General features: G+C 72.3%; 110 protein-coding genes, 1 tRNA gene and 1 pseudogene (2 of these 112 only partly in view). 64 read left to right on the top strand and 48 right to left on the bottom strand.

Annotated features, from left to right (window positions below; all coding sequences use genetic code 11):
- The 5 genes from B073_RS0108055 to B073_RS0108035 all read left to right on the top strand — a co-directional run.
- Positions 1 to 939 carry the 3' portion of an ABC transporter permease gene (locus B073_RS0108055; protein ID WP_018537572.1) on the top strand. It extends 129 nt beyond the left edge of the window, so only the last 939 of its 1,068 coding nucleotides appear in the window; the start codon falls outside the window, past its left edge; it ends in the stop codon at positions 937 to 939.
- Entirely contained in the window at positions 936 to 1,745 is an 810-nt protein-coding gene (locus B073_RS0108050; protein WP_018537571.1) for an ATP-binding cassette domain-containing protein, read from the top strand. Before B073_RS0108055 ends, B073_RS0108050 begins: the two co-directional genes overlap by 4 nt.
- Before the next feature lie 254 nt (positions 1,746 to 1,999).
- The gene (locus B073_RS0108045) at positions 2,000 to 3,121 is read left to right on the top strand and encodes an ROK family glucokinase (protein ID WP_018537570.1); all 1,122 of its coding nucleotides are present in this window, start codon (positions 2,000 to 2,002) and stop codon (positions 3,119 to 3,121) included.
- Positions 3,118 to 3,690: a hypothetical protein gene (locus B073_RS0108040; protein ID WP_018537569.1), complete on the top strand. Its 573-nt coding sequence runs from the start codon at positions 3,118 to 3,120 to the stop codon at positions 3,688 to 3,690. The genes B073_RS0108045 and B073_RS0108040 overlap by 4 nt, the downstream gene beginning before the upstream one ends.
- Before the next feature lie 317 nt (positions 3,691 to 4,007).
- The gene (locus B073_RS0108035) at positions 4,008 to 4,451 is read left to right on the top strand and encodes a MarR family winged helix-turn-helix transcriptional regulator (RefSeq protein ID WP_018537568.1); all 444 of its coding nucleotides are present in this window, start codon (positions 4,008 to 4,010) and stop codon (positions 4,449 to 4,451) included.
- Between the two features lie 443 nt (positions 4,452 to 4,894).
- Here B073_RS0108035 and B073_RS0108030 read toward each other — a convergent pair whose 3' ends face one another.
- Positions 4,895 to 6,367 carry an FAD-dependent monooxygenase gene (locus B073_RS0108030; protein WP_018537567.1) on the bottom strand — a complete coding sequence of 491 codons (1,473 nt, stop codon included), beginning with the start codon at positions 6,365 to 6,367 and terminating at the stop codon, positions 4,895 to 4,897.
- A 105-nt stretch (positions 6,368 to 6,472) separates the two neighbouring features.
- Between B073_RS0108030 and B073_RS0108025 the strand changes: the two genes are divergently transcribed.
- Entirely contained in the window at positions 6,473 to 7,084 is a 612-nt protein-coding gene (locus B073_RS0108025) for a TetR/AcrR family transcriptional regulator C-terminal domain-containing protein (RefSeq protein ID WP_037811183.1), read from the top strand.
- A 521-nt stretch (positions 7,085 to 7,605) separates the two neighbouring features.
- Positions 7,606 to 7,998, top strand: a complete 393-nt coding sequence (locus B073_RS0108020) for a nuclear transport factor 2 family protein (RefSeq protein WP_018537565.1) — start codon at positions 7,606 to 7,608, stop codon at positions 7,996 to 7,998.
- A gap of 472 nt (positions 7,999 to 8,470) precedes the next feature.
- On the opposite strand, the gene B073_RS0108010 is transcribed toward B073_RS0108020, so the two are convergent.
- Complete coding sequence (locus B073_RS0108010; RefSeq protein ID WP_018537563.1) at positions 8,471 to 9,634, bottom strand: FAD-dependent oxidoreductase; 1,164 nt, start codon at positions 9,632 to 9,634, stop codon at positions 8,471 to 8,473.
- 140 nt (positions 9,635 to 9,774) lie between these two features.
- Between B073_RS0108010 and B073_RS0108005 the strand changes: the two genes are divergently transcribed.
- The 3 genes from B073_RS0108005 to B073_RS0108000 all read left to right on the top strand — a co-directional run bounded on the left by B073_RS0108005 (position 9,775) and on the right by B073_RS0108000 (position 11,274).
- The gene (locus B073_RS0108005; protein ID WP_018537562.1) at positions 9,775 to 10,368 is read left to right on the top strand and encodes a TetR/AcrR family transcriptional regulator; all 594 of its coding nucleotides are present in this window, start codon (positions 9,775 to 9,777) and stop codon (positions 10,366 to 10,368) included.
- 146 nt (positions 10,369 to 10,514) lie between these two features.
- Entirely contained in the window at positions 10,515 to 10,736 is a 222-nt protein-coding gene (locus tag B073_RS46280) for a hypothetical protein (RefSeq protein ID WP_158690103.1), read from the top strand.
- 172 nt (positions 10,737 to 10,908) lie between these two features.
- On the top strand, positions 10,909 to 11,274 hold the full coding sequence (locus B073_RS0108000) for a hypothetical protein (RefSeq protein ID WP_234025022.1): 366 nt from the start codon (positions 10,909 to 10,911) through the stop codon (positions 11,272 to 11,274).
- Between the two features lie 94 nt (positions 11,275 to 11,368).
- Here the strand turns inward: B073_RS0108000 and B073_RS0107995 are convergent.
- Positions 11,369 to 11,442: transfer RNA gene (locus tag B073_RS0107995), tRNA-Met, on the bottom strand.
- A gap of 464 nt (positions 11,443 to 11,906) precedes the next feature.
- On the opposite strand from B073_RS0107995, the gene B073_RS39405 reads away from it, so the two are divergent.
- From B073_RS39405 to B073_RS0107965, 6 genes are all read left to right on the top strand, one after another.
- Positions 11,907 to 12,911, top strand: a complete 1,005-nt coding sequence (locus tag B073_RS39405; protein ID WP_018537560.1) for an alpha/beta hydrolase-fold protein — start codon at positions 11,907 to 11,909, stop codon at positions 12,909 to 12,911.
- Between the two features lie 196 nt (positions 12,912 to 13,107).
- Positions 13,108 to 14,100, top strand: coding sequence for a metal ABC transporter solute-binding protein, Zn/Mn family (locus B073_RS0107985; protein ID WP_018537559.1), 993 nt, complete (start codon positions 13,108 to 13,110; stop codon positions 14,098 to 14,100).
- A complete protein-coding gene (locus B073_RS0107980; protein WP_234025021.1) occupies positions 14,097 to 15,053 on the top strand; it encodes a metal ABC transporter ATP-binding protein in 957 nt (318 codons plus the stop codon). Before B073_RS0107985 ends, B073_RS0107980 begins: the two co-directional genes overlap by 4 nt.
- Entirely contained in the window at positions 15,043 to 15,948 is a 906-nt protein-coding gene (locus tag B073_RS0107975; protein ID WP_106731800.1) for a metal ABC transporter permease, read from the top strand. Before B073_RS0107980 ends, B073_RS0107975 begins: the two co-directional genes overlap by 11 nt.
- Positions 15,945 to 16,811, top strand: coding sequence for a metal ABC transporter permease (locus B073_RS0107970; RefSeq protein ID WP_018537556.1), 867 nt, complete (start codon positions 15,945 to 15,947; stop codon positions 16,809 to 16,811). Before B073_RS0107975 ends, B073_RS0107970 begins: the two co-directional genes overlap by 4 nt.
- Positions 16,812 to 16,840: 29 nt before the next feature.
- Positions 16,841 to 17,293 carry a Fur family transcriptional regulator gene (locus B073_RS0107965; protein WP_037811212.1) on the top strand — a complete coding sequence of 151 codons (453 nt, stop codon included), beginning with the start codon at positions 16,841 to 16,843 and terminating at the stop codon, positions 17,291 to 17,293.
- A 55-nt stretch (positions 17,294 to 17,348) separates the two neighbouring features.
- Here the strand turns inward: B073_RS0107965 and B073_RS0107960 are convergent, their stop codons facing one another.
- The 8 genes from B073_RS0107960 to B073_RS0107930 all read right to left on the bottom strand — a co-directional run bounded on the left by B073_RS0107960 (position 17,349) and on the right by B073_RS0107930 (position 22,419).
- On the bottom strand, positions 17,349 to 17,645 hold the full coding sequence (locus B073_RS0107960; protein WP_018537554.1) for an ArsR/SmtB family transcription factor: 297 nt from the start codon (positions 17,643 to 17,645) through the stop codon (positions 17,349 to 17,351).
- Between the two features lie 121 nt (positions 17,646 to 17,766).
- Positions 17,767 to 18,213 carry a hypothetical protein gene (locus B073_RS0107955; RefSeq protein ID WP_018537553.1) on the bottom strand — a complete coding sequence of 149 codons (447 nt, stop codon included), beginning with the start codon at positions 18,211 to 18,213 and terminating at the stop codon, positions 17,767 to 17,769.
- Positions 18,210 to 19,241 carry a WD40 repeat domain-containing protein gene (locus B073_RS0107950; RefSeq protein WP_018537552.1) on the bottom strand — a complete coding sequence of 344 codons (1,032 nt, stop codon included), beginning with the start codon at positions 19,239 to 19,241 and terminating at the stop codon, positions 18,210 to 18,212. Before B073_RS0107950 ends, B073_RS0107955 begins: the two co-directional genes overlap by 4 nt.
- A complete protein-coding gene (locus tag B073_RS0107945; RefSeq protein WP_018537551.1) occupies positions 19,238 to 20,275 on the bottom strand; it encodes a CobW family GTP-binding protein in 1,038 nt (345 codons plus the stop codon). The genes B073_RS0107950 and B073_RS0107945 overlap by 4 nt, the downstream gene beginning before the upstream one ends.
- Positions 20,272 to 20,514 (bottom strand): hypothetical protein, encoded by a 243-nt coding sequence (locus B073_RS0107940; RefSeq protein WP_234025020.1) that lies wholly within the window; start codon positions 20,512 to 20,514, stop codon positions 20,272 to 20,274. Before B073_RS0107940 ends, B073_RS0107945 begins: the two co-directional genes overlap by 4 nt.
- Positions 20,511 to 20,969: a Fur family transcriptional regulator gene (locus tag B073_RS39400; protein ID WP_018537549.1), complete on the bottom strand. Its 459-nt coding sequence runs from the start codon at positions 20,967 to 20,969 to the stop codon at positions 20,511 to 20,513. Before B073_RS39400 ends, B073_RS0107940 begins: the two co-directional genes overlap by 4 nt.
- Positions 20,970 to 21,057: 88 nt before the next feature.
- Positions 21,058 to 21,465: an AsnC family transcriptional regulator gene (locus B073_RS49250; protein WP_420706429.1), complete on the bottom strand. Its 408-nt coding sequence runs from the start codon at positions 21,463 to 21,465 to the stop codon at positions 21,058 to 21,060.
- Between the two features lie 228 nt (positions 21,466 to 21,693).
- Positions 21,694 to 22,419, bottom strand: coding sequence for a TetR/AcrR family transcriptional regulator (locus B073_RS0107930; protein WP_018537548.1), 726 nt, complete (start codon positions 22,417 to 22,419; stop codon positions 21,694 to 21,696).
- Between the two features lie 147 nt (positions 22,420 to 22,566).
- On the opposite strand from B073_RS0107930, the gene B073_RS0107925 reads away from it, so the two are divergent.
- The 3 genes from B073_RS0107925 (at position 22,567) to B073_RS0107915 (ending at position 24,616) form a co-directional block, all read left to right on the top strand.
- The gene (locus B073_RS0107925) at positions 22,567 to 24,021 is read left to right on the top strand and encodes a serine hydrolase domain-containing protein (RefSeq protein ID WP_018537547.1); all 1,455 of its coding nucleotides are present in this window, start codon (positions 22,567 to 22,569) and stop codon (positions 24,019 to 24,021) included.
- 134 nt (positions 24,022 to 24,155) lie between these two features.
- Complete coding sequence (locus B073_RS0107920; protein ID WP_018537546.1) at positions 24,156 to 24,365, top strand: cold-shock protein; 210 nt, start codon at positions 24,156 to 24,158, stop codon at positions 24,363 to 24,365.
- Between the two features lie 32 nt (positions 24,366 to 24,397).
- Positions 24,398 to 24,616 carry a hypothetical protein gene (locus tag B073_RS0107915; RefSeq protein ID WP_018537545.1) on the top strand — a complete coding sequence of 73 codons (219 nt, stop codon included), beginning with the start codon at positions 24,398 to 24,400 and terminating at the stop codon, positions 24,614 to 24,616.
- A 158-nt stretch (positions 24,617 to 24,774) separates the two neighbouring features.
- Here the strand turns inward: B073_RS0107915 and B073_RS0107910 are convergent, their stop codons facing one another.
- The gene (locus B073_RS0107910; protein ID WP_026247176.1) at positions 24,775 to 24,996 is read right to left on the bottom strand and encodes a hypothetical protein; all 222 of its coding nucleotides are present in this window, start codon (positions 24,994 to 24,996) and stop codon (positions 24,775 to 24,777) included.
- A 199-nt stretch (positions 24,997 to 25,195) separates the two neighbouring features.
- Between B073_RS0107910 and B073_RS0107905 the strand changes: the two genes are divergently transcribed.
- Complete coding sequence (locus tag B073_RS0107905; protein WP_018537543.1) at positions 25,196 to 26,209, top strand: DNA-directed RNA polymerase subunit alpha; 1,014 nt, start codon at positions 25,196 to 25,198, stop codon at positions 26,207 to 26,209.
- Positions 26,210 to 26,227: 18 nt separating this feature from the next.
- Positions 26,228 to 26,428, top strand: coding sequence for a hypothetical protein (locus tag B073_RS0107900; protein ID WP_018537542.1), 201 nt, complete (start codon positions 26,228 to 26,230; stop codon positions 26,426 to 26,428).
- Positions 26,429 to 26,875: 447 nt separating this feature from the next.
- Here B073_RS0107900 and B073_RS0107895 read toward each other — a convergent pair whose 3' ends face one another.
- The gene (locus tag B073_RS0107895; protein ID WP_234025019.1) at positions 26,876 to 27,799 is read right to left on the bottom strand and encodes a LysR family transcriptional regulator; all 924 of its coding nucleotides are present in this window, start codon (positions 27,797 to 27,799) and stop codon (positions 26,876 to 26,878) included.
- Between the two features lie 123 nt (positions 27,800 to 27,922).
- Here B073_RS0107895 and pcaD point away from each other — a divergent pair, with 123 nt between their 5' ends.
- Positions 27,923 to 28,729 (top strand): 3-oxoadipate enol-lactonase, encoded by an 807-nt coding sequence (gene pcaD, locus B073_RS0107890; protein WP_018537540.1) that lies wholly within the window; start codon positions 27,923 to 27,925, stop codon positions 28,727 to 28,729.
- 200 nt (positions 28,730 to 28,929) lie between these two features.
- Positions 28,930 to 29,175 (top strand): hypothetical protein, encoded by a 246-nt coding sequence (locus B073_RS46275; protein ID WP_158690101.1) that lies wholly within the window; start codon positions 28,930 to 28,932, stop codon positions 29,173 to 29,175.
- Between the two features lie 405 nt (positions 29,176 to 29,580).
- On the opposite strand, the gene B073_RS0107880 is transcribed toward B073_RS46275, so the two are convergent.
- Positions 29,581 to 30,507 carry a LysR family transcriptional regulator gene (locus tag B073_RS0107880; protein WP_018537538.1) on the bottom strand — a complete coding sequence of 309 codons (927 nt, stop codon included), beginning with the start codon at positions 30,505 to 30,507 and terminating at the stop codon, positions 29,581 to 29,583.
- A gap of 71 nt (positions 30,508 to 30,578) precedes the next feature.
- On the opposite strand from B073_RS0107880, the gene B073_RS0107875 reads away from it, so the two are divergent.
- On the top strand, positions 30,579 to 31,331 hold the full coding sequence (locus B073_RS0107875) for an SDR family oxidoreductase (protein ID WP_199788115.1): 753 nt from the start codon (positions 30,579 to 30,581) through the stop codon (positions 31,329 to 31,331).
- A gap of 175 nt (positions 31,332 to 31,506) precedes the next feature.
- Here B073_RS0107875 and B073_RS0107870 read toward each other — a convergent pair whose 3' ends face one another.
- Positions 31,507 to 32,592 (bottom strand): lipase family protein, encoded by a 1,086-nt coding sequence (locus tag B073_RS0107870; protein WP_078507928.1) that lies wholly within the window; start codon positions 32,590 to 32,592, stop codon positions 31,507 to 31,509.
- 578 nt (positions 32,593 to 33,170) lie between these two features.
- Between B073_RS0107870 and B073_RS0107860 the strand changes: the two genes are divergently transcribed.
- The 10 genes and pseudogenes from B073_RS0107860 (at position 33,171) to B073_RS0107820 (ending at position 40,487) form a co-directional block, all read left to right on the top strand.
- Entirely contained in the window at positions 33,171 to 33,458 is a 288-nt protein-coding gene (locus tag B073_RS0107860) for a hypothetical protein (protein ID WP_018537534.1), read from the top strand.
- Between the two features lie 8 nt (positions 33,459 to 33,466).
- Positions 33,467 to 33,574 (top strand): annotated as a pseudogene (locus B073_RS47610) (IS5/IS1182 family transposase); the annotation flags it as partial.
- Positions 33,575 to 33,779: 205 nt separating this feature from the next.
- Positions 33,780 to 35,060 (top strand): 4-carboxymuconolactone decarboxylase, encoded by a 1,281-nt coding sequence (gene pcaC / locus B073_RS0107855; RefSeq protein ID WP_026247172.1) that lies wholly within the window; start codon positions 33,780 to 33,782, stop codon positions 35,058 to 35,060.
- A 75-nt stretch (positions 35,061 to 35,135) separates the two neighbouring features.
- Positions 35,136 to 35,774, top strand: a complete 639-nt coding sequence (locus B073_RS0107850; protein ID WP_018537532.1) for an MBL fold metallo-hydrolase — start codon at positions 35,136 to 35,138, stop codon at positions 35,772 to 35,774.
- Positions 35,775 to 35,804: 30 nt separating this feature from the next.
- Positions 35,805 to 36,584 (top strand): exodeoxyribonuclease III, encoded by a 780-nt coding sequence (locus tag B073_RS0107845; protein ID WP_018537531.1) that lies wholly within the window; start codon positions 35,805 to 35,807, stop codon positions 36,582 to 36,584.
- Between the two features lie 115 nt (positions 36,585 to 36,699).
- On the top strand, positions 36,700 to 37,140 hold the full coding sequence (locus tag B073_RS0107840) for a DUF6278 family protein (RefSeq protein ID WP_018537530.1): 441 nt from the start codon (positions 36,700 to 36,702) through the stop codon (positions 37,138 to 37,140).
- A 107-nt stretch (positions 37,141 to 37,247) separates the two neighbouring features.
- The gene (locus B073_RS0107835) at positions 37,248 to 37,991 is read left to right on the top strand and encodes an amino acid ABC transporter ATP-binding protein (RefSeq protein WP_018537529.1); all 744 of its coding nucleotides are present in this window, start codon (positions 37,248 to 37,250) and stop codon (positions 37,989 to 37,991) included.
- A gap of 12 nt (positions 37,992 to 38,003) precedes the next feature.
- Positions 38,004 to 38,945 (top strand): glutamate ABC transporter substrate-binding protein, encoded by a 942-nt coding sequence (locus tag B073_RS0107830; protein ID WP_018537528.1) that lies wholly within the window; start codon positions 38,004 to 38,006, stop codon positions 38,943 to 38,945.
- Positions 38,946 to 38,982: 37 nt separating this feature from the next.
- On the top strand, positions 38,983 to 39,627 hold the full coding sequence (locus tag B073_RS0107825) for an amino acid ABC transporter permease (RefSeq protein WP_018537527.1): 645 nt from the start codon (positions 38,983 to 38,985) through the stop codon (positions 39,625 to 39,627).
- Complete coding sequence (locus B073_RS0107820; RefSeq protein WP_018537526.1) at positions 39,624 to 40,487, top strand: amino acid ABC transporter permease; 864 nt, start codon at positions 39,624 to 39,626, stop codon at positions 40,485 to 40,487. Before B073_RS0107825 ends, B073_RS0107820 begins: the two co-directional genes overlap by 4 nt.
- Before the next feature lie 10 nt (positions 40,488 to 40,497).
- On the opposite strand, the gene B073_RS0107815 is transcribed toward B073_RS0107820, so the two are convergent.
- Both B073_RS0107815 and B073_RS0107810 read right to left on the bottom strand, forming a co-directional pair.
- Positions 40,498 to 40,953 carry a pyridoxamine 5'-phosphate oxidase family protein gene (locus B073_RS0107815; protein ID WP_018537525.1) on the bottom strand — a complete coding sequence of 152 codons (456 nt, stop codon included), beginning with the start codon at positions 40,951 to 40,953 and terminating at the stop codon, positions 40,498 to 40,500.
- Positions 40,954 to 41,044: 91 nt separating this feature from the next.
- Positions 41,045 to 42,652 carry a CocE/NonD family hydrolase gene (locus tag B073_RS0107810; RefSeq protein ID WP_018537524.1) on the bottom strand — a complete coding sequence of 536 codons (1,608 nt, stop codon included), beginning with the start codon at positions 42,650 to 42,652 and terminating at the stop codon, positions 41,045 to 41,047.
- A gap of 254 nt (positions 42,653 to 42,906) precedes the next feature.
- Here B073_RS0107810 and B073_RS0107805 point away from each other — a divergent pair, with 254 nt between their 5' ends.
- A complete protein-coding gene (locus B073_RS0107805) occupies positions 42,907 to 43,761 on the top strand; it encodes a class I SAM-dependent methyltransferase (RefSeq protein WP_234025018.1) in 855 nt (284 codons plus the stop codon).
- A gap of 82 nt (positions 43,762 to 43,843) precedes the next feature.
- On the opposite strand, the gene B073_RS0107800 is transcribed toward B073_RS0107805, so the two are convergent.
- Positions 43,844 to 44,662, bottom strand: coding sequence for an alpha/beta fold hydrolase (locus B073_RS0107800; RefSeq protein ID WP_018537522.1), 819 nt, complete (start codon positions 44,660 to 44,662; stop codon positions 43,844 to 43,846).
- Positions 44,663 to 44,865: 203 nt separating this feature from the next.
- Here B073_RS0107800 and B073_RS0107795 point away from each other — a divergent pair, with 203 nt between their 5' ends.
- Complete coding sequence (locus B073_RS0107795; protein ID WP_018537521.1) at positions 44,866 to 46,206, top strand: PLP-dependent aminotransferase family protein; 1,341 nt, start codon at positions 44,866 to 44,868, stop codon at positions 46,204 to 46,206.
- Positions 46,207 to 46,275: 69 nt separating this feature from the next.
- Here B073_RS0107795 and B073_RS0107790 read toward each other — a convergent pair whose 3' ends face one another.
- The 5 genes from B073_RS0107790 to B073_RS0107770 form a co-directional block, all read right to left on the bottom strand.
- On the bottom strand, positions 46,276 to 47,325 hold the full coding sequence (locus B073_RS0107790; RefSeq protein WP_018537520.1) for a glutathione S-transferase family protein: 1,050 nt from the start codon (positions 47,323 to 47,325) through the stop codon (positions 46,276 to 46,278).
- A 176-nt stretch (positions 47,326 to 47,501) separates the two neighbouring features.
- Positions 47,502 to 48,482, bottom strand: coding sequence for a non-homologous end-joining DNA ligase (gene ligD, locus B073_RS0107785; RefSeq protein WP_018537519.1), 981 nt, complete (start codon positions 48,480 to 48,482; stop codon positions 47,502 to 47,504).
- An 83-nt stretch (positions 48,483 to 48,565) separates the two neighbouring features.
- Complete coding sequence (locus B073_RS39395; RefSeq protein ID WP_018537518.1) at positions 48,566 to 50,914, bottom strand: MMPL family transporter; 2,349 nt, start codon at positions 50,912 to 50,914, stop codon at positions 48,566 to 48,568.
- A 227-nt stretch (positions 50,915 to 51,141) separates the two neighbouring features.
- Positions 51,142 to 52,242, bottom strand: coding sequence for a calcium:proton antiporter (locus B073_RS0107775; protein WP_018537517.1), 1,101 nt, complete (start codon positions 52,240 to 52,242; stop codon positions 51,142 to 51,144).
- A gap of 50 nt (positions 52,243 to 52,292) precedes the next feature.
- Positions 52,293 to 53,039 carry a hypothetical protein gene (locus B073_RS0107770; RefSeq protein WP_018537516.1) on the bottom strand — a complete coding sequence of 249 codons (747 nt, stop codon included), beginning with the start codon at positions 53,037 to 53,039 and terminating at the stop codon, positions 52,293 to 52,295.
- A 243-nt stretch (positions 53,040 to 53,282) separates the two neighbouring features.
- Here B073_RS0107770 and ggt point away from each other — a divergent pair, with 243 nt between their 5' ends.
- Together ggt and B073_RS0107760 are read left to right on the top strand one after the other, a co-directional pair.
- Entirely contained in the window at positions 53,283 to 55,094 is a 1,812-nt protein-coding gene (gene ggt / locus B073_RS0107765; RefSeq protein ID WP_018537515.1) for a gamma-glutamyltransferase, read from the top strand.
- 173 nt (positions 55,095 to 55,267) lie between these two features.
- Positions 55,268 to 56,788 (top strand): amidase, encoded by a 1,521-nt coding sequence (locus B073_RS0107760; protein WP_018537514.1) that lies wholly within the window; start codon positions 55,268 to 55,270, stop codon positions 56,786 to 56,788.
- Here B073_RS0107760 and B073_RS0107755 read toward each other — a convergent pair.
- The 4 genes from B073_RS0107755 to B073_RS0107740 form a co-directional block, all read right to left on the bottom strand.
- Positions 56,769 to 57,326, bottom strand: coding sequence for an isochorismatase family protein (locus B073_RS0107755; RefSeq protein WP_018537513.1), 558 nt, complete (start codon positions 57,324 to 57,326; stop codon positions 56,769 to 56,771). The two genes, B073_RS0107760 and B073_RS0107755, sit on opposite strands and share 20 nt — an antisense overlap.
- Positions 57,327 to 57,408: 82 nt before the next feature.
- Positions 57,409 to 58,872 carry an MFS transporter gene (locus B073_RS0107750; RefSeq protein ID WP_018537512.1) on the bottom strand — a complete coding sequence of 488 codons (1,464 nt, stop codon included), beginning with the start codon at positions 58,870 to 58,872 and terminating at the stop codon, positions 57,409 to 57,411.
- The gene (locus B073_RS0107745; protein WP_018537511.1) at positions 58,869 to 59,300 is read right to left on the bottom strand and encodes a MarR family winged helix-turn-helix transcriptional regulator; all 432 of its coding nucleotides are present in this window, start codon (positions 59,298 to 59,300) and stop codon (positions 58,869 to 58,871) included. The genes B073_RS0107750 and B073_RS0107745 overlap by 4 nt, the downstream gene beginning before the upstream one ends.
- A 74-nt stretch (positions 59,301 to 59,374) precedes the next feature.
- On the bottom strand, positions 59,375 to 59,728 hold the full coding sequence (locus tag B073_RS0107740) for an ATP-binding protein (RefSeq protein WP_018537510.1): 354 nt from the start codon (positions 59,726 to 59,728) through the stop codon (positions 59,375 to 59,377).
- 380 nt (positions 59,729 to 60,108) lie between these two features.
- On the opposite strand from B073_RS0107740, the gene B073_RS0107735 reads away from it, so the two are divergent.
- The 7 genes from B073_RS0107735 to B073_RS0107705 all read left to right on the top strand — a co-directional run bounded on the left by B073_RS0107735 (position 60,109) and on the right by B073_RS0107705 (position 65,400).
- Positions 60,109 to 60,960: a helix-turn-helix domain-containing protein gene (locus B073_RS0107735; protein ID WP_026247168.1), complete on the top strand. Its 852-nt coding sequence runs from the start codon at positions 60,109 to 60,111 to the stop codon at positions 60,958 to 60,960.
- 10 nt (positions 60,961 to 60,970) lie between these two features.
- Complete coding sequence (locus B073_RS0107730; protein ID WP_018537508.1) at positions 60,971 to 61,162, top strand: hypothetical protein; 192 nt, start codon at positions 60,971 to 60,973, stop codon at positions 61,160 to 61,162.
- Between the two features lie 30 nt (positions 61,163 to 61,192).
- Positions 61,193 to 61,351 (top strand): Scr1 family TA system antitoxin-like transcriptional regulator, encoded by a 159-nt coding sequence (locus B073_RS47605; protein WP_018537507.1) that lies wholly within the window; start codon positions 61,193 to 61,195, stop codon positions 61,349 to 61,351.
- Between the two features lie 8 nt (positions 61,352 to 61,359).
- Positions 61,360 to 61,551, top strand: coding sequence for a hypothetical protein (locus B073_RS0107720; protein WP_018537506.1), 192 nt, complete (start codon positions 61,360 to 61,362; stop codon positions 61,549 to 61,551).
- A gap of 139 nt (positions 61,552 to 61,690) precedes the next feature.
- Positions 61,691 to 63,115 carry a hypothetical protein gene (locus tag B073_RS0107715; protein ID WP_018537505.1) on the top strand — a complete coding sequence of 475 codons (1,425 nt, stop codon included), beginning with the start codon at positions 61,691 to 61,693 and terminating at the stop codon, positions 63,113 to 63,115.
- Between the two features lie 126 nt (positions 63,116 to 63,241).
- A complete protein-coding gene (locus B073_RS0107710) occupies positions 63,242 to 64,084 on the top strand; it encodes a nitrilase-related carbon-nitrogen hydrolase (protein ID WP_018537504.1) in 843 nt (280 codons plus the stop codon).
- Positions 64,081 to 65,400: an aminotransferase class III-fold pyridoxal phosphate-dependent enzyme gene (locus B073_RS0107705; protein WP_018537503.1), complete on the top strand. Its 1,320-nt coding sequence runs from the start codon at positions 64,081 to 64,083 to the stop codon at positions 65,398 to 65,400. The genes B073_RS0107710 and B073_RS0107705 overlap by 4 nt, the downstream gene beginning before the upstream one ends.
- A 63-nt stretch (positions 65,401 to 65,463) precedes the next feature.
- Here the strand turns inward: B073_RS0107705 and B073_RS0107700 are convergent, their stop codons facing one another.
- Positions 65,464 to 66,348, bottom strand: a complete 885-nt coding sequence (locus tag B073_RS0107700) for an ABC transporter substrate-binding protein (RefSeq protein WP_018537502.1) — start codon at positions 66,346 to 66,348, stop codon at positions 65,464 to 65,466.
- Positions 66,349 to 66,680: 332 nt separating this feature from the next.
- Here B073_RS0107700 and hydA point away from each other — a divergent pair, with 332 nt between their 5' ends.
- The 5 genes from hydA to trpS all read left to right on the top strand — a co-directional run bounded on the left by hydA (position 66,681) and on the right by trpS (position 72,289).
- Positions 66,681 to 68,072, top strand: coding sequence for a dihydropyrimidinase (gene hydA, locus B073_RS0107695; protein ID WP_018537501.1), 1,392 nt, complete (start codon positions 66,681 to 66,683; stop codon positions 68,070 to 68,072).
- 11 nt (positions 68,073 to 68,083) lie between these two features.
- A complete protein-coding gene (locus B073_RS0107690) occupies positions 68,084 to 69,100 on the top strand; it encodes a TIGR03842 family LLM class F420-dependent oxidoreductase (RefSeq protein WP_018537500.1) in 1,017 nt (338 codons plus the stop codon).
- 88 nt (positions 69,101 to 69,188) lie between these two features.
- Positions 69,189 to 69,839 carry a hypothetical protein gene (locus B073_RS0107685; RefSeq protein ID WP_018537499.1) on the top strand — a complete coding sequence of 217 codons (651 nt, stop codon included), beginning with the start codon at positions 69,189 to 69,191 and terminating at the stop codon, positions 69,837 to 69,839.
- A 156-nt stretch (positions 69,840 to 69,995) separates the two neighbouring features.
- The gene (locus B073_RS0107680) at positions 69,996 to 70,919 is read left to right on the top strand and encodes an RNA polymerase sigma-70 factor (RefSeq protein WP_018537498.1); all 924 of its coding nucleotides are present in this window, start codon (positions 69,996 to 69,998) and stop codon (positions 70,917 to 70,919) included.
- 233 nt (positions 70,920 to 71,152) lie between these two features.
- Complete coding sequence (gene trpS, locus B073_RS0107675; RefSeq protein WP_018537497.1) at positions 71,153 to 72,289, top strand: tryptophan--tRNA ligase; 1,137 nt, start codon at positions 71,153 to 71,155, stop codon at positions 72,287 to 72,289.
- A gap of 16 nt (positions 72,290 to 72,305) precedes the next feature.
- On the opposite strand, the gene B073_RS0107670 is transcribed toward trpS, so the two are convergent.
- The 4 genes from B073_RS0107670 to B073_RS0107655 all read right to left on the bottom strand — a co-directional run bounded on the left by B073_RS0107670 (position 72,306) and on the right by B073_RS0107655 (position 77,681).
- Positions 72,306 to 72,812 (bottom strand): hypothetical protein, encoded by a 507-nt coding sequence (locus tag B073_RS0107670; RefSeq protein ID WP_018537496.1) that lies wholly within the window; start codon positions 72,810 to 72,812, stop codon positions 72,306 to 72,308.
- Complete coding sequence (locus B073_RS0107665) at positions 72,809 to 75,217, bottom strand: molybdopterin oxidoreductase family protein (RefSeq protein WP_018537495.1); 2,409 nt, start codon at positions 75,215 to 75,217, stop codon at positions 72,809 to 72,811. The genes B073_RS0107670 and B073_RS0107665 overlap by 4 nt, the downstream gene beginning before the upstream one ends.
- 405 nt (positions 75,218 to 75,622) lie before the next feature.
- On the bottom strand, positions 75,623 to 76,687 hold the full coding sequence (locus B073_RS0107660; protein ID WP_018537494.1) for a lipoate--protein ligase family protein: 1,065 nt from the start codon (positions 76,685 to 76,687) through the stop codon (positions 75,623 to 75,625).
- A 118-nt stretch (positions 76,688 to 76,805) separates the two neighbouring features.
- Positions 76,806 to 77,681 carry a helix-turn-helix transcriptional regulator gene (locus tag B073_RS0107655; RefSeq protein ID WP_018537493.1) on the bottom strand — a complete coding sequence of 292 codons (876 nt, stop codon included), beginning with the start codon at positions 77,679 to 77,681 and terminating at the stop codon, positions 76,806 to 76,808.
- A 148-nt stretch (positions 77,682 to 77,829) separates the two neighbouring features.
- Between B073_RS0107655 and B073_RS0107650 the strand changes: the two genes are divergently transcribed.
- The 7 genes from B073_RS0107650 (at position 77,830) to B073_RS0107620 (ending at position 86,342) form a co-directional block, all read left to right on the top strand.
- On the top strand, positions 77,830 to 78,600 hold the full coding sequence (locus B073_RS0107650) for an SDR family oxidoreductase (protein WP_018537492.1): 771 nt from the start codon (positions 77,830 to 77,832) through the stop codon (positions 78,598 to 78,600).
- A gap of 215 nt (positions 78,601 to 78,815) precedes the next feature.
- On the top strand, positions 78,816 to 80,681 hold the full coding sequence (locus B073_RS0107645; RefSeq protein ID WP_018537491.1) for a gamma-glutamyltransferase family protein: 1,866 nt from the start codon (positions 78,816 to 78,818) through the stop codon (positions 80,679 to 80,681).
- Between the two features lie 259 nt (positions 80,682 to 80,940).
- Complete coding sequence (locus tag B073_RS0107640; protein ID WP_018537490.1) at positions 80,941 to 81,882, top strand: inositol monophosphatase family protein; 942 nt, start codon at positions 80,941 to 80,943, stop codon at positions 81,880 to 81,882.
- Between the two features lie 40 nt (positions 81,883 to 81,922).
- Positions 81,923 to 83,344, top strand: a complete 1,422-nt coding sequence (locus tag B073_RS0107635) for a phytoene desaturase family protein (RefSeq protein WP_026247166.1) — start codon at positions 81,923 to 81,925, stop codon at positions 83,342 to 83,344.
- 125 nt (positions 83,345 to 83,469) lie between these two features.
- Positions 83,470 to 84,000: an O-acetyl-ADP-ribose deacetylase gene (locus tag B073_RS0107630; RefSeq protein ID WP_018537488.1), complete on the top strand. Its 531-nt coding sequence runs from the start codon at positions 83,470 to 83,472 to the stop codon at positions 83,998 to 84,000.
- 252 nt (positions 84,001 to 84,252) lie between these two features.
- The gene (locus B073_RS0107625) at positions 84,253 to 85,725 is read left to right on the top strand and encodes an AlkA N-terminal domain-containing protein (RefSeq protein ID WP_018537487.1); all 1,473 of its coding nucleotides are present in this window, start codon (positions 84,253 to 84,255) and stop codon (positions 85,723 to 85,725) included.
- Positions 85,726 to 85,733: 8 nt separating this feature from the next.
- Positions 85,734 to 86,342, top strand: coding sequence for a methylated-DNA--[protein]-cysteine S-methyltransferase (locus B073_RS0107620; protein WP_018537486.1), 609 nt, complete (start codon positions 85,734 to 85,736; stop codon positions 86,340 to 86,342).
- Positions 86,343 to 86,578: 236 nt separating this feature from the next.
- Here B073_RS0107620 and B073_RS0107615 read toward each other — a convergent pair whose 3' ends face one another.
- Positions 86,579 to 87,265 (bottom strand): TetR/AcrR family transcriptional regulator, encoded by a 687-nt coding sequence (locus B073_RS0107615; RefSeq protein WP_026247165.1) that lies wholly within the window; start codon positions 87,263 to 87,265, stop codon positions 86,579 to 86,581.
- 128 nt (positions 87,266 to 87,393) lie between these two features.
- Here B073_RS0107615 and B073_RS0107610 point away from each other — a divergent pair, with 128 nt between their 5' ends.
- Complete coding sequence (locus B073_RS0107610) at positions 87,394 to 88,029, top strand: NAD(P)-dependent oxidoreductase (protein WP_018537484.1); 636 nt, start codon at positions 87,394 to 87,396, stop codon at positions 88,027 to 88,029.
- A 5-nt stretch (positions 88,030 to 88,034) separates the two neighbouring features.
- Here the strand turns inward: B073_RS0107610 and B073_RS0107605 are convergent, their stop codons facing one another.
- Positions 88,035 to 88,877 (bottom strand): nucleotidyltransferase domain-containing protein, encoded by an 843-nt coding sequence (locus tag B073_RS0107605; protein WP_018537483.1) that lies wholly within the window; start codon positions 88,875 to 88,877, stop codon positions 88,035 to 88,037.
- A 126-nt stretch (positions 88,878 to 89,003) separates the two neighbouring features.
- Positions 89,004 to 89,501, bottom strand: a complete 498-nt coding sequence (locus tag B073_RS0107600; protein ID WP_026247164.1) for an NUDIX domain-containing protein — start codon at positions 89,499 to 89,501, stop codon at positions 89,004 to 89,006.
- 219 nt (positions 89,502 to 89,720) lie between these two features.
- Here B073_RS0107600 and B073_RS0107595 point away from each other — a divergent pair, with 219 nt between their 5' ends.
- Positions 89,721 to 90,845 carry a glycerate kinase gene (locus B073_RS0107595; RefSeq protein WP_018537481.1) on the top strand — a complete coding sequence of 375 codons (1,125 nt, stop codon included), beginning with the start codon at positions 89,721 to 89,723 and terminating at the stop codon, positions 90,843 to 90,845.
- A gap of 241 nt (positions 90,846 to 91,086) precedes the next feature.
- Here B073_RS0107595 and pssA read toward each other — a convergent pair whose 3' ends face one another.
- The 8 genes from pssA to B073_RS0107555 all read right to left on the bottom strand — a co-directional run bounded on the left by pssA (position 91,087) and on the right by B073_RS0107555 (position 101,502).
- Complete coding sequence (gene pssA, locus B073_RS0107590) at positions 91,087 to 91,947, bottom strand: CDP-diacylglycerol--serine O-phosphatidyltransferase (RefSeq protein WP_018537480.1); 861 nt, start codon at positions 91,945 to 91,947, stop codon at positions 91,087 to 91,089.
- Positions 91,934 to 92,581: a phosphatidylserine decarboxylase gene (locus tag B073_RS0107585; RefSeq protein ID WP_026247163.1), complete on the bottom strand. Its 648-nt coding sequence runs from the start codon at positions 92,579 to 92,581 to the stop codon at positions 91,934 to 91,936. The genes pssA and B073_RS0107585 overlap by 14 nt, the downstream gene beginning before the upstream one ends.
- 170 nt (positions 92,582 to 92,751) lie before the next feature.
- A complete protein-coding gene (locus tag B073_RS0107580; protein WP_018537478.1) occupies positions 92,752 to 93,957 on the bottom strand; it encodes an acyl-CoA dehydrogenase family protein in 1,206 nt (401 codons plus the stop codon).
- 4 nt (positions 93,958 to 93,961) lie between these two features.
- A complete protein-coding gene (locus B073_RS0107575; protein WP_018537477.1) occupies positions 93,962 to 94,486 on the bottom strand; it encodes a MaoC family dehydratase in 525 nt (174 codons plus the stop codon).
- A gap of 151 nt (positions 94,487 to 94,637) precedes the next feature.
- Positions 94,638 to 96,650, bottom strand: a complete 2,013-nt coding sequence (locus tag B073_RS0107570) for a protein meaA (RefSeq protein WP_026247162.1) — start codon at positions 96,648 to 96,650, stop codon at positions 94,638 to 94,640.
- 57 nt (positions 96,651 to 96,707) lie between these two features.
- Positions 96,708 to 98,045 carry a crotonyl-CoA carboxylase/reductase gene (gene ccrA / locus B073_RS0107565; protein ID WP_018537475.1) on the bottom strand — a complete coding sequence of 446 codons (1,338 nt, stop codon included), beginning with the start codon at positions 98,043 to 98,045 and terminating at the stop codon, positions 96,708 to 96,710.
- A gap of 642 nt (positions 98,046 to 98,687) precedes the next feature.
- Positions 98,688 to 99,491: a TetR family transcriptional regulator gene (locus tag B073_RS0107560; protein ID WP_018537474.1), complete on the bottom strand. Its 804-nt coding sequence runs from the start codon at positions 99,489 to 99,491 to the stop codon at positions 98,688 to 98,690.
- 145 nt (positions 99,492 to 99,636) lie between these two features.
- Complete coding sequence (locus B073_RS0107555; RefSeq protein WP_018537473.1) at positions 99,637 to 101,502, bottom strand: 3-hydroxyacyl-CoA dehydrogenase family protein; 1,866 nt, start codon at positions 101,500 to 101,502, stop codon at positions 99,637 to 99,639.
- Between the two features lie 443 nt (positions 101,503 to 101,945).
- Here B073_RS0107555 and B073_RS0107550 point away from each other — a divergent pair, with 443 nt between their 5' ends.
- Positions 101,946 to 102,626, top strand: a complete 681-nt coding sequence (locus B073_RS0107550) for a HEAT repeat domain-containing protein (protein WP_018537472.1) — start codon at positions 101,946 to 101,948, stop codon at positions 102,624 to 102,626.
- Positions 102,627 to 102,648: 22 nt separating this feature from the next.
- On the opposite strand, the gene B073_RS0107545 is transcribed toward B073_RS0107550, so the two are convergent.
- Positions 102,649 to 103,173: a GNAT family N-acetyltransferase gene (locus tag B073_RS0107545; protein WP_018537471.1), complete on the bottom strand. Its 525-nt coding sequence runs from the start codon at positions 103,171 to 103,173 to the stop codon at positions 102,649 to 102,651.
- 224 nt (positions 103,174 to 103,397) lie between these two features.
- Here B073_RS0107545 and B073_RS0107540 point away from each other — a divergent pair, with 224 nt between their 5' ends.
- Both B073_RS0107540 and B073_RS0107535 read left to right on the top strand, forming a co-directional pair.
- Positions 103,398 to 104,189, top strand: a complete 792-nt coding sequence (locus B073_RS0107540; protein ID WP_018537470.1) for an SDR family NAD(P)-dependent oxidoreductase — start codon at positions 103,398 to 103,400, stop codon at positions 104,187 to 104,189.
- A gap of 80 nt (positions 104,190 to 104,269) precedes the next feature.
- On the top strand, positions 104,270 to 104,638 hold the full coding sequence (locus tag B073_RS0107535; RefSeq protein WP_018537469.1) for a MerR family transcriptional regulator: 369 nt from the start codon (positions 104,270 to 104,272) through the stop codon (positions 104,636 to 104,638).
- Positions 104,639 to 104,654: 16 nt separating this feature from the next.
- Here the strand turns inward: B073_RS0107535 and B073_RS0107530 are convergent, their stop codons facing one another.
- Entirely contained in the window at positions 104,655 to 105,692 is a 1,038-nt protein-coding gene (locus tag B073_RS0107530) for an Rv2578c family radical SAM protein (RefSeq protein WP_018537468.1), read from the bottom strand.
- Positions 105,693 to 105,867: 175 nt separating this feature from the next.
- Here B073_RS0107530 and B073_RS0107525 point away from each other — a divergent pair, with 175 nt between their 5' ends.
- Entirely contained in the window at positions 105,868 to 106,311 is a 444-nt protein-coding gene (locus B073_RS0107525) for an SRPBCC family protein (RefSeq protein WP_018537467.1), read from the top strand.
- Between the two features lie 252 nt (positions 106,312 to 106,563).
- Positions 106,564 to 109,098 (top strand): MFS transporter, encoded by a 2,535-nt coding sequence (locus B073_RS0107520; protein WP_018537466.1) that lies wholly within the window; start codon positions 106,564 to 106,566, stop codon positions 109,096 to 109,098.
- Between the two features lie 76 nt (positions 109,099 to 109,174).
- Here the strand turns inward: B073_RS0107520 and B073_RS0107515 are convergent, their stop codons facing one another.
- From B073_RS0107515 to B073_RS0107505, 3 genes are all read right to left on the bottom strand, one after another.
- Positions 109,175 to 109,915, bottom strand: a complete 741-nt coding sequence (locus tag B073_RS0107515) for a Clp protease N-terminal domain-containing protein (RefSeq protein WP_018537465.1) — start codon at positions 109,913 to 109,915, stop codon at positions 109,175 to 109,177.
- Positions 109,916 to 110,029: 114 nt separating this feature from the next.
- Positions 110,030 to 110,914, bottom strand: coding sequence for a serine hydrolase (locus B073_RS0107510; RefSeq protein ID WP_018537464.1), 885 nt, complete (start codon positions 110,912 to 110,914; stop codon positions 110,030 to 110,032).
- A gap of 376 nt (positions 110,915 to 111,290) precedes the next feature.
- A protein-coding gene (locus B073_RS0107505; RefSeq protein WP_018537463.1) for a glycoside hydrolase family 13 protein crosses the window boundary here: on the bottom strand, positions 111,291 to 111,500 show its final stretch. 1,473 nt of this gene lie beyond the right edge of the window; 210 of the gene's 1,683 nt are visible here — the last part of the coding sequence; its start codon lies off the right edge, out of view — the gene reads right to left on this strand; the stop codon is at positions 111,291 to 111,293.

Genomic DNA, 111,500 nt, shown 5'->3' with positions numbered 1-111,500 from the left:
GTCGCCGTCTTCGTCTTCTTCTCGCTGGTCGCCGAACCCTTCCTGCGGCCCGCCAGTCTCTCCACGATCCTCTACGCCTCCTCGACGATCGGGATCATGGCCGTGCCGGTGGCGCTGCTGATGATCGGCGGGGAGTTCGACCTCTCGGCCGGCGTCATGGTCGTCAGCTCGGCGCTGGTCTCGTCGATGTTCAGCTACCAGATGACCGCCAACACCTGGGTCGGCGTCGGGGTCTCGCTCCTGGTCACGCTGTGCTTCGGCGTCCTCAACGGGGTGCTGCTGACCCGGACGAAGCTGCCCAGCTTCGTGATCACGCTGGGCACCTTCTTCATGCTGACCGGCCTCAACCTGGGCTTCACCAAGCTGATCAGCGGCACCGTCTCGACCAAGTCCATCTCCGACATGGAGGGCTTCGCGTCCGGCCGGGCGGTCTTCGCCTCGCACCTGACCGTCGGCGGCGTGGACATCCAGATCACCATCGTGTGGTGGCTGGTGCTGGTCGCGGTCGCCACCTGGATCCTGCTGCGGACCCGGGCCGGCAACTGGATCTTCGCGGTGGGCGGCAACGCGGACGCGGCCCGGGCGGTCGGCGTCCCCGTGACCCGCACCAGGATCGGCCTCTACATGGGCGTCGCGTTCTGCGCCTGGATCTCCGGCCAGCACCTGCTGTTCTCGTTCGACGCGATCCAGTCCGGCGACGGCGTCGGCAACGAGTTCCTCTACATCATCGCGGCGGCGGTCGGCGGCTGCCTGATGACCGGCGGCTTCGGCTCGGCGATCGGCGCCGCGGTCGGCGCGTTCATCTTCGGCATGGCCAGCAAGGGCATCGTCTACGCGCAGTGGAATCCGGACTGGTACAAGTTCTTCCTCGGCGCGATGCTGCTGCTCGCCACGCTGCTGAACGCCTGGGTCCGCAAGCGGGCGGAGGCCGCCACATGACCGCACTCGTCGAACTCCGCGACATCAGCAAGTTCTACGGCAGCGTCAAGGCCCTGACGGGCGTGTCACTGGAGGTGCACGCGGGCGAGATCACCTGCGTCCTCGGCGACAACGGCGCCGGCAAGTCCACCCTCATCAAGATCATCGCGGGGCTGCACCGGCATGACGCCGGCACCTTCACCATCGAGGGCGAGGAGACCCGGCTCGGCTCCCCGCGCGAGGCCCTGGACCGCGGTATCGCCACCGTCTACCAGGACCTGGCCGTGGTGCCGCTGATGCCGGTGTGGCGGAACTTCTTCCTGGGCTCCGAGCCGACCACCGGCGTCGGCCCGTTCCGCCGGCTCGACGTGCGCACCATGCGCGAGACCACCCGCTCCGAGCTGCTGCGGATGGGCATCGACCTGCGCGACGTCGACCAGCCCATCGGCACCCTCTCCGGCGGCGAGCGGCAGTGCGTCGCCATCGCCCGCGCCGTCTACTTCGGCGCCAAGGTCCTCGTCCTGGACGAGCCGACCGCGGCGCTCGGCGTCAAGCAGTCCGGGGTGGTGCTCAAGTACGTCGCGGCGGCCCGGGACGCCGGCCTCGGCGTGGTGTTGATCACCCACAACCCGCACCATGCCTATCTGGTCGGCGAGCGCTTCGTCCTGCTCAAGCGCGGCACCATGGCCGGCAGCCACCTCAAGTCGGAGATCGCGCTGGAGGAGCTGACCCGGCAGATGGCGGGCGGCAGCGAGCTGGAGCAGCTCAGCCACGAGCTGGCCCGCGGCGGCCCGGCGGAGTTCCCCGGCGGTCACCGGCCGGAGTGAACGCCCGAGGCGCGCCCCGGCCCCGGCTCCCGGCCGGTACGGGGCGCGCCACCCGGCACCGCGGTGCGCCGGACAGCGCGGGTGATGCACAATCGCACCGGACCATCCACCGAGGCCCCGGCCTCCCCGAGACCCGCAGGGACGAGACGACTCTTGCGCGCACGCAGCCGTCGAGACCGTAACGGCAGCCGCCACGGCTGTCCCGGCCGCCGCCCCGGCAGCCGTACCGGCGACCAGGTCCGAGGGGTGAGCCGATGAGCGTCTACCGCGACCGGGCCTACCGCGGCACCGCCCGCGCCACCGTCCTCCGCACCGTCGGCGCCAGGGAGCGCCGCTCCCATCTGACCGCGCCCCGGGTGCCCACCGTCGGCATCGACATCGGCGGCACCAAGGTCATGGCGGGCGTCGTCGACGCCGACGGCACCATCCTGGAGAAGGTCCGCACCGAGACGCCGGACAAGTCCAAGAGCCCCAAGGTCGTCGAGGACACCATCACCGAGCTGGTGCTGGACCTCTCCGACCGGCACGACGTGCACGCGGTGGGCATCGGCGCGGCCGGCTGGGTGGACGCCGACCGCTCCCGGGTGCTCTTCGCCCCGCACCTGAACTGGCGCAACGAGCCGCTGCGCGACCGCCTCGCCGAACGCCTCGCGGTCCCGGTCATGGTCGACAACGACGCCAACACCGCCGCCTGGGCGGAGTGGCGGTTCGGCGCCGGCCGCGGCCAGGACCACCTCGTCATGATCACGCTCGGCACCGGCATCGGCGGCGCGATCCTGGAGGACGGCGCGATAAAGCGCGGCAAGTACGGGGTGGCCGGCGAGTTCGGCCATATGCAGGTGGTCCCCGGCGGCCACCGCTGCCCGTGCGGCAACCGCGGCTGCTGGGAGCAGTACAGCTCCGGCAACGCCCTGGTCCGCGAGGCCCGGGAGCTGGCCGCCGCCGACTCCCCGGTCGCGTACAACATCATCGAGCGGGTCGGCGGGCGGGTCGGCGACATCACCGGTCCGCTGATCACCGAGCTGGCCCGGGAGGGCGACGCGATGTGCGTCGAGCTCCTCCAGGACATCGGCCAGTGGCTCGGCGTCGGCATCGCCAACCTCGCCGCCGCCCTCGACCCGTCCTGCTTCGTCATCGGCGGGGGCGTCAGCGCCGCCGACGACCTGCTGATCAGCCCGGCCCGGGACGCCTTCCGGCGCCATCTCACCGGCCGCGGCTACCGCCCCGAGGCCACCATCGCCAAGGCCCAGCTGGGCCCCGAGGCCGGCATGGTCGGCGCCGCCGACCTCGCCCGGCTGATCGCCCGCCGCTTCCGGCGCGCCAACCGCCGCCGCGTGGAGCGCTACGAGCGCTACGAACGGGCCGGTCGCCGATGACCGAACCGGACCCCTCGCCCATGCACGACGAACTCCAGCCGGTGGACGCGCCGCGCACCCGGCCCCGCCGCCCGTTCCTCCTGGCCCTGATCGTCTTCCTGCTGATCACGATCCCGGCCGGCTACTTCGTCATCTCGGCCGTGCAGAGCCGCGACAGCGGCGAGGACAAAGAGGCCGAGGCCGCCGCCACCGGCCTGACCAACGCCTTCCCCTCCCGTCTGCAGCAGCGGATCTACGACGTCCCGGTGCCCATCGGCTCCACGCCGGTCTACTACTACGAGACCAACTCCTGGAAGACCAGCTCGCTGTTCGTGCAGTTCCGGACCAACGACTGGGGCCTGGACAAGTTCCTCGCCGCGATCGGCACCAGCACCGCCGCCCTCAAGCAGGGCGCGATCACCATCCCGCCGGACCGGGCCGCCGAGGTCGGCTGGGACTTCGGCGCGGACTGGCCCTGGCGGGGCGTCGCGATCGACCGGCCGGCGCCGCAGCCCTCCCAGCGGATCGTGGTGAGCTACGACGAACCCGGGCACCCGGTCGTTTACACCGTTTCGACCGTGCGGTTCTAGCGGGCGCTGCGGCACCGGCCGGCTCCCGGGACCGTGCGCCCGCCCGCACCGATGCCTTGGCACCACCGCCACCCAGAATCCTGGGAAACGGCGGAGACGATTCCGTTCTCCAGCACCCCGTCGGTCCCCTGAGCCGGCGGACGGCCGGCTACGGGAATTCGGCGACCAGGCGCGACGTTCCCCGCTCCCGACGCGGACCCCGCTGACGGCGCCCTGGAGCGGTCCTGGAGGCCCGCGTCGCCCTCCGTCCGCAGGTGAGCGTCGCGCACGCACTCTGTGGTGCTCTGTGCGTGCGCCGCGCACACTAATCTGGGGGTATGCCGAACGATGTAGGGCACGAGATCGCCGACGCGCTGGCAGCGCTGCTCAAGCGCGACACCCGGACGCAGCTGTACCAACGCCTGACTGAGGGCCTGGGCGAGGCCGTGGACGAGGTCACCTACCCCGTCCTCAGCGGGTTGGCCCGCACCGGCCCGTGCAGCGCCGCCGACCTCGCCGGCGAGGTCGGTCTGGACCGCTCCGGCGTCACCCGCCGCGCCACCCGCCTGGAGGCCGCCGGCCTCCTGCGCCGGGAACCCGACCCCGGCGACCGGCGTGCCACCCTGCTCGCCCTGACCGAGGCCGGGCAGCAGACCGTGGACACCACCCGGCACCGTCTCGCCGCGCACATCGAGGCGTCCCTGGCCTCCTGGCCGCCCGGCGAGGCCCGCGCCTTCGCCCGCCATCTCCAGCGCTTCGTCACCGACGGCCCCTTCACCTGATCCCGAACCGGAACCCGACGCCGACGCGCCCACTCGGGGGCGGCCTCGGCCCGGGTTGCGGGCCTTGCGCCCGGCCGCCTCGCCGCCGCACCGGCACACCGGGATGCCCGTCACCCGCCCGGCTCGACCATGCGGCGTCCGAGCGAGATCCGGGCGTCGATTCTCTGGCTGCCCATCCGGTGGAGACGGCACATCGCATCCGCACGCACCAGTCCGGATCGGCTGGGATTTCGGTGCGTCACCCGTCTCAGTCGATCTGGTCTCCGCAGGTCTTCGCCCTGACTTCGGACCAGATCATGGGGGACGGGACAATCACCCTGCCTTGCGATGCACGCATGGACGGGGGTGCCCCCGGCTGGGGCTGGGGGAGTCGCGCGCCGATCCGGCTGGTCCGTGAGAGAGGGGTGGTGAGCGGGTTCGCCGGGTGGGCTCACCGAGCGCGCTCAGCGGCACAGGGTGCGCAGGGCGGTGAAGCAGTCCGCGGCCCGGCGCTGCGGGTCGGTGTCGGTGCTGGCCCAGGCGATCCGGGCGTCCGGCCGGATCAGCACCGCGGTGACGTCTCGCCAGATCGGATCCGTCGCTTCGGTGTTGACGGTGACCGTCCGCTGTTCCAGGCCGCCTGCGGAACACGGCGTCCGTGTCCCGCCGAGGTCCAGCAACAGCGGCCGGCCGTGGTGCATCAGCGGGTGGGCGGTGGGTGCGTCGGCCGTGTCCAGGGCGAGGCCGGCCAGTCGCGTGCCCTTCAGAGGGTGCGCGCCGGGTGCGGTGTCGGCGGGGAGCGGGTCGTCGAAGCCGGCGATCCGGCGGGCCCACTGGCGGTTGGTCTGCGGTTCGGCCAGCGCGGCGGACCAGACCTCGCGCAGCGCGATCTGCTCCGGGCTCGCCGCCGCGAACAGGGCGAGTTGCGCGCGGGTGTTGTCGATGACGGCACGGGCGGCCGGCCGGCGCTCCGTGTCGTAGCTGTCGAGCAGTCCCTCGGGTGCCCGGCCCTGGAGGGTGGCGGCCAGCTTCCAGCCCAGGTTGGTGGCGTCCTGGATGCCGAGGTTCATGCCCTGCCCACCGGCCGGGAAGAACATGTGCGCCGCGTCCCCGGCCACCAGCACCCGTCCGGCCCGGTACCGCGCGGCCTGACGGGTGGCGTTGCCGTAGCGCGACAGCCACCGGGGGTTGCGGATGCCGAGGTCCCGTCCCAGCAGCGCCCGGGTCTGCTCGCGCACCTCCTCCAGGGTCAGCGGTTCGCCGGTGTCACGGTGCATGGTTGCCGTGGAGAGGCCCGCCAGCCGGTGGACGCCGTCCCCGATCGGGGCCGCCAGGAACGAACCGGCCGGCCCGGTGGCGGCGAGCGGCGCGGTGGGCGGATCGTCGAGTTCGACGTCGGCGAGCCACCCGGTCAGCGTGGTGTCCTGACCGGGGAAGTCGATGCCGGCCGCCTGGCGCACGGCGCTGCGGGTGCCGTCGCAGCCCACCACCCAGCGGGCCTGCACGGTCCGGTGCGTGGTGCCGACCCGGATCACCACCTCGACGCCGTCCGGTCCCTGGGTGAGCGAGACGACCTCCTGCCCGCGCAGGACCCGGGCACCCACGGCAGTCGCGTGCTCCTCCAGGAGCCGTTCGGTGACGGACTGACCGAGCGCCAGCATGAACGGGTGCACCGCCCCGACTGTGGAGAAGTCCAGCCGGGTGGCCGCCGCGCCGAAGTGGCCGGTCGGCACCGGGGTGCCGCGTTCGATGAACCGTTCCGCGAGTCCGCGGGTGGCGAAGGTGTCCAGCGTGCCGGCCTGCATGCCGACCGCGCGCGACCGTCCGTCCGGTGCCGCCCGGCGTTCCACGACGGTCACCTCCACCCCGTGCAGGCGCAACTCCGCGGCGAGCCAGAGCCCCACCGGGCCGGCCCCGGCGATGAGCACGTCGAGCATGACAACCACTCCTTCTCACTCTTATCCATTGGACAAGAATGAGCATGCCCTAGGATTGTCCATTGGACAACAGGGGTGCGGAAGCCGACCGGGAAGGCGCATCGGATGGGTACGACACGGGACGAGATCGTCGCCGCCACGCTGGCGGTCCTCGACGAACACGGACTGGACGGCGTGACCATGCGCGCCGTCGCGGCCCGGCTCGGGGTGCAGCACAACACCGTCCGCTGGCACGCCTCCAGCAAGGGCCGCCTGCTCGAACTTGCCTCCGACGAACTCCTCGCGCACTGTCTCGACGAGCCGCTGCCCGAGGCGTTCCCCGACCGGCTCAAGGAACTGAGCCGCCGCTGCCGCGCGGCGCTGCTCTCCCACCGCGACGCCGCCAGAATGGTCGCGGGCGTCTTCACCGCCGAGCCCCGCACGCTGCGCTTTGCCGACACCGTGATCGCCACCTTGCTGGCGGCCGGCCACTCGCCGCGCACGGCCGCGTGGACCCACTGGTCGATCTTCTACCTGACCCTGGGCCTGACCCAGGAACAGCAGGCCGCTCAGGCGGTCGCACCGGCCCTCCTCCCGGACCAGGTCCCGGCCGGTACCTACCCGGCCCTGACCGCGGCCCTGCCGTACGTCGGCCCCGACAACTTCGACCAGCGCTTCGAATTCGCCCTCGACCTGATCATCGCCGGCCTTCCCCGGGTCGAGGGGCCAGTCATCTAGCCGAGGGGCCAGTCATCTGGCGGTCCTGGAGAACAGGCCCCGCTGGGCAGACGTCCGGCGTTGCCTCGGTCAGCTCCAGCGGTCCCGCACAAAGCGGAGTACGGCGCCGCTTGCAAGCCGGCCGGAGCACGTGGCCGGTCGGCGCTCTCGGGTGTGCGACGGTGGATTGTCCCGGCAGGCCGCCTCGCGAGCCGGGCCTGAAGAAACGCGACCGCAGTGAGTACGGCATGGCTCGTGATCGCCGCGCGTCCTCGAATCGCCGCCCCCTGCAAGAGCCGCAGCCAACGACGTTTGACCTCGGAGATCGCCGGCGTCGGACAAATTTCGGCGCGACGGTGATCACCGGCCGGGTGCGGCGTCCTCCAGGGCGGCTGTCCGCTGCCAACGAACCCAGTCAGCGCCGGTCCGGGCGGGCGTGGCCTCTTCCTCTCCCCAAAAGCGTGTGCTTCGCACGCAATACTGCTACGGTAAAGGAGTTGCGTGCGTAGCGCACGCATTACTGGATCTCTGAAAGGACTCCCATGTCCCGTACCGGCATCAAGGCCGCCCTCACCGACCTGCTCCTCAATGACGCGATCACTCTGGAGGAGGCTGTCGACCGCCACTTCACCCCCGAGTACCGCCAGCGCACGGACGGTGAGTGGGCCGACCGCGCCGAGTTCGTCGAGCACATCAGCCACCTGCGGACGCTCGTCGCCGACGCCCGGGTCGACGTCCATGAGGAGCTGTACGACGGCGGCAAGTACGCCGACCGGCACACCTGCCACATCACGAAGAAGGACGGCTCGACCGTGACCATGGAGGTCTATGTGTTCGCCGACCTCGCACCCGACGGCCGGTTCAACCGCATCGAGGAGACCACCTTGCTGCTCAAGGGCTCCGACGACGATCGCAATCTCGGCAGTGCTCGATAGGCCGCGTCCGCAGGAGTTCGTCGCGTCTGGGCGGCGGCCCGCCACGGCGTGCAGGGTTGCGCCAGGGGGGCGGGCAGCGGGCCGTGTATCCGGCTCGCCGCGCACGGCTGCGGCTGCTCGTCGTCCGGGTCGTCGTCGGCCGCAGCCGGGTCGCGCAGTGGCCGCAGAGCGTCCTCGGGCTGGGGGATGAAGAAGGTGGGGCATAACGGCAGGGCCTCCTGGGATCTCGAGGTTGCGATCCCAACCGAGCAACCCCAGGAGGCCCTGTGCCGCAGTCCTTCGCGCTCGCGTCCCTGGAGTCCAACGCGCCGTCTCCGGCGGGTGACTGTCACGCGCACAGGTCCGGCAACGCGGCGGACGGGCCGGACCGCGTGCGATGGTACGGCTCCGGCCTGACGGGCGCGGAGCGGCAGGTCATTCGGCCGCTGCTGCCGGTCCCCGCGTGGCTTCATGCCGGCGCCGGCTGACGGCCTCACTGTGGTCCTGGTCCTTGAGGCTGGCCGTCGTTGTCGCTGCCGAAGTCGTGCGCGTCGGCGGACAGCAGGTGTTCGGCGCCGTGTTCGAGGACCTGGGCCGTCTCGGTGGAGCGGGGGAGCATGGTCTTCTCGTAGGCGCGGAGGGCGTCGTCGACGGTGGCGGCGTTCGCGAGAGCGAGGGCGAGTTCGCTGGCGTCGAGCATGGCGAGGTTGACGCCGACGCCGAGCGGGGGCATGAGGTGGGCGGCGTCGCCGAGCAGGGTCACCGTCGGGTTGTGTTCCCAGGTATGCGGGACCGGGAGGGCGAAGATCGGGCGGTCGACGTAGGGGCCGTCGTTGTCGTCGATCATCTGGCGCATACGGGGCGACCAGTGGGCGTACTCGCCTAGGAGCAGGGCGCGGATGCCGTCGGTGTCGGCGGTGGTCAGACCGCTCGCGGTGATCCAGTCGACCGGGACTCGTTGGATGAGGTAGACGCGGATGTGGTCTCCGCTGTTGCGCTGGGCGAACAGGCCACGCCTGCCGTCGGCTGCGTGGGCGCTGCCCGAACCGACCAGCTCGGCAATGTCGGGGTGCCGGTTGTCGACGTCGGAGAACCATGCCTCCAGGAAGCTCACCCCGGTGTATTGGGGGACGGCGGGGGACACGGCCGGGCGTACCCGGGAGAAGGCGCCGTCGGCGCCGATGACCAGGTCGGTCTCGACGGTCGTGCCGTCGGCGAAGTGCAACTGCCGTGGCCCGTCGGCGGGCCCGCTGATCGTGTCGAGGGTGCGGCCCCAGCGCACGGTCCCGGGCTGCAGGGAGTCGAGCAGCAGGTTGCGCAGCTGGCCGCGGTCGATTTCCGGTTTGAAGAGCTCGTCGGCCTCGGGGACTTTGTGGGACGTGAGCTGGCCGGTCGGGTCCATCTGGCGCATCTCTTGCCCTTCGGGGCGGGCCAGCTGGAAGAACGCGTCGAGCAGGCCGGCTTCGCGCAGGGCGATCTGACCGTTGTCGGCGTGCAGGTCGAGGGTCCCGCCCTGGTTGCGTGCGTCGGGGCCCGGGTCGCGGTCGTAGACGGTGACCGCGATGCCGCGCTGCTGGAGGATGCGGGCGCAGGTCAGGCCGCCGGGTCCGGCGCCGATGATACTGATGCCGGCGTGGGCAGGGTCTGGGGAGTTCATGGCTGGTCCTGTCGGTCGACGAAGAGGGGGCATCGGGCGAGTACCGATCGACTTCCCGCAACGCCTATAAAAACAGATCGAATATAAAAGTGCAACGAGTCAACTTTTCTGGGTGCTCGACTATCGGATACGCTCAAGTCATGACCGTTCCCCCCGTAGGCCGCCGCGAACGAAAGAAGGCGGCCACCCGGCAGGCGATCGCTGACGCCGCACTGCAGCTCTTTGTGGAGCGCGGCTACGACCAAGTGAGCATCCGTGACATCGCCGACGCCGCCGACGTGTCGACCGCTACGGTGTTCAAGCACTTCAGCGGCAAGGAGGCGCTGGTATTCGACCAGGACGAGGACCGGGAATCAGAACTGACCGCCGCGGTGCGGCAGCGGGCCTCCGGCCAGAGCATCCTCGATGCCCTCCGGCAGCACGTCCTCGACACCTGGCTGCCGATCGCGGCGGATCCGCAGATGGCCGAGTTCACCAACCTGGTCGACTCGACGCCGGCGCTACGCGCCTACGCCGAACGCATGTGGACCCGGCACACCGACGGCCTCAGTGCAGCCATCGCCGACGAGATCGGCGTGGACCACGACAACCTCGCATGTGTGGCTCTTGCTCGATTCGTACTCCAGATTCCGGTCCTCGCTCGCGGCCGGCAGGACCGCCGGGCCGCCGTCGAGGAAATCTTCGACATCCTCACCCACGGCTGGGAACCGCCGAACAAGACGCCCGCGCCGTAGCGCCCAGGCTGCTGCCTGAGCCTGCCCCCGGTCAGCCTCGGCGTGCCCCCATCGCGCGTCTCGGCCGCACCCACCCGCCCGCCTGGCAACGTGAACTGACAGCCCGTCATTGACGAGCAGCAAGCCTCGCAAGCCCCGGAGAGCACATGCAGCCCGGGCGTGAAGGACTCGACGAACAACGCAGCGAGGAACGTCGTTGCTGCCGACAAACCCATCTCCATGCCGCGTTTCGCTTTCCCGAGGATGGACGACAGGCGCAGCAGGAGACGCAGCGGGTAGATGAAGATGCCGGCAATGAAATGCCAGGGATGAATGCAGTGATGTCGTCGGCGGCAGGCTCGCTGTGGTACGCCGCTGCACCGCATTAGCCGTCCGTTAGCACAACGCCAACCCGATCGTTGAAGCTCAATGTCGTCCAGGAGCGAGACGAGAGATCACAACAACGGGAGGACAGCGATGACGCATCGTGGAGACGGGCGCGCCGCAAGCGGGATGTTCGGGCGCCGGGGGGCGCGATGCGCCGCGGTGGGTGTCGTGGGGGTGGCTGCGGCCGTGCTGGCGGTGACGCCGGCGTTCGCCAAGGGAAGTGCCACTCTCCGTGTGTCGCCGGGCACCGTGAAGCTCGGCCAGAGCGTCTATGTCAAGGGACAGGGCGACAGTGATGCGCTGCAGTACGCGAAGTTCTGCGCGCAGGAGCGTGTCGGGATGCAGGGTGCATGGCGCACCGTCACGTGCGGCCGGATCGTGGCCATGGGTGCCAGTGAGGCCAAGGTCGATGTGATGGTCAAGGCCGGTCATCGGGGCGTGCTGCAGTTCCGTGGAGTGCTCTACGGCGTCGACGGCCCGCGCGGCGGCCATCCGCGCCTGGACATCACCACGCAGACCAAGACCGTCCACGTACGCTGATCTGGCGCGCGGGTCGGCCGGACCACCGCCAGATCGACAACGAGAACATGAACAGTGAAGGCCCGGTGGAATCCACCGGGCCTTCACCTGTGAGTAGCGGGGACAGGATTTGAACCTGCGACCTCTGGGTTATGAGCCCAGCGAGCTACCGAGCTGCTCCACCCCGCGACGGCACGGTGAACTGTACGGCACTGACACGGAACAACCGAATCGACGTCGGGTGGGAGTGACCGGTGGCGGGGACGTGAGAGATGACTCGTGGCCTGTGATGATGGGTTTGTCGAGGCTTCTTCGCCGGGCCGCTGCCCCCGCCGCGGACGGCCGGCCGTCTCCTTGTGCTGCTGATCCCAGTCACCAGTCACGCAGGTGGCAGGGCGCCTGAGCGATGACGCCAGGCAGGGCAGCTCCAGGGGCTTCCTCTGAGTGTTTCGTCACAGAGGTCCGGAATACGGGGACGATTCGGAACCTCTGGCCCGGGCTTGCCTGTCCCACAGGGTGGAACCGACCTTTCTTGCCCTTCGGGGCAGTACCACCGGAGCAGCAAGATGACGACCCCACCGGCCCGGATCTACCAGTCCAGTGGTCGACGCCGGGCCACCGTCGCCCGGAGATGGCTCATGGGAGTAGCGCCCATGGTTGTCCTCGGGCTGATCGCCTGGCCGGTGATGAGCTACTTCGGGATTCCGCCGTTCACCGGCGAGGGCGACCCTGTCAGCTACGACCAGGCCGGCGCCTCGAAGGCCGCCGACTCCGCAACCCTGATGCCCACGGGCCCCAGGGCCGACTTCACGAGCGTCAAGACCCTGAGCGACGGCACCAAGGTCAGCGTCGTCACGCTGGAGGGGAAAAAGTCCGGATTCAAGGGAAAGGTCTGGGTCTGGGCCCCCAAGGAGTACACCCAGGATCCGAAGTTCGCGTCGCGCGGCTTCCCCGTCATGATCGCCCTGCCCGGCGGCCCCGGCAACGACAGCAACTACTGGTCGGTCGGAGAGTTCGGCAAGGACAAGCTCTCGTTGGAGAAGAGCGTCTCGAAGTGGTACCAGGAGGGCAAGAGCAAGCCCTTCCTGCTGGCCATGCCGATCCTCAACCCCGGCCCGGACGACAAGGGCATCTACTGGGACGCCAGCGACATTCCCGGCCAGCCGAAGATGGGCACCTGGCTGACCGAGGACGTGCCCGACCTGATGAAAGCCAACTTCCGGACGATCAAGTCCCGTGACGGCTGGAGTTACATGGGCTCCTCCACCGGCGGCTTCGCCAGTCTGAAGGCCGTGCTGAAGCACCCCGACAAGTTCAAGACCGCCATCGCCAACGGTCCCGACATCGTGCCCGACTCCCCGCTGTGGCGAGGCCACGAGAAGGAGAAGCGGGAGAACAACCCTGAGGAGTTGGCCAGGCAGCTGGTGGCCACCAAGGGGCCGGACGTCTACATCGCCTTCCAGGTCGGCACGAAGGAGCACGCGGCGACCATCAACGCCATCAAGAAGTTCATGGCCGCGTACGGCAAGGGGCCGGTCCACACCAAGCTGTGGGAGATACCGGGCGGCACCCACAACGGTGCCACGTATCTGTCCAACATGGAGTCCCCTACGCAGTGGATCAGCGAGCACATCAAGTGGCAGACGCCCCGGCCGTGACCGCGGGCCGGAGCCGCGTCCGGCGCTACGTCATCAGGGATCTCGCCTGGTCTGGCCCGGACGGTCGGGTTCCGGTCAAAAGATGGCAATGGTTTTCACCTGGCCATTGAAGTGAAAATCATTTCCATTTAACTTCGAGGGCATCTGAGCCGGAGCGTGCGACCGCGCATCCGGCACCGCCTGAAGGAGTTCTCGCATGAGCAGCGCCCGCGCCGTCCCCGTGTCCCGATTTCCGCGAGCATTCGTCCGGACCGCGCTCGTCGCCGCGACAGCGGTGCTCACGGGTGTGACCGCGACCGCCTGCTCGACCTCGGCCCCTTCCGCATCGACGAAGAGCGGCGGCACCGGTGCCACCGGCGGCGGTTCGGGCAAGACGATCCAGGTGGTGGCGGGGGAGAACTTCTGGGGCAGCATCGCCTCCCAGCTCGGCGGCAGCCACGTGAAGGTGACCAGCATCATCACCAACCCCGACACCGACCCGCACGATTACGAGCCGACCGCCGCCGACGCCCGCACGGTGGCCGGTGCCCAGTACGCGATCGTCAACGGCATCGGCTACGACGCCTGGGCGGACAAGCTGCTCGCCGCCAACCCGGGCAGCGGGCGTACCGAGTTGAAGGTCGGCGACCTGGTCGGCGTCAAGCCGGGCGGCAACCCGCACCGCTGGTACTCCCCGGGCGACGTCCACAAGGTGATCGAGAAGATCGCGGGCGACTACAAGAAGCTCGACCCGGCCGACGCCGCCTACTTCGACCAGCAGAAGACGGCCTTCGAGACGAAGACGCTCGCCGGCTACAACAAGCTCATAGCCGACATCAAGGCGAAGTACGCGGGCACCCCGATCGGCGCTTCCGAGTCGATCGTCACGCCGCTGTCGGACAGCCTGGGGCTGAAGATGCTCACCCCCGAGACGTTCCTCGACGCGATGAGCGAGGGCTCCGACCCCACGGCCAAGGACAAGGCCGCCATCGACCAGCAGATCAAGAACAAGCAGATCAAGACCTACGTCTACAACTCCCAGAACTCCACGCCGGACGTGCAGGCGCAGGTCAAGGCGGCCAAGGACGCGGGCATCCCGGTGGCCACCGTGACCGAGACCCTCACCCCCGCCGGGGCCACCTTCCAGCAGTGGCAGACCACCCAACTCCAGGGCATCGAGCAGGCCCTGGCCAAGGCCACCGGGAAGTGAGCCTGACCATGAACCCGGCGGCGAAGGTCCGCGACGCCGTGGCCCGCGGCGGCCATGCCGTCCCCCCACCTCGAACCGAAGACCAAGACCACGACACCGCCGCAGAACCCGGAAGCGGCCCGGTGGTCGCGCTGCGCGACGCCGCCGTGCGCGTCGGCGGGCGCGCGTTGTGGTCGGGGGTGGATCTTCGCATCGGGTCCGGTGAGTTCACCGCCGTCCTCGGCCCGAACGGCGTCGGCAAGTCCACCATGATCAAGGTGCTGCTCGGTGCGCTGCCCGCCGCCTCCGGTCAGGTGCGGGTCCTCGGTGTGCGCCCCGGGCAGGCCAGCGACCGCATCGGCTACCTGCCGCAGCGCCGCAGCTTCGACGCCTCGATGCGCGTCCGTGGGATCGACGTCGTGCGCATGGGGCTCGACGGTGACCGCTGGGGCGTGCCGCTGCCGTTCCCCAGCGCCCGCCGCCGGGCGGCGCGCGAACGGGTGGCCGAGGTGATCGAGTTGGTCGGGGCGTCGGCGTACGCCCACCGGCCGATCGGGCAGTGTTCCGGCGGTGAGCAGCAGCGGCTGCTGATCGCGCAGGCACTGGTCCGACGGCCCGAACTGCTTCTGCTGGACGAGCCGTTGGACAGCCTGGACCTGCCCAACCAGAGCGCGGTGGCCGCGCTGATCGGCCGGATCTGCCACCAGCAGGGCGTTGCGGTGGTCATGGTCGCCCATGACGTGAACCCGATACTCCACCACCTGGACCGGGTGGTGTACCTCGCCGAGGGCGCCGCCGCCACCGGCACCCCGGCCGAGGTCATCACCTCCGACACGCTGACCAGGCTCTACGCCACCCCCATCGAGGTGCTCCGGACGTCCGGCGGGCGCCTGGTCGTGGTCGGCCAGCCGGAGGCGCCCGCGGTGCACACCGACCGGCACGAGACCCATGGGGGCGGTCGTGATGCCGGCTGACACCGCCGCGCCCGCCTGGTCGTGGAACCTCATCAGCGACTTCCAGCAGATGTGGTCGTACCCGTTCATGGTCAACGCCTTCCGCGCGGGCGCGATCGTGGCCGTGGTCGCCGCGGCCGTGGGCTGGTTCGTGGTCCTGCGGCGGCAGACATTCGCCGCGCACACCGTCTCCGCGGTCGCCTTCCCCGGTGCCGCCGGTGCGGTCCTGCTCGGAGTGAGCGCGGTCTACGGCTACTTCACCCTCTGCGTGGCCGCGGCCCTGGTCATCGCGGCCCTCGGATGGCGCGGGGGCGGTGCGCAGGAGTCCGCGCTCACCGGGACCGTCCAGGCGTTCCTGCTCGCCTCCGGATTCCTGTTCATCGCCCTGTACAAAGGGCTGCTGGAGGGGCCGCAGACCATCCTGTTCGGCACCTTCCTCGGCATTACGTCGTCGCAGGTCACCGTGTTGACGGGGGTGGGTGTGGCGGTGCTCGCGGTGCTGGCGCTGATCGGGCGGCCACTGCTGTTCGCCTCCGTCGACCCGCAGGTCGCCGCCGGGCGCGGAGTGCCCGTCCGGGCGCTGTCCGTCGCCTTCCTCGTCCTGCTCGGTGCGGCGACCGCCGAGGCCGGCCAGATCACCGGAACCCTGCTCGTCTTCGCGCTCATGGTGATCCCGGCGGCGACGGCGCAGTCCCTCACCGCCCGGCCGGGGCTGAGCCTCGCGCTCACCGTGCTGCTGGCCTTCGCCGCCACCTGGCTCGGGCTGATCGCCGCGTACTACTCGCCCTACCCGTTGGGCTTCTTCGTGACCTCGTTCGCCTTCGCCGGGTACGTCATCGCCCGGGCCGTGCGCGCGCTGTACGGCATCCGCGACCGGATCGGAACGCCCCTGCCCGCCAAGGAGGTTGCGGCATGACCGGTCTGCTGGCCGCATCGCCGCTCGCCCAGCCCTTCTTCCAGCACGCGCTGCTCGCGGGGACCGCCATCGCCGCGGCCTCCGGCCTCGTCGGCTACTTCCTCGTCCTGCGGGCCCAGGTCTTCACCGCCGACGCCCTCAGCCACGTCGCCTTCACCGGTGCCATGGCCGCCCTGGCCTTCGGCTACGACCTGCGCCTGGGGCTGCTGGCCGCAACGGTCGCCGTCGCGCTGCTCTTCGGCACCCTGGGCCGCCGCGCCCGCCCGGACGATGTCGTCATAGGCAGCGTCTTCTCCTGGATCCTGGGCCTGGGCGCCTTCTTCGTCACCCTGTACACCACCTCCCGCAGCACCGCCGACGGCACCGCCGGCGTCAGCGTCCTGTTCGGCTCGGTCTTCGGCATCTCCGCCGAGGGAGCGACCGTGGCGGCCCTGGTCGCCCTCGGCGTCTGCCTGCTGATGCTGTTCATCGCCCGCCCGCTGCTGTTCGCCACCCTCGACGAGGCCGTGGCCGCGGCCCGCGGGGTGCCCGTCCGCCTGCTCGGTTTCGGCTTCCTCGCCATCGCGGGCATCAGTGCTGCCGAGGCCACCCAGGCCGTCGGGTCCCTGCTGCTGCTCGGCCTGCTGGCGGCGCCCGCCGGCGCCGCGATCCGGCTCACCGACCGCCCCTACCGCGCGCTCGCCCTCTCCGCCACCCTCGCCGTAGGGGAGATGTGGGCCGGGCTCTACGCCTCGTCCGCGCTCCCGAAGGTGCCGCCCAGCTTCGCCATCATGGCCGCCGCCACCGCCGTTTACGCGGCCACCTTCCTCGTACGGCGCCCCGCCAGACGCTCCCCGACCACCGCAGCCCCTGCAGGGGCCTGAACGAAAGCACGGAGAACGAAGGCATGGTGATGGCACGCAACCGACCGCACACCGCCGCACCTTCGCAGGACGTGGCGCTGATCGGCCGCCTCACTCAGCAGCGAGCCATCATCCTTGAGGCCCTCGTCTCCGCGGACGACTTCATCGGCGCCCAGGCGCTGCACAACCAACTCGCCGCAGACGGCTCACCGGTCGGACTGACCACGGTCTACCGCACCCTGACCGCCCTCGCCGGCGCCGGCCGCGCCGATGTCGTCCGCGACACCAACGGCGAACGCCTCTTCCGCTACCGCCCCGGCCCCGACCACCGCCACTACCTGCTCTGCACCGAATGCGGCCTCAGCCAACCGGTCGACTCAGGGCCGGTGGAGACCTGGGCGAAGAAGATCGCCCGCACCTCCGGATTCGCGAACCTCCAGCACACCCTGGAACTCTCCGGAGTCTGTCCGGACTGCCGTGAACGGTCCGCAGCCGGCGAATGACGGACAGCCCGGCTGAAGGGGCGCCATGCAGCGGCGTTCCTTCAGCCGGGCTGTTCTACACGCCGAGCCTGAGGTGTTCGATGTGGTGGACGGCCTCGTCGAGGAGCTGGGCGACGTGGTTGTCGTGGAGGCGGTAGACGATGCTGCGGCCTGCCCGTTCGCCGGTGACCAGTCCGAGGGCGCGCAGCAGGCGGAGCTGGTGGGAGACGGCGGACTGGTTCATGCCGATGGCGGCGGCGAGTTCGGTGACGGGATAGGGCTGTTGCCGCAGCGTGGTGAGGATCTGAAGACGGGACGGGGTGGCGAGGGCTTGCAGGGTGGCGGCGACGGTGGTCGCCGTGGGTCCGTCCATGGGAGCCGCCCGTCGCGCGCCGGTGCCTCCTGGGGAGGGGGAGGCACCGGCGGGTGCGTACGGTTCTGCGTGGGCGGGGCAGCCGGCCCAGGCACATGACGGGAGTTGGTGGGGGCTGGCGTCACCGGCGTGCACGGCCCCGCCCCCGCCGCCCCTGTGCCCGTGCACGTGCCACACCTGGCGGGTGGATGAACTGCAGTTCCAGGGCGGGTGGGGGTGCGGCCAGGCCGGGGCCGCCGTCGGCGGCCCAGCGCAGGAGGTCGTCGGTGGCGGGATCGCCCATGGCGAAGCCGATCCAGGTCGCGCGACCACCGCGGCGCCGTCCTTCACCGGAGGGCTGGACGACGATGACGTTGGCCTGGTCGCAGGGCCCGAGGCAGTCCGTGGTGCGGACCGCGATGCGGCCGCCGGATGCGGCGGCGGCCGCATACAGCCGGTCCAGTTGCCACTGGTGATCGCTGTCGGGGTGCTTGCGCGGGTTGCCGCAGCAGCATCCCCGGCACACCACCAGCGTGCACGGCCGTTCGCGGGCGGCGCCGATCACCGTACGGGCCGAGCCCGCGGTCACAGGGCGGTCCGGGAGGGCAGGTGGTGGGCTCGGACGTGTCCGTCGCGGTGGGCGGCGACCAGCAGATGCGGTCCGGCCCAGGCCAGGGCGGCCACCGCCGCGGCACCGTCGAGCGTGCGCTCCGGGCGCAGTCGGGCTTCCGGCCGTCCCGCGGTGGCCCGCCACAGCGCGATCGTGCCGTCGTGGCCGCCCGTGGCCAGGTGGCCTCCGGCACCCGGCCGCCAGGCCAGCGCGGTGACGGTCTCATGGCAGCGCAGCGAACGTGGCGCGGTGCCGGCCGGTCCCTTGCCGGAGAAATCCCACACCGTCACGTCCGGGGCGCCGTCGGCCGCCAGCCAGAAGCCCGAGTCGTCGAAGGCGAGCCGGGAGACCTTCTCCGGGTAGCCGGACATGGTCAGTTCACTGCCGTCCCGTGTACGCCAGATGTGAATGGAGGCATCCTGGTTGCCGCTGCAGATCCACCGGCCGGTGGGGGCGACGGCCAGCGCCAGGTGCGAGCCGATGTAGGGGTAGGTGACCACCGGCTTGTCGGTGTGCCGTTCGTGGCAGCGCACCGCACCGTACGCGGCGACGGCCAGCCGCCGGCCCTGCCGCAGCCAGGCGAGGTCGGTGACGGTCGACGCGGCGGGCTCGGTGGCCCACAACTCCTTGCCGTCCGGGCCCAGTACGAGTGCGCGACGGCCGGAGGCGACCGCCACCCGGTCTGGGGCTGCCCAAGCGGCGGCCGACGACCAGGCTCCGGTTTCCCGCACCGTCGTCTCCCCGTCCTCGCGCCGCCACAGTGCGTACCCCGTGGGGCCGGTGGCCACCAGGTGCCGGGCATCCGGGGCGAGCGCCACGCTCAGCGCGCCGCCGGGCAGTTGGCAGGCGCCGACCGTGCCGCCCCCTGCGACGTCCAGCACCGTGACGGCGCCTTCGGCCCCGGCGACGGCCACCAGATCACCGGCCGCGCTCAGCGCGACCGGCGCGTCGCCGACAGAGGTTTCCCAGGCGGCCGTGCGCGCCTCGTCGGGTGCGGTGATGCTCATGCGGACGCTCCCGCCCGTGCCAGGCAGCCGGCGAAGCCGCGCTCCAGGGCCTCGCGGTCGAGGTTGCGGCCGATGAACACCAGGCGGTTGCGCCGCTCCTCGCCCTCCCGCCACGCGCGGCCGAACTCGCCGTCCAGCAGCATGTGGACGCCCTGGAAGACGTACTGCCTGGGGGCACCCCCGAGGGCCAGGATTCCCTTGGAACGGAAGAGGTCGACGCCCTTGGTCCGCAGGAGGTCTCCCAGCCAGCGGTTGAGCCTGTCCTCGTCGAGTTCGCCGGGCAGGTCGATGCCGACCGAGGTGACGGTGGTGTCGTGCTGGTGCTCGGTCTCGGTGAGGAAGGACGGGTCGTCGGCGAGCACCCGCTCCAGGTCGAACGCGCCGACGTCCAGCACCTGTTGGAGGTCGAGCTCGGCGTGCTGGGCCGGGATGATCCGCACGCCGCTGTTGACGGCCCGGATACGGGCGACGACCTCGGCAACGGTCTGCTCGTCGGCCAGGTCGGTCTTGTTCAGCACGATCCGGTCGGCGAAGGCGATCTGCTCCACCGCCTCGTTCTCCACCCCCTCGGGCTTGACCTCGTCCAGGTGCTGGAGGACGTGCGCGGCGTCGACAAGGGTGACGATGGCATCGAGCCGCAGCTGGGCGGCGATCTCGTCGTCCATGAAGAAGGTCTGCGCGACCGGCGCCGGGTCGGCCAGCCCGGTCGTCTCGATCAGGATGTGGTCGAACTTCTCCCGGCGTCGCATCAGCGCGCCCAGGATGCGGATCAGATCTCCGCGCACGGTGCAGCAGATGCAGCCGTTGTTCATCTCGAAGATCTCTTCCTCGGCGTCGAGCACGAGGGCGTCGTCGATGCCGACCTCGCCGAACTCGTTCTCGATGACGGCGATCCGCAGCCCGTGCTGCTCGGTGAGGATGCGGTTGAGCAGGGTGGTCTTGCCCGAGCCGAGGAAGCCGGTCAGGACGGTGACCGGGACCCGCTCGTCCCGCGACTCGTCACGGGGCTCGCCGAGTCGTTCTGGCGTGGTCATTCACGAACTCCTTCGTCTGCGGTGGTGCGCGGGGAGTCGAGCAGTGCGGATCGCAGGTGCTCGGCGGTGATCTGGTCGGCGGGGTGGTGCAGGGTCCAGCGGCGGGGCGGGGCGTCCATGGGGAGTACGGCGATGACCGTCTCCAGCGGCGGGCAGCCGGGCTCGGTGCAGGCAAGCTCCCGGACCACGACCGCGGTGTCGTCGTCGAGGCCGAGCAGTGCGCGTACGGCCTCCTTCACCTCACGCAGCTTCGGGCCCGGCTGCGGGCGGGATCCCAGTGGCATGGCGTCAGTTCTCCTTCGTCACGGTGCGGCTGGCAGCCGGTGCAGATGCCGGTGAGTTCGAGGGTGTGCTCCACCGCCACGAACCCGGTGTCCGTACCGATCCGCCCGGCCCACTCCTCGACCACCTCGGAATCCACCGGCTGGCTACGGCTGCAACTGCGGCAGATCAGGTAATGGCGGTGCCCGTCCACCGGCCGCTCCCGATAGAGGCGTTCGCCCGCGTCGTCGCGTACGACGTCGACACGGCCGGCCGTCTCCAGTTCCCGGAGAGTCCGGTAGACGGTGCTCAGGCCGACCGGAGACCCGGCGGCGGCCACGCGGGCGTGCAACACCTGCGCCGACACGAAGTCCTGGCAGACCGAGAGGGCCTGCCGGACGGCTTCCCGCTGCCGGGTCCTCCGGCCACTCACGGCGCAATCACCTCCAGTCGTGCTCGCCGGCTCCGTATGCACCACGAGACTAGATGGAAATGAAATTCATGTCCATATGAGTCTTGGTTCATGTGTCCCGCGCGCAGAGCTCCCTGACGACCCGCGGGCGTGCGCCGATGTCCCCGCGGGTTCGGGACGCATCTGTCGGTCGGCCGCACGGGCCGGTGCTGGGCCGACGTGCAAGCTCATCCCCGGTGAGAGTCGGTGTGGCCGTCGCCAACCCTGGCCACTCCCGCTCTCCCACAGCCAGTTGACGTGGCACTTCCGGCGATCCGAGCAGCTCGGCTTCGCCGCTGTGGTGCAGGCCGGACTGGAACGCCTTGCTGCGGACGGCCGGTCTGCGACGCAGCTCGGTGAGCCGCCGATGCACCGACGTCTGCGACCAGCCCGTGACGGACGCCAGAGCCTGGTAGCCGACGCGACCGTCCTCTGCGAGCGATTCCAGCAGCGCATGATCCTGGTCCGACAACGTCACGTGCTCGCCGTTCAAGTCGGCTTCCGGGGGCTGCAGCGGCGCACTGTGCGACGGTGAGCGGACCGTGCTTCACCGGCGGACTGATCAGGCCCTGCAGAACGTGCGCAGGACGCAGCGCGCGCCGACACCCGTCACCCGGGAAGTGCGCGGCAACTGGCCAAGGGTCGTGGAGGCCGCGTCCACTGACCGACCGCTTCCGGCCAGGTCGTGCCCCGTACGTGCAGCGCCCTAGGTCGCGAGCCGGGCCGCCAGGCCGTCGAGGACCCGGTCGAGCCCGTACGTGAAGTTGTCGTCGCGGATCCGCTGCGGATGCACGTCCTGTTGGGCGGAGCTTCCCGCGCGCAGCCGGGGGTGCTCCCGTGTGGCCTCGTCGAAGGCCGGTCGCAGGCCCGCCACCCACTCCTGCTCGGTCCGGCCGCTGCGGGCGATCACCGAGAGGTATGCGGCCTCGGCGGTCGCGATCCCGATGACGTACGCCATGAGCGTGGCCATGGCCTGGTCCCTCTCGTCCGCGGGGAAGCCCGCCGCCTCGAACTGCGCGAGCAGCGCCGACGACATCCGCATGGCGTTCGGGCCGATGTGGACCAGGCCGACCTGGCCCAGTTCGGGGGCGATCCACGGGTGGCGCAGGGTCATGGCCCGCAGCTCGGTGGCGGTGTGGGTGACGGCCGCCCGCCACTGTGTCCCGTCGACGGCGGTCGGTACGTCCGGTTCGCCGTAGACGTCGTCCACGACCAGCTCGATCAGCTCGTCCTTGTTGGCCACGTGCCGGTACAGGGAGGTGGCGGCCGTGCCCAGGCGGGTGCCGAGCTTGCGCATGCTGAGTTCTTCGACGCCCTCCGCGTCCAGTAGGCGGATCGCTTCGGCGACGATCTGCTCGCGGGTCAGGTGTTCCCGCTGCCGGGGGCGCGGTCGGGTCCACACCGAGGCGGTCGGCTTCTCGTCGTTCGGCATGCGGCCCTCGTCCCTGTTCGTCCGGCGTCGTCCCGCGCCCGTCGTCCCCTCACGTTAGCGCACGCCGTACGCGTCTTGCGTACAGCGTTACGTCGTGCGTACAGTGTTCACGTCAAGAGAACGCCGTACGCATCAAGGGGAGCTGGCATGTCCGAGAACGTGAGCTGGGACGCCAAGGGCAACTGGGAAGCCAAGGGCGACTGGGGGACCAGGGACTCGGCGGGCAAGAAGCTGGACCTCGCCCACTGGCAGAGCCGCCTGGACACACTGCGCGCCGAACACCACGTTCCGGCCGCGTCCCTCGCGCTCCTCGTGGACGGGACCGTCCACGAGCTGGCCAGCGGCGTGCTCCACCGCGGCACGGGCGTCACCGCGACGACCGACTCGGTCTACCAGATGGGCTCGATCGCCAAGATCTACACCGCCACCCTGATCATGCGACTCGTCGATGCCGGTCAACTGGACCTGGACGCACCGGTCGTGGACGTGCTGCCGGAGTTCTCGGTCGCCGACCCCGCGGCGACCAGGTCCATCACCACACGCCAACTGCTCAGCCACACAAGCGGTCTCACCTGCGACTTCACCTACGACAGCGGGCGCGGCGACGACTGCCTCGCCAAGTACGTCGAGGCCGCCAAGGACGTGGCGCTCGACTGCCCGCCCGGCACCGCGATCTCCTACAGCGGCATCGGGTACAACGTGCTCGGCCGGATCATCGAGGTGGTCACCGGCAAGGTCTGGGACGAGGCCCTCAAGGACCTGCTCCTGACCCCGCTCGGCCTCACGCACACCATGACGCTTCCCGAGGAGGCGCTGCGGTTCCGCGCGGCGATGGGGCACCTGGGCGAGGCCGGCCAGGACCCGGACCCGGCACCGTCCTGGGACCTGATGCCGCGCTCGGCGGGCCCCTACGGCAGGGTCATCGCCACGGCCGGGGACGTCGCCCGGCTCGCACAGATGCACCTCGACGGTGGTGTGGCACAGGACGGCACGCGCGTGCTCTCCGAGGAGACGGTCGCACTGATGCAGCAGCGCATGGTCGACTCCCCCGACAAGTGGACCGTCAGCGCGGACGGTTGGGGCCTCGGCTGGACCCTGTACGACTGGAACGGCGTCCGGGGATACGGGCATGACGGCGCCTCGATCGGCCAGTACGGCTATCTGCGCGTGGTGCCGTCGGCCGGCGTCGCGGTCGCACTGCTCACCAACGGCGGCGGTGCGCGCGAACTGTACGCGGCGCTCTACCGGGAACTCCTCGCCGAGTTGGCCGGGGTGACGATGCCGGAGCCCTTCGCCCCGCCGGCCCAACCGCCCGCGGTCGACCTCGCGCCGCTCGTCGGCACGTACCGGCGCGAGGGCGTGGTCATCACCGTGACCGAGCGGGACGGTGCGGGCCACGCGGTGTACGAGTTCGTCGACGGCATGAAGGACTTCTCCGAGCCCCTGGAAATAGACCTGGTCCCGGTGACGGAGACGGTCTTCGCAGGTACCGGGGTGGGCGCGGCGTTCAGCCAGGACTACATGCCGGTGGTCTTCGCCACGCTGGAGGACGGCACGGCCTGCGTCTACATCGGCATGCGCTGCGGCCCCAAGGTCGCGTAGCACGGCCACCACCACGACAGACTCCCACGCGCGGCGAGGGGGCGTCGGCGATACCGTGGGACCGGCAGTCGCTGTCTGGCGGTATATCCCTGATCAATCAGTGGGACGCCGCCCTCACCCCCTCAGGAGGCGCCGTGGCTACCGGCAAGGTCAAGTGGTTCAACGCCGAGAAGGGCTTCGGCTTCATCGAGCAGGACGACGGCGGCGCCGACGTCTTCGTCCACTTCTCGGCGATCGAGGCAGGCCCGGGCTCGTACCGCTCCCTGGAGGAGAACCAGCAGGTGGAGTACGACGTCACCCAGGGCCAGAAGGGACTGCAGGCCGAGAACGTCCGGCCGCTCTGAGCATCCCGTTACCGAGGAGCTGGGAGGACGCGATGACCCACCGGCATACCTTGAGCGTGCTCGACTGGCACGACGACGGGTCCTCCACCTCGTCCGTCTGGGTGGTCAGCGCCGATGAACGCGAACGCGTCACGGATTTCCTGGGCCGCGGCCCGGACATGGAGGGCGTCGTCACCCCAGAACAGGCGGACGAGGCAAGGACGATCACCCGGTCCTGGCTGACCTGCGCCAACGAGGACTCCCCGGCCTGACAGCCCGCGATGTACCCGCGGGGATCTGGGCGCGTGAGGAGTGCAAGAAGCTCCGCCAGTACAACGCGGAAACTCCCCGTCAGCCGACTGGCCGACCACGGTGACGACTGCGCGGGGCCGACTGTCTGCCCGATGGCGCTCGTGTACGCGCTGCGGTCCTACAGCTTGGTCATCTTGTCGTACGGGCTCGAGATCCGCATGTGCGCGGAGCCGAAATCCACAAGCGCCGCGATTCCCTCCTCGATGCCGATCACCCGGCCGAGGCCGTACACGTCGTGTGTGACCTGGTCGCCCACGGCGAAGTGCTTGGGAGCCGGAGGGACCGGCGCTTTGAAGGGACTGGTGAGCAACTGACGCTTCGGTGCAGCAGGCTTTGTCATCGCCCTCAGTATGCACCTACGGACTGCGACAGCAGCTGACGTCGGACTCCACGCCGGCAAGAGCCGAGGCCGAGCCCGCCGACCGGCAGAAGACGGGCGGGTACGGGTGGTTCGGCCTCACTGGAGGCCGAACCACCCGTACCCTTCGTGGTGTCTACGGCGTCACATAGCGGGCGCCAAACACTGGAGGCAATACCTCGTGCTGATTGCTCAGCGTCCGTCACTGACCGAAGAGGTCGTCGACGAGTTCCGCTCCCGGTTCGTGATCGAGCCGCTGGAGCCGGGCTTCGGCTACACCCTCGGCAACTCCCTCCGCCGCACCCTCCTGTCGTCGATCCCCAGCGCTGCCGTCACCAGCATCCGCATCGGCGGTGCCCTACACGAGTTCACCACCCTGCCGGGTGTCAAGGAGGACGTCACCGACCTGGTCCTCAACATCAAGCAGCTGGTCGTCTCCTCGGAGCACGACGAGCCGGTCGTGATGTACCTGCGCAAGCAGGGCCCGGGTCTGGTCACCGCCGCCGACATCGCNCNGCCGGCCGNNGTCGANGTGCACAACCCCGACCTNGTCCTNGCCACGCTNAACGGCAAGGGCAAGCTGGAGATGGAGCTGACCGTCGAGCGCGGTCGCGGCTACGTCTCCGCCGTGCAGAACAAGCAGGCCGGCCAGGAGATCGGCCGGATCCCGGTCGACTCCATCTACAGCCCCGTGCTGAAGGTCACCTACAAGGTCGAGGCGACCCGTGTCGAGCAGCGCACCGACTTCGACAAGCTGATCGTCGACGTCGAGACCAAGGAAGCAATGCGGCCGCGTGATGCCATGGCCTCCGCCGGCAAGACGCTGGTCGAGCTGTTCGGTCTGGCCCGTGAGCTGAACGTCGAGGCCGAGGGCATCGACATGGGCTCCTCCCCGACGGACGCCGCCCTGGCCGCCGACATGGCGCTGCCGATCGAGGAGCTGGAGCTCACGGTCCGCTCCTACAACTGCCTCAAGCGTGAGGGCGTCCACTCGGTGGGTGAACTCGTGGCGCGCTCCGAGGCGGACCTGCTCGACATCCGCAACTTCGGTGCGAAGTCGATCGACGAGGTCAAGGCAAAGCTGGCAGGCATGGGTCTGGCCTTCAAGGACAGCCCGCCCGGATTTGACCCGATCGTCGCCGCTTTTGATGCAGACGACCAGGCAAGCACGGGTTTCATGGGGAGCGAGCAGTAACGAGCGCTGCGCGTCGTCGTGGCTGCCGCCGCGCCGCCGGCAGCCACGCTGCTGGTAGCGAAGGCTGCCTGGCGCCGCATCAAGCAACGTTTGCCGTGCCTGTACGGTCAGGACATGGATGCCAGCGGTCAGCCCACTCTGGGTGAGATCGAAGATCGCTTCGTCGAGCTTGTCGCGGGTCGGCCGTCCCGGGACGAGGCCGACTGTTGGGCGGCGTAGTGGGTGACGGAGGACGGTCCGGCCGACGAGGCCCCGGCCGCCCTTCCGCCTGGCGACCGTGCTCGGGCTCATCCCGGCCGCCCTCGCCACCTGTGCCTTCGACAACCGCGTCCGCTCCCGCAACTCCTGGCGGCCTGGAGAGGCGGGAGCACCATGAGGCCCCAGGTGCCCCAGTCTGCCGTTCACGAAGCGGAACCGCCCAACTTTGGCGTGCCGCACTGCGATTGCTTTCGCTGTTCACGACCTCGTCCTGACGCGATGGCGCAGCTGCCTACGACACACGATTACCTCGCCCGGCGACGAGCCGAAGGGCGCACGGACCGCGAAATCCGCCGAACCCTCAAGCACTACCTCACCCGCGAACGCTTCCGAACAGTGAACATCTCCAGCCCACTTGACGACGCATAGAAGCGGCCTTGGTACACCTCAATGATGATCGTGGTGATGTCACCTGTGGTGTTCCGGTGCTCTCTTCGCCTTGGGCACATGGCCTAGCGTCGGCCGCAGGACCGGTGCATGGCGGGCCAAGAAGTCCCACAGCTGGTCGGCGACCGGCCCGTGCGGCCGGTCGCGCCGGCGAGCTGCCGAGAGTTCCTCGACCACACCGGGAAAGTGCCGTCCGGCGATGGAAAGCAGGCTTCCGTCACGCAACTCGGTCTCGATCATGAACCGCGGGACGTGTCCCCACGCCATGCCGTGCAAGATCAGCTCTTTCTTCATGAGGTGGTCCGGAACGGAGCTCCGGGGCGCGCCTTCGACCAGGAAATGGCCTTGTTCCGACGGATGCCGCGCCGAATCCCGGACGATGCATTGGGTGAAGGCTTGCATCCGCTGCGGTGTGATGTCGGTGTCCGGAGGGAAGGGCAGGAAACCGGGTGCCACGACGGGCACCAGCGCGACGCGGCCGAGATCGATCCACTCCATCCGCACGTCGCTTTTGGGGACGCGGTGCACGATGAGGTCGGCTTCGTCCTCCAGCAGTCGCTCCCAGGGGCCGGTGACTGTCTCGAACTGCAGGTGCAGTCGTGTCTGCGGGCACTGCGCGAAGAAGCGGCTGAGCATCTCCAACACCGGTGGGAGTGGACACAGGTCCCCTAGTACCACCCGCAGTTCGGCCTCTTCGCCCATCGCCAACTGCGCGGCGTAGGTCTGCAGCTCCTCGGCCTCGTGCAGCAGGAAGCGCACCTTGCGGTGGAAGGCGTGCCCCGCCTCGGTGAGCTGAACCCGATAGCCCGAGCGATCCAGCAGGTCCAGGCCCAGCTTGCGCTCCAGCTTGGCGACTGCTGCGAACACAGATGGGTGCGAGCGGTGCAGCCGCTCGGCGGCGGCTTGGAAGCCGCCGTCGAGCACAACGGCGTTGAAGCACTGCAACTCGTGGAGCGTGAAGTCTGACATTGTCCAGCCAACCTACAGGGCTCGTTTGATCTTTGTAATAGAACTCTGCAGGTGGCGTCCATAGGCTGAGCGCATACCCGCTGGATCACTGGAGCTGACATGACTTCTCAGACCCGTACTGCCCTCACCACCGGCGATGGCGTCCGCATCGTCTACCGCTTCGACGGTGACGAGAACAAGCCGGTGCTGCTGCTCTCGAACTCCATCGGCACCGACCTCCACATGTGGGATGGCCAGGTGTCGGATCTGACCGAGCACTTCCGGCTGCTGCGCTACGACGCGCGCGGCCACGGCGCCTCCGATGTCCCGAGCGGCCCGTATTCCCTGGACCGACTGGGGCGCGACGTGGTGGAACTGCTGGATGCCCTGGGCCTGCAGCGGGTGCACGTGCTGGGCCTGTCTCTGGGCGGAATCGTCGCGCAGTGGTTGGGGATCCATGTTCCGGAGCGCGTTGACCGCCTGGTGCTCTCCAACACCGCCGCGTACCTCGGGCCGGCGAATCAGTGGGATCGACCGATCGCCGAACTGCTGGAAGCCCCCGACATGCAGGTCACCGCGGAGAGGTTCCTGCACAACTGGTTCCCGGCCCACATGCTGCAAGGCGACGACGAGGTTGTCGAGGGCTTCCGCCGCACCCTGCTCGCCACGCAGCGCGAGGGCGTGGCCGGGAGCTGGGCTGCGGTGCGCGACTACGACCTGCGCCGCACGGCCACGCTCATCCACAACCCGACACTGGTCATCGCGGGCGAGCACGACACCGTCACGTCCGCCGGCCACGGGAAGGAGCTCGCCGCGACAGTCCCCGGTGCGCGGTTCACCGTCCTGCCCACGGTGCACATGGCGAACGTCGAGGCGCAGGCGGAGTTCGTGGACGCCGTGGTGGCCTTCCTCACGGAACAGTCTTGACGGCTACTGCGTCGTGTCTGGACGGCTCCTTCCCGCTGTCCCGACCAAACGGAGCGGAAGTCACCGCGCCAGTCCCCGACCCTACTCAGGTCCAATCACTCGACGGACGAAGGTCGTTGACGCTCACGATCCCGGCGAGGTGACGAGACGGTCGCCCAGGCATCCCGGCCCTGGAACTGCTCGCTCGTATAGTTGTTCCCATGAGCAAAGGGAACGATGAACTGCGGTTGAGCCGTTGGGCGCGCATCGCACTGTCTGTGGTAAGCGGCCTGGCTGTTGCCGGACTGGTGGCGCTTACGGTCTGGTGGACCGGATGGCACTTGGCGGTCGGTTGGGTCATCGCGAAGCTGGGTGTCAAGGCCGCCGTCGCGGCGCCCGTGGGGCTGGCGGCGGTAGCCGTCTGGCTCAGGAAGCGCCGGTCCGGCGGGGCGACTGCCTCCGCCTAAGCCGGGCAGCCGGGTCATGGCAACGTGACCCGGCTGCCTGACTCAGACACATGGCTGCGCTTGATTCCAGAAGTTCGATCCGCGGCGTGGCGCTGCCCTGCAGGACAGTTCTCCGCCGGTGGACGATCACCCGCGCTCGTCCGGTCACTTCCGCGCCTGTCCGCCGTTGTTGATGTCAGCCGTGAGCATCGGTGCCGGAATAGATCGGTATCGGTATCGGTACAGGGGCAGCGTTCAGGCTCCTCTGCAGGGGCAGCCCAGCGCCACCACGCATGCTGTGCGGAGCATCGCCACAGGGACCGGCAGGTACGTTCTCCTCCTGGCCCACGTCGACTGAGCACCAGCCTGCCCAAGGCCGGTGGTTCGCCACAGTCGGGACACTCGGGGGCGCTCACCTGCGCCGGATCAGCGACACTCCGCGCAGACGTCCCCCGGGCCGCCCTGCCGCCGTACCGTCTCCACCGCCGCCTCAGCGAAGGCGCGGATGCGGCCGGTGTCCGCCGCGGCCCGCCACACCAGGCCGTACTCCAACGAGGGAGCGTCATCGAAAGGGACGTACGCGATATTTGGACGGGCGTAGTACCTGACCTCGTGCGCGGCGGCCGGATGCACCCCGCGCCCCGCCCCGACCAGGGCGAGGAGCTCCTGCCGGGTCGCCGCCCGCTCGCCGCGCTCGACGGGACGGCCCGCCGGAGTGGTGGGCGGCAGGAGATGGTCGAGCCAGTAGTCCGGGACGGGCCCCGAGAGGCTGAGCACCTTGTCCCGGGCGAGGTCGTCGACCCGGACGGAGGGCCTCTTCGCGAACGGGTGCCGGGTGGAGACGGCCAGCACGCGGGTGTCGGAGATCAGTACGGGGCCGGTGACCAGATCGGGTTCGACGACGGGGAACTGGGCGAGCAGCAGGTCGAGTTCGCCTGAGCGCAGGAGGCCGAAGGGGTCGGAGAGCGGGGTCTCGTGCAGCAGGACCTCACCGGCCGCCGGGTGCCGCTCGCGGTACGCGGCGGCGGCGAACAGCACGAGCTCACCGGCGAGCGGGCTGCTGAACCCGACGCGCAGCGGCTCGGCCAGACCGCGTCCCGCGGCGATCGCCCGCTCGACGCCGTCCCTGATCAGCTCGTAGCCGGGACGTATGTCGTCGGCGAGGCGGCGCCCGATCGACGTCAACTCCACGCGTCTGCTGGTCCGTTCGAAGAGCGCCGCGCCGATGCGCCGCTCCAGCTGCTTGATGGACTGGCTGACCCGGGCTTGCGACACGTGCAGGCGCCGTGCGGTGCGGCCGAAGTGCAGCTCCTCGGTGAGGGTCAGGAATATCTCGACGTCTCGGCGTTCCATAACCGTCAGGTTATCGACCGTTGCGCGACCGGCTGTTGTTCGGGGTCCGCCGGACGATCAAGGTTGAGGACATGAACACCGACATGAACACCGACCCGCACACCGACGCCAAGCCTCTCGCCGTCATCACCGGAGCCAGCTCGGGCATCGGCGCCGCCACCGCCCGCACCCTCTCCGCACTCGGCCACCCCCTCCTGCTGCTGGCCCGCAGGGTGGAGCGGATGGAGGTGCTCGGCCTCCCTGACACTCTCGCCAGGTCCGTCGATGTCACGGACGCCGAGGCGGTGGCCGACGCCGTCCGGGAGGCCGAGGCGCTGTACGGCCCCGCCGACCTGATCGTCAACAACGCGGGCGTGATGCTGCTGGGCGAGGTGGCCAGGCAGCCGGCCGACGAGTGGGAGCGGATGTTCGATGTCAATGTGCGGGGTCTGCTGCACGGGGTACGTGCGGTCCTGCCCGGCATGATCGAGCGCGGCCACGGCACGGTGATCAACGTCAGCTCGGTCGCGGGCCGCCGGACCTACGCCAACCACACGGTCTACAGCGGCAGCAAGTTCGCCGTGCACGGCATGTCCGAGAGCCTGCGCGAAGAGGTGGCGGGCCACGGGGTCCGCGTCGTCACCATAGCCCCGGGGGCCGTTGAGACGGAGCTGCTCTCGCACACCACCGACGAGGCGGTGAAGGCCGACTACCAGGCGTTCAAGGACTCCATCGAGGTGCTCGCCCCCGAAGACGTGGCCGCGGCGATCGGCTTCGCGTACCAGCAGCCGCAGCGCGTCACCCTGCGCGAGCTGGTCCTCGCGGCCACCGCCCAAGTGGCCTGAGCTTGTCGGCTATCCGGTTCGGCGTGGTTTCGTGTCCTTCTTGTGGTGGGCGGGGCGCGTGTATGCCTCGTCCGTGGCGAGGACGCGCCCAACGTCGTCACGCGTCGCCGAACGGCGGTTCTTCGAGCCCAGTCTGTTCGGCCCCGCTGTGGCCGCCGGCCGATCGCGGGCCGGCTCAGCGGGCGGAGTCGAACTCGCGCACCACCTGTGGCAGGGCTTTGAGGACCGTCGTGGAGTGGTCGAACTGCCCGACATCGCTGAGCTGCTGGTCGGCCCCGTGGGAAGCCAGCTGACGTTGGCAGTACAGGGAGTTCGCAAAGGCGACGTCCTTGTCGCCCCTGGCGTGGAAGAGGCGCACCGGGACTGCGGGCCGCCAGTCACAGGTGGTGTCCATCACCTGCAGTTTCCGTTGCAGAATCCCCGTGGGGTTGCGCACCTTCTGGAGGAACCCTTCGGTGAACAGTTCCTTCGAGGTCGCCGGCAGCGCGGCCGCGATCTCCGACGCCTGGTGGTCGCCGTCGAACAGCGTGTCCACCTTCTTGTCGTAGGGGGCACGGAACGCCTGGTCCGCCGTGTCGTACAGGCCGTACATCCGGTTCCAGGCGGTGGCGAAATAGGCGAGGTAGAGCGATGACCGGGCGACCTTGTCGGCTGCTGCGGCGGCCTCGAAAGCACTCAGATCGAACGGGCCGGAGACCGGGGCCAGGGCACCCGGACGAAAGTACGGGTCGACGCCCTGCTGCAGGGCCCGTCCGACGATCATCGTGGCCGGTCCGCCCTGGGAGAACCCGCTGACCAGTACGCGCCGGTCGAGCGTGCGGCCGTCCTGGCGGGCGAAGGCACGAGCCGCCCGCAAGGCATCCACCGAAGCGCTGACGGTCGCCTCCGGGTTCCCGTACGGATGGGTCCCCGGGCCCTTCCCCAGGCCGAGGTAGTCCGGTGCGGAGACCGCTCGGCCGGTCGAGGCGAACAGCAACGCCGTGGCCCGGTCGGTGGACCGGTCATTCACCGAGGCCACCTCCCCCCGGTACACCTGCGTGCCGTGCAGCCAGGACACCACCCGAAGATCGCGGTCATCGTTCTTCGGCATCGCGACCAGCTCGCTCGCCGTGGTGGGCCTGCCCTTGATGTCGACGGTGCGATACACGATCCGGTGGGCCCGCACGCCGTAGCGGACCTGTGCCACATCGATGCCGGTCTTCGCCAGACGGGCCACGACCTCCTTGGTGTCCAAGTCCGCCACGGCGGTCGCAGAGACCACCGAACCGCGTGCTGCGGGCTGCTGGTACGAGGGAGAGGCGGCAGGCGAGGAGGACCGCTGATGGTTGTCGCCACACCCTGTCACCGCCAGTACGGTCACGGCGCACACCAGAGCAAGCGCACCGCGCTTGGCTGATCTTCCACGAAGCCGAGAAAAGTCCATGACTGGACTCTGCCGCTCCCGGCACGCTCGACACACTGGGGCGAACACCCCACCCGTCAGGGGGATTTCCCCACCGTGATCCTCAGGCAGGCTGGCCGGCGCCAACGTGGCGCCGGCCAGCCACCACGGGACACCACAACGTGCCGGAGGCGCAGTAAAGGCCGTCGGCGGTGCGGGTCTCCAGCGGGCGCACGGAATTGCTGGCGGCCACCACGACCGACGCCATGGCGACCGCGCGGGTCGCACGCCAGCGGCTGTGAGCAGATCCCATACCCGGCGGATCCTGGGGCGAGGCCGCACCCGGCGAACCTCACCCGTGGTCAAGGGCGTCCTATGTGATCACGGCAGTAGGCCGTTCCGGTTGGATCAAGATGCCGGGAGTGATCGCTCGCGTTCTCGGACGGCACTCTGGGGAGATGCGCCTTTGGAACACCTCCACTCAGAAGGACCTGCGACGGCTGCTCAATGAATGGGATCCGATCGGTGTCGCTGACGAGGTGCAGGACGAGTACGACTGCATGGTCGGCCCTTTGTTCCGCAGGCTCCATGATGGCGCCGACCAGGCGGAGATCGGTGAGTTCCTGCGGCATGAGCTGGAGGTCCATTTCGGACTTCCTTCGAGTCGGCCACCCCAGGCGACGGCCGCTCGCCTGATCGCCTGGTGGACAGCCGCTGACCCGACCGGCGGCGCGGACCGCCGGTAGTCGTTCCCCGCTCACTGGCCTGCCTTCTCACTGCCGGACAGGCCGGAGACGCGCCCGGCTTCGCAGAGGTCATGGCTCTCCTGCGCGTCCCCCGACCGCTCTCCGGGATAGCGCGCAGGTAGGCCAGCCGGCCGAAGGTGCTGCCGGCGTGGCCGTGGTGAGGCGTCTACTACGAGCGCCGCATCAAGGAGGGCAAGACCCGACGCGCAATCGTCCGATGCCTCAGACGCTACGCTGCCCGGGAGGTCTTTCACCTGGTCAAACCCGCACAGTCATGGCCCGGTCAGAGGGGCAGCTGTGAGATGTGAGACCGTGCAGGGCGTGAGTGAGACACCGACGCGCACCCTCCAGTACCGCTCTGACGGGCCAGAAGGCGCCCCAGTCCTGGTTCTGGGTGCCGCCCTGGGTACGACATGGCACATGTGGGATCGGCAGATCCCCGAGCTGACCCGCCAGTGGCGCGTCATCCGCTTCGACCTGCCCGGCCACGGCGGATCCCCCGCGCACGCGGCGAACTCCGTCGCCGAAGTCGCCGACCGGCTGGTGGCGACCCTCGACGCGCTGGGCGTGGAGCGGTTCGGCTACGCCGGCTGCGACCTCGGCGCCGCGGTCGGCACCCAGCTGGCACTCACCCGCCCGCACCGCGTCACCTCCCTCGCGCTGGTGTCCTCCTCCCCGCGCTACGGCACCGCCGACGCCTGGCGGCAGCGCGGGGTGGTGATCCGCACCAACGGACTCGACCCGATCGCCCGCACCTCGCCCGAGCACTGGTTCACCCCGGGCTTCGCCGGTGCCCAGACCGCCATCGTCGAATGGGCCGTCCAGATGGTGCGGACCACCGACCCCGGTTGCTACATCGCCGCCTGTGAGGCGCTCGCCGCCTACGACGTGCGCTCCTCCCTGGGCCGGGTGGGCGTGCCCACGCTCGTCGTCGTCGGTGCCGAGGACCAGGTCACGCCCACCACCGACGCCCGCGCCCTGGTCGCCGGCATACCCGACGCCAGCCTGGCGCTGATACCCGGCACCTCGCACCTGGCCCCCGTCGAGCAGCCCGCCGCCGTCAGCGAGCTGCTCATCCGCCACTTCAGCACCGCCTGGCACGACAAGCCCGGCCCGGCCGCGATCAGCGCGGCCGCCCCCAAGCCGCAGCTCGCGCCGCCCATGCCGACCCACGCCCCGGCCGCCATCGAGTCCGGCCTGACCCAGCCCGACCAGGTCCGCGGCGGCACCTACGAGCAGGGCGTCAAGATCCGCCGCGAGGTCCTCGGCGACGCCCATGTGGACAAGGTCGAGGCCGGCGCCGACGACTTCACCGCCGACTTCCACGACTTCATCACCCGCTACGCCTGGGGCGAGACCTGGACCCGGCCGGGCCTGGACCGCCGCACCCGGAGCGTCATCACCCTCACCGCGCTGGTCGCCCGCGGCCACCGTGAGGAGCTGGCGCTGCACACCCGCGCCGCCCTCCGCAACGGCCTGACGCCCGCGGAGATCAAGGAGATCCTGCTGCACACCGCGGTCTACTGCGGCGTCCCGGCCGCCAACTCCGCCTTCGCGGTGGCCCAGAAGGTCATCCAGGAGGAGACGACACCGGAGGCGTGAGGGGTGTGCCCCCTGGGCGGGGGTGCTGCGCATAGGTGACGGCCCCGGTGCGCCGCCGCGCGGCAGGATGGGCCCATGGAACTCACCAAGAAGACCCACTCCTGCGTCCGGATCGAGAAGGACGGGCGGACGCTGGTGATCGATCCGGGCGTGTTCAGCGAGGCGGACGCGGCCGTCGGCGCGGACGCGATCCTGGTGACGCACGAGCACATGGACCACTTCGACGAGGAGCGGCTGCGCCGGGGCATGGAGGCCAACCCGGCGGCCGAGATCTGGACGTTGGCCAGCGTCGCCGACCAGATCTCCGCGGCCTTCCCGGGCCGGGTGCACACCGTCGGCGAGGGCGACACCTTCACCGCCGCCGGCTTCGACGTCGAGGTCCACGGCCAGCTGCACGCGGTGATCCACCCGGACATCCCGCGCATCACCAACGTCGGCTTCCTCCTGGACGGCACCGTCTTCCACCCCGGCGACGCACTCACCGTCCCCGAGGGCCGCACCGTCGACACCCTGCTGCTCCCCGTCCACGCGCCGTGGAACAAGGTCGGCGAGATCATCGACTACGTCCGCGCGGTCGCCCCGCGCCGGGCCCTGGACATCCACGACAGCCTGCTCCAGGACCACGCCCGCCCGGTCTACGACGCCATGATCGACAAGCTCGGCGGGACCGACCACGGCCGCCTCGCGCCGGGGGCGCACACCGAGGTCGGCTGATTGTCGGTGGCGGGCGGTAGGTTTACGGATATGCGCATCGCGACCTGGAACGTCAATTCGATCACCGCCCGCCTCCCGCGGCTGCTGGCCTGGCTGGAGAAGTCCGGCACGGACGTGCTGTGCGTCCAGGAGACCAAGTGCTCCGCCGAGCAGTTCCCCTACGACCAGCTCCGCGAGCTGGGCTACGAGGCCGCGGTCAACGCCGACGGCAGGTGGAACGGCGTGGCGCTGCTCTCCCGGGTCGGCCTGGCGGACGTGGTCATGGGCCTGCCCGGCGGCCCGGAGTACGACGGCGCCCAGGAGCCCCGCGCCGTCTCCGCGACCTGCGGCCCGGCCCGCGTGTGGTCGGTCTACGTGCCCAACGGCCGCGAGGTCGACCACGCGCACTACGCCTACAAGCTCGGCTGGTTCGAGGCCCTGAAGACGGCGGTCGCCGAGGACGCGGCGGGCAGCCGCCCCTTCGCCGTCCTCGGCGACTACAACGTCGCGCCGACCGACGAGGACGTCTGGGACCCGGCCGTCTTCGAGGGCCTGACCCATGTCACCCCGGCCGAGCGCGCCGCCCTGGCCGCCCTGCGCGAGGCCGGCCTGTCGGACGTGGTGCCCCGCCCGCTGAAGTACGACCGCCCCTACACCTACTGGGACTACCGCCAGCTCGCCTTCCCCAAGAACCGCGGCATGCGCATCGACCTCGTCTACGCCAACGCGCCGTTCGCCAAGGCCGTCTCGGACGCCTATGTCGACCGCGAGGAGCGCAAGGGCAAGGGCGCCTCGGACCACGCGCCGGTGGTGGTGGACCTCGACGTGTGAGCCGGTCGTACGCCGGCCGCCCCCCCCGGTGCGGCGTGCGCGGGAGCCGAGGAGCCCCCGGCGCCGCGCCGCGCGCCTGTGGCCGTGGCGCACAGGCGGGTGGGACCCTCGCAGCATGAAGCTGTCTTTCCTGGACAAGTGGCGTAGGCGCATCGACGCGGCCGGCTCGGTGCCGCTCGCCGAGTCGGTGCGCGCGGATCCCGAGAGCGTCGTCGAGCTGCTCTCCGAGTGTGAGCTGCTGCGCGACCAGGCGGCCACCGCGGGCGTCGAACTCGACGACACCGTACGGTCGTTGGCGGAGCTGGACCAGCTCCAGCCGGTGTGGCGCGACGACCCGGAGGTGCTGTCCTGGCTCGGCAACGACGCCGGGCTCTACCTCGGGACGGTCCTGGTGCGCACGGTCCGCGCCGCGGTCTGGTACGTCTGGCCGGACGGGCAGCCGGTGGTGCGGCTGGCCTCCGGCCGGGAGGTCGACGTGGTGGCGGTCGGCCATGCCTGGGCCGACGACGGCGCTCCCGAACTCTCCCAGGTCTACGCCGAGGTCGCGGAGGGCTGACCAGCCCGTCCGAACGGCCCGCCCCCGCGCGTGTCACCGGCGAAGTGCCCCCTTCGTACGGGTAGGTTGCGATCTCTCCGTACGGACGAGAGGGGGCGGGCCGGGCCATGGCCGGTGATGCGCTGATCGAACTGCGCGGGGTCAACAAGCACTACGGCGCGCTGCACGTCCTCCAGGACATCGACCTCACCGTCGCCCGCGGCGAGGTCGTGGTGATCATCGGCCCCTCCGGTTCCGGCAAGTCGACCCTGTGCCGGACCATCAACCGCCTGGAGACCATCGAGTCGGGCACCATCCTGCTCGACGGCGTACCGCTGCCCCAGGAGGGCCGGGCGCTGGCCAGGTTGCGCGCCGACGTCGGCATGGTCTTCCAGTCGTTCAACCTCTTCGCGCACCGCACCGTGCTGGACAACGTGACGCTGGCGCCGGTGAAGGTCCGCCGGCAGCGGAAGGCGGACGCCGAGCGCCGGGCCCGCGCCCTCCTGGACCGGGTGGGGCTCGCCGCCCACGCCGCCAAGTACCCGGCGCAGCTCTCCGGTGGCCAGCAGCAGCGGGTCGCCATCGCCCGGGCCCTTGCCATGGAGCCCAAGGCGCTGCTCTTCGACGAGCCCACCTCGGCCCTCGACCCCGAGATGATCAACGAGGTGCTGGAGGTGATGCGGCAGCTCGCCCGCGAGGGCATGACGATGGTCGTGGTCACCCACGAGATGGGATTCGCCCGCTCCGCCGCCCACCGCGTGGTGTTCATGGCCGACGGCCGGATCGTCGAGGACCGCGCCCCGGAGGAGTTCTTCGCCGCGCCGCGCAGCGCACGCGCCAGGGACTTCCTCGCCAAGATCCTCAAGCACTGAACGGGGCGCGCGATGCCGCACCTTCCCACCCCGCCGCCCGGCCGCGCCCGTCCGGCCCGGCTCGCCGCCCTGCTGCTCGTCCTCCTCGCGCTGGCCGCGGCGGCCTGCGGCCGGCCCGGCAGCCCGCCCGTCAAGGGGCCCCGGGCCGGCGATCTGCCCGCCTATCCGGTGGCCCGGGGCTTCTCGCTGCCCGCCTCGCCGACCTGGCGGGCCGCCGAGCGCCGCGGCCGGCTCGTCGTCGGCGCCAAGGAGGACCAGCCCTACCTCGGCGAACGGGACCCGGCCAGCGGCGTGTACCGCGGCTTCGACATCGAGATCGCCAAGATGACGGCCGCCGCGCTCGGCTTCCCCGCCCGCGCGGTGGACTTCGTCACCATCGCCTCCGCCAACCGTGAGACCGCACTGCAGAACGGCCAGATCGACCTGTACGTCGGCTCGTACACCATCAACGCCAAGCGGAAGCAGCAGGTCGGCTTCGCCGGCCCGTACTACATGGCGGGCCAGTCGCTGCTGGTGCGCCGCGACGAACACGGCATCCACGGCCCGCGGGACCTGGCCGGGAAGCGGGTCTGCTCGGCCGCCGGCTCCACCCCGTACCAGCGCATCCAGGCCGACTTCCCCCGGGCCGTCCTGGTCGCCTACGACACCTACTCGGCGTGCGTGGACAACCTGCTGACCTACCAGGTCGACGCGGTCACCACCGACGACGCGATCCTGCTCGGCTACGCCGCCAAGGCGCCCGACCAGCTGAAGGTCGTCGGCAGCCCGTTCTCGAAGGAGCCGTACGGCATCGGAGTGCGGCGCGCCGACCACGCGCTGCGGTTCGCGCTGGACGACGCGCTCGCCGCCGCCGAGCGCAACGGCGCCTGGCGGAAGGCGTACCGGGCGACGCTCGGGGTGTCCGGGATGCCGTCGCCGGCGCCGCCCCCGATCGACCGCTACCCGGCGGACTGAGAAGCCAAGGGACCGACCGAAGCCAAGGGACCGACCGATGAACGTTCTCCTCGACAACCTCTCCCGCTACGGGCACGGTCTGCTGGGCACCGTCGAACTGACCGGCTACGCCTCGCTGTTGGCGCTCACCCTCGGTTTCCTGATGGCGGCCTTCCGGGTCGCGCCGGTCCGCTCGCTGCGGGCCTTCGGCACGGCCTGGGTGACGGTGCTGCGCAACACCCCGCTGACGCTGCTGTTCTTCGCGGTGGTGCTGGGGCTGCCGCGGTTCGGCCTGGTGCTGCCGTTCACCCTCTTCGCCGTGCTGGCGCTGGGCTGCTACACCTCGGCGTTCGTCTGCGAGGCGGTGCGGGCCGGCATCAACACCGTGCCGTCCGGGCAGGGCGAGGCGGCCCGCAGCCTGGGCATGACCTTCGGGCAGACGCTGGGGCTGGTGGTGCTGCCGCAGGCCTTCCGCTCGGTCATCCCGCCCCTCGGCTCGACCCTGATCGCGCTGGCCAAGAACTCCGCGATCGCCGGCTCGTTCAGCGTCGTCGAACTCCTCGGCGTCTACAAACCCCTGAACGAGCTGGGCTACAGCGCCATCTGGTCGTTCGTCTGGATCGCGCTCGGCTACCTCCTCGTGACCCTGACCATCAGCGCGCTCTTCAACGCGCTGGAGAAGCGCTACGGAGTGGCCCGATGAGCACCGTCCTGTACGACCTGCCGGGCCCGCGGAGCCGGCGCCGGCACCGGTACTACGGTCTCGCCGGCACGGTGGTGTTGCTCGCCCTGGCCGGCTGGATCCTGTCTCTCCTCTTCCGCACCGGCCAGTTCACCGCGGGAAAGTGGACGCCCTTCACCTACGTGGGCATCCAGGAGCTGCTGCTGACCGGACTGGCCAACACCCTGCGGGCGTTCGGGCTGGCGGCGGTGCTGGCGCTGGGACTGGGCGCGGTGCTGGCGGCCGGGCGGCTCTCCGCGCACCGGCCGCTGCGCTGGGTGTGCACCCTGCTGGTGGAGTTCTTCCGGGCCATGCCGGTGCTGGTGATGATCTTCTTCATCTATGTGGCGCTGCGTGCGGAGCCGCTGACGGCCCTGGTCAGCGGGCTGGCGCTGTACAACGGCTCGGTGCTGGCGGAGGTCTTCCGTTCCGGTGTGAACTCCGTCGAGCGCGGCCAGGGCGAGGCGGCGTACGCACTGGGGATGCGCAAGACCCAGGTCATGGTGCATGTGCTCGTCCCGCAGGCGGTCCGGGCGATGCTGCCGGCGATCATCTCCCAGCTGGTGGTGGCCCTGAAGGACACCTCACTGGGCTTCCTCATCAGCTACGAGGAGTTCCTGCACGCCGGCAAGCTCATCGCGTCCAACCTCGACTACGACCTGCCGTTCATCCCCGTCGTCCTGGTCGTCTCGCCCGTCTACATCGGACTGTGCATGCTGCTGTCCTGGCTGGCCACCTGGGTCGCCCGGCGGCAGCGACGCAATCCGAAGGTCGAGACGGACGAGGTCGCCGCGCCGGAGCCGGGGACGCTCCGGGCGGAGGACCACCGGGCGCACGGCTGAGCGGCCGGCGTCAGACCCGCCAGACGCCGTCCCGCATCAGCTCCCGCCCGGCCAGCTCGTTCTCCTCGCGCCAGACCAGCAGCCGGTGCGGGGTGAAGCGGAGGAAGACCCAGGAAGCGTAGCCGCGCGGGTTCCAGCCGAGTTTGGCCGCGAGGGCGTCCGCGGCGTCCTGCGGCAGCGCGTCGTTGGCGAGGACCTCCACGGTGCAGTCGGCCAGCACCACGTCCCGGGTGGTCCCCAGCGCCACCCGGCTCTCCGGGCGGGCGGCGAGGTTGCGGGCCGTGGGGTTGGTGCGCTTGGTGGACATCACCAGGCGCTCGTCGTGCCAGACGAACGACAGCGGCACCAGGGTGGGCGCGCCGTCGGTGGAGGCGGAGGAGACCCAGGCGTCCTCCTCCGTCTCCAGCAGCCGGAGCGTGTCCCGTTTGCGTTGCCCGGCGTCGCGGGCCGGGGGGAGAGTCCTCATGCCGGGGAGCGTAACGAGCCCGCCCCACCTGGCGCTTCGGGCGCGAGCCGTAAGGCGAGGGACCTAGGGCGCCTCCCCGCCCGCCACGTTCTCAGTCGCGGACCGGGACGGACACATACGACGGGTCGTCGGCGGGCGAGGAGAACGACAGGTGGGCGCCGGCGGGGTTCTGGGCGATGTAGAGCGGGTCGACGGTGTCCACGACCACCGCGAGCCGGTGCCCGGCGGGCACGTCGTAGGCGGTGGCGAAGAGGTCCAGGTCCAGGGGGAACGGCTTGCCGGGCGTCCTGCCGTGGAAGGTGACCGGTGCGTGGGTGACCAGTTTGCCCAGGCCCAGCGGGCCGACGTCGTAGAGGTAGGCGATGGCAGTGCCGTCGGCGGCGGTGGGTGTCACGGTGGTGTGCAGCCGGGTGGTGCCGCGCACCCGCTGCCCGCTCTCGTACGGCGCGGACTGCCAGACCGCGGCGGCCGAGCGCGGCAGCAGCGGGATCGACGCCATCGGGGGCAGCCGGAAGAACTGGTCGAGGATGCTGGAGAGGAAGATCAGTCCGCCGTCGGCGCCGGAGTCGATGCCGGTGCGGATGCGCCGGGTGCCGTCGAGGGCGATCCGGCGGTGCGCGGAGGGCACGTCCTGCCAGCTCTTGTAGCCCTCGTAGGCGCCGGTGGAGCGGGACTTGAGGAGGACCGGCGGCTCGCGGTCGATGCCGTTGTCGGTGCCCTTGAGGTAGTGGTCGAGCCACCGCCTGGAGTCGTTCCAGACGTCGTTGGGCAGGCCGAGCAGGCCCAGTCCCTCGGCGGTGGCGTGGTCGCCGGGGCGGAACTCCAGCCGCTTGGGGCCCTTGAGCTTCTCGAAGAACGCCGCGTACTGGTCGGGCGGGAAGAGGGAGTCGCCCCAGGCGTTGCCGAGCAGGATCGCCGCCCCGTTGGCGTTGATCCGGTCGAGGTAGGTGGCGGGGGAGCGCTTCCGGCCCCACGCGATCATGTCCTTTTCCTTCGCCATGTTCGCGCTGAGGAAGTCCTTGAGCACCTGCTGGAGTTCGGGGCTGGGCCGGCCGGTCAGCGCGCCGGCGCCACCCAGCATCGCGGCCGCCTGGAGGTGCGGGGTGCGGCCGCTGTAGATCGAGCCGATGAGGTCGCCCCAGCCGCTGAGCGCCGCGACCGCCCGGATCCGCTTGTCGGCGCCGGCGGCCAGCAGGCTGATCCCGGCGCCGTAGGAGACCCCGGCCATCCCGACCTTCTTCGGGTCGCCGGGGGTGTGCGCCAGCGCCCAGTCGATGACCTTGGAGGCGTCGGCGACGTCCTGCGGTCCGGCGGTCTCTATCTGCCCGCCGGACTGCCAGAAGCCGCGCGAGTTGTAGCCGACGACGACATAGCCCGAGGCGGCCAGTTTCCGGGCCTGCGCGAGGTATTCGACCTGCGGCATCGCCCAGCTGGTGGGCAGCACGACGAGCGGGTACCGGCGGGTGCCGTCGGCCCCGGCCGGGGTGAAGACGTTCGCCTTGAGGGTGATTCCGCCCGCCCCGGTGATGTCGACGAACCGCAGGGCGGGGGAGTCCACGGCGGCGGGCCGGGCGGCGGCCGCGGTGCGGGCCGGGGCCGGTGCGGCCTGGGCCGGGGCGCCGGTGAGGGCCGTGGTGGCGAGCACCGCCGCGGAGACGGTGCCGATGGCGGCGCGCACAGTGGTGCGGGAGGGCGTCATCTTCTGCTCCAGATCTCGATGCGAGCCGCACGGAGCGCTGTCCCGCGGACCTGGGGACAGGAGGGGGCGCCCGGCGGCTCGAAGGTGACTGGAGAGTAAGGTCCGTTGCTTACCGCTGGTAACCCATCGGTAGGTTACGGCTGGGTAACGCCGGGGTGCGGTGGGAGAGTTCGGTGCGGCCCGGGACGTTGACGCGGTGAATGTGACGGGCGAGGCGTGTGGGATGCGCGGGATGTGCAGGGGGTGGGGTGAGCGTGGCGAACACCGGAGAGGTATCGGTGCAGGTCGTGGCGGAGACGCCGTTCGACGCCGGTGAACGGCGGGCATGGGCCGGGCGGGCCGCGGCGTACGCGGCGGGCTTCGGGCGGCTGTGTGCGTATACGGTGCCGCGGCTGCTGGACGCCGCGGGCGTCACCGAGGGTGGCCGGGTGCTGGACGCCGGCACCGGGACCGGCACCGCCGCGGCGGCGGCCTGCGCCCGCGGGGCCCGGGTGACCGCCGTGGACGCCGAACCCGACATGGTGCGCAGCGCCGCGGCCGCCGCCCCCGCGGCCGCCGTCCATCTCGCCACCCTCCCGCAACTGCCCTTCGCCGACGGCAGGTTCGACGCCGTCGTCGGCAACTTCGTGCTCAACCACGTCGGACGGCCGCGGGCGGCCCTCGCGGAGCTGCGCCGGGTGACCCGCCCCGGCGGCCGGATCGCGCTGACCGTCTGGGCGGCGCCGCCCGCACCGGGCCAGGCGCTGCTCGGCCGCGCGGTGCAGGCGGCCGGCGTGCCCCGGCCGCCGGACATCCCCGCCCTCGCGCCCGAGGAGGACTTCCCGCGCACCGAGCAGGGCCTCGCGGAACTGCTGCGCACCGCGGGCGGACTGACCGAGGTGACGTGCTCCGCGGTCTCCTGGGAGCACCGCACCACACCGGAGGAGTGGTGGCACGGCCCGGCGTCCGGCGTGGCCACCATCGGCCGGGTCGTGACCTCCCAGGGCCCGGCGGCGACCGAGCGCATCCGGCGTCATTTCCTGGAACTGGCCACCGAGTTCACCGCTTCGGACGGGCAACTGGTGCTGCCGCACACGGCGTTGCTGGCTTCGGGGCGGGTCGCTGCGTAAGCGGGGAGCTGGTCAGGCGGGTGGCCGGGCGCGGACGGTGCCCCGCGGGGGCGCGCCGTCGGTCCATGCCTCCGGTCGGTGCTCAGCCCTCCGACGCGGCCGGGGCCGGCAGTGTGGACAGGAACTCCGCCAGTGCCGCGTTGAACTCCTCCGGGCACTCCAGGTTCGGCATATGGCCGGCGCCCTGGACGACCGCCAACTGTGCGCCCGGTACCGCCTCGTGGATCACCCGGGCGTCGGCGACCGGCGTGAACTCGTCCTCCGTGCCCACCACGACCAGGGTGGGCACCGAGACCCGCGGCAGCATCCCGGTGTAGTCCCGCCGCTCCGCCCGGCCGCGCAGGGCGGCCGCGGCGCCCTCGGGGGAGGTGTTCCGCATCATCCCCAGGACGTGCTCGGCGACCGCCGGCAGCGCCGTGACATGGGCCGGCGCGATCATCTTGGGCAGTACCTCCCGCGCGTAGCCGTCCATCCCCTGCGCGAGCAGCCGCTCCGCGGTGCGCAGCCGCACCGCCCGGCCCTCGGCGGTGTCCGCCGCCGTGAAGGTGTCGGCGAGCAGCAGCGCCCGGATCCGCTCCGGGAACCGCCGGTAGCACTCCATGACGATCTGCCCGCCCATGGACAGCCCGCCCAGTACGCACCGCTCGATCCCGAGGTGGTCGAGCAGGGCTGCGACGTCCCCGGCGAAGGTCTCCAGCGGGGTCTTGCCGGGCACCACCGTGCTCGCGCCGTAGCCGCGCAGGTCCGGGGTGATCACCCGCATCCCGGCGCGGCTGAAGTGCTCCGCCTGCGGGCGCCACATCGAGCGGTCGAAGGGGTGTCCGTGGATCAGTACCAGCGGCTCGCCGCTGCCCTCGTCCTCGTACGCGAGCGAGACTTCGCCGCATTGCACCGATGCCATGGCACACCTCTCCTTGCCGCATCACCTGCGGCCTTGCCGTTTGGGGGAGTTGACGGCTCGATGCTATGAGGGGCATTGTCTCGGCACAATAGGAACAATGTGCTCGGTGCAATGTCGCTGATGCAGGGCCAGCAGGGCAAAGGACGGCGTGCCCTGCCGGCGGTGCCATGCCGGCGGCGCGGTGCCGGGGAGGGGAGTGCACAGTGCCGCAGGACGACTACCGCGCCATCGCCGACGAACTGGCCGCGGCCATCGCGGAGGGCCGGCTCCGGCCGGGGGACCGGCTGCCGCCGCTGCGCCGGTTCGCCCGCCGGCGGCGGATCGCGGACTCCACCGCGGCCCGGGTCTACCGCGAACTGGGCCGCCGCGGCCTGACGGTGGGCGAGGTCGGCCGCGGCACCTTCGTCCGCACGGCGCCGCCGGCGGCCGAGCCCGCGCTGGCCGAGCCCGGCGGCCACCGGATCGACCTGGAGCTCAACTTCCCCGTCCTGCCGGGGCAGCCCGAGCTCCTCGCCCGCAGTCTCGGCCAACTGCTCCAGCAGGACGACGCGAGGGCGACGGCGCTCCGCCCGGGCACCGCCGCCGGCACCCCTGCCGCCCGCCGGGCCGCCGCCGCGCACCTCGCCCGGGCCGGCTGGGCGCCCGACGCCGGCCGGCTGCTCTTCGCCGGCAGTGGCCGTCAGGCCCTCGCCGCGGGCTTCGCCACCCTGGTCCCGCCGGGCGAGCGCCTGGGCGTCGAAGCGCTCACCTTCCCCGTCGTCAAGGGCCTCGCGGCCCGTCTCGGCATCACCCTCGTCCCGCTGGCCATGGACGAGCACGGCGTGACCCCCGACGCGCTGCGGGCCGCCGCGCCGCTGCGCGCGGTCTATCTGCAACCCGCGCTGCACAACCCGCTCGGCACCACCATGCCCGACGCCCGCCGGGCCGAACTCGCCGACGTACTGCGGGCGTTGGACCTCTTCGCGGTCGAGGACGCCGTCTACGGATTCCTCCGCCCCGACCTGCCGCCGCTCGCCGCCCTGGCGCCGGAGCGCACGGTGCTCGTCGACAGCCTCTCCAAACGGCTCGCCCCCGGACTGACGCTGGGCTTCCTGGTGCCCCCCGTCCGCGACGCCGGCCCCGACTTCGCCGCGGCGCTCCGTTCCGGCGCCTGGACCGCGTCCGGTTTCGCGCTGGCGGCGGCGGTCCGCTGGCTGGACGACGGCACCGCGGCCGCCGTCGAGGTGGAGAAGCGTGCCGACGCGGCGGCCCGCCAGCGGATCGCCGCGGACCGCCTCGCCGGCCGGCGGCTCCGCGCCGACCCGCACTCCTACCACTGCTGGTGGGAGCTGCCCGAGCCCTGGCGGGCGGACACCTTCGTGGCCGCGGCGGCCCGCCACGGCATCGCGGTCACCCCGTCCGGCGCCTTCGCCGCCGGCAGCGGGCACGTCCCCAACGCGGTCCGCCTGGCACTGTCCGCCCCGCCCGTCGACGTCCTCGCGGACGCCCTCGACGTACTGGCCGGACTGGCCCGCCGGACCCCGGAGGACACCGGGGCGGAGTAGGGCGCGGCGCTCGACGGGCTCAACTCGCCAAAGAGGCACCGGGACTGGTGCCCCGTGGTGGCCGGTTGGTCAGGGGCACCCCGACGGCGGGACCTCCTCGGCGCGCGGGACCGGGCCGGGTGGGGTGCCGTCGCCGAACGGGCGGCCGCCCAGCTCCTGGCGGTGGTGCGGGGTCAGCCAGCCGGACAGGTCCGGGCCGAGCGGGACGATGCCGGTGGGGTTGATGCCGGTGTGCACGCGGTAGTAGTGCTGCTTGATGTGGTGGAAGTCCACCGTGTCGCCGAAACCGGGCGTCTGGAACAGGTCCTTGGCGTACGCCCACAGCACCGGGTCCTCGGCCAGTTTGAAGCGGTTGCACTTGAAGTGCCCGTGGTAGACGGCGTCGAAGCGGACCAGGGTGGTGAACAGCCGGATGTCCGCCTCGGTGAGCGTGTCGCCGACCAGGTAGCGCCGCTCCGTCAGCCGGTCGGCGAGCTGGTCCAACTGCCGGAAGAGCGGGCCGAACGCCGCCTCGTACTCGTCCTGGCCGGTGGCGAAACCGGCGCGATAGACCCCGTTGTTGACGTCCCGGTAGACGTCCGCCATCACCTCGTCGATCTCCGCGCGGTGCGGCTCGGGGTAGAGGTCGGGCGCCCCGGGCCGGTGCAGCGCGGTCCACTCGGTCGCGAAGTCCAGGGTGATCTGCTGGAAGTCGTTGGTGACGAGCTGCCCGCTGGGGACGTCGACGATCGCGGGGACGCTGACGCCGCCGGGGTAGCCGGCCTCGCGGGCGTCGTACGCCTCGCTGAGGAAACGGATGCCGAGGACCGGGTCCCGGCCGTCCGGGTCGAGGGTGAAGCGCCAGCTGCGGTCGTCCTGGACGGGGTCGGCGATCGCCATCGACAGTGCGCCCTCCAGGCCGAGCAGCCGCCGGGAGATCGCCGCGCGGCTCGCCCAGGGGCAGGCGCGGCTGATCACCAGCCGGTAGCGGCCGGCCGCCACCGGCCAGCCGTCGCGGCCGTCGGCGGTGATGCGGTCGGCGAAGTGGCTGCGGGAGCGCCGGAAGGGCCGGTGGCCGTAGGCGCGGTTGGGGTCGTCGCCGGGAGGCGCGGCGGCGGGGTCGGGGTCGGGGGCGGGCATTGCCGTTCCTTCCGTGGGGTGCCGGGTGCGTCCCCGGGAGCCTTCCCGCGGCGGCGGGGATTCCGCGCGCTGTCAGCCGCCCGGCGCACCATGACGCCCGGTGAGAAGCGCCTGGTGGCGCTGGGGATCCGGCCGGGCGTCGGGCCGTGGGTGCGGCCGCCTGCCGCCCCTCCCCGTCAGCCCAGTCGGGTCAGATCGGGCCGCAGCCGGTGCCAGACCGGGTGCCGGATCCGGCCCGCCGACGTCCAGCCGGTGAAGGCGATCTCGGCCACCAGCCGGGGCTCCGCCCAGTGCACCCCGGTCAGCTCGACGGCGTTGACGAACGGGGAGTGGTCCAGCGGGATCACGCCGAAGTACCCGGCCAGCTCCCGCCGTTCGTGGTCGGAGAGCCCCGAGCCGACCGCGCCCACGAACCGCAGCCCGCCCGGCTCCGCGACCCCCGCCAGCACCGACCCGGGCAGCCCGCCGAGCGCGCCGTGTCCCTCCGTCCAGCCGCCGAGGACGACGTCCAGCGTCTCCAGGTACTTGGTCTTCACCCAGTCGTCCGAGCGCACACCGGGCAGGTACGGCGAGGACAGCCGCTTGGCCATCACGCCCTCCAGGCCGCCGTGCAGCGCCGCGTCCCAGGCCCGCCGGCCGTGGCCCGCGAGATACCCGGGCACCGACCAGTTCGGGCCGGCCAGCCCCAGCCCCTCCAGGACCGCCCGGCGCTCGTGGTACGGCGCGTCCAGCAGCGGCCCGCCCAGGTACATCACGTCGAAGAGCACCAGCTGGACGGGGAGTTCCATCGCCAGGCGGGCGGTGCGGCGCGGGTTGAGCACGCCCATCCGGCGTTGCAGCAGCCCGAAGTCGGGGCGCCCGGCGGGGTCCAGTACCACCACCTCGCCGTCCAGCACCGCGGGCCGGCCGCGCAGCTGCGCGCCGAGCGGGCCCAGCTCGGGGTAGGTCGCGGTGGCGTCGTTGCCGGCCCGGGTGACGAGCCGGACGGTGCCGTCGCCCGGCGTGTTCACGATGCACCGGGCCCCGTCCCACTTGGCCTCGAACGCCCAGGCCGGCTGCTCGGGGTCGGGCGGCAGCGGCCCGAGCACGGCGAGCATCGGCCGGATCACGGGATACGGGGGCGGGGCCGCGGCGCCGCCCCCGGGGGTCGGGGCCATACTCCGATGATCGGCGGAGGCGCAGATCCCCGCAGGACGGGCGGTGGCCCGGGCTGGTGCACCCGGTGGCCGGCCGCCCGCGGTCAGTGGTCCGCCGCGCCCTGCTGCCCCACCGGCTCCACGGGCGGCACCGTTTCCACGGGCGGCACCGTTTCCGCGGACGGTTGCGGTTCCTCGGGTCGCACCGGTTCCGCGGGCCGCAGCGGTCGCGGCCACCGCCGCGCCGCCCCCGGGTAGGCCAGATCCAGCCACCAGGGCGCCCACCACGCCCGCCGGCCCAGCAGCGCCAGCACCGCGGGCATCAGCACCGGCCGCACCACCGCCGCGTCGAGCAGCACGCTCACCGCCAGGCCCAGCCCGAGCATCTTCACCACCACGACATCGCTGAGCAGGAAGGCGGCGAAGACCCCGGCCGTGATCAGCGCGGCGCAGGTGAGCACCCGGGCGGTGTCCGCCAGGGCGTGCGCGGCGCCCTCCGCCGGATCGACGTACCGCGGGCGGTTCGCCCGGACCCGGGCGAGCAGGAAGGCGTCGCAGCCGGTGCCCAGCCCGAAGCCGATCGCGCACAGCACCGGCGGCAGCCAGCCCTCCACCGGCACCGGACCCGGGACGCCCAGCGCCGGGCCGCCCCACCCCCACTGGAAGACCGCCACCACCACCCCGTACGACGCCCCGACCGACAGCGTGGTGAGCACCGCGGACTGTGCCGCGGCCAGCACGCCCCGGCACACGGCCAGCGCGGTCAGGAACGCCAGACAGACGACCAGGGCGATGACCAGTGGCAGCCGGGCGGCGACTTGGTCCAGGAAGTCCACCTGGGTCGCGGTGGCGCCGGTGACATAGCCGCGGGCCTCGTAGCCCTCCAGGGCACGGGGGAGCACCGAGTCCGCCAGGCGGTGGACGAGCGCGGTGGTGGCCGCGTCCCGCGGGGCCCGCGCGGGGTAGGCGGTGGCGGTCAGCACCGCGCCGTCCGGGGCGGCCGTGAGCGGGGTGACCGCGGTGGCGCCGGGGATACGCCCCAGCACCTGGCGGGCCTGCCGCGCCAGTGCCGGGCGGTCCGCCTCCGGTACCGCGCTCCGGTCGACGACCAGCGTCAGCGGCCCGGGCGCGCCGGGGCCGAAGGCTGCGCTCAGCAGGTCGAAGGCGCGCCGCCCGGTGGACGACGGCGGGTCCGTACCGGCGTCGAGGTGCGCCGGCCGCGCCGAGAGGGCCGGGACGGCGAGCACCGTCAGGACCAGCACCCCGCCCGCCAGGAACGGCCAGGGGCGGCGGGTCACCCGCCGGGCACGGCGAAGGCCGCGGCGCGCCCCGGCGGCCGGTTCCGGGCCTGCCGCGGCGGCCGTCCCGCGTACCCGGAACCGGTCGAACCGCCGGCCCAGCAGCCCGAGGAGCGCGGGGACGAGGGTGAGCGCCCCGAGCACCGCGGTGGCCGTGGTGAGCGCGGCCGCGGCGGCCAGCCCGGTGAGGAGGCCGACGCGGGCGGCGGCCAGGCCCAGCAGCGCGACGAGCACCGCGGCCCCGGAGATCAGGACGGCCCGGCCGCCGCCGGCCGCGGCCCGGCCCGCGGCGGTGGCCGGGTCCGCGCCGTCCCGCAGCAGCTGCCGGTGACGGGTGATCAGGATCGGTGCGTAGGCGATGCCCAGGCCGAGGCCGAGCAGGGTGGCCAGGGTGGGGGAGACGGGGGCGAAGGGGAAGGCGGCGGTCAGCAGGCCCAGGCAGCCGGTCCCGCAGACCATGCCGATCAGCGCGGTCAGCAGCGGCAGGCCGACGGCCGGCACACCGCCGAAGACGGCCAGCAGCACGGCCGCGGCCACCGCGAACCCGAGCAGCACGCCCGGCCGGTCGTCGGTCCCCGGCCGCGCCAGGTGGCCCAGCGCGCCGCCGAACTCCACCTGGACGCCGGCCGCGCGCAGCGGTGCCACCGCCCGGTCCGCGCCCGGCAGGACGTCCGGCCCCAGGAGCCCCGGCGGGTCCCGGAAGTGCACCGTGAGATATCCGGTCCGGCCGTCGGCGGAGAGCGGTCCGGTGGGTGAAGGGCCGGGCGGCGGGGACGCGGTCCGGGGCCCCGGCGGGGGCAGCGGTCCCTGCGCGGACAGCGCCGCGGGCAACTTCGCCAGGGCGGCGGTGGCGCCGGCGATCGGGCCGGCGTAGGCGGTCAGCGGCCGGTCGGCGTGCAGTACGACCTGGCCGGCGTAGCCCCCGGCGGCGGGATGGTGGGCGGTGAGCACCTCCCGGCCCTGGACGGAGGGGGCTCCGGGCAGCGAGAAGTCGTCGGCGTAGACCCCGCCGAACGTCCGCTGGAGCACCTGCACGCCGGCCAGCCCCACCAGCCACAGCACCAGGACGAGTACGGCGTGCCGGGCGCACCACTCCCCGAGGCGCCGCAGGGTCCCCTCGGGCCGCCGGCGGACCGGCGCAGATGGCAACGACATGTCTCGCATTCAAGGCGCGTTCGGTCGCGGCGGCATGCGGGGGGAGCGAGACGGGTGGTCCGGCCGCGGGCGTACGGGGCGGAGCGGGCCGTACCGGGCGGAGCGGGGGAAGCCCCGGCCGGACGGGGGAACCCAGCCGGGGCGGTCCGCGGGGCGCGGCCCATGGGGCACGCTGCCAATTGAACGATAAATCATTCGCGGCGGCTCCGGCGCACCGGGGCGCACCGTCAGGGGCTGACGGCCAGCACGAGGTACGCCGCGAACAGCGTCAGATGGACGCTGCCCTGCAGCAGGGTGGCCCGGCCGGGCACCACCGTCAGGGTGCCGACGACGACGGTGAGCGCCAGCAGCACCATGTGGCTGGCGCCCAGCCCCAGGACGAGCGGGCCCTTGAGCCAGACCGTGGCCAGCGCGACCGCCGGAATGGTCAGCCCGATACTGGCCATCGCCGAGCCCAGGCCGAGGTTGATGCTGGTCTGCATCCGGTCCCGGCGGGCCGCCCGGACCGCCGCGATGGTCTCCGGGAGCAGCACCAGCAGCGCGATCACCACGCCCACCACGGACGACGGCAGGCCGGCCGAGGCCACCGCGGACTCGATGGTGGGCGAGACCGCCTTGGCCAGTCCCACCACCGCGACCAGCGCCACTACCAGCAGCCCCAGGCTGCTCAGCGCGACCCTCAGGGACGGCGGATCGGCGTGGTCCTCGGTGTCGATCACCTCGCCGGCCGTGGTGACCGGCAGGAAGTAGTCCCGGTGCCGGATGGTCTGGGTCGTCACGAACAGCCCGTACAGCGCCAGCGCGGCGATCGCCGCGAAGACCAGCTGCGGGCCGGAGAACTGCGGCCCGGGCGTGGTCGTGGTGAAGGACGGCAGCACCAGGCTGAGCCCGGCCACCGTGGCGACCGAGGCCAGCTCCGCCCCGGTGCCCTCGGCGTTGAAGACCGCCACCCGCCGCTTGAGCGCACCGATCAGGAGGCAGAGCCCGACGATGCCGTTGCAGGTGATCATGACGGCCGCGAAGACCGTGTCCCGGGCCAGCCCGGCGCTCTTGTCCCCGCCGTCCACCATCAACGTGACGATCAGCGCCACCTCGATGATGGTCACCGCGACCGCCAGCACCAGTGACCCGAACGGCTCGCCCACCCGGTGCGCGATCACCTCCGCGTGGTGCACCGCGGCCAGCACCGCCCCGGCCAGGAACAGCGACACCACCCCCACCAGTGCCGTGGGCAGCGACCGCCCCCACACCAGTACCAGCAGCACCACCGCGACGAGCGGCAGCGCACCGGCCCAGTGCAGGAAGGGCGTACGCGGGCGGGGGCTCATGCCCCGAGCCTGACAGAGAAACCGGGCCACCGCGCGTCGGTGAGGCCGCCTCAGGCGGTCGCCCGGTGCTGCCCCTTGGTCTCCGCCGGCGCCAGCGCCGGCTTGCTGACATCGGCCACCAGCTCCACCACATCGGGCCCGTACGCCTGCGAGTTGACCACCTTCAGCAGCAGCGCGAACTGCCCGTCCGTGCCGTGCCGGCGGGCCAGCCTGGCCCGGTTGCGGACCAGATGGCGGACCGCGGCCCGGTGGGTGACCGGCCGCTGACCGGCCGCCAGGAACACCGGCCGGCCGCCCTCCCCGCCCGTCACCCGGGCCAGCAGTACGTACTCCACCGCCCCCGGCTCCATCCGGTACGCCGTCCCACCGATGGTGAACGTGCCCCGGCCGGCACCGGTCGCGTCACCCGGGTGGACCGCGACGCCCGGCAGCAGGCTCGCCAGATGGGCGGCGAGCCGGCGGTGCACGGTCGGGTCGCCGACGCAGAACTCGGTACGTGCCCCGAAGCCCTGGAGCCCGGTGTCGTGCGGGGCGACCTCCGGGTGCGCGCCGCAGTTCTCGATGACCGAGGCCAGCCCCAGCAGCGCCAGCGCGTCGTGCCGCGGGATGCTCCACTGCGCCGAGGCGCTGTCCCGGTGGGTGACCAGGACGCACTCGGAACCGTCGGGCAGTCCGAAGAAGCCCTGTTCGCGGGTGAGCTTGCGGCGGGTGACGGCGGAGAGCCCGGCCCAGCCGGCGGCCAGCCCCACGAGGAGGGCCACCGCCGCGGTCAGGAGGAGCAGCAGGGTGTCGTCCATGGCGGGCGAGCGTAGCCGCTGTCGGGCGGGTGTTCGATGGCGGGCCGTCGGGCCGTACCCCTTGCCCCGGTCCGTGCGGATAGGGCGGGCACGGGCGGCTCGTCCCCGAACCGCCCGGACCCGCGCACCGTCCTCGCCGGGCGGCCGCCGGTCCCCGAAATACCCCCTGTCGGCGCGCTGTTGCCCCCGGTAGGCTCCGGCCCCTGCCGCCCCCTTTGCACCGCCCTAGGAGGAACCCCAGGTATGACCAACGCCCGACGTCTCACCGTCCTGGGAGTCACGGCCGCACTGGCCGGCTCCCTGATGGCGGTCCCGGCCGCCGCCCGCACCGCGGCACCCCCGGCCGGCACCGCCGCCCCCGCCAAGACCCCGGTCGCCGTCGGCTACGGCGGGGCGGTCGCCAGCGTCGACGCGGACGCCTCCGCCGCCGGCATCGAGGTGCTCCGCAAGGGCGGCAACGCCGTCGACGCCGCGGTCGCCACCGCCGCCGCCCTCGGCGTCACCGAGCCCTACTCCGCCGGCGTCGGAGGCGGCGGCTACTTCGTCTACTACGACGCCAAGTCCAAGACCGTCCGCACCCTCGACGGCCGCGAGACCGCCCCCCGCACCGCCACCAAGGACCTCTTCCTGGAGCACGGCAAGCCGATACCGTTCGCCGACGCCGTCACCAGCGGCCTCAGCATCGGCACCCCCGGCACCCCCGCCACCTGGGACACCGCCCTGAAGAAGTGGGGCAGCCGCCCCCTGGCACAGGTCCTCAAGCCCGCCGAGAAGCTCGCCGCCGACGGCTTCACCGTCGATCCGACCTTCCGCCGGCAGACCGCCGACAACGAAGCCCGCTTCCGCGACTTCCCGGCCACCGCCGCCCTCTTCCTGCCCGGCGGCAAGCTCCCGGCCGTCGGCTCGACGCTGAAGAACCCCGATCTCGCCCGCACCTACCGCGAGTTGGGGCAGCAGGGCGTCGGCGCGCTCTACCACGGCGCGATCGGCCGGGACGTCGTCCGCACCGTCCAGCGCCCGCCGGTCCGCCCCGGCAGCACCCGCAAGGTCCGCCCCGGCCACCTGACCGCCGCCGACCTCCGCGCCTACGCCACGATCGGCCACGCGCCCACCCACACCACCTACCGCGGCCTGGACGTCTACGGCATGGCCCCGTCCTCCTCCGGCGGCACCAGCATCGCCGAGGCGCTCAACATCCTGGAGAAGACCGGCCTTTCGCACCTGACCGAGCAGCAGTACCTGCACCGCTACATCGAGGCCAGCCGGATCGCCTTCGCCGACCGCGGCCGCTGGGTCGGCGACCCGGCCCAGGTGAACGTCCCGGTCAAGGGCCTGACCTCCAAGCGGTTCGCCACCTCCCGTGAGTGCCTGATCAACGACCACAAGGCCCTCACCAGCCCGCTCGCCCCCGGCGACCCGCGCCACCCGAAGCCCTGCGGCACCACCGGCCGGGCCGCCCCCACCACCTACGAGGGCGAGAACACCACCCACCTCACCGTCGCCGACAAGTGGGGCAACATCGTCTCCTACACCCTCACCATCGAGCAGACCGGCGGCAGCGGCATCACCGTCCCCGGCCGCGGCTTCCTGCTCAACAACGAGCTGACCGACTTCTCCTTCGCGCCCGCCGACCCGGCCGTCCCCGACCCGAACCTCCCCGGCCCCGGCAAGCGGCCCCGCTCGTCCATCTCCCCGACCATCGTGCTGCGCCACGGGCAGCCCGTGCTGGCGCTGGGCTCGCCCGGCGGAGCCACCATCATCACCACCGTGCTGCAGACCCTCCTCAACCACCTCGACCGCGGTATGCCGCTGGTGGACGCCATCGCCGCACCACGCGCCAGCCAGCGCAACGCCGCCGCCACCGAACTCGAACCGGCCCTGTGGAACAGCCCCCTCCGCAGGCAACTCGAAGCCCTCGGCCACACCTTCAAGCTGAACCCGGAGATCGGCGCCGCCACCGGCGTCCAGCGGCTGCCGGACGGCCGCTGGCTCGCCGCGGCCGAGAAGGTCCGCCGCGGCGGCGGCTCCGCGATGGTCGTCCGCCCGGTGCCGTAACAGCCCCACGTGGGCGCCCAGTCGGCAACACCGCCGACACCCGGACGGCGGTGTGTGCCGTCCGTGTGTCGTCGATGTGTCGCGCCGCGCGGCGTCGTTGCCGCTCCCCACGGTGCCGATTAGCCTCCTGGGACCGTTCGTTCGAATGAGCGGTCCCAGGGAGGGCACGCACCGTGAGCGTCGACGAGAACGAGGAACGCCGGACCGGGCCGTCCCCGGAACGCCCCCGCCGCCCGGGGCCCGCCGCCCCTTCGGGGAGCCTGGACGGACAGTGGGAGGGCCTCACCGAACAGGCCCGCGCCCTGGCCGAAGGACGGGTCACCGCCGTCGCCCTGGCGCAGCGCTGCCTGGACCGCATCGCGGCCACCCAGGACACCGTCAACGCCTTCCGTCGGATCCGGTCCGAGGCGGCGCTCGCCGAGGCCGCCGAGGCGGACCGCCGGCTCGCCGCCGGCGAGCGGCTGCCGCTGCTCGGCGTGCCGATCGCGGTCAAGGACGACACCGACGTGGCGGGCGAACCCACCGCGTTCGGCTGCGCCGGGGAGTTCCCGCCCAAGCAGCACGACGCCGAGGTGGTCCGGCGGCTGCGCGCGGCCGGCGCGGTCATCGTCGGCAAGACCAACGCCTGCGAACTGGGCCAGTGGCCGTTCACCGAGGGCCCGGCCTTCGGCGCGACCCGCAACCCCTGGAACCTCGCGCACACCCCCGGCGGCTCCTCCGGCGGCTCGGCCGCCGCGGTCGCCGCCGGAATGGTCCCGGCCGCGCTCGGCACCGACGGCGCCGGCTCGGTCCGGATCCCCGCCGCCTGGTCCCACCTCGTCGGCATCAAACCCCAGCGCGGCCGCATCTCCACCTGGCCGGACCCGGAGGCGTTCCAGGGCATCACCGGCATCGGCCCGCTGGCCCGCACCGTCGAGGACGCCGCCCTCCTGCTGGACGCCGCCAGCGGCAACCACGCCGGGGACCTGCACCGGCCGCCGGGCATCGCGGCCCAGGAGGCGGCCGGCCGCGACCCCGGGCGGCTGCGCATCGCGCTCTCCTGGAAGCCCGCCGCCACCTTCACCCGCAAACCGCTGCACCCCGACGTCCGGGACGCGGTGACCGCGGTGGCCCGCACCCTCGCCGGCCTCGGCCACTTCGTCGAGGAGGCCGAACCGGACTACGGGCTGGTCGGGCTGGCCTTCGTCCCGCGCGCCACGGCCGGCGTCGGCGAATGGGCCACCCGGGTCCCCGACCCGCGGCTGCTGGACCGCCGCACCCAGGGGGCGGCCCGGCTGGGCCGGCTCCTCGGCGGCCCGCCGCTGCGCCGCGCCCGGGCCGTGGAGCGGCGGCAACAGCGCCGCATCGGCATGCTGTTCGGCCGCTACGACGTCCTGCTGACGCCGACCACCGCGACCCCGCCGCCGCGCGTCGGCACCCTCGCCCGGCTCAGCGGCTGGCAGACCGACAAGGCCATGATCGCGGCCTGCCCGTACGCCTGGCCGTGGAACGTGCTGGGCTGGCCCGGCCTCAGCGTCCCGGCCGGCTTCAGCACCGACGGGCTGCCGCTGGGCGCCCAGCTGCTCGGCCCGGCACACGCCGAACCCCGGCTGATCTCGCTGGCCGCCCAGCTCCAGGACGCCCTGCGATGGCACGAGCGGCGCCCCGACGGGCACCCCGCGCCGACCGCCGGCGTCAGCCCAGAAGGCCGATGAGCGCCTCCGTGGTGTCGGTCTCGCCCAGCCGCGGGAAGATCCGCTGCACGCTGTTGCGGTGCGCGTCCGCGTCGAGGTCGGTCACCGCGTCGGTGGCGACGGTTACGTGGTAGCCGTGCTCGTGCGCGGCCCGGGCGCTGGACTCCACCCCGATGCTGGTGGCGATCCCGCCGAACACGAGCTGGGTGACGCCGCGCCGGCGCAGCTCCGCGTCCAGCCCGGTGCCGTGGAAGGCGCCCCACCGCTCCTTGGTGACGAGCAGGTCGCCCGGCTGCCGGTCCAGCTCGGGGACCAACTCCGCCCAGTCGGCCGGCGGCGTGCCGGCGCCGCCGGCCCGCCCGGCCTCGGTGCGGCCCGGCGCCCCGCCGGTGACGTTCACCAGCACCACCGGCAGCCCGCGGGCGCGGAACGCCGCCGCCAGCCGGGCCCCGCGGGCCACCACCTCGTCGGCGGGGTGGACGGTGGGCAGCGCGGTGATGCCCTTCTGAAGGTCGATCAGCACGAGCGCGGAGGTCGGGTCGAGGGCGGTGGCGGTCACGGTAACTCCTGGGTGGGGAAGTGTAGTTGGGGGAAGCGGTCGTTGAGGGGGACGGTGGTTGGGAGCGACTGTCGTGGCGTGATCAGCCGAGGGCCCGGTGGCCGGTCGTGCGCAGGCCCCGGTCGGCGAGGGTGAGGGCGAGCAGCAGCACGCCGAGGGCCACGCCGGTCAGCGCGATGGCGTGCAGCCCCGCGTCGGTGGCGCGCGGCCCGTACACCAGCCCGATCAGGCTGGCCGCGGTGATCGCGCCGAGGTACTGGGCGGTGCGCTGGAGTCCGGCGGCCGCGCCCACGCCGTCGGCCGGTGCCTGGGCGTAGACGGCGGCCTGGTTGCCGGTGGCGGCCAGGCCCTGGGGGATGCCGAACAGCGCCGCGGCGACCAGCAGCACCGGCAGCGCAGTGGTGCCGCGCAGCAGCAGGAAGACCGCGCTGCCCGCGATCAGACAGACCGCGGCGATCGCCAGCGGCGCGCGGACGCCCTTCGTCCGGGCCCCGGCCAGCGAGCAGACCGCGGCCGCGCCGGACATCGGCAGCATCACCAGCCCGGCATGGAAGGACGAGAAGCCGTGCGCCTGCTCCAGCCACTGGCTGAAGCCGTACAGGACGCAGTAGATGAGCAGATAGGCCAGCCCGTGCCGCAGGTAGGTCAGCACCAGCGGGCGGTTGCGGGCCAGCATCCTCAGGTCGAGGAAGGGCTGCGGGTGGCGCAGCTGCCACCACACCAGGACGGCGGCCAGTACCGCGGTCGGCGCGAGCAGCGGCCAGCGCGGCGCGTCCAGCCGCAGCAGGAAGAACATCGCGCAGGTCAGCGCGGAGGCGAAGAGCGCGATGCCGAACGGGTCGAGGGAGCCCCGGGCCGGGCCGCCGGCCTCGTCGGACGCGGCCGCCGCCCGGGTGTCCCGGTCGGCCGGGAGCCAGGCCAGGGCGCCGGCCAGCGCCAGTAGCGCGAGCGGGACGTTGACCGCGAAGACCGCGCGCCAGCCCGCCGTCACGGCGAGCAGCCCGCCGAGGGTGGGGCCGACCGCCGCACTGGCCAGCGCGGCCAGCGAGATCCGGCCGAGCACCGTCCGGGGCGTGGGCCGGCCCACCCGCCGCGACTCGGCGCGCAGCAGCGCCATCGCCGCCGGGTAGGCCGCCGCGGTGCCGGCGCCGAGCACGATCCGGGAGACGATCAGCAGGGTGAAGGTCGGCGCCAGCGCCCCGAGGACGCCCGCCGCGCAGACCGCGAGGGCGCCGCCGACGAAGACCCGCCGCGGCCCGATCCGGTCGGCGACCCGGCCCAGCGAGGGCTGCCCCACCGCACTGGCGAGGTACATCGCCGAGACCAGCCAGGCGGTGTCGGCGGCGCCGACCCGGAAGTCCCGGCCGATGGCCACCAGCGCGGTGGCGATCATCGTCGAGTTGATGGGGTTGAGGAGCGACCCCAGCAGTAGCGGGGTCATCAGGCGGGCGCCGAAACCGGGCTCGCCGGAAGGGAGTTCGCGGGACCCGCCGGCCCGTTCGGCGGTGCGGTCGGGGGCCCGGTCCGGGGCGTCGGGGGCGCTCATTCCTCGGTCAGCCGTCGGATCAGCGCGGTCGCCTCGGCCAGCGTCCGCTGTTCGTCGCCGGTCAGCCGGCCGGCGATGGCCACCGCGAGCCAGTCGTTCTTGGCGGCGCGGACGTCGCGGAGCACCCGGCGGCCCTCGTCGGTGAGCGAGAAGACCACCTGGCGGCCGTCGGTGGGGTGCGGGCTGCGGGCGAGTATCCGCTGCTCCTCCAGCGCGCCGACGGTCACTCGCATCGACTGCGGGCGCACCAGTTCGGCGCGGGCCAGGGCCGCGATCGTGGCCGGTCCGTCGGCGTCGATCCGCGCGAGCACCGCGCGCTGGGTGGGGGTCAGTTCGCCCTGCGGCGACGCGGCGCGCAGCCGGCGCATCAGCAGGGACACGGTCGCGCCGAGGTCGGTGGCGAGCCGTTCCTGATTCTTGTCGGGCATGGTTCGAGCCTAGGAGGTCGACAGGGAAACTTGCAAGTAAAACTTGCAAGTTTCCCTGTCGGGTGTCGCCCGTGTCACCCGCCGTGCAGCCGGACCCCGGCGACGACGGACTTCCCGCCGGGGTGGCGCGGCACGACCGCCCAGGCGGCGGAGACCGCGTCGACAAGAGTCAGCCCCCTGCCGTGACGGGCGTCAGGCGTGGGCATTCCGACGGTGGGCCTCCCTTCTCCCGGGTCGGACACCGCCAGCCAGTAGTGGCCGTCGGCGGGCCAGAGAATCAGCTCGACCAGCTGCTCTTCGTCGTACCGGGTTCCATGCCGCACGGCATTGGTGACGAGTTCGGACGTCAACAGGGCGATGTCGTCGGCCAGTTGCGTGGAGCTGTCGGCGGGCAGTGCCTGCCCGACGGCCCGACGGGCCCGTCGCACGGAGGCAGGGGTACCCGGGAAGAGCCAGTGGGAGGGGGTGGTGGGGATGCGCGGCCGTCGCGGCGCGGGTGTGGCGAGCGGAGGCGGTGACGGGCATGGAAAGGGGATGACGGGCATGGTTGAACACCTCGTTGGTGTCGGGTGATTGGGTGCGCACGTGCTCCCGACCGTGCCGGTGGCCTGCCTCCCTGGGTGCGAACGCCCCCGCCCCAGGGCAGGCGGGCACGCTCGCGCGGTGCGCTTCCGGCGGTTGCGGTGTGTGGCTTGCGCGATACCGAGCGTAGGACATCGGGGGTACATGTGCTACCGGACTGCTGAGGGGGATTGGCTCAGGATCTTGAGGCGGGGCACACTGGGTCGCATGTACGGAGAGGAATCCGATGCCGCCGAGGAGTAATCCCACTGCCCGTCAGCAGCGATTGGGTGCCGAGCTGCGGAAGTTGCGCGAGTCAGCCGGACTGTCCACCGAGATGGCGGCTGCGGTGCTGGCCACGAAGCGAACGGTTATCACGAGTACGGAGGCCGGTCGGCACGGAATCAGCCCTGAACGTGTGCGTCGGCTCGCCTGCAACTATGACTGTGCGGATGACGAGTTGGTCGACGCGCTCGCGCGTATGGCTGCTGAACGATCCAACGGCTGGTGGGAGGCGTATCGAGGTGTCCTGCCGCCGACTTTTATGGACATTGCGGAACTTGAATGGCATGCGCGCGCCTTGCGCATGAACACGATGACGCACCTCCCGGGACCATTCCAGACCGAGGCGTTCGCGCACGCGCTGTTTCAGGCGGCTGTCCCAGCCCTCCCTGCGGATGAACTGAAGGCCCGAGTGTCGCACCGTACTCAAAGGTGTCGTGCCATTGAACGTACGGAAGCGCCGACCTACACCGCCATAATTCACGAGGCTGCGCTCCGGATCGAAGTCGGAGGGCGGGAGGTTATGCGTGAGCAGCTGCGTCATCTCCTGGACATGACGGAAAGAAACAATGTCACGGTCCAGGCGATCCCGTTCTCGGCCGGAGCGTTTCCCGGTTCAGGGCAGGCCATCCTGTACGCCCGGGGTGAGGTGCCCTGCTTGGACACGGTCCAGCTGGACCGGACAACCGTTGCGGAATTCCTCCATATGGAGGCCCAGCTCCGCAAGTACCGGCTCCAGTTGGACCAGATGCAACGTATGGCGCTGTCGCCGGACAAGACACGTGACCTTATCCACTCCATCGCGCGGCAACTCTAGGAGCCCGTTCATGTCAGACATCAAATGGGACACCCCCTTCTGCCAGGACTCTGGCAACTGCTTCAGGTTCGGCACCGACGCCGACGGTAATGCGTACATCGCCGTCAACGGTCAGGAGGATCGCTACCTCACCGACTCGATAGAGGCCCTGCGTACGCTGATCCGGGACGTCAAGGCGGGCAAGGCGGATCACCTGCTGTGACTCGCGGGACCGGCGTGGAGCGCGTGCAGCGTGAGAACGGTGGTGCTCGACTCCGCGCACGGGCCGGAATTTACCCACGCCGAGGCTCAACTCGCCAAGTACCGAGCACACCTTGACTGGATGGCGGAGAACGCTCTGACGTCCGAGCGGTCACGGGACTTCATTCACGCCATCGCGTGCCAACTGTAGGAGACCGAATGTCTGACATCACCTGGGAAGCCCCGTTCTGTGGCGAGGGCAACAACTGCTTCAGGATCGGCACCGACGCCGACGGTAATGCCTATATCGCCGTCAACGGCCAGGAGGATCGCTACCTCACCGACTCGATAGAGGCCTTGCGTACGTTGATCCGGGACGTGAAGGCGGGCAAGGCGGATCACCTGCTGTGACTCGCGGGACCGGCGTGGAGCGCGTGCGGCCTGAGGATTCGGAAAAGCTCTCGTAGCACGCACGTCACCCTCCCCGAAACATGCCTGGTGTCCAATGCGGGCAGGCCGGAGAAGTCCGGTCCGCAGGGGAGGGCACGGCATGACGGACACCCAACTCCTCTCGCCCGTCGCGGAGTTCGCCCGGTACCTGACCGGTCTCGGGCGGCTGCTCGACCCGGCTGCCGGGTGGTACGGGGTCTTCGCGCGGCGCGATCCGGAGGGCCTGCGAGCCTGCCTGGAGGGCCGGGAGGTGCCGCCCTGGGACGTGGTGGAGTCACTGCTGCGCGATCTCGCGGCGCGCCATGGTGAGCGGGCGGTACGCACCGCGGAGCCGCGCGCCAGACTGCTGCACGCTCGCGCGGTCGCCGACCACGACGCCCGGCCCGGCAGCCGACCCGCCCTCCGGGAGCGGCTGGAGCTGATGCTCCGCGAGCAACAGCGGGCCGCCCGGCACGCCCGCGAACTGGAGGCCGCCGCCCGGACCGCCGTCGACCCGCCCGAGGGGGTGCGGCTCTCCCGGGAACTGGCCTGGGCCCGGGACGACCTGGCCCGCGCGCAGGCCCGGGTGCAGGAACTGCGGGCCCGCCTGGCGGCGCTGCCGGACCGGCCGGGCCCGGTGTCCGACGCCGCGGCGGGCGTCCCGGGACCACTCGCGGAAACCGTCCCGGGTGCACCCATCGAAGCCGTCCCGCGGCCAGTCGCCGAAGCCGTCCCGGACTTACCCGTCGAGGCCGCGCCCGAGCCGCCCGCCGAAGCCGTCCGCCACCGGGGCGCGGCACGGGCGGCCCGCCCCCGGGGTGCGCGGTTCGCCGGGCTGGAGCTGCCGGACGGGCCGTCGTCCGCCGACCCGGTGCCCGTCGAGCCGCCCGCGGCGCAGCCCGCCGCCGCGCCCCGACCGGCCCCGCGCGGCGCCCGCTTCGCCGGGGCGTACGCCGCGCCGGACGCGAAGAGTGGTGCACCCGACGACGCCCCGCCCCCCGACCCCGGACCCGAGGCCCGTCGCTTCGCCACCGCCACCGCGCACCGCCTCGCCCGGCTCCGTTCGACCGGCGCGACCGGCCCCGCACACGCCGAACTGTGCGCCGCCGCGAGCCGCCCGGCTCCCGAACTCCCCCTTCTCCTCGCCGCATTGGAGGACGTCGGCCTCGCCTCCGACGTCCCGGTCCTGCTCTGGGAGGCGGCCGGTCTGCCGCCCGCCGGGCTCGCCGCCGCCGCCGACGCGCTGGCCGCCGCGGGTCGCCCCGCCGACGGTACGACGCTGCTCCGGCAGAGCGTGGCCCGCCCCGTGGCCGAGGTCGCGGCGACCGCGCTGGCCCTGCTCGACCTGGGCCGCTCCGGCCAGGCCCGGGAACTGCTGGCCGGGGTGGCTCGGTCCCGCACCCCCGAGGAGGCGGCCGCGCTGGCCGAGGTGGACCCCGGCACCCTCGGGCCGCTGCTGCTGGCCGCGGCGCGTGCCGTCTCCCGGGACCGCCACCACGACCTCGCCCACGCCCTGCGCGCCGCCGGCCTCCCCACCGCGCCCTGACCGGCTCCACCCGCCGCGCCGCTCCGCCAGATGGTCTTGCCACGGTCCGTGACGCGGCTTACGGTCGCCTCCACACGCGTAGACATCCACGCGCGGCGGGCCGACGCAGCGACAAAGGAGCAGCCCATGGCCGATGTTGTGCGTGCCGCACTGGTCCAGGCGACCTGGACCGGCGACACCGAATCGATGATCGCGAAGCATGAGGAGCACGCCCGGGCGGCGGCCGCGCAGGGCGCGAAAGTGATCGGCTTCCAGGAGGTCTTCAACGCCCCGTACTTCTGCCAGGTCCAGGAGCCGGAGCACTACCGCTGGGCCGAGCAGGTGCCGGACGGCCCGACCGTGCGCCGGATGCAGGACCTCGCCCGGGAGACCGGGATGGTGATCGTCGTGCCGGTCTTCGAGGTCGAGCAGTCCGGTTTCTACTACAACACCGCGGCCGTCATCGACGCCGACGGCACCGTCCTCGGCAAGTACCGCAAGCACCACATCCCGCAGGTCAAGGGCTTCTGGGAGAAGTACTACTTCCGCCCGGGCAACGTCGGCTGGCCGGTCTTCGACACCGCCGTCGGCCGGATCGGCGTCTACATCTGCTACGACCGCCACTTCCCCGAGGGCTGGCGCCAACTGGGCCTCAACGGCGCCCAGCTCGTCTACAACCCCTCCGCCACCTCACGCGGCCTGTCCGGCTACCTGTGGAAGCTGGAGCAGCCCGCCGCGGCCGTCGCCAACGAGTACTTCGTCGCCGCCATCAACCGCGTCGGCGTGGAGGAGTACGGCGACAACGAGTTCTACGGCACCAGCTACTTCGTCGACCCGCGCGGCCAGTTCGTCGGCGAGCCGGCCGGCGACTCCCAGGAGGAACTGGTCGTCCGCGACCTGGACTTCGGCCTGATCGACGAGGTCCGCCGGCAGTGGGCGTTCTACCGCGACCGCCGCCCCGACGCGTACGAAGGGCTGGTCCAGCCGTGACGCCCGACCCGGGAAGCCTGCACGCCCGCCACCGGGCCGTGATGCCGTCCTGGCTGAGCCTCTACTACGACCACCCGCTGGAGCTCACCCACGGCGAGGGCCGGTACGTCTGGGACGCCGAGGGCAACCGCTACCTCGACTTCTTCGGCGGCATCCTCACCACCATGACGGCGCACGCCCTGCCCGAGGTGACCGAGGCCGTCGCCGAGCAGGCCGGCCGGATCCTGCACACCTCCACGCTCTACCTCTCCCGTCCCATGGTCGAGCTGGCCGAGCGGATCGCCGCGCTCTCCGGCATCCCCGACGCCCGGGTCTTCTTCACCACCTCCGGCACCGAGGCCAACGACACCGCGCTGCTGCTGGCCACCACCCACCGCCGTTCCAACCAGGTCCTGGCGATGCGCAACAGCTACCACGGCCGGTCCTTCTCCACCGTCGGCATCACCGGCAACCAGAGCTGGTCGCCCACCAGCCTCTCGCCGCTGCAGACCCTCTACGTCCACGGCGGGGTGCGCTCCCGCGGCCCGTACGCGCACCTGGACGACGCGGAGTACATCGCCGCCTGCGTGGCGGACCTGGAGGACATGCTCCAGCAGACCGCGGGCGGCGTCGCCGCGCTGATCGCCGAACCGGTGCAGGGCGTCGGCGGGTTCACCGCCCCGCCGGACGGGCTGTACGCGGCGTTCCGCGAGGTGCTGGCCCGCGAGGGCATCCTGTGGATCAGCGACGAGGTGCAGACCGGCTGGGGACGCACCGGCGACCACTTCTGGGGCTGGCAGGCGCACGCCGGGAACGGCCCGCCCGACGTGCTCACCTTCGCCAAGGGCATCGGCAACGGAATGTCCCTCGGCGGGGTGGTGGCCCGCGCCGAGATCATGGACTGCCTGCCGGCCAACTCCATCTCGACCTTCGGCGGCAGCCCGATCACCATGGCCGCGGGCCTGGCCAACCTCGGCTACCTCCTCGAACACGACCTCCAGGGCAACGCCCGGCGGGTCGGCGGCCTGCTCATCGAGCGGCTGCGGGCCGTCGCGGCGGGCCTGGACGTGGTGCGGGAGGTCCGCGGCCGGGGCCTGATGATCGGGGTCGAGCTGGTCCGGCCGGGCACCGACGAGCGGGCGCCGGAGGCCGCCGCGCTGGTGCTGGAGGCGGCCCGGGAGCGCGGGCTGCTGCTCGGCAAGGGCGGCCAGGGCGGCGCCGCGCTCCGCATCAGCCCGCCGCTGACGCTCACCGTCGCCGAGGCCGAGCAGGGAGCGGAACTGCTCGCCGACGCCCTGCGGTGGACGCAGCATCAACTCGCGGGGGACCGGCCGTAGGGGGCGTCCGGGGCGGGGCCGCCGGGTGCCGTCCCCGCCCGGCGCACCGCGGGCCTCCCGGCGCTATCTCCGGCCGGCGGCCGCCCGCACCGCGTCGGCCACCTCGGTGAAGAAGCGGGTGTGCGCGCGCCGGCTGACCGGTGCCTCCGGGTTCCACGGCAGCAGCCGCACACGGGCCTCGAGCGCCCGCCAGTTCTCGTCCGTGCGCAGCGCCTCGACCCGGGCGGCGTTGGCCCGTACGTCGATCAGGACGACGTCCGGGGCGAGCGCGGCGGCCTCCGCCCAGCCGACCGTCGACCAGTTGCTGCCGGCGCCCGCCACCGGCTCGGGCAGCTCGACACCGTGCTCGGCCAGCGCCCGCAGGTCCGGCCAGGTGCCCGGCCGGGCCAGGTGCACCTTGTCCGGCCCGGCGGGGGACAGTGCCACCACCCGCGGGCGGACCGGGCCGCCGGTCGCCTGCCGCAGCGCGTCCTCTGCTGCGTCCAACTCCCGTGCCATGGTGAGTGGTTCGCCCTGTCCCAGGGAGCCGGCCAGCGCCGCGAAGCGCTCCCGGACCTCGGCCAGGCTGCGGCCCGGGCCCACCGCGACGGTGGCCACCGGGACCTTTTCCTCCACCTCCCGTGCGGTCTTCGCCTCCAGTCCGTAGACCTGCTCGCCGTCGTAGGTCACCGCCACCACGAGGTCCGGGCGGGCCGCCAGCAGGGTGTCCGGGTGCAGTGCGGTGCCCGAGCCGAGGTAGCCGATCTCGGCCAGCGGCAGCTCGCCGGCCTTGGCCGGGTCGGCCGCCACCCCGTCGTGCTGGGAGCCGAACAGGCCCACCGGACGGATGCCGTGGTCCCACAGCGTGGCTCCCGCCTGTATGTACGCCACGATCCGTTCCGGCCGTGCTCCGGCCACCACCAGGCGCCCGCGGTCGTCGGAGAACTCCCACGGTGTGCTCTGCTCCATGACGCATCGCCTTTCTGACGTCATCTGTGCGCTTTTTGACGTCCCTCGTGCCGATTGTGAAGGTGTGGTTCCGCAATGACTTTCGAAGTTGTGGGTTCCGGAGTCTGTTACCTGCCCATCCGGCCACCCCCGCACCCCTCCCGGCCCCGGCCCCCGAACCCTCGCGCGCCCCGTTCAACCACCCGGCTGACCGCCGCCCCGACATCCAACCGCCGGCTGATCCTTCGTCACGGTATTGCCACCTTGGGTGACATGCTTCTACGGTGTCTGCTTCCCGTCCGGAATCTACGGGTGTAGACCAGCTTTGACGTGCCGTCAGGTAGGGAGCCGAGATGAGCCGTACGGTCGTCCGGGGCGGACTGGTGATCACCGCCGCCGAGGAAATGCACGCGGACGTTCTGATCGAGGGCGGCCGCATCGTGGCCGTCGCCTCCTCCGGCACACAGGAGTGGACCGCCGACCGCGTCATCGACGCGACGGGCAAGTACGTCATCCCGGGCGGCGTCGACGTCCACACGCACATCGAGATGCCGTTCGGCGGGACGGTCTCGTCCGACACCTTCGAGTCCGCGACCCGGGCGGCGGCCTGGGGCGGCACCACCAGCATCATCGACTTCGCCATCCAGTCGGTGGGCCAGTCACTGCGCGAGGGACTGGACCTCTGGCACGCCAAGGCCGACGCCCAGTGCGCCATCGACTACGGCTTCCACATGATCCTCTCCGACGTCAACGCCTCGACGCTGCGGGAGATGGACGCGCTCGTGGGCGAGGGCGTGACCTCGTTCAAGCTCTTCACCGCCTACCCGGGCGTCTTCTACAGCGACGACGGGCAGATCCTGCGGGCGATGCAACGCGCCGCCGACAACGGCGGGTTGATCATGATGCACGCCGAGAACGGCATCGCCATCGACGTACTGGTGCGCCAGGCACTGGAACGGGGCGAGACCGAACCCCGCCACCACGGCGAGGTGCGCCGGGCGCTGCTGGAGGCAGAGGCGACGCACCGCACGATCCAGCTCGCGCGGGTCGCCGGCGCCCCGCTGTACGTGGTCCACGTGGCGGCGCAGGAGGCCGTCGCGGAGCTGACCGCCGCCCGGGACCTGGGACTTCCCGTCTTCGGGGAGACCTGCCCGCAGTACCTCTACCTCTCCACGGACAACCTCGCCGAGCCCGACTTCGAGGGCGCCAAGTACGTGTGCAGCACCCCGCTGCGGCCCCGTGAGCACCAGGCGGCGCTGTGGCGCGCCCTGCGCACCGACGACCTCCAGGTGGTCTCCACCGACCACTGCCCGTTCTGCTTCGCCGGCCAGAAGGAGCTGGGCCGCGACGACTTCTCCAAGATCCCCAACGGTCTGCCCGGCGTGGAGAACCGCATGGACCTGCTCCACCAGGCGGTCGTCGACGGGCACCTCACCCGCCGCCGCTGGATCGAGATCGCCTGCGCCACCCCGGCCCGCATGTTCGGCCTGTACGGCAAGAAGGGCACCATCGCCCCCGGCGCCGACGCGGACGTGGTCGTCTACGACCCGACCGCCGAGCAGGTCCTCTCGGCGGCCACCCACCACATGAACGTCGACTACTCCGCATACGAGGGCAAGCGCGTCACCGGCCGGGTGGAGACCGTCCTGTCGCGCGGCGAACTCGTCATCGACCAGCGGAAGTTCACCGGGCGCGCCGGCCATGGCCAGTACATGCCGCGCGCCACCTGTCAGTACCTGCACTAGGAGGCCCCACCGTGGATTTCGGAATCGTCCTGCAGACGGACCCGCCCGCATCGACGGTCGTCGAGTTGATGCGGCGCGCGGAGAGCAAGGGCTTTCGCTACGGCTGGACCTTCGACTCGTCGGTGCTCTGGCAGGAGCCCTTCGTCATCTACAGCCAGATCCTGGAACACACCACCGACCTTGTCGTGGGACCGATGGTGACGAACCCGGGCACCCGCACCTGGGAGGTGACCGCCTCGACCTTCGCCACGCTCAACGACATGTTCGGCAACCGCACGGTGTGCGGCATCGGCCGCGGCGACTCGGCGATGCGGGTGGCCGGCCGGAAGCCGAACACGCTGGCCACGCTGGGGGAAGCGACCCGCGTCATCCGCGAACTGGCGGAGGGCCGGGAGGCCGAGGTGGACGGGCGCACCCTGCGCATCCCCTGGGTACGGGACGGCCGCCTGCCGGTGTGGATGGCCGCGTACGGGCCCAAGGCGCTCGCCCTGGCCGGCCGGGAGGCCGACGGCTTCATCCTCCAGCTCGCCGACCCGTATCTGACGGAGTGGATGGTCAAGGCGGTCCGGGACGCCGCGACCGCCGCCGGCCGCGACCCGTCGTCGGTGACGGTCTGCGTGGCCGCGCCCGCCTACCTCACCGACGACGCCTCGCCCGCCGCGCTGGCCCACGCCCGTGAGCAGTGCCGCTGGTTCGGCGGCATGGTCGGCAACCACGTCGCGGACCTCGTCGCCCGCTACGGCGAGCACTCCGCCGCCGTCCCCGAGGCCCTCACCGCCTACATCAAGGAACGCGACGGCTACGACTACGCCCACCACGGCCGCGCCGGGAACCCGGACACCGCCTTCGTCCCCGACGAGATCGTCGACCGCTTCTGCCTCATCGGCACCGCCGAACAGCACATCGACAAGCTGCGCCGGCTGAAGGCCCTGGGCGTCGACCAGTTCGCGCTCTACGCCATGCACGACGCCCGCGAGCAGGTCATCGACGGCTACGGCGCGAGCGTCGTCCCCGCTCTGCAGCGCTGAACGGGGCCGGGCGGCGCCCTGCGGGGGAGCGGGGCGCCCGCCCGGCGCCCGCCCGACGCGAGGTGCACCATGAAGACAGAGGTGCGCCATGAAGACAACCGCGAAGACCACCGAGATCGTCTCCGAGCTGCTGTCCGACCACGGCCGGACCTTCGCCGAGGAAGCCGGCATCACGCTCCGCGACAAGCCCGCACCGCTGTATCAGCTGCTGGTCCTCACGGTGCTGTGCTCGATCCGGATCAAGGCCGAGATCGCCACCGACGCCGCCCGCGAGCTGTTCACGGCGGGTTGGCGCACACCACGGGCGATGGCCGACTCCGCCTGGCAGGACCGGGTCGACGCCCTGGGCCGGGCCCACTATGTCCGCTACGACGAGAGCACCGCGACCGCCCTGGCCAAAGGGGCGGACCTGGTGCTGGACCGCTGGCACGGCGACCTCCGGCGGATGCGGGAGGAGGCCGACGGCGACCGGGCGAAGCTCCGGGAACTGCTCAGGGAGGTCCCCCGGATCGGGCCGGTCGGCGCGGACATCTTCTGCCGCGAGGCCCAGGCGGTCTGGCCCTCGCTGCGCCCCTACTTCGACGAGCGGGCCTGCGCGACGGCGAAGGAACTGGGCCTGCCGCACACCCCGCGCGGCCTCGGTGACTTGGTGCCGCCGAAGGACCACGCCCGGCTGGCCGCGGCCCTGACCCGCATCGGCCTGTCCAAGCAGGCGGTCAGGGAGCTGCAGTCCGCGTAGCGCGCAGCGGGCCCGGGGCCGCCAGGAGCCGGGGCGGCCCCGCCGGACCCCGCGCCCGGGCGCTACTCTGACCTGCCGACGGCCCGGACGATCACCGGGCCGGGGCCGCGCCGGCACCCGCCGCCGGGCGGCCGGGCCTCAGGGGGAGGATGCGGCATGAGCAAGGTCGAGGAATTCGAGGAGCTGCGGCCGCTGCTGTTCTCGATCGCCTACCGGATTCTGGGCAGTGTCGGCGAGGCCGAGGACGCGGTGCAGGAGACCTGGCTGCGCTTCGACGCCTCGTCGACCCGGCCCGACTCGACCAGGGCCTTCCTGTCGACCGCGGTGACCCGGATCTCGATCGACGTGCTGCGCTCCGCGCGGGTGCGGCGCGAGGAGTACGTGGGCCCGTGGTTCCCCGAACCGCTGCTGAGCGATCCGTACCAGGACCCGGTGCGCTCGGCGGAGCTGACCGACTCGGTGTCCATGGCGGCGCTGTTGCTGCTGGAGCGGCTCAGTCCGCTGGAGCGGGCGGTGTTCGTGCTGCGGGACGTCTTCGGCTTTGGATTCGACGAGGTCGCCGCGGCGGTGGGGCGTGCGGAGGCGGCGTGCCGCCAGCTGCTGGTGCGCGCCCGGCGCCATATGGCGGACGGGCGGCCGCGGTTCGCGGCGGACCGGCAGGAACGCCAGGAGCTGGCGACGCGGTTCGTCGGCGCCCTTCGCGAGGGCGACCTCGACGGCCTCCGGGAGCTGCTCGCCGCCGAGGTGTCGATGGCCGGCGACGGCGGCGGCCGGACCCCGCAGCTGGCCCGGGCCGTCGTCGGCGCCGACAACGTGGCCCGGCTGCTGGCCTCCGTCTTCCCCTGGCTGGCCCGGATCGAGGTGACCGCCGAGCCGCGGGAGATCAACGGCCAGCCGGGCGCCCTCTTCCACGACCGGGACGGCAGGGTGCTCCAGGCCCTGACCCTCGACGTGCTCGACGGCCGGATCCAGGCCATCCGCCTGGTGCTCAACCCCGACAAGCTCGACCACCTCGGGCCGGTCGCCGACGCCTGGGCCGTCGACCGCGAACTGAAGCAGGCCCGCCGACAGGGAAAGTGAGTCCCTGTCAGCTGATTCGCAGCTCCGCTGCTCCGTCCATGGCCGCCGGCCGGCACCGGGCCCCTATGATGGGCCCATGCAGCCGTCGTCGTGCCTGAGCTGGTGGCGCTCCTCGTAGGAGCGGCCGCCTCTCACGCATGACCAAGGGCCGTTCGGACGGACGGCCCTTTTCGTGTCCCCTGGAACAGGGGTGGCGCCGTCCCGACGGGCACCACCGACCACCAGGAGACCCCATGAACACCACGGCACCGCTCGCGGACCTCGACGCCCATGCCGCCCCCACTCCCGCCTCTGCCTCCTCGGCTCTTCCGCCCGACCGGCTGGGGGCGTCGGCCGCGCGGGAACGCACCGCGGTGCTGGAAGAGCTGATCCGCACCGACCCCGGGCAGTTCCGGATCCTGTCCGGCGACCGCCCCACCGGACGGCTGCACCTGGGCCACTACTTCGGCACGCTCCACAACCGGGTACGGCTGCAGAACCTCGGCGCGGAGCTGTTCGTGCTCATCGCGGACTACCAGGTGCTCACCGACCGCGATGTGGCCGAGAACCTGACCGCGTACGTCGAGGAACTCGTCCTGGACCACCTCGCCGTCGGCGTGGACCCGGCGCGCAGCACGATCTTCACACACAGCGCCGTCCCCGCCCTCAACCAGCTGCTGCTGCCCTTCCTCAGCCTGGTCTCCGTCGCCGAACTCCACCGCAACCCCACCGTCAAGGACGAGATCGGCCACTCCCGCCAATCGGCCGTCAGCGGCCTGATGTTCACCTACCCCGTCCACCAGGCCGCTGACATCCTCTTCTGCAAGGCCAACCTCGTCCCGGTCGGCCAGGACCAGCTTCCGCACCTCGAACTCACCCGCACCGTCGCCCGCCGCTTCAACGACCGCTACGGCAACGGCTCCACGGTCTTCCCCCGGCCCGACGCCTTGCTGTCGAGCGCGCCGCTGCTGCTCGGCACCGACGGCACCAAGATGAGCAAGAGCCGGGGCAACGCCCTCACCCTGGCCGCCGGCGCCGACGAGACCGCCCGGCTGATCAAGGGCGCGAAGACCGACGCCGAGCGCCACATCACCTACGACCCCGCCACCCGCCCCGAGGTGTCCTCGCTGCTCCTCCTGGCGGCCCTCTGCCAGGGCCGGACACCCGAGCAGGTCGCCGCCGACATCGGCTCCGCGGGCGCCGCGGCCCTGAAGCGGACCGTGACCGAGGCGGTCAACGAGTACCTGGCGCCGCTCCGCGCCCGCCGCGCCGCGTACGCGCAGGACCGCGCCCTGCTCCGCCGCATCCTGCGCGAGGGCAACGAGCGGGCCAACGCCGTGGCCGAGGCCACCCTCGCCGAGGTGCGTACCGCGATGAACAGCCACTACTGAGAGGCACGGTGTCCGGTCAGTCGGCGACCGCGACGGCCTGCGGGGCCGCCTCCCTGATCCGGGTGGTGATCCACTTGATCTGGGTGCGGGTCTCGTCGTGCAGGGCGGCCGCCTCGGCGAGCAGCGCGCGGTCGCGCAGCGCCCGGGCGACCTGGCCGAGCATCACCCAGTGGATGTGGACGCGCTGCGCCTTCTCGTGGAGGTGGCAGAGGTCGTGGAGCAGGGCCACGCCCGCCTCCGGGCGGTCGCCGCGGAACGCCGCGGACGTGTGGCGGACGGCGTCCCGTACCGCGGACAGCGGCTCGGGCGCGGCCGCCGGGGCGTGCAGGCGCACCTCGAAAAGCTCCCCCCAGGCCCGGATTCGCGCGGCGTGCCGGTCGCACTGCGCGGCGACGGTGTGGGCCGGGTAGTACGTGCCGCGGTCCGCCGCCTGGCGTTCGGCGACGCTGCGGCAGGTCTTCGCCAAGTCCGTCACGGCGTCGTGGAGTTCGCGCAGGAGGGCGCCCGCCTTGTCCGTCTTCATCGTTGCGGCTCCGTGGCATCGGTGGGGCCGCCGGCGCCGTCGGTGGCGTTCAGCCCCGCGTCGGTGACGACGACCGGCCGGCCGCCGGCTTCGGCGTCGGCGACCTTGGTCAGCCGCACCGGAGTGGCCTTGTAGACGGGTTGTCCGGACACCGGGTCCCATGCGGTGTGGGTGAGTTCGTTGGCGGCCCGGTTGTGCCGGTCGGGGTCGGTCTGGTCGAAGTAGCCGTAGTGGAACGGGACGAACACCAGGCCGGGGCGGCTGCCGCGCAGCACGGCGGGAGCCTCGACCTCGCCCTGGCGGGAGGACACCCGGACCAGGTCGCCCTCGGCGATGTCCCGGCCGTGCGCGTCGTCGGGGTGCAGCTCCACCCACACCTCCGGTGCCGCGTCGACGAGTTCGGGGACACGGGCGGTCTTGGTGCGGGTGTTCCAGTGGTAGACGCTGCGGCCGAGGGTCAGCTGCAACGGGTAGTCCTCGTCCGGGAGTTCGTGCGGCGGCAGGTAGTGCGCCGCCTTCAGGACGGCCCGTCCCGCGGGGTCGTGGAGCCGGTACTCGTCGGGCTCGTGCCGGGCGCCGGTGGCGAGGTCGTGCCCGTAGTCCTCGCAGCGGTCGGCGGCGGTGGGGAAGAGGTGGTCGGTGTAGAGGCGCTCGGTGCCGTCGGGGGCGGACTCCGTGCAGGGCCACTGCACACCGTCGCTGCTGCGCAGCCGCTCGTAGGTGAGCGCTGACTGGTCGCAGGGCCGCCCCTTGGTCAGGGCGATGAAGTCGTGCCAGGCGTCCTCCGGCTGGTGCCAGCGCAGCAGCGGGTCGCCGTCGCGGTCGGTCAGGTGCATCCGCCGGGCGTAGTCGAGCAGGACGGCGAAGTCGCTGCGGGCCTCTCCGGGCGGTTCGACGGCCTTGTGGGACAGGTGGACGGTGCGGTCGGCGTTGGTGACGCAGCCGGTCTTCTCGCCCCACATGGCGGCGGGCAGCACCACGTCCGCCAGGGCGGTGGTCTCGGTCGGGAAGGCGTCGGAGACGACCAGGAAGAGCCGTTCGGATCCGAGGACGGCGCGGATGCGGTGCAGGTCGGGAAGGGAGACGGCGGGATTGCTCCCGGTGATCCAGAGGAACCTGATCGAACCGGTCTCGCAGTGCCGGAAGATCTCCATGGCGGGCGTGGGCGGCGCCCAGTGGGGGATGCGCAGCGGGTCGACGTTCCAGTGGTCGGCCAGGTGCTGGACGTGGGCGTCGTTCTGCCAGTTGAGGAAGGCGGGCAGGGAACCGTCGGCGCCGGCCTCCCGGGCGTTCTCGGCGCTGGGCTGGCCGTTCATCTGGAAGACCGTGGCCCCGGGCCGCCCGATCATGCCGCGGACGAGGTTGATGTTGTTGACCTGCACGGCGGCCGCGGTGGCCTGGTGCGACTGGTAGACGCCCTGGAGGACGGTCGACACCAGGTGGTGGGCGGTCCCGATGAGGTGTGCCGCCCGCCGGACGAGGTGCGCCGGGACGCCGCAGATCTCGGCGGCCCGCTCGGCGGGATAGTCCGCGACGGTCTCGGCCAGTTCGGCGAAGCCGGTGGTGCGGGCGTCGACGAAGGCCCGGTCGATCCGGTCGTTCCGGATCAGTTCGTGCAGCAGCGCGTTGAGCAGGGCGACGTTGGTGCCCGGACGGACGGGCAGGTGCACGTCGGCGGCGCGGGCGGTCGGTGTCAGCCGCGGATCGACGACGATCAGCCGCGGGCGGTCCGGACCGTGCAACCGGTCGAGCATCCGCGCCCACAGCACCGTCTGGCTCTCGGCGACGTTGTGGCCGACGAGGAACAGCGTGTCGCAGTGGTCGATGTCGGTGTACGAGCCGGGGTCCCCGTCGCTGCCGAAGCTCTCGATCAGCGCCCGTTGCGCGGTCGCGGTGCACAGTCGGGTGCTGGCGTCCAGATGGGGTGTGCCGATCCCGCCGCGGGCGATCAGTGCCTGGGCGTAGTGCTCCTCCGCGAAGAGCTGGCCGCTGGTGTAGAACGCCATGGCCAGCGGGCCGTGCCGGGAGAGGACGGCCTGCGAACGCTCGACCACGGCCGTCATGGCCGTCTCCCAGTCGACCTGCCGCAGCGCTCCGTCGATCCGCATCTGCGGGTGGAGCAGCCGGTCCCGCGAGTGGCCGGCCTGCCAGCCGAAGAGTCCCTTCGGGCCGAGCCGGCCATGGTTGACGCGGTCCTGGGCGCGCCCCCGCACCCCCACGATGCGGCCGTCGGAGACGGCGATGTCCAGCCCGCAGCCGTTGGAACACAGGACGCAGACCGACGGCACCCACCGTTCGACGTGGTCGTGCGGGATCGCCAGGCATGCGTCGACGCGGAGCGGCCAGCTGCCGCCGGCGGGATAGGGGGTCCGCTTGCCCCACACATCGCCGATCCGGTCAGCCATCGTCTGCTCCCTTCCCTGACTGGTCCGCCCAGACCGGCCGGCCGCTCCCGACCTTACGCTGCGTGATCGCCCAACTCCGGCTGCGAATCCCGGCGTACCCGCGTGCCCGGTCGACGCGCACCCGGTCCGACGTGTGCCCCGGGCTGCCGGGCACGCCGCTGAGCTGAGGCTTCGTCAGGCGTGGCCACCTGCGCGGCGGATGGCCGGCCGGAACGAAAACCGCCCGTCTGGAGTCGCCTGACGCTCCGTCAGGCAGCCGTGCGAAAGCCCATCCGGGCGAACGCCCGGCCACGGCCGGTCAGCGTTTGCCGTCGCGGTGACCGTCTTCGCCGCGGCGACGGCGGGCCCGCTGAGACGACAGGACCTAGCGCCGCCGGCCGTGAGGGCCGGCGCGGCGCCGGCGGCTCAGGGAATCCGCGCCGTCCACTCGTCGTTCTGGAATTTGCCGAGGACGAGGTCCTGGGCGCGGGCGAGTTCCTCGGGGGTGACCTCGCCGGGGGTGAGGCCGTAGCGCGAGCGGAAGGAGTCGATCATTTTCTCGATGACGGCTTCGCGGGGGAGTCCGGTCTGGCGGCGCAGCGGATCGACGCGCTTCTTGGCGCTCCTGGTCCCCTTGTCGGAGAGCTTTTCCTTGCCGATGCGCAGCACATCGAGCATTTTGTCGGCGTCGATGTCGTAGGACATGGTGACGTGGTGCAGCACCGCGCCGGGGCCGCCGCCCGGGCCGACCATTCTTTTCTGCGCGGCGCCGGCCACTTTCCCCAGTTCGGTGGCGATGTCGTTCAGCGGCTGGTACCACGCTTTGATTCCCAGGTCGCCGAGTGCGGTGAGCACCCAGTCGTCGAGATAGGCGTAGGAATCCGCGAAGGACAGTCCGGAAACCAGGGCCTCGGGCACCGCGAGGGAATAGGTGATGGTGCTCTGCGGCTCGGCGAACATCGCCCCGCCGCCGGAGATCCGGCGCACCACCGTGACGCCGTGGCGGGCCGCGCCCTCGGCGTCGACCTCGTTGCGCAGGGACTGGAAGCTGCCGATGATGACGGCCGGGGCGTCCCATTCCCAGACCCGGAGGGTGGGCGGCCGGCGGCCCGCCGCCACCTCCGTGGTGATGACCTCGTCGAGGGCCATATGGAGGGCCGGCGGCTGGGGCGCGGTGTGGATGAGCTGCCAGTCGTAGTCGCTCCAGTCGGTGGCCTGGGCGAGCGCCCGGCGCACCGCGACGGCGACGCTCTCACTGGTGAAACCGAAGAGCACCGCCGATTCGGGGAGCGCGATGTCGATGCGGTTCTTCAGGCCCGCGGTGTCGGTGTCGACCGGGGCGCCTTCCAGCGCGGAGTTGATGTCCAGGATCGCCTCGTCGGGTTCCAGGAAAAAGTCACCGGCCACCCGGACGTTCCTCAGCCGGCCGTCCTCGACCTCCAGATCGACGACCACCAGCTTGCCGCCCGGGACTTTGTATTCGCCGTGCACTCCACACTCTCCGCCTCGTAAAGCACCGTGCTCCGATACGGTGCCGGGTTTTCCGTATTTCTCCCGACACGGTAACCGCACGGTGGGTGCCTGCGGTGCGTGCGTACGGTGTGTGCCGTCACGCCTGGGGGGCCGCGGGCGTCGCCGCCCAGCTCGCCAGCAGCTTCAGCCGCTCCTCCGTCCGCGAGCCCGGCTCCGGGGTGTAGACGACCAGCATCTGGTCCGGCTCGCCCGCCACCGTCAACGTCTCGTAGGGCAGGGCCAGTTCGCCGACCACGGGGTGCACCAGGCGCTTGTCGCCGTGGGACTTCTCCCGGACCTGGTGGTCCGCCCACAGGCGGCGGAAGTCCTCGCTCGCGAGCGACAACTCGCCCACGAGCGTGGCAAGTTGGGGGTCCTGTGGATGGTTGCCGGCGTACAGGCGCAGATGCGCGACGGTCTCCGCGGCCACCGCCGGCCACTCCGGGTACGTCTCACGGGCCCGCGGGTCGAGGAACACCTGACGCGGAATGTTGCGGTCCCGGGGCGCCAGCCGCGAGAAGCCGACGACGGCGTCACCGAGGTCGTTCCAGGCGAGCACGTCCATACGGTGGCCGAGGACGAACGCCGGGGCCCGGTCCAGGGTGTCCAGGAGCAGCCGCAGGCCGGGGCGGACCTTCTGGGCCGCGGGACCGTCGGCGGCCGCCCGGGGCCCCGCGGACGGGCGGCGCGCGCCCGGCCGGGCCACCTTGCGCAGGTACTCCTGCTCGGTGTCGTCCAGGCGCAGCACCCGTCCGATCGCATCCAGCACGGCGTCCGAGACCGACGGGCCGCGGCCCTGCTCCAGACGGATGTAGTAGTCGACACTGACGCCCGCGAGCTGGGCGACCTCCTCCCGGCGCAGTCCCGGCACCCGCCGCCTGCCGTGGCCGGGCAGCCCGACCTCCTCCGGCCGGATACGGGCGCGCCGCGAGCGCAGGAAGTCGCCGATCTCCCGGCCTATGGGTGTGTCCATACCGGCGATCCTAGGCCCCGGCCCCCCGTCTTTCCTGGTACTGGCAAACCCAGGAAAACCGCCACTCTGGGCCGCCGCGCCGGCTGGCCGCAAGGTGGTGGACGTCGCCGGGAGACGCCCCGGGGCGACCACCACCCCAGGAGATCCCATGTCGTATGACACCCTCACCGGCCGCACCGCCGTTGTCACCGGAGCCGCCAGCGGCATGGGCGAGGCCACCGCCCGGCTGCTCGCCTCGTACGGTGTGCGGGTGGCGCTGCTCGCCCGCCGGGCCGAGCGGCTGACCGACCTGACCGACCTGGCCGGCAAGATCGAGGCGGCCGGCGGCCAGGCCCTCGCCGTCCCCACCGACCTCACCGACGCCGCTTGCGTGGACGCCGCGGTACGGCAGGTGCACACCGCGTACGGCGCCGTCGACCTCGTCGTCAACGCCGCGGGCGTGATGCTGCCCAACCCCGTCACGGCGGGCCGCACCGACGAGTGGCAGTGCATGCTGGACACCAACGTGACCGGCGCGCTGCGCGTCATCCGCGCCTTCACCCCCGACCTGATCGCGGCCGCCGCGGCGGGCCGGACCGCGGACCTGGTCAACATCTCCTCGATCGGCGCGCACGTCCCGTTCCCCCACTACGCCGTCTACGGCGCGACCAAGGCCGCGCTGACCTACCTCTCGCAGTCCCTGCGCACCGAACTGGGCCCGCTCGACGTCCGCGTCACCAACATCGAACCGGGCCTGACCGACACCGAACTCGCCGACCACGTCGACAACGCGGAACTCTCCGGCCAGCTGGACGGCATGTTCGACGCGCTGATCGGACTGTCCGCCGACGACATCGCCGACCTGATCGCCTTCACGACCAGCCGTGCCCGCCATGTCAACCTGCGCCAGGCGATCGTGCTGCCGACCCGTCAGGCGTGACCGCGTCAGCCCGGCGGGTCCGGCAGCCGGGGCAGGGCTGTGCCGAGCGGCGGTGGCGGAGGCCGCCGGCACCCGCGTGGGGCGCCCACCCGTGCGGGGAGGGTGAGAAGCCGCCCAGTCCGGGGAGAGTACGGGTGACCCGTACGCCCCGCCGGCCGCCATGGGCCGCCACGCCCCACAAGAGCCGCCATGCCCCACGACGACGAGGAGCCCCCGTGTTCACCACCCGCCCCACCCTCCACGGCACCTTCGGCATGGCCGCCACCACCCACTGGCTGGCGTCCCAGTCCGCGATGGCCGTACTGGAGGATGGCGGCAACGCCTTCGACGCCGCCGTCGCCGCCGGGTTCGTGCTGCACGTCGTCGAACCGCACCTGAACGGGCCGGCCGGCGAGGTGCCCGTCATCCTGGCCCCGGCGGACGGACCGGTGCGGGTGCTGTGCGGGCAGGGCCCCGCCCCCGCCGGCGCCACCGTGGCCCACTACACCTCCCTGGGCCTCGACCTCGTCCCCGGTACCGGGCCGCTCGCCGCCGCCGTCCCCGGCGCCTTCGACGCCTGGATGCTGCTGCTGCGCGACCACGGCACCAAGTCCCTGGCCGAGGTGCTCCGTTACGCCATCGGATACGCCGAGCAGGGTCACCCCGCCGTCGAACGGATCGGGGAGACCGTGGAAACCGTCCGCACGCTCTTCGAGACCGAGTGGACCTCCTCGGCCGAGCTCTACCTCCGCGGCGGCCGCGCCGTCCGCCCCGGCGAACTCCTCACCAACCGCCCCCTGGCCGCCACCTGGCGCCGCCTCCTCACCGAGGCCGCGGCCGCCTCCGCCGACCGCGAGGCACAGATCGAGGCCGCCCGCCGCATCTGGCGCGAGGGCTTCATCGGCGAGGCGCTCGCCGACTTCGCCGCCCGCCCCGCCATGGACACCTCCGGCGAACCGCACGCCGGCACCCTCACCGGCGACGACCTGACCGCCTACACCGCCACCTACGAGGACCCGGTCACCCACGACTGGCACGGCTGGACCGTCGCCAAGGCCGGCGGCTGGACCCAGGGCCCCGTCTTCCTCCAGCAACTCGCCCTGCTGCCCGAGGAGTTGCCCGCCTACGGAAGCCCGGAATACGTCCATCTCCTCATCGAGGGCAGCAAACTCGCGATGGCCGACCGCGAGGCGTGGTACGGCGACGCCGCCGACGTCCCGCTCGCCACCCTGCTCGGCGACGACTACAACACCGCCCGCCGCGCCCTCATCGGCGACCGCGCCTCGTACGCGCTGCGGCCCGGCAGCCCCGAGGGCCGCAACCCGCGGCTGAGCAAGCACGCCCTGGCGGTGGCCACCGGAACCGGCGGGTCCGCCGCGGCGGGCCTCCTGGCCGGCGGCGCGGGGGAGCCGACCATGGCCCGCGGCCTCAACACCGCCGCGCACGGCCGCGCTGAACCGCCCGCCGTCGCCCCCGAGGTCGACCGGGACGGCACCACCCGCGGCGACACCTGCCACATCGACATCGTCGACCGCTGGGGCAACCTCGTCTCCGCCACCCCCTCCGGCGGCTGGCTCCAGTCCAACCCCGTCGTCCCCGGCCTCGGCTTCCCGCTCGGCACCCGCCTCCAGATGGCCTGGCTGGAGGAGGGCCTGCCCAACTCCCTCACCCCCGGGCGCCGCCCCCGCACCACCCTCACCCCGTCCCTCGCCCTGCGCGACGGCGTCCCCGTCATGGCGTTCGGCACCCCCGGCGGCGACCAGCAGGACCAGTGGCAGCTGCATTTCTTCCTGGCGGTGGCGCTGCGCCCGCAGGTCCGCGGCGGCCTCGACCTCCAGGGCGCCATCGACGCCCCGAACTGGCACCACGACTCCTTCCCCGGCTCCTTCTTCCCGCGCGTCATGCGGCCCGGCGGCGTCACCGTCGAATCCCGGATCGGCGACGCGGTCATCGACGGGCTGCGGCGCCGCGGCCACGACGTCACGGTGGGCGGCGCCTGGTCGGAGGGGCGGCTGTGCGCGGTGGCCCGCGACCCGCGGACCGGGGTGCTGTCGGCCGCGGCCAATCCGCGCGGCATGCAGGGGTACGCGGTCGGGCGGTGAACGGCGGCGGGCTGCCTGGGGGTGCGGTGACCGGCGGCCGGCCACCTTGGGATGCCGCCTCGGGACGCCGTTGCGGGACGCCGCCTCGCGACGCCGGATACGGTGCTGACCTGGGGTGATGGCTTGGGGCGAGGCCGGCGGGGCGGGGGTGGCCGGTGCTCTCCGGGGCGGCCGGCGGCACCCGCCCGTGGTCCGTACGGCACCCGGAGTTCACCCGGAGTCCGGCCGGAGTGTCAGTGGCCCATGGTTCGATGGATGCATGATCGAAGCACTGGACATCCGCACTCCGGGAGACACCACGGACACCACGGACATTACGGCCACCACGGACCTCGCCGACGCCGTCACCCTCACCCCGGCCGCCGCGCCCGCCGCCGAGCCCGATCTCTCCGGGCTGGACTGGGCGGCCGTGGAGGCCGCCGTCCGGCAGGCCGCGGCCGACGAGATCGTGCCCCGCTTCCGGCAGCTCGGCGCCGAGGAGATCGTCGAGAAGAACGGCCCGCACGACCTCGTCACCATCGCCGACCGGCGCGCCGAGGAGCACCTCACCGCCGCCCTCACCGCCCTGCTGCCCGGCTCCCGGGTGGTCGGCGAAGAGGCCGTGCACGCCGACCCCACCGTCCTCGATGCCCTCCACGGCGACGCCCCCGTCTGGATCGTCGACCCGGTCGACGGCACCCGCCAGTTCGTCCACGGCGACCCCGGCTTCGCCACCCTGGTCGCCCTCGCCCACCGCGGCGAGGTGCTCGCCTCCTGGACGTACGCCCCCGCCCTCGGCCAGATGGCCGTCGCCCGCCGCGGCGCCGGCGCCTGGCTCAACGGCGCACGGCTCACCGCCGGCCACCCCGCCCCCGGTGCCGATCTCGAAGTCGCCACCTCCCACCCCGACTTCACCACCGACGACCAGAAGCGCGTCCTGGCCGCCCTGAAGACCCCCGGCGTCACGCCCCGCCCCTGCGGCTCCGCCGGCCTGGAGTACCTCCACATAGCCGTCGGCCGGCTCGACGCCACGGCCTTCAGCTGGGAGAACTCCTGGGACCACGCCGCCGGTCTGCTCCTCGTCCACGAAGCGGGCGGCGCCAGCGGCACCGTCGCCGGCCGTCCCTTCCGCATCGAAGGCGGCAACGCGCTGCCCTTCACCGCGGCACGGGACGCCGAAACGGCGCGGCGTATCCTCGGACTGCTGGCTGCCGCCAACTGACCCTCACCGACGAGGGTCGGACACGAGGGGAGTGGCGCAGGTGCCGACGATGCTCGATGCCGTCGTGATCGGATCGGGGCCCAACGGCCTGACAGCGGCGGTCGAACTCGCCCGCCGCGGCATGTCCGTCGAGGTCTTCGAAGCCCGCGACACCATCGGCGGCGGCGCCCGCACCGAGGAGTTGACCCTCCCTGGTTTCCGCCACGACCCGTGCTCCGCGGTGCACCCGCTCGCCGCCGGCTCCCCCGCCTTCCGCGCCATGCCCCTGGAGCGCCACGGCCTGGAATGGCTCCACCCCGACCTCCCCATGGCGCACCCCTTCCCCGACGGCACCGCAGCGGTCCTGGCGCACTCCGTCGGCGAGACCGCCATGTCGTTCGGGCCGCGCGACGCCGGCACCTACCGCCGGCTCGTCGCCCCGTTCACCGGCCGGTGGGACACCCTGGCCCACGACTTCCTGCGCACCCAGTGGCTGGGCCTGCCCCAGGACCCGCTCACCTACGCCCGCTTCGGCCTGGTCGCCATGCAGCCGGTCACCCTCCTCAACAACCGCTTCCAGGACGAGAAGGCCCGCGCCCTGCTGGCCGGCCTCGCCGCCCACGCCATCGCGCCGCTCCGCGGCTTCGGCACCAGCGGCCTGGCCCTGATGTTCGCCCTCGCCGCCCACGCCAACGGCTGGCCGGTGCCCCGCGGCGGCTCCCAGGCCATCTCCGACGCCCTCGCCGGCCTCCTCCGCGCCCACGGCGGCGCCGTCCACACCGACTTCGAGGTCAAGCGCCTGGACGACCTCCCGCCGGCCCGCGCCTACGTCTTCGACACCTCCCCGACCGCCCTCGCCCGCATCGCCGGCCTCGGCAACGCCTACCGCGACGTCACCTACGGCCCCAGCGTCTTCAAGATCGACTACGCGCTGTCCGGCCCCGTCCCCTGGACCGCCCCGGAAGCCCACCACGCCGGCACCGTCCACATCGGCCCCACCAGCGGCGAGATCTCCGCCGCCCTCGACGCCGCCGTCCAGGGCCGCGATCCCTCCGTCCCCTTCCTGATCACCGCCCAGCCCAGCCTCATCGACCCCACCCGCGCCCCCGAAGGCCACCACACCTTCTGGGCCTACGGCCACGTCCCCAACGGCTGGACGGGCGACGCCACCGACGCCGTCGAGCGCCAGATCGAACGCTTCGCCCCCGGCTTCCGCGACCTCGTCCTCGCCCGCGCCGTCGCCGGCCCCCCACAACTCGCCGCCCGCAACGCCAACTACGTCGGCGGCGACACCGCCACCGGCTCCGCCGCCGGCCTCCGCCTCCTCATCCGCCCCAAGCTCACCCGCGTCCCCTACGAAACCGCCCACCCCGCCGTCTTCCTCTGCTCCCAGGCCACCCCACCCGGCCCCGGCGTCCACGGCATGTCCGGCCACCACGCCGCCCGAGCCGTCTGGCGCCGCCTCCGGGCGAGCGGCCGCTAGGACGCGCCCGCGCAACCGGGACCTGCCCCGGCCACCCGAGCCGCCCCCCGACCCGCCCTCCGGACGAACGACGAGACCATGCGGACCCGCCCTGCCCTCACCGGGCAAGCGCCTAGGCTCACCACATGACCACCACCCTCACCCTCGTCCAGGGCGACATCACCGAACAGGCCGTCGACGCCGTGGTCAACGCCGCCAACTCCTCCCTGCTCGGCGGCGGAGGCGTGGACGGCGCGATCCACCGCCGCGGCGGGCCTGACATCCTCGCCGAGTGCCGCGCCCTCCGCGCCGGCCGGTACGGCCGCGGCCTGCCCACCGGCCAGGCCGTCGCCACCACCGCCGGCCGACTGCCCGCCCGCTGGGTGATCCACACCGTCGGCCCCGTCCACTCGACCTCCGAAGACCGCACCGAACTCCTGGCCTCCTGCTACCGCGAGTCCCTGCGCACCGCCGCGGAACTCGGCGCCCGCACCGTCGCGTTCCCCGCCATCTCCACCGGCGTCTACCGCTGGCCGATCGCCGACGCCGCCCGCACCGCCGTCGCCAGTGTCCGCGCCGCCCTCGCCGACACCCCCGACGCCTTCGACGAGATCCGCTTCGTGGTCTTCGACGCCCGCGCCCACGCCGCCTACGAGACCGCCCTCGCCGAGGGGTGATCACGCCGTACACCACCCCCTGCGAGAGCAACGGGGAGCCGAAGGCACATCGGTGTCCCGGCCGACGAGCCGAGGGAAGCCGGTGTCCCGGCTGACGAGCCGAGGGAAGCCGGTGTCCCGGCTGACGAGCCGAGGGAAGCCGGTGTCCGGGGGCTGACAAGCCGAGGCAAATCCGTGTCCGAGCTGACGAGCCAAGGTTGATGTCGGATTTCCGCCAGCCCGCACCTACCCGGCTGCGGAATCCTGGAGGACATGCACACCGATACCGAGCGCTGTCTGCGCGCCGTGCAGTCCAAGGACGCCCGCTTCGACGGATGGTTCTACATCGCCGTCGTCACCACCGGCATCTACTGCCGGCCCAGCTGCCCGGTGGTGCCCCCCAAACCGGAGAACATGCGCTTCTACCCCAGCGCGGCCGCTGCCCAACAGGCCGGCTTCCGGGCCTGCAAACGCTGCCGCCCGGACGCCAGCCCCGGCTCCCCGCAGTGGGACGAACGGGCCGACCTGGTCGCCCGCGCCATGCGGCTGATCGCCGACGGCATCGTCGACCGCGAAGGCGTCCCCGGTCTCGCCGCCCGCCTCGGCTACAGCCCCCGCCAGATCGAACGCCAACTCCGCGCCGAACTCGGCGCCGGCCCGCTCGCCCTGGCCCGCGCCCAGCGCGCCCAGACCGCCCGGCTCCTGATCGAGACCACCACCCTCCCGATGGCCGAGATCGCCTTCGCCGCCGGATTCGCCAGCATCCGCTCCTTCAACGAGACCGTCCGCGAGGTCTTCGCCCTCGCGCCCACCGAACTCCGCGGCCGCGCCCGCCCCGGCCCCCGCGCCACCACCCCCGGCACCCTCACCCTGCGGCTCCCCTTCCGGCAGCCGCTCAACCCCGACAACCTCTTCGGACACCTCGCCGCCACCGCCGTCCCCGGCGTCGAGGAATGGCGCGACGGCGCCTACCGCCGCACCCTCGACCTCCCCTACGGACACGGCATCGTCGCCCTCACCCCCCACCCCGACCACATCGACTGCCGGCTCTCCCTCACCGACCTCCGCGACCTCGCCGGCGCCATCGCCCGTTGCCGCCGGATGCTCGACCTCGACGCCGACCCGGAGGCCGTCGACAGCCTGCTCCGGGAGGACCCGCAGCTCGCCCCGCTGGTCGACAAGGCCCCCGGCCGCCGGGTGCCGCGCACCGCCGACGCCGACGAATTCGCGATCCGTGCGGTCCTCGGCCAGCAGGTCTCCACCGCCGCCGCCCGCACCCACGCCGGCCGCCTGGTCCTCGCCCACGGCGAACCGGTCGACGACCCCTGCGGCGGCCTCACCCACCTCTTCCCGACCCCCGCCGCCCTCGCCGCCCTCGCCCCGGAAACCCTCGCCATGCCCCGCACCCGACGCGCCACCCTCACCGGCGTCGTCGCGGCCCTCACGGACGGCACCCTGCAACTCGGCGTCGGCAGCGACCGGGACGAGGCCCGCGCCCGTCTCGCCGCGCTCCCCGGCATCGGCCCCTGGACCGTCGAATGCATCGCCATGCGCGCCCTCGGCGACCCCGACGCCTTCACCCCCACCGACCTCGGCCTGCGCCGCGCGGCCGCCGGCCTCGGCCTGCCCGCCACCCCCGCAGCCCTCATCCGTCACTCCGCCCGCTGGCGCCCCTGGCGCGCCTACGCCGTCCAGTACCTCTGGGCAACCGAAGACCACCCCATCAACCACCTCCCCACGAATTGAGCCCCACCATGCCCACCCCCACCACAGCCACCGCGGCCCCCACCGACAGCACACCCACCCCCGAGAGCACACCCACCACAGCCCCCTCCGCCCCCTCCGGTCCGGTGACCCACACCGTCCTCCACGACACCCCGGTCGGCCCGCTCACCCTCGTCGCCCACGGCGACACCCTCAGCGGCCTCTACATGACCGACCAGCGCCACCGCCCACCCCAGGAGACCTTCGGCACCCCCGCAGACCCCGACGAACCGCCCTTCGCCGCGACCATCGCCCAGCTCCGCGCCTACTTCCGGGGCGAACTGACCACCTTCGACCTGCCGCTCGCGCTGCACGGCACCCCGTTCCAGCGCCGCGTCTGGGCCGCCCTGCGCACCATCCCCTACGGCGAGACGGTCTCGTACGGGCAGCTCGCCGCCCGCCTCGGCACCCCGAACGCGTCCCGCGCCGTCGGCCTGGCCAACGGCCGCAACCCGATCGGCATCATCGTCCCCTGCCACCGCGTCGTCGGCGCCAACGGCAGCCTCACCGGCTACGGCGGCGGCCTCGACCGCAAACGCCGCCTCCTCACCTTCGAACGCGCCGCCGACGGACTCTTTCCCCCGGACGACTGCGCCTGAGCAGGACAGCCCGAGCCGTGCAGGAGCGGTCCGGGGCGGCCGAACAGGCGTGACCGACGACTGACGGCCGCCCGCGCAGAGACAGGCCCGCACGTCCTGCGACAGGCCCGCCCGCCCGGCGACAGGCCCGCCCGCCCGGCAACAGGCCCGCGCGTCGGGCAACAGGCCCGCGCGTCGGGCGACAGACCTGTGGGTCCGGCCGGCCCGCCCTCCGACCCGCTACCTGTCCGGATCCACTACATGTCGCCCGCTACGCGTCGCCCTCTCCGCTCGCCTGACGGCGCGAGCCCACCCAGCACCGCCCGCACCGTCTCCGCCGCGAACTCCCCCTCGCCCTCGGGCCGCAGCGCCCCTGCCGGCGCCTCCCCGTCGAAGAACAGGTCGAGAAACGCCCGGTGGAAACAGGCCCCGATCAGCAGATTGGCCGCCGCATGCGGATCGACCGCAGCCGAGATCCGCCCCAGCTTCTGCTCCGCCGCCAGATACGCCGCCAGCTGCCCGCTCGCATTGTGCGGCCCCACGGCGCCCAGCTCGTCCAGCTTGCGCCGATGCGTCGCCAGCAACTCCGGACTGGCGAACAGCGAGGCCGCAATCGGGAACGACCCCCGGTAGAACCGCAACGCGGCCAGCACCACCGCCTCGAGGTGCCCGGCCGGACCGCGTTCGTCACCCGCCCGGTCCGGCAGCCCCGCCAACGCGTCGGAGAACTGTGGCACCCGCTCGTGCAGCACCCGCACGAAGATCTCTTCCTTGCTGCGGAAGTGCTTGTAGAGCGTCGCCTCGGAGCACCCGGCCTCCTTGGCGATCTGCTTGGTCGTGGTGTGGGTCAGGCCCACGTTCGTCATCAGCGCGGCGGCGGCGTCCAGGATGCGGGAGCGCGTCAACGCCCCTCCGGACAGCGGGGCATCGGCTTCAGGGCTCATGGGAACGACCCTACATTGACAGGTGAGTGAACACTCACCCACACTGGTGGGTAAGTGTTCACTCACCCCTTGCTCGCCCCTTCCCTCTCCCTTCTCCGCTCGGGCCAGGAAAGATCACCGGAGGACCCATGAAGATCACCGTCGTCGGAGCCTCGGGAGGCATCGGCCGGCACCTCGTCAGGCAGGCACTGGCCGACGGGCACGACGTGACCGCCGCACTGCGCAGCCCCGAAAAACTGACCGACCGCCATCCGCGCCTCACGATCGTCCGCGCCGACGCGCTCGACGCCGCCTCCGTCGAACCGGCCATCGAGGGCGCCGACGCGGTCCTCTCCGGCATCGGCCAGGCCGGCCGACATGATCCACTGCGCCCCGCCTCGACCTCGGCCCGCGCGGTGACCGAGGCCATGGCGGCAACCGGCGTACGCCGCCTCCTCGTTGTCAGCGCCGGCCCGCTCAACCACACCGGCGCCGGCCAGCCGTTCCTCGCCCACCGGGTCTTCGGCCCGCTGCTCTGGGCCGTCCTCAAGGAGCTCTACACCGACCTGGAACGCATGGAGGCCGTCCTCCGCGAGACCGACCTCGACTGGACCTCCGTCCGCCCGCCCCGTCTGCTCGACAAGCCGGGCACCGGCCGCTACCGCCACGCCCTCGAAGCCGGCCCGTCCGGCAGCTCCATCCCCCGCGCCGACGTCGCTCGCGCCATGCTCGACTTCGTCACCGACCCCACCACCTACCACCACACCGTCGGCGTCAGCACCTGAACTCCTTAATCCCGCCCCCCTTCCTCCGGCCCGTCACCCTCTGTCGTGACCGCCTCCCTCACCTCTGCCACCAGGCGTTCCGCCTGAGCGAGGGTGTGGTGCAACTGGTCCTGGGTGCGGCCGAGTTCGCCGAGGAGTGTGGTGACACGGGCGGCGAAGTCCGGTGGGGTATGGGGGAGGGTGGCAGCCGTCGCCAGGGCGCCCTTTTCGTTGAGGCACCAGATGCGGTGGTGGGCGTGCAGGGCCTGGACAAGGGCGCCGACCGCCCGGGACAGGCACAGCGAGGCGTGCAGGACGTCCGCGGTCGCGGACGACTTGGCCGCCATCGCCACTGAGAAGCCCGCGTCCCAGACGGCGGCACCGGTCAGTGCCTTGCGCAGGGGCTCGGGATACGTCCCGGTCTCCTCCTTGAGGCGGCCCAACTCCCCGGAGCCGTCGGCCAGTATTCGGCCGAGGGCCACCTCGCCCGGATAGGCGGGGGACCAGAAGCCGAGGGGGTGGCCGGCCTGCATGCCGGTCTCGAAGCGGCCGGTGCGGCAGTCCTCCCACACCCGCCGCACCCGGTCCAGGTCCCGGAAGATCCAGTCCACATGGCTGCCGTCGGGCAGGACCAGCCACGCCCCGCCGTTCACCCAGGGCCCCCAGGCACCCGGCGGGTGTATCTCGACGGGGCCGCCGGTCACGTCCGCCGCCAGTGCTTCCAGCGCGGGCAGATCCAGTGTGCCCCGGTAGTAGACGCCCAGGTCCCAGTCGGAATCCGGACGGTTGGTTCCTCGTGCGCGGCTGCCCCCGAGCATGACCCCGACGACTCCCGGCACCCGCGCGATGCGCTCCGCGATCTCTTCCATGAGAACGAGGCTAGGGGCCGGGCGGGGAGAAGGAATCAACCCACGGTTCTCACACCCAGGTATGAGGCGCCCGCAGCAAGGAGGCGCCCACGTTCAGCCCCGCCCGCCCCCCTCACGCCACGTCCCTCAGTCCGGCCGCAGGCCGTCCTCCAGTTCCACCGGGCCGTGGTCGTTCTCCAGGGCGTCGAGGGCGCCGCGGATGCGCAGGCGCAGGTCCTTGGCCAGCAGGGTTTCGGCCTCGTCCCAGGGGACCAGGCGCCAGGAGAGGAGTTCCTCCTCCTGCAGGCGGATGGCGGCGAGCTGTGCCGCGTCCAGTACTCCGCCGTCGAAGAGGTACGACACCAGTGGGGGACGGGTCTCCCCGCGCACCCAGTCGATGGCGAGCAGTCGGCCCGGCGCCACGTCCAGGCCGATCTCCTCCAGGGTCTCCCGACGGGCGGCCTCGCGCGGGGACTCCCCGGCGTCGGACTCGATGGTGCCGCCCGGCAGCACCCAGGTGTCCAGGTAGTTGGGTTCCACGAGCAGCAGGCGGCCCTCCGCGTCGCGGAAGATGACCCCCGCGCCGGCGAGCACCCGGGGCAGTCCGGCGATGTAGGTGGCGTAGTCGTCGTCCATGGTCGTCACGGCCGTGAGCCTATGCGGTGGCCGGCGGCGCGGAGAAGCGCGGGCCAGAGGCTGACGGGCCGAGGGCGGGCAGGTGAGGGCGGCGCGGGTGATGTCTGTCCGCTCCGTCCGCTCTGTTCGGCGGGGGTGTCGGGCGGATATGGTCTCAGCGGCGCGACTGCCAGTTCGAAAGCAAGGGGAAACACGGTGGCGGACGCAGCAAGGACACACACAGCACATGTGCTGATCGCCGCGGACAAGTTCAAGGGCTCGCTCACGGCCGTCGAGGTCGCCGAGCACGTCACGGCCGGTCTGCGGCGCGTGGTCCCCGGTCTGGACGTGGCGGCGGTCCCGGTCGCGGACGGTGGCGACGGGACGACCGCGGCGGCCCTCGCGGCCGCTTTCACCCGGCACGAGGCACGGGTCACCGGGCCCACCGGCGAGCCGGTGACGGCCACCTTCGCGCTGCGCGAGGACGGCACGGCGGTGGTGGAGATGGCCGAGGCATCCGGTCTCCAGCACCTCCCGAAGGGCGTTTTCGCACCCCTGACGGCCACCACCTACGGCACCGGCGAGCTGCTGCTCGCGGCGCTGGACGCGGGGGCGACGTCGATCGTCTTCGGGGTCGGCGGCAGCGCCACCACCGACGGCGGCGCGGGCATGCTGGCGGCGCTGGGCGCCCGCTTCCTGGACGCCGACGGGGCGCCGGTCGGGCCGGGCGGCGGCGGGCTGCGGGAGCTGGCCACGGCCGACCTGTCGGGGCTCGACCCGCGGCTGGCCCGTACGGAGATCGTGCTCGCCAGCGACGTCGACAATCCACTGACCGGCCCCAAGGGAGCACCGGCCGTCTACGGGCCCCAGAAGGGCGCGAGCGAGGAGGACGTCGCCGTCCTGGACGCCGCCCTGGCACGCTTCGCCAAGGTGCTGGAGCGAGCCGTGGGCCCCAAGGCCGCGGAACACGCGCTGGCTCCCGGGGCCGGGGCGGCGGGCGGCATCGGCTACGGCGCCCTGGTCGGGCTGGACGCCGCGTTCCGGCCGGGGATCGACGTGATGCTGGACGTGCTGGGGTTCGCGCCGGCGCTGGCCCGGGCCACGTTCGTGATCACCGGTGAGGGGTCGCTCGACGCGCAGACCCTGCACGGCAAGGCGCCGGCCGGGGTCGCCGCGGCGGCGCGGGCCGCGGGCATCGAGGTGGCCGCGGTCTGCGGGCGGCTGCAGCTGCCCGAGGAGGCGCTCGCGGCGGCGGGCATCCGCCGTGCGTACGCCCTGACGGACCTGGAGCCCGACCCGGTCCGCTGCATGGCCGAGGCGGGCCCGCTGCTGGAGCGGGCGGCGGAGAGCCTGGCGCGGGACTTCCTGGTGTGAGCCGGCGGCTGAGGGCCGGTCTCTGAGGGCCGGCGTCCTGAGGAGGCTGGGCCTGAGGCGTCCCGACGGGGTCCCGTGAGGGGCAGACCGGAAGCCCAGGGCCCAGGCAGTTCGGGCCGTGTCCCAGACGGCCGACGAGAGCGTCCCTCTGGGCCGCCTGCCGCACACACGAAGAGGCCCCGAGCGGACTGTTCCGCTCGGGGCCTCTCGCGTTCTCCGGGGGCGCCGCCGCCCGGGCCCGTCAGGGCTGGTGCGCGGCGCGCGACTCGGCGCGCGACTCGCGGCGGTTGTCGCGGAAGGTGTTGACCCTCCGGGCCGTCGCGAAGACCGGGATCATGGCGCCCAGCACGATCTGCAGGGAGCAGCCGGTCTGGAGCAGCAGCTGGCCGCCGGGGGCGTCCAGGGCCCAGGCGGCGAGCATGCCCATGCTGAGCACGATCCAGCTGAGCATCGCCACCGCGAGCCGGCCCCGCGGCTTGGGGTACTCGACCCGGCTCACCATCAGCCAGGCCACCCCGATGATCGCCAGCAGCGTCGGCAGGAACGGCAGCTCCAGCAGGACGATGGCGACGACGGTCAGGGCGCCGAAGGGGCTCGGCATGCCCTGGAAGATGCCGTCGCGCAGCGTCACGCAGGAGAAGCGGGCAAGCCGCAGCACCACCGCCAGCAGCACCACCACCGCCGCGACCACCGACACCCGCTGGTGCGCGTCCTGGGCGACCATGCCCCAGGTCACGACGAAGTACGCGGGTGCCAGGCCGAAGCTGATCAGGTCGGAGAGGTTGTCGAGCTCGGCCCCCATCGCCGAGGCCCGCAGCTTGCGCGCCACCAGTCCGTCGAAGAGGTCGAAGACCGACGCCAGCAGCATCAGGATCACGGCCATCGCGGCGCTGTGCCGCGCCATCCCGCCGTCCTCGGTCCCCGTCAGGTGGGGGATGAGGACGCCGGTGGTGGTGAAGTACACGGCCATGAAGCCGCAGATGGCGTTGCCGAGCGTGAGGGTGTCCGCTATTGACAGCCGCGTGGACAGCGGCATGTCATCGTCGTCCTCGTCGGTTTCGGGCGCCCAGCCCGCCTGCGTCTCGGGATCAATCACGGTCAAGGCGAGTCACCCCCGCGGTTGTGGCCTGGCCGACCTCGACGGCCGGCTCGACGCCCTCCGGGAGATAGACGTCCACCCGCGAGCCGAAGCGGATCAGGCCGATCCGCTCGCCCTGCTCGACCTTGGTGCCCTGGGGCACGTAGGGGACGATGCGGCGGGCGACCGCGCCGGCGATCTGCACCATCTCGATGTCGCCCAGCTCGGTGTCGAAGTGCCAGACGACCCGCTCGTTGTTCTCGCTCTCCTTGTTGAACGCCGGGACGAAGCCGCCGGGGATGTGCTCCACGGACGTCACCGTGCCGGCCAGCGGCGCACGGTTGACGTGGACGTTCAACGGGCTCATGAAGATCGCGACGCGGGTGCGGCCGTCCTTCCACGGCATGATGCTCTGCACCACGCCGTCGGCCGGAGAGATGACGCGGCCCTGAGCGATCTCTCGCTCGGGGTCGCGGAAGAACCACAGCATGCCCGCCGCGAGTGCGGTGGTGGGCACGGCGACGGCGGCCCAGCGTCCCGACCGGCGGGCGCGGGCCACGCTGAGCGCCGCCGTTGCCACGGTCGGGAGGAGCCACGGCGACGCTCCGCGCGCGAGGCGGACGCGACCGCGTTGTGCAGAGGATTGGCTGTGGGGCATGGATGACCTTCGTAGCGGAGGATGCCGCGTATGGATACGGGGGACGGCGGCTTTCCTGGGATGCTATCGGTTGCGAGCGGCAACTGGCCAAGAGCCAGAGCCAATCCGTGGCCGAAGAACGATGACAGGGTGTGATCTTTATCTACCGGAAAACACCCTAAAAGGGATGTTCAGCCCTGGATACGGTACTCCTCAAGTAGCCGGCGACCGATGATCATTTTCTGGATCTCGGCCGTGCCCTCGCCGATCAGGAGCATCGGGGCCTCGCGGTAGAGGCGCTCGATCTCGTACTCCTTGGAGAAGCCGTAGCCGCCATGGATGCGGAAGGCGTCCTCGACCACCTCCTTGCAGTATTCGGAGGCCAGGTACTTTGCCATGCCCGCTTCAAGGTCGTTTCGTTGTCCGGAGTCCTTTTTGCGTGCGGCATTAACCATCATGGCATGTGCCGCCTCCACCTTTGTCGCCATTTCCGCAAGTTTGAACTGGATCGCCTGGTGCTGGGCGATCGGCTTGCCGAACGTGTGCCGCTGCTGCGCGTACGCCACGCCCAGCTCGAAGGCCCGCTGGGCCACCCCGCAGCCGCGCGCGGCCACATTGACCCGGCCCACCTCGACGCCGTCCATCATGTGATAGAAGCCACGTCCCGTCTCGCCGCCCAGGACCCGGTCCGCCGGAATGCGCAGACCGTCCATGATCAGCTCGGTGGTGTCGACCCCCTTGTAGCCCATCTTCTCGATCTTGCCCGGGATGGTCAGGCCCGGCCGGACCTCGCCGAAGCCCGCCTCCTTCTCCACCAGGAAGGTCGTCATCGACTTGTGCGGGGCGGTGCCCTCCGAGTGGCCCTCGTCCGTGCGGCACAGCACCGCCACGAGAGTGGACGAGCCGCCGTTGGTCAGCCACATCTTCTGGCCGTTCAGGACGTACTCGTCGCCGTCCCGCACACCCTTGGAGGAAATCGCCGACACATCGGAGCCCAGCGCCGGCTCCGACATCGAGAAGGCGCCCCGGATCTCACCGGCCGCCATCTTCGGAAGGAAATAGTCCTTCTGCTCCTGGGTGCCGTGCTGCTTGAGCATGTAGGCCACGATGAAGTGGGTGTTGATGATGCCGGAGACGCTCATCCAGCCGCGGGCGATCTCCTCGACCGTCAGCGCATAGGTGAGCAGCGACTCGCCCAGCCCGCCGTACTCCTCCGGAATCATCAGCCCGAACACGCCGAGTTCCTTCAGGCCCTCGACGATCTGCGTCGGGTATTCGTCGCGGTGCTCCAGCTCCGTGGCGACCGGGATGATCTCCTTGTCCACGAAATCCCGGACGGTGGAGAGGATTTCCTGCTGAATGTCGGTCAGGCCCTCGGTCCGTGCAAGACGCGCCATGGGATCACTTCTCCTTCCGGGCCGCGGGGGCCTTGAGCTCGGGGCGGCCGGGCTGCTCGCCGCCGCGCTCCTTGATGTAGGTGGCGGTCGGCACCATCACCTTGCGGCGGAAGACGCAGACCAGGGTGCCGTCCTGCTTGTAGCCCTTGGTCTCGACGTGGACGATGCCCCGGTCGGACTTGGACTTCGACGGCGTCTTGTCGAGCACCGTCGTCTCGCCGTAGATCGTGTCGCCGTGGAACGTCGGCGCCACGTGCTTCAGCGACTCGACCTCCAGATTGGCGATGGCCTTTCCGGAGACGTCCGGCACCGACATGCCCAGCAGCAGCGAGTAGATGTAATTGCCGACGACCACGTTCTTTCCGAAGTCGGTGGTCTGCTCGGCGTAGTTGCTGTCCATGTGCAGCGGATGGTGGTTCATGGTCAGCAGGCAGAACAGGTGGTCGTCGTATTCGGTCACCGTCTTTCCCGGCCAGTGCTTGTAGACATCGCCGACGGTGAACTCTTCGTAGGTACGGCCGAACTGCATTGCGCTCATGCCTCCGGGGCTTCGAACGTGGACGTGCGGGCCATGCCGGCGGCCCGGCCCTTTCCGGAACTCTTCGTCCCGCCCGCCTCGGACGAGCAGGGGTTGCTGCCGGGAACCGCCGGGCGCGAACGCAGCCGTTCCGCGGGCGGAGTCATGCCAGGACCTCCAGGGGGTCGAGCTTGTTCGCGGTGCGGATCTCGTCGACGATACGGCCGATGATCTCCGTGATCCCGAAGTCCTTCGGGGTGAAGACCGCGGCGACCCCCGCCGCGCGCAGCTCCGCGGCGTCCGCGGACGGGATGATCCCGCCGACGATGACCGGCAGGTCGGGCGCCCCGGCGCGGCGCAGCCGCTCCAGCACGTCCGGCACCAGCGCGGCGTGCGACCCCGACAGGATCGACAGCCCCACGCAGTGCACGTCCTCGGCGACCGCCGCGGCCACGATCTGCTCCGGGGTCAGCCGGATGCCCTGGTAGACCACCTCGAAGCCGGCGTCCCTGGCCCGTACCGCGATCTGCTCGGCACCGTTGCTGTGCCCGTCCAGGCCGGGCTTGCCGACCAGCAGCCGCAGCCGGCCGCCGCCCAGGTCGGCCGCGGTCCTGGCGACCTTCTCCCGGACCGCCGCCAGCGGCGAGCCCTCCGCGGCGGTCACCGCGACCGGCGCGCCCGAGACGCCCGTCGGGGCCCGGAACTCGCCGAAGACGTCCCGCAGCGCCCAGGCCCACTCGCCGGTCGTCACCCCGGCGCGGGCGCACTCCAGCGTGGCCGGGAAGAGGTTGGTGTCGCCTGCCGCGGCCTTCTTCAGGGCCGAGAGCGCCTCCTGGGCCCGCAGCTCGTCGCGGTTGTCCCGCCAGGTGTGCAGGGACCGCACCACCCGCTCCTCGTTGGCCGGGTCCACCGTCATGATGGCGGTGTCCAGATCGGCGGTGAGCGGGTTGGGCTCGGTGCCTTCGAAGCAGTTGACGCCGACGATCTTCTCCTCGCCGGCCTCGATCCGGGCCCGCCGCTCGGCGTGTGCGGAGACCAGCTGCGACTTCAGGTAGCCGGACTCCACGGCCGCCATCACGCCGCCCATCTCCTGGATCCGGTCGATCTCGACCAGGCAGTCGTCCACCAGGGCCGCCACCTTGCCCTCGATGACGTGCGACCCGGCGAAGATGTCCTCGTACTCCAGCAGGTCCGACTCGTGCGCGAGGACCTGCTGGATGCGCAGCGACCACTGCTGGTCCCAGGGTCGAGGAAGGCCCAACGCCTCGTTCCAGGCGGGCAGTTGGACGGCGCGGGCGCGGGCGTCCTTGGAGAGCGTGACGGCCAGCATCTCCAGGACGATCCGCTGGACGTTGTTCTCCGGCTGCGCCTCGGTCAGCCCCAGGGAGTTGACCTGGACGCCGTAGCGGAAGCGGCGCTGCTTGGGGTCCTCGATGCCGTAGCGCTCGCGGGTGATCTTGTCCCAGATGCGGCCGAAGGCGCGCATCTTGCACATCTCCTCGACGAAGCGGACGCCCGCGTTCACGAAGAACGAGATCCGGGCCACGACGTCGCCCCGCCGCTCCTCGGGCACCTGGCCGGAGGCGAACACCGCATCCAGCACGGCGATCGCGGTGGCCATCGCGTACGAGATCTCCTGGACCGGTGTCGCGCCCGCCTCCTGCAGGTGGTAGCTGCAGATGTTGATCGGGTTCCACTTGGGGATGTGGTTGACCGTGTACGTGATCATGTCGGTGGTCAGCCGCAGCGACGGTCCCGGCGGGAAGACGTGGGTCCCGCGCGAGAGGTACTCCTTGACGATGTCGTTCTGGGTGGTCCCGGACAGCTTGGTGATGTCGGCACCCTGCTCCTCGGCGACCACCTGATAGAGCGCCAGCAGCCACATGGCGGTGGCGTTGATGGTCATCGAGGTGTTCATCTGCTCCAGTGGGATGTCCTGGAACAGCCGCCGCATGTCACCGAGGTGGGACACCGGGACCCCGACCCGGCCGACCTCGCCGCGGGCGAGGACGTGGTCGGGGTCGTACCCGGTCTGCGTCGGGAGGTCGAACGCGACCGACAGGCCGGTCTGGCCCTTGGCGAGGTTACGCCGGTACAGCTCGTTGGACGCCTCGGCGGTGGAGTGCCCGGCGTACGTCCGCATCAGCCACGGACGATCCTTCTGACGCTCAGTCATGTGTCCGTCTCTCAGAGGTTCTCAGACGTTCCTGCTGTGGTGGCCGGTCCGTTCCGCTTACGCGTCACGGAACAGGTTGATGGCGTCGATGTGCTTGGCGCGCATCTGCTCGTCGCGCACCCCCATGCCCTCCTCGGGGGCCAGGCACAGCACGCCGACCTTGCCCTGGTGGAGGTTGCGGTGCACGTCGTAGGCGGCCTGGCCAGTGTCCTCCAGGCGGTACGTCTTCGACAGCGTCGGGTGGATCTTTCCCTTGGCGATCAGCCGGTTGGCCTCCCACGCCTCCCGGTAGTTGGCGAAGTGCGAGCCGACGATCCGCTTCAGCGACATCCACAGGTAGCGGTTGTCGTACTCGTGCTGGTAGCCGGAGGTCGAGGCACAGGTGACGATGGTGCCGCCCTTGCGGGTGACGTACACCGAGGCGCCGAAGGTCTCCCGTCCCGGGTGCTCGAAGACGATGTCGACGTCCTCGCCGCCGGTCAGCTCGCGGATGCGCTTGCCGAAGCGCTTCCACTCCCTGGGGTCCTGGTTGTGCTCGTCCTTCCAGAACTTGTAGCCCTCGGCGTTGCGGTCGATGATCGCCTCGGCGCCCATCTTCCGGCAGATCTCCGCCTTCTGGTCGGAGGAGACCACACAGATCGGGTTGGCGCCGCCGGCCAGCGCGAACTGGGTCGCGTACGAGCCGAGGCCGCCGCTGGCGCCCCAGATCAGGACGTTGTCGCCCTGCTTCATCGCCGCGCCGTTCTGCGAGACCAGCTGCCGGTAGGCGGTGGAGTTGACCAGGCCCGGCGCGGCCGCCTCCTCCCAGCTCAGGTGCTTCGGCTTGGGCATCAGCTGGTTGGACTTGACCAGCGCGATCTCCGCCAGGCCGCCGAAGTTGGTCTCGAAGCCCCAGATCCGCTGCTCGGGGTCGAGCATGGTGTCGTTGTGGCCGTCGGAGGACTCCAGCTCCACGGAGAGGCAGTGCGCGACGACCTCGTCGCCGGGGTGCCAGGCGTTGACGCCCGGACCGGTGCGCAGCACCACGCCGGCCAGGTCCGAGCCGATGACGTGGTACGGCAGGTCGTGGCGCTTGGTGAGCGGCGAGAGCCGCCCGTAGCGCTCCAGGAAGCCGAACGTGGACATCGGCTCGAAGATGGAGGTCCACACGGAGTTGTAGTTGACCGAGGAGGCCATCACGGCCACCAGCGCCTCGCCCGGCCCGAGTTCGGGCACCGGCACGTCCTCGACATGCAGCGACTTGCGGGGGTCCTTCTCACGGGTGGAGAGGCCGGCGAACATCTCGGCCTCGTCCTTGTGCACGGTGACCGCGCGGTAGGACTCGGGGAGGGGGAGGGCGGCGAAGTCTTCGCGCGTACTGTCCGGCGCGAGGATCGCATCGAGTATCGGGTTCACGGTATGCCTCCGGCGAAGCGCGTTGCGGAACGGCTTGAGGGAACGTCGGGGGTGGTGCGAGGGGTGGTGCCGTCGGTTCGGCCGGTGGTGCCTGGCATGTGCGCCGGTGAGCGCGGGGGTGCCTGTGACGCAGGCGTCCGGGCGCGCAAGGTGCTTGCGGGGACAGTCGGCACGCCACGGTTGGGTGGTGCGCCGGCCGCCCGGACACCCACAACGTATGACACCGCGTGCCAGTCGACAAGACACTGAGTGCCAAGAATTTCTCTCAGATGTCATGCGTTGGGCACGCATGAGCAAAGAACCGGCCGGGGAAGGGAGGAATCATCCCGCTATGCGCCGGCTCGTACGCGGACGGTATTGGCGCGTCCCTTACGCCATTCGGGTGAGGCGAGAGGTGTGCGGCGTCAGGCATGAGGCGTGGGGCATCAGGCGGAGTGCGGGCGATCCCTGCCGAGCCGTCGGGTCCGCAACGCCGGCCATGGCTGGGCGGCGGAGTGGAGGGCCAGGGCGCTGAATGTGTTGTGCGTGCCGGGAGTTGGCCCCGTCCTGCTCGCCTCCGCCACGTGCCGTGGATGGCACGAGCGGGGCGGGGCCGTCAGCTGCTCCGCGGATCCTGCCCGGGCCCGCCGGTGCGGGAGGCGGTCAGTGGCGTTCCTTGAGGGCCTTGCGGATGGTGCGCATGACCTCGTCGAGCGGGGCGTCCGTGCGGGCGACCGTGACCAGTACCTCGCCCTCCCGGGAGACCGTCGCCGCAGGCGTCTCCGCGGAGGTCGCCCGGCCCGCGCCGATGCCCGCGCCGAAGGTCTCCCGGACGATCTCGAAGGCGTGGTCCAGCTGCGTCTCGACGTCGCCCTCCGCGCCGGCCCGCAGCCAGCGGCGCAGGACGTGGTTGTGCGCGGTGACCACGGCGGACGCGGCGACCTCGGCGAGCAGCGGGTCGTCGTCGCCCTCGCGGTGCGCGCCCTCGTCGAAGTGGCCCAGGAGATAGCGGGTGAACAGCCGCTCGTAGCGGGCCACCGAGGCGATCTCGGCCTCCCGGAGGGTGGGTACCTCGCGGGTGAGGCGGTAACGGGCCACGGACACCGCCGGGGCGGACGCGTACATCCGCATGACTTCCTTGATGCCGCGGCAGACCGTGTCGAGGGGGTTCTCGTGCGGCGGGGCGGCGTCCAGGACGGCCTCGGCGCGCACCAGCGTGTCGTCGTGGTCGGGGAAGATCGCCTCTTCCTTGGAGCGGAAGTGGCGGAAGAAGGTGCGCCGGGCGACGCCCGCGGCGGCCGCGATCTCGTCGACCGTGGTGGCCTCGTAGCCCTTCGTCGCGAACAGTTCCATGGCGGCGGCCGACAGTTCGCGGCGCATTTTGAGACGTTGGGCGGCCGCCCGGCGGGTGCCGGGGGTGGGCGGGCCGGAGGCGTCGGAGGACTGCGGGCGAGCGGGCTGGGACATGTGGGGAAGGTACTGCATATTCTCGCGGCCTGCGGCATGGGATACCGCTCGGGCCCCCGTGACCTGCGGCGGGGCGCCGGGGCGGGCGCCGGGCGGCTCCAGCAGCCCGCCCCACCCGCCCCGGTCCCGGGGGCGCCGCCGCGCGTCAGCGCCGGGCGTACTCACGGAAGCCGCGACCGGTCTTCCGACCCAGGCAGCCCGCCGCGACGAGGTGCTCCAGCAGCGGCGCCGGGGCCAGCCCCGGGTCGCGGAAGGCGGCGTGCAGCACCTTCTCGATGGCGAGCGAGACGTCCAGGCCGACCACGTCCAGCAGCTCGAACGGCCCCATCGGGTAGCCGCCGCCCAGTTTCATCGCGGCGTCGATGTCGTCGAGGGAGGCGTAGTGCTCCTGGACCATCTTGACCGCGTTGTTCAGGTACGGGAACAGCAGCGCGTTGACGATGAAACCGGCCCGGTCGCCGCAGTCCACCGGGTGCTTGCGGACCTTGGCGCAGACCGCGCGGACCGTGGCGTGCACGTCGTCGCCGGTCAGGACGGTGCGGACCACCTCGACCAGCTTCATGGCCGGGGCGGGGTTGAAGAAGTGCATCCCGATGACGTCCTGCGGGCGCGAGGTGGCGCGGGCGCAGGCGACGACCGGCAGGGACGAGGTGGTGGTGGCCAGCACGGCGCCCGGCTTGCAGACCTTGTCCAGTGTGCGGAACAGCTGCTGCTTGACGGCCAGGTCCTCGGCCACCGCCTCCACCGCCAGGTCGACGTCGGCGAAGGCGTCCAGCGAGCCGGCCGGGGTGATCGCGGCCAGCGTCGCGTCGCGCGCCTCGGCGGTCAGCCGGCCCTTGTCCACCGAGCGGGCCAGCGACTTCGCGATCCGCTCCTTGGCCCGCTCCGCCTTCTCCTGGCCGCGGGCGGCCAGCACGACCGTGAAGCCGGCCTTGGCGAAGACCTCGGCGATGCCGCTGGCCATCGTCCCGGAGCCGGCGACGCCGACGCTGCGGACCGGGCGGCCGGCCGTCGCGCCGCCGTCGGCACCGTCTGCGGCGGGGGTGTGGGCGTCCGGCACGACCGTCGCGGAGCCGGGTGCCTCGTAGGTGTAGAAGCCGCGGCCCGCCTTGCGGCCGGTCAGGCCCGCGTCGGCGAGCTGGCCGAGGATCGGCGCGGGCGCGTGCAGCCGGTCGCGGGACTCGGCGTACATGGCCTCCAGGACCGTGCGGGCGGTGTCCACGCCGATCAGGTCGAGCAGTGCCAGCGGGCCCATCGGCAGGCCGCAGCCGAGCCGCATCGCCGCGTCGATGTCCTCGCGGGTGGCGTACTTCGACTCGTACATCGCGGCGGCCTGGTTGAGGTAGCCGAAGAGCAGGCCGTCGGCGACGAAGCCGGGGCGGTCGCCCACCGCGATCGGGTCCTTGCCCAGCTCGTGGGCGAGGGCGGTGACGGCCGCGACGGCGGTCGGCGCGGTCAGCACCGAGGAGACCACCTCGACCAGCTTCATGGCCGGGGCCGGGTTGAAGAAGTGGAGGCCGAGCACCCGCTCGGGGCGCAGCGAGTCGGCGGCGAGCCGGGTCACCGACAGCGCGTTGGTGCCGGTGGCGAGGATGGTGTCGGGGCGGACGATGCCGTCCAGCGCGGCGAAGACCTCGCGCTTGAGCTCGTAGTCCTCCGGCACCACCTCGATGACGAGGTCGGCGTCCCGGGCTGCCTGGAGGTCGCCGAACGTGCGGAAGCGGGACAGCGCGTCCTGGCGCTCCCGTTCGGTCATGCGCGCGCGCTGGACGGCGCGGGCGGTGGTGGCTTCGAGGGCGGCGCGCGCCCGGCGCGCCGCGGCCTCGTCGGTGTCGATGCCGACGACCTCGCGGCCGGCCCGGGTCAGCACCTCGGTGATGCCGGTGCCCATGGTGCCCAGGCCGACGACGGCGATGGTGGCGAGAGCCGGGGAGGCGGGCGCGGCGGACGGCGCCGCGGCGGATGCGGTGGAGGGGGCAGTGGCGGGATCAGGGGTGGACGGACGGCCCATCGCGAGACTCCTGGAGGTGTTCCCCTGCGGCAGGGGAGAACGTGACGACTGAGGGGTTGAGGCGCATCGGTGCGTCCGTGCGGCGACTCGTGGCCGACCGGCGGCAGAAGGGCCGCGGAAAGCCACGGCACTGCGGGCAGCGCCTGCGGTGGAGGAGCGCTGCGGGCCCTGTCCCGAGGCCGTGGCGCTTCCCCCCTGAGGGGCGTGCTGTGAGGATGTCGTCACGCGGGCTGCCGTGCCCGCGCGGACGGTGGTGCTGGGTGGTGTGCCGAACCGACGTCACACTCCGGCGGCTGCGTCACCAGGCCGCCCGAGCAGGGGTGCTGCTCGTTCCAGCAGGTTAACCCGTGGGTAACCGCAGCGCCAGGGGTAATGCGGGTCATTAGGTTGTGGTGCCGGCCACGCCCTGCGAACCAGGGCGGCCGGCAGGAGGGGAGCGGCAAATGGAAGACGAATTCCACGAGTTGACGGACCGGGTGCGGGCCGAACTCCGTTCCCCGCAGGATCTGGTCGCCTACGAGCGGCTGCTCGGGCTGGCCCGCAAGAACAGCCCCGCCGGACGCGAGGAACTCGCCCGGATGCTGACCGCGGTGGAGCGCCCCCTGTGGGCCCGGGAGATCGCCGCCTTCATCCTCGGCTGCGCCGGCGACAAGCGCGCCTTCGAGACCCTGGTCTTACTGCTCAACTACCGCGAACCGGTCCGCTGCGCCACCGCCGCGCACGCCCTCGGCAGGCTCAACGACCCCCGCACCGCCCGCGCCGCGGCCGCCCTCGCCACCAACCCGCTGCGCACCGCCTACGCCCTGCACCCCGTCCGGCTGCTCGTCGAGCTGCGCGCCCCGCAGTCCGCCCCCGCCCTGATCGCCACCCTGGAACGGCTGTTGACCCCGCACACCCCGTACTGGCGGGTGGCGCTGGCCTGTGTGGAGGGCCTGGGAGCCCTCGGCGACAAACGGGCGGTCCCGGCGCTGCGGGCGGCCACCGGCCACCCCCGGCTCGCCGCGGCGGCCGCCGCGTCCCTGGCCCGGCTGGGCGTCCACGAGGACCCGCCCGCGGCGGGCCCGGCCGGTCCGGCGGCCGAGGGCGCGGCGGGAAAGGCGGACGGCACCGGGCCGGCCGGTTGAAGAGCGGGCGCGGACCGCCGGCTCACGGGAGTGGGCGCCGGTAGCGCAGCTCCGGGACGCGCCATCCGCCCACGTCGTACGCCTCCTCGGCCCCGTCCGGCGCGAAACCGGCCCGCTCGTAGAGCCGCCGGGCGCGGTCGTTGCCCCGGACCATCCACAGCGACAGCGTGCCGAACCCGCGGGCCCCGGCCCGGGCCGTCCCGGCCGACAGCAGCGCCCGGCCGACACCCCTCCCGATCAGCGCGGGCGCCACGTAGAGCGCCATCAGCTCGGCCGCGGGCGGTGCTTCGGCCGGCAGACCGCCGTCCGGCGCGAGATCGGCGTCCCGGGCGGGTCCGGCGGCCAGCCAGCCCACGACCTCACCGCCCCGCTCCGCCACCAGCTGCCACGCCTCGGGCCGACGGCGCGCGAACCGCTCCCGGCGCTTGCGGGCGTCCTCCGCCACGCTCAACGCGTCCAGATACGCCTGCGGCATCAGCCCCCGGTAAGCCGCTTGCCAGCCGCGGACCCGCACCGCCGAGACCCCGTCGACATCGGTCTCCGTCATATCCCGTATCCGCACTCCCCGCGGCGGCCGCCCGTCCGTCCCCTCCCGAGCCCCGTCCGCACCCCGCACTTCGGCCCCCGCCATGTCCGCCTCCCCGGTCCGGTCCATGCCACAGAGGGTCGAAGACCCGGTGGACACCGGTCAATCGGATATCCCGCCGGACGGCCGCCCTCCGGACGCGGCGCTTGACCTTGCCCCTGGGGGCAGGGTTCGAGACTCCCCACATGGCACACACACCTCTGGAGACCATCCACGCCCCGCACGCCCCGCACCGGGTCGTCGTCATCACCGGGGCCGGCACCGGCATCGGCCGGGCCACCGCCCGCGCGTTCGCCGCGGAAGGTGCGCGTGTGGTGGCCGTGGGCCGCCGCCCCGGTCCACTGGCGGAGACCGCCGCCCTCGCCGCCGGCACCGACGGCGAGATCACCCCGTACGCCGCCGACATCACCGCGGACGGCGTGCCCGAGGCCGTCGTCCGGCACGCCGTGGAGACCTACGGCCGGCTGGACGTCCTGGTCAACAACGCCGCGGTGGTCGGCAGCGGAGCGCTCGGCAGCCACACCAAGGAGTCCATGGCGCCCCAGATGGCGACCAATCTGATCGCGCCCGTCCTGCTGACCCAGGAGGCGCTGCCCTCTCTGGAGCGCGCCGGCGGGGTCGTGGTGAACATCAGCACCTCGGTCGGCCAGCGCGGCTGGCCCGGCAACTCCGTCTACGCCGCCACCAAGACCGGCCTCGAACTCCTCACCCGCAGCTGGGCGGTGGAGCTGGCACCGCGCGGCGTGCGGGTGGTGGGCGTGGCGCCCGGTGCGATCGACACCCCGATCGCGGACCACCAGGGCTGGACCCCGGAACGCCGGGCGGCGGTGCGCGCCTGGCAGATCGAGCACACCCCGATGGGCCGCATCGGCCGCCCCGAGGAGGTGGCCTGGGCCGTCACCCGCCTCGCCGCCCCGGAAGCGGCCTTCGTGACCGGGGTGATCCTCCCGGTGGACGGGGGCGCGGTGGTCGGCTGAACGGGGCCGGTAGCGTACGCCCGGGCCGGAAGGAGCGGCCGGGCGCGCCGCGGACCGGCCCGTAGGACAGGAGGCGATCCGTGCGGATCGGAGAGCTGGCGGACCGCACGGGGGTGTCGCCGCGGGCGCTGCGCAAGTACGAGAGCGAGGGCCTGATCGGCTCGCGGCGGGCGGCGAACGGCTACCGGGTCTATGACGACCGCGCCGCCGTCCGGGTCCGCAACATCAGGTACCTCCTCGACGCCGGCCTCACCCTCGCCGACGTCGCCTGCTTCCGGGGCTGCCTGGACGGCGACCTGTCCACCGCGCCGCCCTCCCCGGAGGGCCTGCGGATCGCCCGTGAGCGGCTCGCCGTCCTCGACCGCCGGATCGCCGCCCAGACGGCCGCCCGCGACCGCCTGGCCCGCGCCCTGGACACCGCCCCGCCCGCGGCCGCCACCGGCGCCTGAGAAGCCGGACACGGCGCTACAGCAGCGTCAACTGCGTGGCCTGCAGCCCGTGTTGGGCCGTCTCCTCGGCCCCGGCCGGTTCCTCGGTCTTCGGGGGGATCCGCCGTGATCCGCCCGGCCGGGACGGTCCGAGGCCGTACTCGGCGGCCAGCTCGTGGACCTGCCGGGTGATCCGGCGCTGGTACCACGTGGGGGCGTAGGAGCCGCCCCCGTACAGTGCCTCGTAGCGGCACACCAGTTGCGGGTGGTGCCGGCCCAGCCAGGCCAGGAACCACTCGCGGGCGCCGGGCCGCAGATGAAGCACCAGCGGTGTGACCGAGCCGGCGCCGGCCTGTGCGACGGCCCGCACCGTGGCCCGCAGCTGCTCCGGCGTGTCGGACAGGAACGGGAGCACCGGCGCCATCAGCACCCCGCAGGGGATGCCGTGGGCAGTGAGGGTCCGCACCACGTCGAGCCGCCGCCCGGGCGCGGGCGTGCCCGGCTCGACCGTCCGCCACAGTGCCTGGTCCAGGAAGCCGACGGAGACCGAGATGCCGACGTCGGTGACCTCGGCGGCCTGCCGCAGCAACTCCAGGTCGCGCAGGATCAGCGTGCCCTTGGTGAGGATCGAGAACGGGTTGGCGCGGTCCCGCAGCGCGGTGATGATGCCGGGCATCAACTGATAGCGGCCCTCGGCCCGTTGGTAGCAGTCGACGTTGGTGCCCATCGCGATGTGGTCGCCGCGCCAGCGGGGCGCGGCCAGCTCCCGGCGCAGCAGCTCCGGGGCGTTGATCTTGACCACGATCTGCGAGTCGAAGCCGAGGCCGGTGTCGAGGTCCAGATAGCTGTGCGTCTTGCGTGCGAAGCAGTAGACGCAGGCGTGACTGCACCCGCGATACGGGTTCACGGTCCATTCGAACGGCATACGGGAGGCGCCCGGCACGCGGTTGACGATCGAGCGGGCGCGCACCTCGTGGAAGGTGATGCCGCGGAACTCGGGGGTGTCCACCGTTCGGGTGACGACATCCGTGCCGAACAGCGCGGACGGGCCTTCTCTCAGTTTGTCCCAGCGCATCGGGCCTCCTGTTGTGATCCTGGCGAGCCCCCACCTCGATAATAGAACACCTGTTCGCGTCGAGGGTGTCAACCCGGATTTGGGCCCGCTGCCCAGTGGTGGTTGGCTTGGCCGCGCGCACCGCAGGTTGGCGGCGCACTCAGGTCCGGCAGCCGACTACTGGAGGAAGACACACATGGGGCAGGTAGAGGCCATCACGCAGCGCGAGATCGCGGCGGACCCGGAGGACGTGTTCGACGCCCTCGCCGACTACAGCGGCACGCGTCGGCAGCTGCTGCCCGAGCACTACAGCGAGTACGAGGTCCGCGAGGGCGGCGACGGCAAGGGCACCCTCGTCCACTGGAAGCTCCAGGCCACCAGCAAGCGGGTCCGCGACTGCCTGCTGGAGGTGGACGAGCCCACCGACGGCCAGTTGGTGGAGAAGGACCGCAACTCCTCGATGGTGACCACCTGGGTCGTCACCCCGGCCGGGGAGAGCCGCGCCAAGGTCGTCGTCACCACCACCTGGCAGGGCGCCGGCGGCATCGGCGGCTTCTTCGAGCGGACCTTCGCCCCCAAGGGGCTGGCCCGCATCCATGACGCGCTCCTCGCCAATCTCGCGGCCCACATGGAGAAGTGAGAAGCGGCGTCCCGTAAACCGGTCGGGGTGTTTTCATGCTCACCGGATCGGGTGGTTTTCCTCGCGTGGAGCCGTCCGGTCCGCGGGCGGCCCGCCGGCCGGAAACCCCTGATGGGAGCCCAAGAGCCGCCCCGTACACGGCACTTGACGTCCGTTCCCGCCCACCCTGTGCCGATCCTCCTCGGTTGATCGCTGTTGTCGCCCGGTGCGAGAAATGGGCGCCCGCAGCAGCGTGACGAAGGGGAGCAGGACGTGGGCGGGACCACCCTGAGCGAACGCGACCGGCCTCCCGGGGCACCCGCCGTCGAAGCGACCGCGGCCCCGAAGCGCGAGCCGGAGCCGGCCGAACCGGCACCCCACGACGACCCGCCGCAGCCGCCCGGCGCCCGCCCGGTAACGGCGGCCCGGCCCGTCCTGCTGGCGGCACTGCTGCCCGCGGCCCTGGGCCAGACCGCCGTCGTCCCCGCGCTCCCGGCGATCGCCGGTGAACTCCCCGGCGGCCCCGCGGCGACCTGGGTGGTCACCGCCCACCTCCTGGCGTCGGCCCTCGGACTGCCGCTCAACGGGAAGTTCGCCGACCACCTCGGCCGGAAGGCCGGCTTCCTCCTCGCGCTCCTGGTCTTCACCGCCGGCTCCGGACTGGCCGGCACCGCGCACTCCATGACCGCGCTGGTCGCCTACCGGGCCGTCCAGGGCTTCGGCGCCGGCGGACTGCTGGCCTGCGCCCACGCGGTCCTCGCCGAGAGCGCTCCGCCAGGGGCACGCGGCCGCCGTACCGCCGCGGTCGGCGGCACGTACGCCGCCGGCCTCCTGGCCGGCCCCCTGGTGGGCGGCTACTGCGCCGACCACGGTGCCTGGCGCTGGTGCCTCACCCTCAACGTCCCGATCGGCCTCCTGGTCCTCTTCGCGGCCGCGGCGGCGATCCGGCTGCCCCGCCCCGCCGCCCGCCCCCGGCCGGACCTCGCCGGCGCGCTGCTGCTCACCGCGTTCGCCCTCTGCCTGATCCTGCCGGCCTTCGTCCGTCACCCCTGGGACGCGCCGGTGATCCTCGCCCTGGCCGCCGGGGCCCCGGTCACCGTGGCGCTCTTCCTCTTCGCCGAACGCCGCGCCGCCGCGCCACTGATCCCGCCGCACCTGCTCCGCGCCACGTTTGCCGGCCCCACCGGCCTCGTGGGCGCCGCCCTCGCCCTCGCCCTCTACGGGACGGTGCGCCACCTCCCGGCCTTCCTCCAAGCGGCCGGCGGCACCACCGCCACCGCGTCCGGTCTGCTGATGCTGCCCCTGACGGGAACGCTGGTGGCGGCCGCGCTCACCACCGGCCCGCTGGTCCGCTGCACCGGTCACGGCGCGGTCCTCCCGATCCTGGGCTGCGCGGTGGCCGCGGTGGGCCTGTGGCGGCTGTGCGCTCTGCGGCCGGACGCCGCGCGCCCGGCCCTCGGCTTCTGGACCGGCGTCCTCGGGCTGGGCCTCGGACTGGTGCTGCCGGTGCTGGTGCTCGCCGTCCGCGCCGCCGTACCCGACCCGGACGCGGCCGGCGCGGTCGCCTGCCTGCGGCGCCTCGCCGGCACCGTCGGCGCCGGCCTCGCCGCCGTGCTGCTCGCCGGCCACCTCGCCGCCCGGCTGCCGGACCCCGTGCCGCTCCTCTCACCGGTGGCAGCGGCCCTGCCCACCGCACTACGGGACGGCTACGCCGCCGCGACGGCCATGCCGCGGAGCTCCCTCTTTCTCGCGCCGGTCCTCGTCCTGGGCTTCCTGCTCGCCCTCTTCCGGAAAGGGGACCCCCTGGTGTCCCACGCTCGACAGGCCCCGCAGACCCCGCCACCGCCGTACGGCGCCCCCGCAGGTGCCGCGGTGCCACCGGCTCGCTCCGCCGCCGGCGCCACGGCCGACGGAATCGACGGCACCACGGCGGACGCCACCGTCGGCATCACCATCGACTCCGCGGGCCCCGGCGGCAGTTGGGCCACCGGGCGGGCCGCCCACGCCATGCCGCCTGCGGCCGCCGCGCCCGACGGGCCCACCGCGGCCGGCGTCCCGGTGTGCGGCACCGTCCGGCACCATGACGGCAGCGTCGTGCCGCGCGCCGCGCTCACCCTTATCGACGCCGCCGGACGGCAGGTCGGCCGCGGCGCCACCGAGGAGGACGGCCGGTACGCGCTGAGCACCCCCGGGGCCGGCGCCTACGTCCTGATCGCGGCGGCCGGCGGGCACCAGCCACAGGCCGTCGCGGTGACCGTCGGCGAACGCCCGGTGGAGCTGGACGTGGTCCTCGGCGGCGCCGGACGGCTCGCCGGCACGGTCACCACCGCCGGCGGCGCACCGGTCCGGGAGGCCGCGGTCACCCTCACCGACGTCCGCGGCGAGGTCGTCGCCAGCACCCGCAGCGGACGCGAAGGAACCTATGCCCTCGGGGAGTTGGTGGCCGGCGAGTACACCCTCGCCGCCAGCGCCCCCGCGTTCCGGCCGGCCGCGCTGTCGGTCACCGTCCAGGCGTCCCGCGAGACCCGCCAGGACGTCGAGCTCGCCGGCGGCGCGGTGCTGCGCGGCACCGTGCGGGCCGGCGGTGGGCGCCCCGTCGAGGACGCCCGGGTCACCCTCCTCGACGCCGGGGGCAACGTCGTCGACACCGCGACCACCGGCGCCGACGGGCTCTTCCGCTTCGTGGACCTCTCGGCCGGCGAGTACACGGTGATCGCGGCCGGATACCCGCCGGTCGCCACCGTCCTGCGGCTGGCGGGCGGCGGACGGACCGAACGGGATCTGCAACTGGGGCAGGACGACGACTGACGTGGCGTCAGGTGGGGAGGGGCGGGGGGCTCCACGGTTCCCGCCGCGGAGCCCCCGCCCCCCTGGACGGGTGCGGCTACTGCTCCTTACGGGCGGCGAGGATCGCGGCCAGCTCCTTGGTGATGAACGCCTCGGCGGCCGCCTTGTCGATGCCGAGGTCGCTGAGCGGGCCGGAGCCGTTCTCCTGCTCCAGCAGGGCCAGCAGGAGGTGTTCGGTGCCGATGTAGTTGTGGCCCAGCCGCAGGGCCTCCCGGTAGGTGAGTTCCAGTGCCTTCCGGGACTGGGCGTCGAACGGGGTGAGGGCGGGCAGGGCGTCGGCCGCCGGCGGCAGCGCCGCGGTCATCGCCTCGCGGAGCGCCTCCTCGGTCACGCCCTGGGCGGCGATGGCCCGGACGGCGAGCGCCTCCGGCTCGCGGAGCAGGCCGAGCGCCAGGTGCTCGGGGCGGATCTCGTCGTTGTGCGCCGCGTGGGCCTCGTTCTGCGCCGCCACCACGACGTTCCGGGCCCGCTCGGTGAACCGGCTGAAGCCCTGGCCGGGACTGAGGTCCGACCCGCCGGCCGGGTCCTTGGGGACGAAGCGCTTCTGGGCGGCCTGCTTGGTGACGCCCATGCTCTTGCCGATGTCGGTCCAGGACGCGCCCGAGCGCCGGGCCTGGTCCACGAAGTGCCCGATGAGGTGGTCGGCCACCTCGCCGAGGTGGTCCGCGGCGATCACGGCGTCGGAGAGCTGCTCCAGTACGTCCGAGCGGTTGTTCTTGATGGCCTCGATCAGGTCGTCGAGGCGGATCGGATGCGTCGTACGGATGGGTTCTGTCATGCGTCAACCATAGGTTGACGATCTCCCGAACGTCAACCATCAGTTGACGATGAGATGCTGCCCCTCCCCTGACGTTCGGCTCGTCCCCTGTGTGCGCGTACCGGCTGTCCCGAACTACCCGCCGCCCGCCGCCAGATCCCGGTGGATGACCTTCGCCGCCGCCTCCACCGTGGCCACCCCGTGGCCCATGGTGTCGCTGCCGCTGGAGAGGACGACCATCGCGTAGTCGTTGCCGCCGCCGGTGAACGAACCGACGCTGTGCACCCGCCAACCCTGGTCGGCGCGCGGCAGCCAGCCGTTCTTGAGGTGCGCGGTCGCCGAGGCGGGTGCACCCGCCGGCACGCCCCACCGCTGCTCGGGGACGACCCGCCGCATGAGGTCGAGGGCGTAGGTGCGGGACGTCGGGTCGAGCGCGTCGTTGTCCGAGGCCAGCAGGCGCATCAGGGTGAGCTGGTCGGCGGCGGTGATCTGGGTCAGACCCCAGGCGTCGCCGGGCCCGGGCACCGTGTTCCGCATGCCCGCCAGGTCCAGGAAATGCTGCACCCCGGACCGCCCGACCTGGTGCCACAGGGCGTCGGTCGAGGCGTTGTCGGACTTGGTGATCATGGCGGTGGTCAGCGCGACCTCGTGCGCCGTCAGCGCGCGGTGCGCCTCCTCCGTCTGCCGCAGCAGCGCCCCGAGGACGGTGACCTTGACCACGCTCGCGGAGTCGAAGGGGGTGTCCGCCTGGAACGCGCAGCTGGTGTCGGAGGTCCGGTCGTAGAGGGCGACCGCCGAGGTGCCCTGGCGCCCCTGGAGTGCGCCGGCGAGGTCGTGGGACAGGGCGAGGGCCAGGCCCGGCCGGTCGGAGGTGCAGACGACCTCGGCGCCGCCCACGGTGGCGCTGTCGGTGCTCGCCGAGGCGGGGGGCGCCGCGCCGCAGACCGTGAGCGCCGCTCCGGCGGCGATCAGGGCGGCCAGCCCGCGGCGGGTGCGGCGAGTGCCGGGTGATCCGTGCATGAGGGGTTTCCTGTCCCGCTGCGGCGCCGCCCGCCCGGCTCCCCTGGGGAGCCCGCCCGGTATCCCACCGGCTGCGGCGACCAAGCGACGCCCGGTGCCCGATGACGGGCACCCCGCCAGAATGGAGGGCGATCGGCCGAGGGGAGAAGAGCGACCCGGTGTGACATTCGCCAACCGGACATCGAGGGCATTGCGCCTCGGGGTGTCCGTCGCCCACTCGGTGCTGTCATGTCCCCGCACCCCGCGGTCCGTTGTCGGGACGCCGACAACCCGCCGTTCGCGGGCCGCCGTTCACCAGCCGTCGCCAAGCCTGCGGCCGCCCCGTCCCGATCCGGCCCCGGCGCCACACCGCACCGGGGCTCGAACTCCCGCCCGCCTACGGCAGCATCGGCCGGGCCGGGGCCATCCACCACGCGGCCGTGGCCCCGGGGAGTGTCCCGGCCGGGCAGTCCCCACTGGCCAGCAGCGGCACGCCGGGCACCGGGGCGGGCACCGACGCGGTGCCGAAGTTCACCGCGCACACCAGGCCGTCGCCGCGTTCGAACGCCAACACCTGCGGCGCCGACTCCAGCCAGCGCAGCGTGCC

The organism is Streptomyces sp. MspMP-M5, from assembly GCF_000373585.1.
In the GTDB taxonomy this organism is placed as follows: domain Bacteria; phylum Actinomycetota; class Actinomycetes; order Streptomycetales; family Streptomycetaceae; genus Streptomyces.
Note: the sequence above shows the minus strand (reverse complement) of the source record. Positions and strands in the feature narration are given on the sequence as shown.

Bases quoted from the DNA above. Each gene is read 5' to 3' on its own strand.
- B073_RS0107525 (WP_018537467.1), top strand. From the start codon at position 105,868: ATGGGGCAGGTAGAGGCCATCACGCAGCGCGAGATCGCGGCGGACCCG.
- B073_RS0107880 (WP_018537538.1), bottom strand. From the start codon at position 30,507: ATGGAACGCCGAGACGTCGAGATATTCCTGACCCTCACCGAGGAGCTG.
- B073_RS0107720 (WP_018537506.1), top strand. From the start codon at position 61,360: ATGTCTGACATCACCTGGGAAGCCCCGTTCTGTGGCGAGGGCAACAAC.
- B073_RS0107835 (WP_018537529.1), top strand. From the start codon at position 37,248: ATGGCCGGTGATGCGCTGATCGAACTGCGCGGGGTCAACAAGCACTAC.
- B073_RS0108035 (WP_018537568.1), top strand. From the start codon at position 4,008: ATGCCGAACGATGTAGGGCACGAGATCGCCGACGCGCTGGCAGCGCTG.
- B073_RS0107615 (WP_026247165.1), bottom strand. From the start codon at position 87,265: ATGAGCCCTGAAGCCGATGCCCCGCTGTCCGGAGGGGCGTTGACGCGC.
- B073_RS0107970 (WP_018537556.1), top strand. From the start codon at position 15,945: ATGACCGGTCTGCTGGCCGCATCGCCGCTCGCCCAGCCCTTCTTCCAG.
- B073_RS0107875 (WP_199788115.1), top strand. From the start codon at position 30,579: ATGAACACCGACATGAACACCGACCCGCACACCGACGCCAAGCCTCTC.
- B073_RS0107580 (WP_018537478.1), bottom strand. From the start codon at position 93,957: ATGGCGCGTCTTGCACGGACCGAGGGCCTGACCGACATTCAGCAGGAA.
- B073_RS0107975 (WP_106731800.1), top strand. From the start codon at position 15,043: ATGCCGGCTGACACCGCCGCGCCCGCCTGGTCGTGGAACCTCATCAGC.
- B073_RS0107545 (WP_018537471.1), bottom strand. From the start codon at position 103,173: ATGACGGAGACCGATGTCGACGGGGTCTCGGCGGTGCGGGTCCGCGGC.
- B073_RS0107810 (WP_018537524.1), bottom strand. From the start codon at position 42,652: ATGACGCCCTCCCGCACCACTGTGCGCGCCGCCATCGGCACCGTCTCC.
- B073_RS0107710 (WP_018537504.1), top strand. From the start codon at position 63,242: ATGGCCGATGTTGTGCGTGCCGCACTGGTCCAGGCGACCTGGACCGGC.
- B073_RS0107730 (WP_018537508.1), top strand. From the start codon at position 60,971: ATGTCAGACATCAAATGGGACACCCCCTTCTGCCAGGACTCTGGCAAC.
- B073_RS0108025 (WP_037811183.1), top strand. From the start codon at position 6,473: ATGGGTACGACACGGGACGAGATCGTCGCCGCCACGCTGGCGGTCCTC.
- B073_RS0107585 (WP_026247163.1), bottom strand. From the start codon at position 92,581: ATGCCCCACAGCCAATCCTCTGCACAACGCGGTCGCGTCCGCCTCGCG.
- B073_RS0107845 (WP_018537531.1), top strand. From the start codon at position 35,805: ATGCGCATCGCGACCTGGAACGTCAATTCGATCACCGCCCGCCTCCCG.
- B073_RS0107685 (WP_018537499.1), top strand. From the start codon at position 69,189: ATGAAGACAACCGCGAAGACCACCGAGATCGTCTCCGAGCTGCTGTCC.
- B073_RS0107985 (WP_018537559.1), top strand. From the start codon at position 13,108: ATGAGCAGCGCCCGCGCCGTCCCCGTGTCCCGATTTCCGCGAGCATTC.
- B073_RS0107560 (WP_018537474.1), bottom strand. From the start codon at position 99,491: ATGTCCCAGCCCGCTCGCCCGCAGTCCTCCGACGCCTCCGGCCCGCCC.
- B073_RS0107825 (WP_018537527.1), top strand. From the start codon at position 38,983: ATGAACGTTCTCCTCGACAACCTCTCCCGCTACGGGCACGGTCTGCTG.
- B073_RS0107960 (WP_018537554.1), bottom strand. From the start codon at position 17,645: ATGGACGGACCCACGGCGACCACCGTCGCCGCCACCCTGCAAGCCCTC.
- B073_RS0108050 (WP_018537571.1), top strand. From the start codon at position 936: ATGACCGCACTCGTCGAACTCCGCGACATCAGCAAGTTCTACGGCAGC.
- B073_RS0107790 (WP_018537520.1), bottom strand. From the start codon at position 47,325: ATGCCCGCCCCCGACCCCGACCCCGCCGCCGCGCCTCCCGGCGACGAC.
- B073_RS0107950 (WP_018537552.1), bottom strand. From the start codon at position 19,241: ATGAGCATCACCGCACCCGACGAGGCGCGCACGGCCGCCTGGGAAACC.
- B073_RS0108040 (WP_018537569.1), top strand. From the start codon at position 3,118: ATGACCGAACCGGACCCCTCGCCCATGCACGACGAACTCCAGCCGGTG.
- ligD (WP_018537519.1), bottom strand. From the start codon at position 48,482: ATGGCCCCGACCCCCGGGGGCGGCGCCGCGGCCCCGCCCCCGTATCCC.
- B073_RS0107745 (WP_018537511.1), bottom strand. From the start codon at position 59,300: ATGCCCGACAAGAATCAGGAACGGCTCGCCACCGACCTCGGCGCGACC.
- B073_RS46275 (WP_158690101.1), top strand. From the start codon at position 28,930: ATGAGCAAAGGGAACGATGAACTGCGGTTGAGCCGTTGGGCGCGCATC.
- B073_RS0107715 (WP_018537505.1), top strand. From the start codon at position 61,691: ATGACGGACACCCAACTCCTCTCGCCCGTCGCGGAGTTCGCCCGGTAC.
- B073_RS0107605 (WP_018537483.1), bottom strand. From the start codon at position 88,877: ATGGAAGAGATCGCGGAGCGCATCGCGCGGGTGCCGGGAGTCGTCGGG.
- B073_RS0107630 (WP_018537488.1), top strand. From the start codon at position 83,470: ATGACCACCACCCTCACCCTCGTCCAGGGCGACATCACCGAACAGGCC.
- B073_RS0107965 (WP_037811212.1), top strand. From the start codon at position 16,841: ATGGCACGCAACCGACCGCACACCGCCGCACCTTCGCAGGACGTGGCG.
- B073_RS0107770 (WP_018537516.1), bottom strand. From the start codon at position 53,039: ATGGACGACACCCTGCTGCTCCTCCTGACCGCGGCGGTGGCCCTCCTC.
- B073_RS39405 (WP_018537560.1), top strand. From the start codon at position 11,907: ATGGTTGTCCTCGGGCTGATCGCCTGGCCGGTGATGAGCTACTTCGGG.
- B073_RS0108030 (WP_018537567.1), bottom strand. From the start codon at position 6,367: ATGCTCGACGTGCTCATCGCCGGGGCCGGCCCGGTGGGGCTCTGGCTC.
- B073_RS0107840 (WP_018537530.1), top strand. From the start codon at position 36,700: ATGAAGCTGTCTTTCCTGGACAAGTGGCGTAGGCGCATCGACGCGGCC.
- B073_RS0107700 (WP_018537502.1), bottom strand. From the start codon at position 66,348: ATGGAGCAGAGCACACCGTGGGAGTTCTCCGACGACCGCGGGCGCCTG.
- B073_RS0107930 (WP_018537548.1), bottom strand. From the start codon at position 22,419: ATGCCGAACGACGAGAAGCCGACCGCCTCGGTGTGGACCCGACCGCGC.
- B073_RS0107860 (WP_018537534.1), top strand. From the start codon at position 33,171: ATGCGCCTTTGGAACACCTCCACTCAGAAGGACCTGCGACGGCTGCTC.
- B073_RS0107540 (WP_018537470.1), top strand. From the start codon at position 103,398: ATGGCACACACACCTCTGGAGACCATCCACGCCCCGCACGCCCCGCAC.
- B073_RS0107945 (WP_018537551.1), bottom strand. From the start codon at position 20,275: ATGACCACGCCAGAACGACTCGGCGAGCCCCGTGACGAGTCGCGGGAC.
- B073_RS0108020 (WP_018537565.1), top strand. From the start codon at position 7,606: ATGTCCCGTACCGGCATCAAGGCCGCCCTCACCGACCTGCTCCTCAAT.
- B073_RS39395 (WP_018537518.1), bottom strand. From the start codon at position 50,914: ATGTCGTTGCCATCTGCGCCGGTCCGCCGGCGGCCCGAGGGGACCCTG.
- B073_RS0107650 (WP_018537492.1), top strand. From the start codon at position 77,830: ATGTCGTATGACACCCTCACCGGCCGCACCGCCGTTGTCACCGGAGCC.
- B073_RS0107530 (WP_018537468.1), bottom strand. From the start codon at position 105,692: ATGCGCTGGGACAAACTGAGAGAAGGCCCGTCCGCGCTGTTCGGCACG.
- B073_RS0107775 (WP_018537517.1), bottom strand. From the start codon at position 52,242: ATGAGCCCCCGCCCGCGTACGCCCTTCCTGCACTGGGCCGGTGCGCTG.
- B073_RS0107510 (WP_018537464.1), bottom strand. From the start codon at position 110,914: ATGCACGGATCACCCGGCACTCGCCGCACCCGCCGCGGGCTGGCCGCC.
- trpS (WP_018537497.1), top strand. From the start codon at position 71,153: ATGAACACCACGGCACCGCTCGCGGACCTCGACGCCCATGCCGCCCCC.
- B073_RS0107815 (WP_018537525.1), bottom strand. From the start codon at position 40,953: ATGAGGACTCTCCCCCCGGCCCGCGACGCCGGGCAACGCAAACGGGAC.
- ggt (WP_018537515.1), top strand. From the start codon at position 53,283: ATGACCAACGCCCGACGTCTCACCGTCCTGGGAGTCACGGCCGCACTG.
- B073_RS0107625 (WP_018537487.1), top strand. From the start codon at position 84,253: ATGCACACCGATACCGAGCGCTGTCTGCGCGCCGTGCAGTCCAAGGAC.
- hydA (WP_018537501.1), top strand. From the start codon at position 66,681: ATGAGCCGTACGGTCGTCCGGGGCGGACTGGTGATCACCGCCGCCGAG.
- B073_RS0108010 (WP_018537563.1), bottom strand. From the start codon at position 9,634: ATGAACTCCCCAGACCCTGCCCACGCCGGCATCAGTATCATCGGCGCC.
- B073_RS0107910 (WP_026247176.1), bottom strand. From the start codon at position 24,996: ATGACAAAGCCTGCTGCACCGAAGCGTCAGTTGCTCACCAGTCCCTTC.
- B073_RS0107735 (WP_026247168.1), top strand. From the start codon at position 60,109: ATGCCGCCGAGGAGTAATCCCACTGCCCGTCAGCAGCGATTGGGTGCC.
- B073_RS0107640 (WP_018537490.1), top strand. From the start codon at position 80,941: ATGATCGAAGCACTGGACATCCGCACTCCGGGAGACACCACGGACACC.
- B073_RS0107800 (WP_018537522.1), bottom strand. From the start codon at position 44,662: ATGGCATCGGTGCAATGCGGCGAAGTCTCGCTCGCGTACGAGGACGAG.
- B073_RS0107665 (WP_018537495.1), bottom strand. From the start codon at position 75,217: ATGGCTGACCGGATCGGCGATGTGTGGGGCAAGCGGACCCCCTATCCC.
- B073_RS0107575 (WP_018537477.1), bottom strand. From the start codon at position 94,486: ATGCAGTTCGGCCGTACCTACGAAGAGTTCACCGTCGGCGATGTCTAC.
- B073_RS0107620 (WP_018537486.1), top strand. From the start codon at position 85,734: ATGCCCACCCCCACCACAGCCACCGCGGCCCCCACCGACAGCACACCC.
- pcaD (WP_018537540.1), top strand. From the start codon at position 27,923: ATGACTTCTCAGACCCGTACTGCCCTCACCACCGGCGATGGCGTCCGC.
- B073_RS0107820 (WP_018537526.1), top strand. From the start codon at position 39,624: ATGAGCACCGTCCTGTACGACCTGCCGGGCCCGCGGAGCCGGCGCCGG.
- B073_RS0107925 (WP_018537547.1), top strand. From the start codon at position 22,567: ATGTCCGAGAACGTGAGCTGGGACGCCAAGGGCAACTGGGAAGCCAAG.
- B073_RS0107555 (WP_018537473.1), bottom strand. From the start codon at position 101,502: ATGGGCCGTCCGTCCACCCCTGATCCCGCCACTGCCCCCTCCACCGCA.
- B073_RS0107550 (WP_018537472.1), top strand. From the start codon at position 101,946: ATGGAAGACGAATTCCACGAGTTGACGGACCGGGTGCGGGCCGAACTC.
- B073_RS0107750 (WP_018537512.1), bottom strand. From the start codon at position 58,872: ATGAGCGCCCCCGACGCCCCGGACCGGGCCCCCGACCGCACCGCCGAA.
- B073_RS46280 (WP_158690103.1), top strand. From the start codon at position 10,515: ATGCAGCCCGGGCGTGAAGGACTCGACGAACAACGCAGCGAGGAACGT.
- B073_RS0107850 (WP_018537532.1), top strand. From the start codon at position 35,136: ATGGAACTCACCAAGAAGACCCACTCCTGCGTCCGGATCGAGAAGGAC.
- B073_RS0108045 (WP_018537570.1), top strand. From the start codon at position 2,000: ATGAGCGTCTACCGCGACCGGGCCTACCGCGGCACCGCCCGCGCCACC.
- B073_RS0107915 (WP_018537545.1), top strand. From the start codon at position 24,398: ATGACCCACCGGCATACCTTGAGCGTGCTCGACTGGCACGACGACGGG.
- B073_RS0107610 (WP_018537484.1), top strand. From the start codon at position 87,394: ATGAAGATCACCGTCGTCGGAGCCTCGGGAGGCATCGGCCGGCACCTC.
- B073_RS0107680 (WP_018537498.1), top strand. From the start codon at position 69,996: ATGAGCAAGGTCGAGGAATTCGAGGAGCTGCGGCCGCTGCTGTTCTCG.
- B073_RS0107670 (WP_018537496.1), bottom strand. From the start codon at position 72,812: ATGAAGACGGACAAGGCGGGCGCCCTCCTGCGCGAACTCCACGACGCC.
- B073_RS0107655 (WP_018537493.1), bottom strand. From the start codon at position 77,681: ATGGACACACCCATAGGCCGGGAGATCGGCGACTTCCTGCGCTCGCGG.
- B073_RS0107830 (WP_018537528.1), top strand. From the start codon at position 38,004: ATGCCGCACCTTCCCACCCCGCCGCCCGGCCGCGCCCGTCCGGCCCGG.
- B073_RS0108005 (WP_018537562.1), top strand. From the start codon at position 9,775: ATGACCGTTCCCCCCGTAGGCCGCCGCGAACGAAAGAAGGCGGCCACC.
- B073_RS0107515 (WP_018537465.1), bottom strand. From the start codon at position 109,915: ATGACAGAACCCATCCGTACGACGCATCCGATCCGCCTCGACGACCTG.
- B073_RS0107570 (WP_026247162.1), bottom strand. From the start codon at position 96,650: ATGACTGAGCGTCAGAAGGATCGTCCGTGGCTGATGCGGACGTACGCC.